At 66.5% G+C, this 100,649-nt stretch carries 89 protein-coding genes and 2 pseudogenes; 51 read left to right on the plus strand and 40 right to left on the minus strand.

Annotation, left to right across the window (positions count from 1 at the left end; translation table 11 throughout):
* The first annotated feature begins 112 nt into the window (after positions 1–112).
* From PV761_RS12815 to PV761_RS12825, 3 genes are all read left to right on the plus strand, one after another.
* Positions 113–790: a 3-oxoacid CoA-transferase subunit A gene (locus PV761_RS12815; protein ID WP_347897240.1), complete on the plus strand. Its 678-nt coding sequence runs from the start codon at positions 113–115 to the stop codon at positions 788–790.
* Between the two features lies 1 nt (position 791).
* Positions 792–1,475, plus strand: a complete 684-nt coding sequence (locus tag PV761_RS12820; protein ID WP_028271423.1) for a 3-oxoacid CoA-transferase subunit B — start codon at positions 792–794, stop codon at positions 1,473–1,475.
* A 185-nt stretch (positions 1,476–1,660) separates the two neighbouring features.
* Complete coding sequence (locus PV761_RS12825) at positions 1,661–2,485, plus strand: IclR family transcriptional regulator C-terminal domain-containing protein (protein WP_028271424.1); 825 nt, start codon at positions 1,661–1,663, stop codon at positions 2,483–2,485.
* A 21-nt stretch (positions 2,486–2,506) separates the two neighbouring features.
* Here PV761_RS12825 and PV761_RS12830 read toward each other — a convergent pair whose 3' ends face one another.
* Positions 2,507–2,989 (minus strand): pyridoxamine 5'-phosphate oxidase family protein, encoded by a 483-nt coding sequence (locus PV761_RS12830; RefSeq protein WP_347897243.1) that lies wholly within the window; start codon positions 2,987–2,989, stop codon positions 2,507–2,509.
* 109 nt (positions 2,990–3,098) lie between these two features.
* Here PV761_RS12830 and PV761_RS12835 point away from each other — a divergent pair, with 109 nt between their 5' ends.
* Positions 3,099–4,022 (plus strand): diacylglycerol kinase family protein, encoded by a 924-nt coding sequence (locus PV761_RS12835; protein ID WP_028271426.1) that lies wholly within the window; start codon positions 3,099–3,101, stop codon positions 4,020–4,022.
* 100 nt (positions 4,023–4,122) lie between these two features.
* On the opposite strand, the gene PV761_RS12840 is transcribed toward PV761_RS12835, so the two are convergent.
* From PV761_RS12840 to PV761_RS12865, 6 genes are all read right to left on the minus strand, one after another.
* Positions 4,123–4,851, minus strand: coding sequence for an aspartate/glutamate racemase family protein (locus tag PV761_RS12840; RefSeq protein WP_347897246.1), 729 nt, complete (start codon positions 4,849–4,851; stop codon positions 4,123–4,125).
* An 8-nt stretch (positions 4,852–4,859) separates the two neighbouring features.
* Positions 4,860–6,314, minus strand: a complete 1,455-nt coding sequence (locus tag PV761_RS12845; RefSeq protein ID WP_347897248.1) for an amidohydrolase family protein — start codon at positions 6,312–6,314, stop codon at positions 4,860–4,862.
* 10 nt (positions 6,315–6,324) lie between these two features.
* On the minus strand, positions 6,325–7,125 hold the full coding sequence (locus PV761_RS12850; RefSeq protein WP_347897250.1) for an aspartate/glutamate racemase family protein: 801 nt from the start codon (positions 7,123–7,125) through the stop codon (positions 6,325–6,327).
* Complete coding sequence (locus PV761_RS12855; RefSeq protein WP_347897252.1) at positions 7,122–7,805, minus strand: GntR family transcriptional regulator; 684 nt, start codon at positions 7,803–7,805, stop codon at positions 7,122–7,124. Before PV761_RS12855 ends, PV761_RS12850 begins: the two co-directional genes overlap by 4 nt.
* A 105-nt stretch (positions 7,806–7,910) precedes the next feature.
* On the minus strand, positions 7,911–9,257 hold the full coding sequence (locus PV761_RS12860) for an MFS transporter (protein ID WP_347897254.1): 1,347 nt from the start codon (positions 9,255–9,257) through the stop codon (positions 7,911–7,913).
* Positions 9,258–9,521: 264 nt separating this feature from the next.
* On the minus strand, positions 9,522–10,361 hold the full coding sequence (locus tag PV761_RS12865) for an ACT domain-containing protein (RefSeq protein WP_347897256.1): 840 nt from the start codon (positions 10,359–10,361) through the stop codon (positions 9,522–9,524).
* A 426-nt stretch (positions 10,362–10,787) separates the two neighbouring features.
* On the opposite strand from PV761_RS12865, the gene PV761_RS12870 reads away from it, so the two are divergent.
* From PV761_RS12870 to PV761_RS12925, 12 genes and pseudogenes are all read left to right on the plus strand, one after another.
* Positions 10,788–12,401, plus strand: coding sequence for a sugar transferase (locus tag PV761_RS12870; RefSeq protein ID WP_347897258.1), 1,614 nt, complete (start codon positions 10,788–10,790; stop codon positions 12,399–12,401).
* A 15-nt stretch (positions 12,402–12,416) separates the two neighbouring features.
* A complete protein-coding gene (locus PV761_RS12875; RefSeq protein WP_347897260.1) occupies positions 12,417–13,529 on the plus strand; it encodes a Gfo/Idh/MocA family oxidoreductase in 1,113 nt (370 codons plus the stop codon).
* Positions 13,526–14,521: an NAD-dependent epimerase/dehydratase family protein gene (locus PV761_RS12880; RefSeq protein ID WP_347897262.1), complete on the plus strand. Its 996-nt coding sequence runs from the start codon at positions 13,526–13,528 to the stop codon at positions 14,519–14,521. Before PV761_RS12875 ends, PV761_RS12880 begins: the two co-directional genes overlap by 4 nt.
* Positions 14,518–15,693, plus strand: a complete 1,176-nt coding sequence (locus tag PV761_RS12885; protein ID WP_347897265.1) for a DegT/DnrJ/EryC1/StrS family aminotransferase — start codon at positions 14,518–14,520, stop codon at positions 15,691–15,693. The genes PV761_RS12880 and PV761_RS12885 overlap by 4 nt, the downstream gene beginning before the upstream one ends.
* The gene (locus tag PV761_RS12890; RefSeq protein WP_347897267.1) at positions 15,686–16,354 is read left to right on the plus strand and encodes a NeuD/PglB/VioB family sugar acetyltransferase; all 669 of its coding nucleotides are present in this window, start codon (positions 15,686–15,688) and stop codon (positions 16,352–16,354) included. The genes PV761_RS12885 and PV761_RS12890 overlap by 8 nt, the downstream gene beginning before the upstream one ends.
* Positions 16,351–17,484: a DegT/DnrJ/EryC1/StrS family aminotransferase gene (locus tag PV761_RS12895; protein ID WP_347897269.1), complete on the plus strand. Its 1,134-nt coding sequence runs from the start codon at positions 16,351–16,353 to the stop codon at positions 17,482–17,484. Before PV761_RS12890 ends, PV761_RS12895 begins: the two co-directional genes overlap by 4 nt.
* The gene (locus tag PV761_RS12900) at positions 17,481–18,947 is read left to right on the plus strand and encodes an oligosaccharide flippase family protein (protein ID WP_347897271.1); all 1,467 of its coding nucleotides are present in this window, start codon (positions 17,481–17,483) and stop codon (positions 18,945–18,947) included. Before PV761_RS12895 ends, PV761_RS12900 begins: the two co-directional genes overlap by 4 nt.
* Positions 18,944–20,215, plus strand: a complete 1,272-nt coding sequence (locus tag PV761_RS12905; RefSeq protein WP_347897273.1) for a glycosyltransferase — start codon at positions 18,944–18,946, stop codon at positions 20,213–20,215. The genes PV761_RS12900 and PV761_RS12905 overlap by 4 nt, the downstream gene beginning before the upstream one ends.
* A 55-nt stretch (positions 20,216–20,270) precedes the next feature.
* Positions 20,271–20,651 (plus strand): annotated as a pseudogene (locus tag PV761_RS12910) (VanZ family protein); the annotation flags it as partial.
* An 81-nt stretch (positions 20,652–20,732) separates the two neighbouring features.
* Entirely contained in the window at positions 20,733–21,329 is a 597-nt protein-coding gene (locus PV761_RS12915; RefSeq protein WP_347897376.1) for an acyltransferase, read from the plus strand.
* 10 nt (positions 21,330–21,339) lie between these two features.
* The gene (locus tag PV761_RS12920; protein ID WP_347897275.1) at positions 21,340–24,009 is read left to right on the plus strand and encodes a WecB/TagA/CpsF family glycosyltransferase; all 2,670 of its coding nucleotides are present in this window, start codon (positions 21,340–21,342) and stop codon (positions 24,007–24,009) included.
* Between the two features lie 199 nt (positions 24,010–24,208).
* The gene (locus PV761_RS12925; RefSeq protein ID WP_347897277.1) at positions 24,209–25,384 is read left to right on the plus strand and encodes a DegT/DnrJ/EryC1/StrS family aminotransferase; all 1,176 of its coding nucleotides are present in this window, start codon (positions 24,209–24,211) and stop codon (positions 25,382–25,384) included.
* An 11-nt stretch (positions 25,385–25,395) separates the two neighbouring features.
* On the opposite strand, the gene mscL is transcribed toward PV761_RS12925, so the two are convergent.
* A complete protein-coding gene (gene mscL / locus PV761_RS12930; RefSeq protein WP_347897279.1) occupies positions 25,396–25,857 on the minus strand; it encodes a large conductance mechanosensitive channel protein MscL in 462 nt (153 codons plus the stop codon).
* Between the two features lie 201 nt (positions 25,858–26,058).
* Here mscL and PV761_RS12935 point away from each other — a divergent pair, with 201 nt between their 5' ends.
* The gene (locus tag PV761_RS12935) at positions 26,059–27,135 is read left to right on the plus strand and encodes an FUSC family protein (RefSeq protein ID WP_347897378.1); all 1,077 of its coding nucleotides are present in this window, start codon (positions 26,059–26,061) and stop codon (positions 27,133–27,135) included.
* Between the two features lie 43 nt (positions 27,136–27,178).
* On the opposite strand, the gene PV761_RS12940 is transcribed toward PV761_RS12935, so the two are convergent.
* Complete coding sequence (locus PV761_RS12940; protein ID WP_347897281.1) at positions 27,179–28,456, minus strand: aromatic acid/H+ symport family MFS transporter; 1,278 nt, start codon at positions 28,454–28,456, stop codon at positions 27,179–27,181.
* A gap of 136 nt (positions 28,457–28,592) precedes the next feature.
* Here PV761_RS12940 and PV761_RS12945 point away from each other — a divergent pair, with 136 nt between their 5' ends.
* From PV761_RS12945 to PV761_RS12955, 3 genes are all read left to right on the plus strand, one after another.
* Entirely contained in the window at positions 28,593–29,360 is a 768-nt protein-coding gene (locus PV761_RS12945) for an IclR family transcriptional regulator (protein ID WP_347897283.1), read from the plus strand.
* 151 nt (positions 29,361–29,511) lie between these two features.
* Entirely contained in the window at positions 29,512–30,699 is a 1,188-nt protein-coding gene (locus PV761_RS12950; RefSeq protein WP_347897285.1) for a 4-hydroxybenzoate 3-monooxygenase, read from the plus strand.
* A 44-nt stretch (positions 30,700–30,743) separates the two neighbouring features.
* Positions 30,744–31,769: an FAD-dependent monooxygenase gene (locus tag PV761_RS12955; RefSeq protein WP_347897287.1), complete on the plus strand. Its 1,026-nt coding sequence runs from the start codon at positions 30,744–30,746 to the stop codon at positions 31,767–31,769.
* Positions 31,770–31,800: 31 nt separating this feature from the next.
* Here the strand turns inward: PV761_RS12955 and PV761_RS12960 are convergent, their stop codons facing one another.
* From PV761_RS12960 to purB, 5 genes are all read right to left on the minus strand, one after another.
* Positions 31,801–32,235: a hotdog domain-containing protein gene (locus tag PV761_RS12960; protein ID WP_081818901.1), complete on the minus strand. Its 435-nt coding sequence runs from the start codon at positions 32,233–32,235 to the stop codon at positions 31,801–31,803.
* A 96-nt stretch (positions 32,236–32,331) separates the two neighbouring features.
* On the minus strand, positions 32,332–32,835 hold the full coding sequence (locus PV761_RS12965) for a GNAT family N-acetyltransferase (RefSeq protein WP_347897290.1): 504 nt from the start codon (positions 32,833–32,835) through the stop codon (positions 32,332–32,334).
* A 117-nt stretch (positions 32,836–32,952) separates the two neighbouring features.
* The gene (locus PV761_RS12970; RefSeq protein WP_347897292.1) at positions 32,953–37,836 is read right to left on the minus strand and encodes an NAD-glutamate dehydrogenase; all 4,884 of its coding nucleotides are present in this window, start codon (positions 37,834–37,836) and stop codon (positions 32,953–32,955) included.
* Positions 37,837–37,957: 121 nt separating this feature from the next.
* Positions 37,958–38,629: a histidine phosphatase family protein gene (locus PV761_RS12975; RefSeq protein WP_028271451.1), complete on the minus strand. Its 672-nt coding sequence runs from the start codon at positions 38,627–38,629 to the stop codon at positions 37,958–37,960.
* Positions 38,626–40,068 carry an adenylosuccinate lyase gene (purB, locus tag PV761_RS12980; protein WP_028271452.1) on the minus strand — a complete coding sequence of 481 codons (1,443 nt, stop codon included), beginning with the start codon at positions 40,066–40,068 and terminating at the stop codon, positions 38,626–38,628. Before purB ends, PV761_RS12975 begins: the two co-directional genes overlap by 4 nt.
* A 192-nt stretch (positions 40,069–40,260) precedes the next feature.
* Here purB and PV761_RS12985 point away from each other — a divergent pair, with 192 nt between their 5' ends.
* The gene (locus tag PV761_RS12985; protein ID WP_051628922.1) at positions 40,261–40,566 is read left to right on the plus strand and encodes a hypothetical protein; all 306 of its coding nucleotides are present in this window, start codon (positions 40,261–40,263) and stop codon (positions 40,564–40,566) included.
* Positions 40,566–41,996 (plus strand): hypothetical protein, encoded by a 1,431-nt coding sequence (locus PV761_RS12990; protein WP_347897295.1) that lies wholly within the window; start codon positions 40,566–40,568, stop codon positions 41,994–41,996. Before PV761_RS12985 ends, PV761_RS12990 begins: the two co-directional genes overlap by 1 nt.
* Here PV761_RS12990 and PV761_RS12995 read toward each other — a convergent pair.
* Entirely contained in the window at positions 41,993–42,418 is a 426-nt protein-coding gene (locus tag PV761_RS12995; protein WP_028271454.1) for a phage holin family protein, read from the minus strand. The two genes, PV761_RS12990 and PV761_RS12995, sit on opposite strands and share 4 nt — an antisense overlap.
* Before the next feature lie 60 nt (positions 42,419–42,478).
* On the opposite strand from PV761_RS12995, the gene PV761_RS13000 reads away from it, so the two are divergent.
* The 5 genes from PV761_RS13000 to PV761_RS13020 all read left to right on the plus strand — a co-directional run bounded on the left by PV761_RS13000 (position 42,479) and on the right by PV761_RS13020 (position 48,530).
* Positions 42,479–43,597: a histidinol-phosphate transaminase gene (locus PV761_RS13000; RefSeq protein ID WP_347897297.1), complete on the plus strand. Its 1,119-nt coding sequence runs from the start codon at positions 42,479–42,481 to the stop codon at positions 43,595–43,597.
* Positions 43,598–43,746: 149 nt separating this feature from the next.
* Complete coding sequence (gene pdhA / locus PV761_RS13005) at positions 43,747–44,994, plus strand: pyruvate dehydrogenase (acetyl-transferring) E1 component subunit alpha (protein WP_347897299.1); 1,248 nt, start codon at positions 43,747–43,749, stop codon at positions 44,992–44,994.
* Positions 44,991–45,971 carry an alpha-ketoacid dehydrogenase subunit beta gene (locus PV761_RS13010; RefSeq protein WP_347897301.1) on the plus strand — a complete coding sequence of 327 codons (981 nt, stop codon included), beginning with the start codon at positions 44,991–44,993 and terminating at the stop codon, positions 45,969–45,971. The genes pdhA and PV761_RS13010 overlap by 4 nt, the downstream gene beginning before the upstream one ends.
* Positions 45,972–46,040: 69 nt before the next feature.
* Positions 46,041–47,588, plus strand: coding sequence for a dihydrolipoamide acetyltransferase family protein (locus PV761_RS13015; RefSeq protein WP_347897303.1), 1,548 nt, complete (start codon positions 46,041–46,043; stop codon positions 47,586–47,588).
* A 42-nt stretch (positions 47,589–47,630) separates the two neighbouring features.
* Positions 47,631–48,530 carry a LysR substrate-binding domain-containing protein gene (locus tag PV761_RS13020; RefSeq protein ID WP_347897305.1) on the plus strand — a complete coding sequence of 300 codons (900 nt, stop codon included), beginning with the start codon at positions 47,631–47,633 and terminating at the stop codon, positions 48,528–48,530.
* Positions 48,531–48,569: 39 nt separating this feature from the next.
* On the opposite strand, the gene PV761_RS13025 is transcribed toward PV761_RS13020, so the two are convergent.
* Positions 48,570–48,908 carry a hypothetical protein gene (locus tag PV761_RS13025; RefSeq protein WP_347897307.1) on the minus strand — a complete coding sequence of 113 codons (339 nt, stop codon included), beginning with the start codon at positions 48,906–48,908 and terminating at the stop codon, positions 48,570–48,572.
* Between the two features lie 229 nt (positions 48,909–49,137).
* Between PV761_RS13025 and PV761_RS13030 the strand changes: the two genes are divergently transcribed.
* A complete protein-coding gene (locus tag PV761_RS13030; RefSeq protein WP_347897309.1) occupies positions 49,138–50,721 on the plus strand; it encodes an AMP-binding protein in 1,584 nt (527 codons plus the stop codon).
* A gap of 9 nt (positions 50,722–50,730) precedes the next feature.
* Here the strand turns inward: PV761_RS13030 and PV761_RS13035 are convergent, their stop codons facing one another.
* Positions 50,731–51,162 carry a universal stress protein gene (locus PV761_RS13035; RefSeq protein ID WP_028271461.1) on the minus strand — a complete coding sequence of 144 codons (432 nt, stop codon included), beginning with the start codon at positions 51,160–51,162 and terminating at the stop codon, positions 50,731–50,733.
* A 67-nt stretch (positions 51,163–51,229) separates the two neighbouring features.
* On the minus strand, positions 51,230–52,522 hold the full coding sequence (locus PV761_RS13040) for a PLP-dependent aminotransferase family protein (protein ID WP_347897311.1): 1,293 nt from the start codon (positions 52,520–52,522) through the stop codon (positions 51,230–51,232).
* Positions 52,523–52,644: 122 nt separating this feature from the next.
* On the opposite strand from PV761_RS13040, the gene PV761_RS13045 reads away from it, so the two are divergent.
* On the plus strand, positions 52,645–53,490 hold the full coding sequence (locus PV761_RS13045) for an isocitrate lyase/phosphoenolpyruvate mutase family protein (RefSeq protein WP_347897313.1): 846 nt from the start codon (positions 52,645–52,647) through the stop codon (positions 53,488–53,490).
* Positions 53,491–53,524: 34 nt separating this feature from the next.
* On the opposite strand, the gene PV761_RS13050 is transcribed toward PV761_RS13045, so the two are convergent.
* Complete coding sequence (locus tag PV761_RS13050; protein ID WP_347897315.1) at positions 53,525–54,355, minus strand: GerMN domain-containing protein; 831 nt, start codon at positions 54,353–54,355, stop codon at positions 53,525–53,527.
* A 161-nt stretch (positions 54,356–54,516) separates the two neighbouring features.
* Positions 54,517–55,083 carry an NADPH-dependent FMN reductase gene (locus tag PV761_RS13055; RefSeq protein WP_347897317.1) on the minus strand — a complete coding sequence of 189 codons (567 nt, stop codon included), beginning with the start codon at positions 55,081–55,083 and terminating at the stop codon, positions 54,517–54,519.
* A gap of 127 nt (positions 55,084–55,210) precedes the next feature.
* On the opposite strand from PV761_RS13055, the gene PV761_RS13060 reads away from it, so the two are divergent.
* From PV761_RS13060 to PV761_RS13085, 6 genes are all read left to right on the plus strand, one after another.
* Positions 55,211–55,864: a helix-turn-helix domain-containing protein gene (locus tag PV761_RS13060; protein ID WP_347897319.1), complete on the plus strand. Its 654-nt coding sequence runs from the start codon at positions 55,211–55,213 to the stop codon at positions 55,862–55,864.
* 360 nt (positions 55,865–56,224) lie between these two features.
* Positions 56,225–57,211, plus strand: a complete 987-nt coding sequence (locus tag PV761_RS13065) for an ABC transporter permease (protein ID WP_028271466.1) — start codon at positions 56,225–56,227, stop codon at positions 57,209–57,211.
* 2 nt (positions 57,212–57,213) lie between these two features.
* Positions 57,214–58,185 carry an ABC transporter permease gene (locus PV761_RS13070; protein ID WP_028271467.1) on the plus strand — a complete coding sequence of 324 codons (972 nt, stop codon included), beginning with the start codon at positions 57,214–57,216 and terminating at the stop codon, positions 58,183–58,185.
* Entirely contained in the window at positions 58,182–60,464 is a 2,283-nt protein-coding gene (locus PV761_RS13075; RefSeq protein WP_347897322.1) for an ABC transporter ATP-binding protein, read from the plus strand. Before PV761_RS13070 ends, PV761_RS13075 begins: the two co-directional genes overlap by 4 nt.
* Positions 60,465–60,517: 53 nt before the next feature.
* A complete protein-coding gene (locus PV761_RS13080; RefSeq protein ID WP_028271469.1) occupies positions 60,518–62,227 on the plus strand; it encodes an ABC transporter family substrate-binding protein in 1,710 nt (569 codons plus the stop codon).
* A 120-nt stretch (positions 62,228–62,347) separates the two neighbouring features.
* On the plus strand, positions 62,348–63,436 hold the full coding sequence (locus PV761_RS13085) for a Gfo/Idh/MocA family oxidoreductase (protein WP_347897324.1): 1,089 nt from the start codon (positions 62,348–62,350) through the stop codon (positions 63,434–63,436).
* Between the two features lie 104 nt (positions 63,437–63,540).
* Here the strand turns inward: PV761_RS13085 and ald are convergent, their stop codons facing one another.
* A complete protein-coding gene (ald, locus tag PV761_RS13090) occupies positions 63,541–64,659 on the minus strand; it encodes an alanine dehydrogenase (protein WP_028271471.1) in 1,119 nt (372 codons plus the stop codon).
* Between the two features lie 93 nt (positions 64,660–64,752).
* Between ald and PV761_RS13095 the strand changes: the two are divergent.
* Positions 64,753–66,115: pseudogene (locus PV761_RS13095) on the plus strand (helix-turn-helix domain-containing protein).
* Positions 66,116–66,125: 10 nt separating this feature from the next.
* Here PV761_RS13095 and PV761_RS13100 read toward each other — a convergent pair.
* The 5 genes from PV761_RS13100 to ptsP form a co-directional block, all read right to left on the minus strand.
* Positions 66,126–67,418: an FAD-binding protein gene (locus PV761_RS13100; protein WP_347897380.1), complete on the minus strand. Its 1,293-nt coding sequence runs from the start codon at positions 67,416–67,418 to the stop codon at positions 66,126–66,128.
* A 202-nt stretch (positions 67,419–67,620) separates the two neighbouring features.
* Entirely contained in the window at positions 67,621–67,824 is a 204-nt protein-coding gene (locus PV761_RS13105; protein ID WP_347897326.1) for a hypothetical protein, read from the minus strand.
* Positions 67,825–67,922: 98 nt separating this feature from the next.
* Positions 67,923–68,318 carry a helix-turn-helix domain-containing protein gene (locus PV761_RS13110; protein ID WP_028271475.1) on the minus strand — a complete coding sequence of 132 codons (396 nt, stop codon included), beginning with the start codon at positions 68,316–68,318 and terminating at the stop codon, positions 67,923–67,925.
* Positions 68,319–68,379: 61 nt separating this feature from the next.
* On the minus strand, positions 68,380–68,658 hold the full coding sequence (locus tag PV761_RS13115) for an HPr family phosphocarrier protein (protein ID WP_347897329.1): 279 nt from the start codon (positions 68,656–68,658) through the stop codon (positions 68,380–68,382).
* Positions 68,659–68,695: 37 nt separating this feature from the next.
* A complete protein-coding gene (ptsP, locus tag PV761_RS13120) occupies positions 68,696–70,381 on the minus strand; it encodes a phosphoenolpyruvate--protein phosphotransferase (RefSeq protein ID WP_347897331.1) in 1,686 nt (561 codons plus the stop codon).
* A gap of 163 nt (positions 70,382–70,544) precedes the next feature.
* Here ptsP and PV761_RS13125 point away from each other — a divergent pair, with 163 nt between their 5' ends.
* The 6 genes from PV761_RS13125 (at position 70,545) to PV761_RS13150 (ending at position 76,930) form a co-directional block, all read left to right on the plus strand.
* Positions 70,545–71,270: a TetR/AcrR family transcriptional regulator gene (locus PV761_RS13125; protein ID WP_028271478.1), complete on the plus strand. Its 726-nt coding sequence runs from the start codon at positions 70,545–70,547 to the stop codon at positions 71,268–71,270.
* Between the two features lie 58 nt (positions 71,271–71,328).
* A complete protein-coding gene (locus PV761_RS13130) occupies positions 71,329–73,290 on the plus strand; it encodes a PTS mannitol transporter subunit IICBA (RefSeq protein ID WP_347897333.1) in 1,962 nt (653 codons plus the stop codon).
* Positions 73,290–74,444, plus strand: coding sequence for a mannitol-1-phosphate 5-dehydrogenase (locus PV761_RS13135; protein WP_347897335.1), 1,155 nt, complete (start codon positions 73,290–73,292; stop codon positions 74,442–74,444). The genes PV761_RS13130 and PV761_RS13135 overlap by 1 nt, the downstream gene beginning before the upstream one ends.
* Positions 74,445–74,650: 206 nt before the next feature.
* Positions 74,651–75,172: a GNAT family N-acetyltransferase gene (locus PV761_RS13140; RefSeq protein ID WP_347897337.1), complete on the plus strand. Its 522-nt coding sequence runs from the start codon at positions 74,651–74,653 to the stop codon at positions 75,170–75,172.
* A gap of 56 nt (positions 75,173–75,228) precedes the next feature.
* Complete coding sequence (locus PV761_RS13145) at positions 75,229–75,678, plus strand: MarR family transcriptional regulator (RefSeq protein WP_347897339.1); 450 nt, start codon at positions 75,229–75,231, stop codon at positions 75,676–75,678.
* A 25-nt stretch (positions 75,679–75,703) separates the two neighbouring features.
* Positions 75,704–76,930, plus strand: coding sequence for an MFS transporter (locus PV761_RS13150; RefSeq protein ID WP_347897341.1), 1,227 nt, complete (start codon positions 75,704–75,706; stop codon positions 76,928–76,930).
* 111 nt (positions 76,931–77,041) lie between these two features.
* Here the strand turns inward: PV761_RS13150 and PV761_RS13155 are convergent, their stop codons facing one another.
* From PV761_RS13155 to rraA, 3 genes are all read right to left on the minus strand, one after another.
* Positions 77,042–78,481 carry a sugar porter family MFS transporter gene (locus PV761_RS13155; protein ID WP_347897343.1) on the minus strand — a complete coding sequence of 480 codons (1,440 nt, stop codon included), beginning with the start codon at positions 78,479–78,481 and terminating at the stop codon, positions 77,042–77,044.
* Positions 78,482–78,802: 321 nt separating this feature from the next.
* The gene (locus PV761_RS13160; RefSeq protein ID WP_347897345.1) at positions 78,803–80,455 is read right to left on the minus strand and encodes an MDR family MFS transporter; all 1,653 of its coding nucleotides are present in this window, start codon (positions 80,453–80,455) and stop codon (positions 78,803–78,805) included.
* Between the two features lie 104 nt (positions 80,456–80,559).
* A complete protein-coding gene (gene rraA / locus PV761_RS13165; RefSeq protein ID WP_347897347.1) occupies positions 80,560–81,060 on the minus strand; it encodes a ribonuclease E activity regulator RraA in 501 nt (166 codons plus the stop codon).
* Between the two features lie 99 nt (positions 81,061–81,159).
* Between rraA and PV761_RS13170 the strand changes: the two genes are divergently transcribed.
* The 6 genes from PV761_RS13170 to PV761_RS13195 all read left to right on the plus strand — a co-directional run bounded on the left by PV761_RS13170 (position 81,160) and on the right by PV761_RS13195 (position 86,924).
* Positions 81,160–82,461 (plus strand): MFS transporter, encoded by a 1,302-nt coding sequence (locus PV761_RS13170; RefSeq protein WP_347897349.1) that lies wholly within the window; start codon positions 81,160–81,162, stop codon positions 82,459–82,461.
* A 148-nt stretch (positions 82,462–82,609) separates the two neighbouring features.
* On the plus strand, positions 82,610–83,185 hold the full coding sequence (locus PV761_RS13175; protein WP_028271488.1) for a TetR/AcrR family transcriptional regulator: 576 nt from the start codon (positions 82,610–82,612) through the stop codon (positions 83,183–83,185).
* A gap of 376 nt (positions 83,186–83,561) precedes the next feature.
* Entirely contained in the window at positions 83,562–84,785 is a 1,224-nt protein-coding gene (locus PV761_RS13180; protein WP_081818902.1) for an NADP-dependent malic enzyme, read from the plus strand.
* 183 nt (positions 84,786–84,968) lie between these two features.
* Positions 84,969–85,469: a DUF456 domain-containing protein gene (locus PV761_RS13185; RefSeq protein ID WP_347897351.1), complete on the plus strand. Its 501-nt coding sequence runs from the start codon at positions 84,969–84,971 to the stop codon at positions 85,467–85,469.
* Between the two features lie 53 nt (positions 85,470–85,522).
* On the plus strand, positions 85,523–86,488 hold the full coding sequence (locus PV761_RS13190) for a hypothetical protein (RefSeq protein ID WP_347897353.1): 966 nt from the start codon (positions 85,523–85,525) through the stop codon (positions 86,486–86,488).
* Positions 86,489–86,564: 76 nt separating this feature from the next.
* Complete coding sequence (locus tag PV761_RS13195; RefSeq protein ID WP_028271492.1) at positions 86,565–86,924, plus strand: nuclear transport factor 2 family protein; 360 nt, start codon at positions 86,565–86,567, stop codon at positions 86,922–86,924.
* A gap of 16 nt (positions 86,925–86,940) precedes the next feature.
* Here PV761_RS13195 and PV761_RS13200 read toward each other — a convergent pair whose 3' ends face one another.
* A complete protein-coding gene (locus PV761_RS13200) occupies positions 86,941–87,621 on the minus strand; it encodes a LysE family translocator (RefSeq protein ID WP_347897355.1) in 681 nt (226 codons plus the stop codon).
* A gap of 105 nt (positions 87,622–87,726) precedes the next feature.
* On the opposite strand from PV761_RS13200, the gene PV761_RS13205 reads away from it, so the two are divergent.
* Positions 87,727–88,182 (plus strand): Lrp/AsnC family transcriptional regulator, encoded by a 456-nt coding sequence (locus PV761_RS13205; protein WP_082506758.1) that lies wholly within the window; start codon positions 87,727–87,729, stop codon positions 88,180–88,182.
* Positions 88,183–88,211: 29 nt separating this feature from the next.
* Here PV761_RS13205 and PV761_RS13210 read toward each other — a convergent pair whose 3' ends face one another.
* From PV761_RS13210 to PV761_RS13220, 3 genes are all read right to left on the minus strand, one after another.
* Positions 88,212–88,895, minus strand: coding sequence for a hypothetical protein (locus PV761_RS13210; protein WP_347897358.1), 684 nt, complete (start codon positions 88,893–88,895; stop codon positions 88,212–88,214).
* Positions 88,895–90,400: a WXG100 family type VII secretion target gene (locus PV761_RS13215; protein ID WP_347897360.1), complete on the minus strand. Its 1,506-nt coding sequence runs from the start codon at positions 90,398–90,400 to the stop codon at positions 88,895–88,897. Before PV761_RS13215 ends, PV761_RS13210 begins: the two co-directional genes overlap by 1 nt.
* Before the next feature lie 90 nt (positions 90,401–90,490).
* Positions 90,491–90,949: an Lrp/AsnC family transcriptional regulator gene (locus PV761_RS13220; protein ID WP_200939327.1), complete on the minus strand. Its 459-nt coding sequence runs from the start codon at positions 90,947–90,949 to the stop codon at positions 90,491–90,493.
* Positions 90,950–91,314: 365 nt separating this feature from the next.
* On the opposite strand from PV761_RS13220, the gene gluQRS reads away from it, so the two are divergent.
* Entirely contained in the window at positions 91,315–92,247 is a 933-nt protein-coding gene (gene gluQRS, locus PV761_RS13225) for a tRNA glutamyl-Q(34) synthetase GluQRS (protein WP_347897362.1), read from the plus strand.
* Between the two features lie 17 nt (positions 92,248–92,264).
* Positions 92,265–92,870 carry an HD domain-containing protein gene (locus PV761_RS13230; protein ID WP_028271499.1) on the plus strand — a complete coding sequence of 202 codons (606 nt, stop codon included), beginning with the start codon at positions 92,265–92,267 and terminating at the stop codon, positions 92,868–92,870.
* On the opposite strand, the gene PV761_RS13235 is transcribed toward PV761_RS13230, so the two are convergent.
* The 7 genes from PV761_RS13235 to PV761_RS13265 all read right to left on the minus strand — a co-directional run bounded on the left by PV761_RS13235 (position 92,867) and on the right by PV761_RS13265 (position 100,545).
* Complete coding sequence (locus PV761_RS13235) at positions 92,867–94,372, minus strand: carboxylesterase/lipase family protein (protein WP_347897364.1); 1,506 nt, start codon at positions 94,370–94,372, stop codon at positions 92,867–92,869. The two genes, PV761_RS13230 and PV761_RS13235, sit on opposite strands and share 4 nt — an antisense overlap.
* 82 nt (positions 94,373–94,454) lie before the next feature.
* Positions 94,455–95,108, minus strand: a complete 654-nt coding sequence (locus PV761_RS13240) for a low temperature requirement protein A (protein WP_347897382.1) — start codon at positions 95,106–95,108, stop codon at positions 94,455–94,457.
* Positions 95,030–95,683, minus strand: a complete 654-nt coding sequence (locus tag PV761_RS13245; RefSeq protein WP_347897366.1) for a low temperature requirement protein A — start codon at positions 95,681–95,683, stop codon at positions 95,030–95,032. The genes PV761_RS13240 and PV761_RS13245 overlap by 79 nt, the downstream gene beginning before the upstream one ends.
* A 41-nt stretch (positions 95,684–95,724) precedes the next feature.
* Positions 95,725–96,366 (minus strand): hypothetical protein, encoded by a 642-nt coding sequence (locus PV761_RS13250; protein WP_347897368.1) that lies wholly within the window; start codon positions 96,364–96,366, stop codon positions 95,725–95,727.
* An 8-nt stretch (positions 96,367–96,374) separates the two neighbouring features.
* Positions 96,375–97,691: a GNAT family N-acetyltransferase gene (locus PV761_RS13255; RefSeq protein WP_347897370.1), complete on the minus strand. Its 1,317-nt coding sequence runs from the start codon at positions 97,689–97,691 to the stop codon at positions 96,375–96,377.
* Positions 97,692–97,788: 97 nt separating this feature from the next.
* A complete protein-coding gene (locus PV761_RS13260) occupies positions 97,789–98,745 on the minus strand; it encodes an L-lactate dehydrogenase (RefSeq protein ID WP_347897372.1) in 957 nt (318 codons plus the stop codon).
* Between the two features lie 192 nt (positions 98,746–98,937).
* Positions 98,938–100,545 (minus strand): amino acid permease, encoded by a 1,608-nt coding sequence (locus PV761_RS13265; protein ID WP_347897374.1) that lies wholly within the window; start codon positions 100,543–100,545, stop codon positions 98,938–98,940.
* Positions 100,546–100,649: the final 104 nt, after the last annotated feature.

Raw genomic sequence — 100,649 nt, forward strand, 5'->3', positions numbered from 1 at the left:
GGTCCCTGCAGGCCTCCGGTGAACGCTGGGGCGTCGCCGCGATCTGCATCGGCGTCGGCCAAGGCCTCGCCGTCGTCCTCGAAAACGTAACTTCCGGAGTTAAGGGCCAACCATGCTGAATTTCATTGACACCGTCGTCGAGGCAGTCGCCGGCATCAAGGACGGTTCCACCGTGATGATCGGCGGCTTTGGCAACGCCGGCCAGCCGTTCGAACTGATCGACGCGCTGCTGGACAGCGGCGCCACGGACCTGACCGTGGTGAACAACAACGCCGGCCAGGGCGACCAGGGCCTGGCCCTGCTGATCAAGGAAGGCCGGGTGAAGAAGATGATCTGCTCCTTCCCGCGGCAGTCCGACTCCTGGCACTTCGACGCCAAATACAAGGCCGGCGAGATCGAACTCGAACTGGTCCCGCAGGGCAACCTGGCCGAGCGCATCCGGGCAGCCGGCGCAGGAATCGGCGGCTTCTTCACCCCCACCGGCTACGGCACCATGCTGGCCGAGGGCAAGGAAACCCGCATCCTGGACGGCCGCGGCCAGGTCTTCGAGACCCCCATCCACGCCGACGTCGCCCTGATCAAGGCGCTCAAGGCCGACGGCGTCGGGAACCTCGTGTACCGCAAGACGGCACGGAACTTCGGCCCGATCATGGCCGCTGCGGCCAAGCACACCATCGTCCAGGTCTCCGAGATCGTCCCGACCGGCGGACTCGACCCGGAAAACGTCGTGACACCCGGCATCTACGTCAACAGCATTGTCCGTGTTAGTAATTCAGTGAAGGTGGCCTGAGATGAGCATCCAGACAGCATCCATCCAGACATCCGACGCGCCCCTGGGCCGCGACGACCTTGCCCGCCTGGTGGCCCGCGACATCAAGCCCGGTTCGTTCGTGAACCTGGGCATCGGCCAGCCCACCCTGGTGTCCAACTACCTCGAACCGGAGCAGAACATCACGCTCCACACCGAGAACGGCATGCTCGGCATGGGCCCGGTGGCTGAAGGGGACCAGATCGACGGCGACCTCATCAACGCCGGGAAGATCCCCGTCACCGAGCTCCCGGGGGCGTCCTACTTCCACCACGCCGACTCCTTCGCGATCATGCGCGGCGGGCACCTGGACATCTGCGTCCTCGGCGCGTTCCAGGTCTCGGCCACCGGTGACCTCGCCAACTGGCACACCGGCGCACCGGACGCCATCCCCGCCGTGGGCGGCGCGATGGACCTGGCCACCGGCGCCAAGGACGTCTTTGTGATGATGACGCTCCTGACCCGCGACGGCGCGTCCAAGATCGTGGAGGCCTGCACCTACCCGCTCACCGGCGTGGGCTGCGTGACCCGCGTGTACACGGACAAGGCCGTCTTCCTGACCGGTCCGGACGGCGTTCAGGTCCGCGAGACGTTCGGCTGCACCCTTGAGGAACTCCAGGCCCTGGTGCCCGTCCCCCTCACAGCAGCCCCCGCCGTCGAACGCTAACCGCGCCCAGCGCGAACGGACACCTAAGGCCCAAACGCCGGCGCGAACTGGCAGCAGATGCCCTCAAATCCCCGATCTGAGGGCATTATCTGCCCGTTCGCGCTCAAGGGCGGGGCCGGAACTGCCCGTTCGCGCTCAAGGGCTGTGGGGGACCGGCGCCGCGCAGGCTAATAGGATTGGTAACCATGACCGACGCAGCAGCAGAGACCGCGCCCAGGCCTTCATCTGCGCCCCAGGCCAGTGACCAGTACGTGCAGTCCCTCGCCCGCGGGCTGGCCGTGATCCGCGCCTTTGATACCGACCACCCGGTGATGACCCTCACCGAAGTCGCTGCCCGGACCGACCTGACCCGCGCCACCGCCCGCCGCTTCCTGCACACGCTCGTGGAGCTGGGCTACGTCCGCACGGACGGGAAGACCTTTGCCCTCACGGCGCAGGTGCTGCAGCTCGGCTACGCCTACCTGTCCGGCCTGTCGCTGCCGCAGCTCGCGCAGCCGCACCTCGAGGAACTGTCGCTGCGGCTGGGAGAGTCGACGTCGGCCGCCGTGCTGGACGGGAAGGACATCGCCTACATCGCGCGGGTCACCACCCGCCGGATCATGAACATCGGCATCACCGTGGGGACCCGCTTCCCGGCCTACGCCACGTCAATGGGCCGGGTGCTGCTCGCCGCGCTCCCCCCGGCGGCACTGGAGAAGTACCTTGCCGAGGCCGAGATCAAGCCGCTGACTCCCCGCGCCATCGGGACCAAAAAAGACCTCGTGGCAGCGCTGGACACGGTCCGCGCGCAGGGCTGGTGCCTGCTGGACCAGGAACTCGAACTTGGCCTGATGTCCATCGCGGCCCCGGTCTACCACGGCCCCACCAAGGTGGTGGCAGCCATCAACGTGTCGCTCCAGGCCCAGTCGGTGGCCACCAAACCGGACCCCAAGGCCTACCTGGAAATGGTCCAAAAGGAAACGGTGGAGACGGCACGGCTGATATCCGCGGACCTCTCAGCCAAGCACTAGCAGGCTCACTTGGCGGGCGCTTTACTGCTGGTGCCCGGCCTGCTGCTGGTGCCCGGGCAGGGTGACCGGTTCCACGGGCGGCCACCATTTGGTGGGCGGGCCGATGACAAACCGGCGCCCGCTCAGTTCACTGGGCGTGATGCGGACCAGGATGTCCTTGGCACCCTCCTGCCACGGCGACGGCGTCTCGGCGGGGGCGTCCTCACCGGGCTGCACGGCCTCGGCGACTCCCTTCACCACAACGCTCCAAGCAATGGTCCCGTAGATGTTCAGCCCGTCCGCTTCAAGAACCACCGGCTCTCCGGCGAGGACGGCGTCCAGCTTGGTTCCGTGACCTGTCCGGAAAAGCACCGTACCCTCGTCCGGCAGGTAGTTGACCGGAAAGATCTCCGGCTTCGCATCGCTGATGACCGCCAGCCTTCCCACGGACGCGGAACGAAGGTGCTGCCAGCATTCATGAACGGTGAGATCTTTTGTTTCCGGCCCCGGCCCAGACGTGTTCATGTTGCTGAGCCTAGGTGCCCGGTCCGCGTTGCGGCAGGGTAGCAAGTCCCGGATTTCAGTTACGCTTCACTTTGGGAGAACCCCCGACCATTTGCCTGTGAAGGATGCCATGACCCAGGAAAACAAACGCGCCGCCATCATCATCAATCCCGCCAAGCCGGTGGACTTTGATGTCCGGGGCCTGATGGCCAAACACTGCGCAGACGCCGGCTGGGATGAACCCCTGTGGATCGAAACCACCAAGGAGGACCCGGGCGTCGGGCAGGCGAAGGAAGCGCTTGAGCGGGGCGCCGACGTCGTTATTGCTGCCGGCGGCGACGGCACCGTGCGGTGCGTGGCTGAGGTCCTTTCGGGCACGGACACCCCGATGGGGCTGCTGCCGCTGGGCACCGGCAATCTGCTGGCGCGCAACCTCGGGATGGACGTCACCGACATCGAAGGCGCGATGGCGGGTGCCCTGACGGGCGAGGACCGCAAGATCGACGTTGTCCAGGCAGTCCGGAGCGATCCGGAGAAGGAGCAGCTCTTCCTGGTGATGGCGGGCATGGGCTATGACGCCACCATCATGGCGGACACCAACGAGGACCTGAAGGACAAAGTGGGCTGGCTGGCCTACGTGGATGCGGGGATCCGGAACCTTCCGGGGAAACCGGTCAAGGCAAACATCGTCATCGACGGAAAGTCGGTGGCACACCGCCGGGTCCGCAGCGTCATGGTGGGGAACTGCGGCAAGGTCCAGGGCGGCCTGGAAATCTTCCCCGACGCGAAGGTGGACGACGGCCTGCTGGACGTGGTGGTCCTGGCGCCCCGGGGCAAGCTCGGCTGGTTCTCCGTTGTGGCCGGCATGATCGGCAAGGGCAAAGGCCGTGACACGTCCGTGGAGTTCTTCCAGGGAAAAACTGTCGAAATCACGTTTGAACATGCAGACGACTACCAGCTCGACGGCGATCACGAGGGCGACACCAAGTACGTCAACATGACCATGCTTCCCGGTGCGCTGACCGTCCGGATGAACGCGCCGGCCGACGCCTAGCCGGAGGCGCACAACAGACACAAAAAGGTTCGACGGCGGCCCGCTCCCAGTGGGCGGGCCGCCGTCGGTTCTTGCCTGGGCTGCTTTCTGGCGGACTGAATCAGTCCGCCAGCAGCCTGCCCCACCTCGGTGCGAGCAAGGGGGACCCGGCAAGTTTGAGGCAGTGCCACAGCGTCACGGCTACGGAGTCCAGCACCGGAACGCCGGTTTCTGCCTCCACTTCCGCGGCGATGTTGGCGCCGTACAGGTTGGTGCAGAGGTAGATCAGGGCATCCGGGCGGGCTGCGGCCAGCTCCAGCGACCCGGGCCGCATCTCATCGTCCGTGACCCGGGCGAACGACTCGTTGTCGCTCAGCCCCAGGGCCCGGTGGCCGATGGTCTTGATGCCGTCCGCCTCGTAGGAGGCCATGATCGCGCGGTTGACGTCCTCCGTGTACGGCGTAAAGAGGCCTATCCGCTCCGTGCCGAAGGACCCGAACGCGGCCAGGTAGGCGAGCGTGGACGTGGTGGCCGGGATGCCCGTCGCGTCCATGATTTCCCCGACCAGTTCGCGGTCGTGGTCCGCGCCGAGCCAGGAACCGGACGTGCCGTTCCAGGCGATGACATCAACGTCTGCCGTTGCCAGCAGCTCGGCGGCGGCGCGCATCACAGCCGGATCAAACTGCTTGTCCGAGGAGTCATCCAGGGCGATCCGGGTAACGGGGATCCGGGTGAAGTGGATGGTGACGTCGTCCCGGCCGCCCAGGATCCGGTAGCTCTGCGGCTCCAGGCAGGTGTTGGAGGACGGCACGATCATGCCGATGCGGGTCTTGCGTGCTGCGGATGGCATGGTTGCTCCTACTTTGCTGCGGAGAGGGTTGCGGGAGTGGCGGCGGCCGAGTCCGCGGCGGCACCCGCGCCGGACGAGAGGTGCTCGCGGAAGCCGTTGCGGGCCACGAAACGCCCCACGGCGCCTGGATCGTGGAAGCCGTCAGCGTCGAGAACCACCCGTCCGGCGGACACCACGACGGCGGGCCAGCCGGTGAGCCTGCGGCCGTCGAACGGCGAGAAATCAGTGCCCATGTGCAGCGCACCGCCGTCGACCGTCCGTTGTTCGGCGGGGTCGAAGACCACCAGGTCAGCGTCGAAGCCCTCGGCGACGGTCCCCTTGCCGGGGACCGCGTTGATGCGTGCCGGGCCTGCGGAGAAAACTTCCACGAAGGCCTCCACCGAGCTGCCGGCTGAAGCCATGGCTGTGAAGGTGACGGGCATCCGGGTTTCCACCCCCGGAAGGCCGTGCGGCATGGCGCGGACGTCGTCCGTACGCTCACGCTTCTGCGACAGGTCATAGCAGGAATGGTCCGAGGAGACGGTGTGGATGGCGCCGTCGGCGAGCCGTTCCTTGAGCGCGGCGACGGTTTCGGGGCTGCGCATGGGCGGGCAGCAGGCGTACCACTCCGGGAATGCGGACCCGTAGACGGTGTCATCGAGCGTCAGGTAGTGCGGGCACGTCTCGGAGTAGGCCTCCTGGCCGCGATCACGGGCCTCGGTGACCAGGTCGACGGCGCCCGGGGTTGACTGGTGAACGAAGTACACGGGGGCTTTGGTGTACTCGGCCATTGCCAGGGTTTCCTTGACCGAGACTTCCTCGGCCAGCTCAGGGCGGGTCCGGTGCAGGTGCTCGATGCCGATCCGGCCGTCGTCGGCGTGCTGCTGCGTGCAGTCGCTGATGATGGGGTCGTGTTCGGCGTGGATGTAAGTCAGGCCGTCCAGCCGGACCATCTCGCGCATGACCTTCAGGATGGTGTCCCCGTCCGCCATGGTGGTGCCGCGGTTGGTGGTGTACATCTTCACCGAGCGGACACCTTCGGCTGCCAGCTGCTCCAGCTGCCAGGGCACGGTCTCATCCCAGCTGACAACGGCACCGTGCAGGGCGACGTCGCAGCGGGATTCCAACGCCAGTTCCTTCTTGTGGAGCACGGCCGCCAGCGGGGTTTCCTGGGCGTCGCGGGGAATGCCGAAGTCAATGATTGTGGTGGTGCCGCCCCAGAGTGCTGCCGTGGAGGTGGTGCGGTAGTCGTCCAGGGTCCGGAAGCGTCCGGTTACCTGGGCCACGTGGCAATGGCCGTCCACGCCGCCGGGAACCACCAGCCGGCCGGTGGCGTCGATGGTCCGGGCAGCGGCGGGGACGGGTTCGGTCGCGTCGATGAGTTGGTCGATGCGGCCGTCGCGGACCACCACGTGGGCGTTCCTGCGGCCGAAGCTGTTGACCACGGTGCCGTGGGCGATGACGAGGTCTGGAGTGCGGGACATCATTGTCCTCCTAGTTCGTTGAAGCGGCGTTTGTTGCCGCGGTGTGTGCCGACTGTGCGGCGGCCAGGGCGGCGTCGAGGTTTTCGGAGAGGCCCTTGCGGGCCTTGAGCGGTGGCGGCGCGAAGGCGCCGGCGCGGTGCGGTCCGGACTGAAGTCCGACGACGGCCTCCGCCATGCGGATGCCGGCGGAGATGCCGTCCACCACCGGAACCGGGATCTGCCCGCGGAGTTCGCGGGCCAGCCCGGCGAGGGGCGCGCCGGCGAGGATGACGACGTCGGCCCCGTCCTCGGTGACGGCCTGGCGGCTGAGCGCCAGCAGCGTTTCCTTGAAGTCCTGCTGTACGGAACCGATGCCGTTAAGGCTTTCGTTGATGGAGCGGATGGAAGCCAGCCGGCCGCCCAGGCCGAAGCGCTCCACGCAGTCGCGGTACCAGGGCCGGATCCGGTCCGAGATGGCAATGATGGAAAAGCGGTGGCCCTGCAGGGCGGCGGCGCACAGCGCGGCCTCGGTGATGCCGATGACGGGGACGTCCGTGAGTTCCTTCAGTGCGGGCATGCCCGGGTCGCCGAAGGCCGCGACAACGACGCCGTCGATGGGTGCGCCGTCCACCTCTCCGGCGTATTCGGCGATGATCTCTGCCACGGCGCCGGCGGCGATCAGGGACTCAAAGCGGGTTTCGATGTATTCGACGCCGTGCCCGGCGGTGCGGACCACCAGCTCTGTGCCCGGTGAGGCGGAGCGCAGGGCTTCCGATTCGATCAGCGCCGTGACGTCGTCGCTGATGTTGGGGTTGATGACTAGGAGCTTCATTTTTTCTTCCGGTGAAGGGCGGGTTCTGTTTTCTGGAAGTCGTCGGGGAACTGTTCGCGGTATTTGCCGATGTGCGACGCCGACTGGGCGGCGGCGCGGTCCGGATCGCCGCTGGCGATGGCGCCGTACAGGTCCCGGTGTTCCTGGATCAGTTCGGGCAGGTCGCTGACGTGCCGGAACAGCCAGTGCATGCGGCCCTGCAGGGGTTCGAGGGCTGACTTGAGGAAGCCGTTGTCCGCGATCCTGGTGATGGCGTCGTGGAATTCACTGTTGGCCCGGTGTGCCTCCATGACGGCGCCTTTGGCGAGGCAGCGTTGGGCCTCGTCCAGCAGTCCGTCAAGGTGCCGCAAGTCCTCCGGTGTTGCGCGGATGGCGGCCAGGCGGCAGGCTAGCACCTCCAGTGACTGGCGGACATCGAAGAGGTCCTCGACGTCCTTGGGGCTGAGCGAACTGACTTCGGCGCCGCGGGCTCCCCGGTCGCTGAGGAGGCCTTCCTGGCGCAGCATCCGCAGCGCCTCCCGGACAGGGAGCCTGGAGACGTTGAACTCGGCGGCGAGGTCGCGTTCCACCAGCCGGGTGCCGGGAGCGTAATGCCCTTCGAAGATCCGGGTGCGGAGCGTGTCCCGGACCGTCTCGCGGAGGGGGCGTTCCTTGTCCTGGGTTTCTTCTGCGGCAAGCATGGTGCTCCGTTCGGGTTTTCGTGACGGGTGGTGCGCTCCCGGCGCCGGGAGAGGTGCTGCGGTGCCTAGCTTAGGGCTGCGTGCCCAGGGTCGTGTGCCGACCGCTTAGACAGGGAGCCGCTTGTTGTAGTCCAGCATCAGGACGGACACGCCCATGATGATGGCGGATCCCACGAAGTACAGCAGTGCCCACGTGTAGGAGCCGGTGGCGCCCACGATCAGGCCGACGGCAATGGGAGTGACGAAGCCGGAGATGTTTCCGCTGAAGTTCATCGCGCCGCCCAGCACACCGGCGTTGGTCCGGCCGCCCAGGATGGACGGGATGCTCCAGAAGAGGCCCACCCAGCGGAGGAAGAACATGACCACTGAGAGGAGTACGACGGCGGTGGTCGGGTCCGCCACGACGGTCACCCCGATGAGGCCGCCCACCACTACGACGCTGGAGATTCCCAGCAGGGTGCGCATGACGCGGTTGGCCGAGGCGCCGGCTGCCCGCCATTTGTCGGCGAGGGTGCCGCCGAGGATCTCGCCGACGAAGCCGGCTCCGAAGATCACGAAGGTGGACCAGCCGATGGTCTTCAGGTCGAAGCCCTTTGCCTGGGCAAGGTAGAGCGGGCCCCAGGTCAGCAGGCCGTAGAACACGCCGTTGAAGCCCAGCCAGCCGAAGCACATGGCCCAGAAGGAGCGGAACTTCAGGTAGGGGAGCAGGGCGCGTTTGCCCTTGCTGCCGTCCAGTTCGGCCTCGGCATCCTCTGCTGCATGGGAGGCCTCGATGTATTCGGCCTCGGCTACGTTGACGCCGCGGTGCTGGCGAGGGTTGTCCCGGACATACCACCAGACGGCGAGGCCCATAAGCACGGTGGCGGCACCGGCGATGACGAAGGAACTGCGCCAGCTGCCGGTGGCGGCGATCAATCCGGCGATGAGGATGCCGCCCAGCCCGGCGCCGAGGGGAGCTCCGGCGTCGAGGATGGTGGCGCCGCGGCCGCGTTCCGATTTGTGCATCCAGATGGCATTGAGCTTGCCGCCGGCGGGCATGACCCCTGCTTCGGTGATGCCGATGCCAAGCCGGGCGATGAACATGCTCAGGAAGCCGCCGGCCATGCCTGAGGCGGCCGTTGCGGCGCCCCAGCCGACGCAGGAGGCTGTCATGACCTTGCGCGGGCCGAACTTGTCGATCAGCAGGCCGACAGGGATCTGCATGAGGGCGTAGGTCCAGAAGAAGGCCGAGAGCAGGAGGCCCACCAGCTCAGGGGCGAGGTTGAATTCCTTCTGGATGATGGGGAGCGCCACGGAGATGGAGCCCCGGTCGATGTAGTTGACGGCGACGAGGACGAGGAGCAGCAGGAAGAGTTTCCAGCGGACGTTGGTGCGCCGTTGCACGCCGTCCTTGCCGGTCGGGCCTTCGGGGGACTGGACTGTTGGGTCGGTTTCGGTACTGGGGAGGGACACAGCTTCTCCTTCACGGGGAAGATTGCGGGCAGGGGAAAGACTCTGGTGCTGTGGCTGGCCGGGGCCTGATCGGGCGGCGGCCGTACTGTCCGGGCCTGATCTTGGGTCCGCGATGCGGATGGCCAGAGGTCCGGGAGAGTGGTCACTTTTGGGATCCCGTTTTGGGATCCCAAAATTAAAGATAGAAGTGACCCCTGCCACTGTCAAGGGTTTTTCCGGCAATGCCGGCCGGGCAGCCTATTTACCGATTGTGACTGCGGGCAGCTACCGGCTGTCGCTGTGCGCCAGGATCTCGGCCAGCTCAGCCAGCCGGTGGGCCCGCGCCGATTCGGCGGGCGTAAAGGGCTCACCCGGGCGGTAAAAGGTGATGGGACCGTGCCAGGCCGTCGGGATCTTAAGTACTGTCCCGTCGTCGGCAGCGGCCGGGGTTTCTTCGCGGCCCTCCGCGGTCACGGGTACGATCCTCGCCGAAAGCAGCTCGGCGACTGCCAGTGGAAGCTCATCCGGGTTGCCGGCAATCCGCGCGGCAAGGCTCAGCGCCTTGGTCTGGCCGTCCGCCATGGCAAGGGCCGTGGTGGGCCAGAGGTGGGAGTGCCTCCCGCCGCCGTCGCGCAGTGCCTCGAGAATCTCCCGCTCGCCAAGGTGCCCCGGTGCGGACAGGACGAACTCGTCCATGACGCCGCCTGGCACCGGATGGAGGTGGATGCTGAGGATGTTGGTGTCCAGCCGGGCCAAGGCCTCCGTGATCTTTTGAAGCGACCCTGGCTCGTCGCGCAGCACTGTGCGTGCGCGCCACAGGGCCGGTGCAGTGTTCAGCCGCTTGCGGTGCCGGAGGGCAGGAGCGTGCAGCCAGTTCCTCAGCATCCTGGCCGCGGAAGGCTCAGCCACCCAGATCACCAGGACTGTGGCAGTCAGGGTGAGGACGAGGACTTTGGCCACGTACGGGAGGTGCGTTTCCACCACGGCGGCATGGACAAGGAGCTCAATCGGCAGCATGACGGCGATGTTCGCCAGGGTCAACCGGGTTTTTGTGGGTTCCGGCATCTGTCCGCAAACTTCGCAGCTCAAGTCGGCCGATTCGGGTGACTGTGCCTTGCGCTTCATACTCACATCTTGTCCGGGCCCTGTTTCCGCGGCGTTGCAACCGCGTCACGAACGCCAACATCCTTGAAACGGCGCGGTTTACCGAGTACTTGCTCCGGCCGGAGGAGGGAGGTCCGGCAGGGCCGCCGGACCCTGGACCGCGGCTCGCCCGCAGGTAGGCCCGGGTGTCCCGGGTCATGAGGCGTCACGTAGTTCCCGGCGCCATCACCTAACAAGCCGCTATCCGTCCGAGTAATACCCGTCCATGGCCCCGACGCCATGTGGGCAAAGCCGGGTAGGTGGCCCTCGTGACGGGGACACAGGCCCACGGCTTTTATTGGGGAAGGCATCATCCGGTGCCGCCTACCAATGGTCGGGGGGATAGGCAGTGGCGACGTCGTCTGCTCGCGTATCGCGCTCGTCCTCCATAAATGTGTGGGGGCCGAAATGAGTCAACTGGGCAAGACCAGCCCGTTCGTCATGAAATTCCTCGGGCCCGGGGGAAGTTCCGGGACCGTCACCAGTCCGCCGCGTGGCGCCGTCGGATCCCCCGCCGGTTCCGCTGCCCCCGCCGGATCCGCCGTCGTCGGGCGTTCCCCCGGAAGCCCGGCAGGGCAACCGGCAGAACGCAAGCTTTCCGGCCGCGAATGGGCCCGTTTCCTGGCCCGCTTCCTCCGCATGACCGACTCCCTGGTAGTAGTTCTTTCGGTGCTGATCGGATACGTGATCCGGTTCGACGGCGGCCACTCCTTTGCGGAAAGCCGGGACAACGCTGTGGGTGCGGTGCTGGCCGCAGGCCTCGTGGTGCTATGGACCGGGGCCCTCCATTTCTACCGGACACGGGACCCGAAGGTCCTTGGCGTCGGTTCCAGCGAATACAAACGCGTTGCCGTTGCCACCACCCGGGTCTTTGGCGTGCTGGCAGTGTTCCTGGTGGTGTTTCGGCTGGAGCCCGCCTGGGCCTTCTACGTCGCGTCGTTTCCCCTGGGTGTCCTGGCTCTTGTGGGGAACCGGTGGTTCACCCGCCGCTGGTACAACCGGAAACAGGCCGACGGCCAGTTCCTGGTAAAGGCAGTAGTCATTGGCCAGCCCGAGGATGTCCGCTACGTATTGGGGCGGATCGCCAAGAAGACCGGTGCGGCCTACGAAATCCTGGGGGTGTCCCTCCCGGGAGCCCGGCGGGGGATGACGCTCGACGTCGACGGGCACCGTGTTCCCGTGCTGTCCTCCACCGATGACGTTGTCCGGACAGTGGGAAAGTGCGGAGCCGAGGCCGTTATTGTGGCGGGCCCGGTGCCGGGTGGCAACCAGTACATCCGGGAGCTGGGCTGGCGGCTGGAGGAGCACTCCGCCGAACTCGTGCTCGCGTCCACGCTGACCAACGTGGCCGGGCCGCGGATTCACTGGCGGCCTGTGGAGGGCCTGCCGCTGATGCACGTGGACGTCCCGCAGTACAGCGGCGGCAAGCATGTCCTCAAGCGGCTGCTGGACATCGCGGGCGCCTCGGTGGCCCTGGTCCTCCTGTCGCCGCTGTTCCTGGTCCTTGCGGTCATCGTCAAGCGCAGCGGTCCGGGACCGGTGTTCTTCAAACAGGAGCGCGTCGGCAAGGCCGGCCGGCCGTTCCGGATGATCAAGTTCCGTTCCATGGTGACCGACGCTGAGGCGTCGCTCGCCGCCCTGATGGCACGCAACGAAGGGGCCGGCGTGCTGTTCAAAATGCAGAACGACCCGCGGGTGACCAGCTGCGGGCGCTGGATGCGCCGCTACTCACTTGATGAGCTGCCCCAGTTCTGGAATGTCCTCACCGGCGAAATGAGCCTGGTGGGACCCCGGCCGCCGCTGCAGCGCGAAGTGGAGGCCTACGAACGGCACACCCACCGGCGGCTGCTCATCAAGCCCGGAATCACCGGCCTCTGGCAGGTCAACGGCCGCTCGGACCTGCCTTGGGATGAGGCAGTGCGGCTCGATCTCTACTACGTCGAAAACTGGTCGATCATGGGGGACGTCATCATCATGTGGCGGACCTTCAAAGCAATGTGCATGCCTGCGGGCGCGTATTAAGTGGAGGGGACAGATATGGAATCGTCACAGGAGTCCTACCGCCGGGACCTTGACCTTATGGCATCCGCCGCACCGCTGCGGGCAGCCGTTATCGGAGCCGGCTACTGGGGGCCCAACCTCGCCCGGAATTTCAACGCGAGCCCCGACTGGAAACTGGCCGCGATCGTGGATATGGACCGCGACCGCGCCGTCAAGCTCGCGGCAGCGAACGGCGGCGTTCCGGTCTGCGAGTCCATCGACGAGCTGCTGGATACGGTCGACGTCGATGCGGTGGCCATTGCCACGCCGGCGCACGCCCACCATGGCATCGCCCTGACAGCACTGCGGGCCGGAAAGCACGTGCTGGTGGAAAAGCCCCTGGCCGACAGCAGGGCCAAAGGCGTGGAGATGGTTGAAGAAGCGGAGAACCGCGGGTTGGTCCTGATGGCCGACCATACCTATTGCTACACCCCCGCGGTGCTGAAGATTCGTGAACTGATTGCCGACGGATCCCTGGGCGAGATCCTGTTCATCGACTCGGTGCGGATCAACCTGGGTCTGGTACAGCCCGACGTGGACGTTTTCTGGGACCTTGCTCCGCACGATCTTGCCATCATCGACTTCATCCTGCCGGGCGGCCTCCGTCCGGCGGAAGTGGCGGCCCACGGCGCGGATCCGCTTGGCACCGGGCGGGACTGCGTGGGGCATCTGACGTTTGCCCTGCCGAACGATGCCATGGCGCACGTGCACGTGAACTGGCTCAGCCCCACCAAGATCCGCCAGATGGTGGTGGGCGGCTCGCAACGGACGCTCGTCTGGGATGACCTGAATCCACAGCAACGGCTGAGCGTGTACGACCGCGGCGTCAGTCTGGACCGGAAATACCGTTCACCCGCGGAGAAGAAGGCCTTCGCCATTTCCTACCGGTTGGGCGACACCTGGTCCCCCGCGCTGCCGGAACATGAGGCCCTTGGCCAGATGGTGGCGGAATTTGCCAGCAGCATCTGGCATCACCGGCCGGCGCGGACCAGCGGGGCATCCGGCCTTCGGGTGCTGTCGGTACTGGAAGCGGTAAGCCGCAGCCTCAGCGGCGACGGACAGTCCGTCCCCGTCACGGGCAACGAAACCCAGCTGGAGGGACGGCGATGAGCATGCTGCAGGGCGCACGGGTCCTGGTCACAGGCGGGGCCGGCACCATCGGATCCACTGTTGTCGACCACCTGATCGCCGCAGGAGTTGAGCGGATAACCGTCCTGGACAACCTGGTCCGCGGCCGCCGCGCCAATCTCGACGAGGCAGCTGCCACGGGCAGGATCGAACTCGTCGAAGGGGACCTGCGCGACCGGGACCTGGTCCATGACCTCACCCGCGGCAAAGACATCGTCTTCCATCAGGCGGCCATCCGGATCACGCAGTGCGCGGAGGAGCCGCGGCTGGCCCTCGAAGTGCTGGTTGACGGCACATTCAATGTGTTCGAAGCGGCAGCCGAGCACGGTGTGGGCAAGCTGGTGGCAGCATCCAGCGCATCGGTCTACGGGATGGCAGAGGATTTCCCCACCACCGAGCGCCACCACCACCACAACAACGACACGTTCTACGGCGCCGCGAAGTCCTTCAACGAGGGAATGGCCCGCAGCTTCCGGGCCATGACAGGCCTGGACTATGTCCTGCTGCGTTACTTCAACGTCTACGGACCCCGGATGGACGTCCATGGCCTCTACACGGAGGTGCTGGTCCGCTGGATGGAGCGCATTGCGGACGGGCAGCCGCCGCTGATTTTCGGGGACGGACGGCAGACCATGGATTTCATCCACACCAGGGACGTCGCCCGCGCCAACATCCTGGCTGCCGGTAGCGGAGTCCGCGAGGGCGTCTACAACGTGGCCAGCGGTGAAGAGACCAGCCTGCTGGAACTTGCCCAAGCACTGTTGAGGGCCATGGACTCCGACCTGCAGGTGGAGCACGGCCCGGACCGCGCCATCAACGGTGTTGTCCGACGCCTTGCCGACACCTCCGCTGCCCGGCTGGACCTCGGTTTCGCGGCTGAAACAGGACTTGAGGAGGGGCTCCGGGAACTCGTGGACTGGTGGCGTCCGCTGCGCGGCGAGATTGCCGCCGCCCGGGTGGGAGGCGTGCGGTGACCGTCAGCCAGGATCAGGCCGTGAGCCGGATCAACGTGATGAAGCCTTGGCTTGGCATCGAGGAAGCGGAGGCGGTCGCTGAGGTGATTGCCTCCGGCTGGGTGGCCCAGGGGCCCCGGGTGGCGCAGTTCGAGGAGGCCTTCGCCGCCACGCAGGAGGCGATGTACGCTGTCGCGGTTTCCAACTGCACCACTGCCCTGCACCTGGCGCTGAAGGTGGCGGGCCTCGGTCCGGGCGACGACGTGGTGGTGCCGTCCTTCTCCTTCATTGCCACCGCCAACGCTGCCGGCTATGTGGGAGCGCGGACGGTGTTCTGCGACGTTGACGAGGAAACCGGCAACGTCTCCGCACAGACCGTCGCCGCCGCCCTGACGCCGGCCACAAAAGCTGTGATCGTGGTGGACCAAGGTGGAACGCCGGTGGATCTGGATCCGATCCGGGCGCTGTGCGACCCACTCGGCATCACGGTGGTGGAGGATTCAGCCTGCGGTGCGGGCTCCACGTACCAGGGCCGTCCCGTCGGAGCCGGCGCCGATTTAGCGGCGTGGTCCTTCCACCCGCGCAAGATCCTGACCACTGGTGAGGGCGGCATGTTGACCACCCGGAACGCCGAGTGGGCAGGCCGTGCGCGAAGGCTGCGTGAACATGCCATGAGCGTCTCGGCCAAGGACCGCCATGCCGCCCTCCTGGCCCCGGCGGAGGAGTACCTGGAAGCCGGATTCAACTTCCGGATGACTGACATGCAGGCCGCGGTGGGACTGGTCCAGCTGGGCCGGCTGGCCGAGGCTGTAGCCCGGCGCCGCGAAATAGTGGCCGGGTACCAGTCCGGCCTGGCAAGCGTTGAGGGTTTGCGGCTGGTCCGCGACCCCGCCTACGGCACAAGCAATTTCCAGTCCTTCTGGGTGGAGGTTTTGCCTTCTTTCCCCCTGAACCGCGAGGAACTCCTGGAGCGCATGGCACGCGACGGGATCTCCGCCCGCCGCGGAATCATGGCCGCGCACCGGCAGCCTGCCTACGCGGGCCGGGACACCGGAGACGCCGACTTGTCCGTCACCGAACGCCTGACGGACAACACCCTGATCCTGCCCGTGTACCACCAGCTGACGCCGGGCGAGCAGTCCCGGGTGCTGCGGTCCATCCGGCTGGCAAGCGGGGAGGGAAACCGTGGCTGACCTGATTCTCATCGCAGCCAGCGGGCTCGCCCGCGAAGTCCTCGCCACCGTGCGCGACAGCGGCCAGTTCGATGTTGTGGGCATCCTCGACGACGACCCGGGCAGGGCGGGCACCACGATGGACGGCTCGCACATCCTGGGACCGGTCAGCGACGCGCTCAACTACCCGGACGCGAAGGTGGTGGTCTGCGTCGGAGCAGGCGGCGGGCGGGCCGGGATAGTGGAAAGGCTGGCCGGGCTCGGGTTCCCCGACCGGCGGTACGCCACAGTGGTTGACGCCTCGGTCCGGCTGCCGGAGGGATGCCGGATCGGCCACGGCAACATCCTGCTGGGCCATGTCACCCTGACGGCCGACGTCACCATCGGAAACCACGTGGTGGTGATGCCCGGAGTGACCCTCACCCATGACGATGTGGTGGAGGATTTTGCCACGTTTGCGGCCGGCGTTTCGCTCGGCGGAGGCGTCCGGGTGGGACGGGCCGCGTATCTCGGCATGAACTCCTGCGTGCGGGAGCGGACGGCCGTCGGCGCCGGCTCCACCGTGGGCATGGGGGCCGCCGTCCTGGCCGACGTTCCGGCCGGAGAAACCTGGGTCGGTGTGCCGGCGCGGGCCGCTGAGCGAACTATGCAAATGACTGCTGCTTCAGGAGGCGGACAATGACTATTTCCCCAACTTTCCCCCTGTCCGTTCCCCTTGTTGACCTCGGCGCGCAGCAGAACGAAATAGCTGAGGAAGTAGAGAGCGGCATCAGGCAGGTCTTCTCGCGGACCTCTTTTATCGGAGGCCCGGAGGTTACAGAGTTCGAGCAGGCCTACGCCGGATTCCTCGGCGCCCGGCACTGCGTCGGCGTGGCCAACGGCACTGATGCGTTGGAACTGGGGCTCCGTGCGGCCGGAGTCAGGCCCGGAGGAGAAGTGATCCTGCCAGCCAACACTTTCATTGCCACAGCCGAGGCCATAAGTCGGATCGGAGCGGTACCTGTACCTGTGGACGTGGACCCGGACTACCTCCTCATCGATCCGGCCGGGGTCAGCGAGGCAGTGACCGAGGCGACTCAGGCGATCGTGGCCGTGCACCTATTCGGGCAGACGGCTTTCGTTGAACAGCTAAAGGCTGCTGCCTTCGGATGCGGCGCCGTCATCGTTGAGGACGCCGCACAGGCCCAGGGTGCATCCCGTTACGGGCGCTTCGCGGGCACGCTGGGAAGCGTTGCAGGCACGAGTTTCTATCCTGGCAAGAACCTCGGGGCGGCCGGGGATGCCGGGGCCGTCCTGACGGATGATGACACGATAGCTGCCCGTGTCCGCCTCTTGGGCGCCCACGGAAGTTCCGTCAAGTACGAGCATGACGCGATAGGCATGAACTCCCGTCTGGACACTATCCAGGCCGTAGTGCTCAACTCCAAACTGCGGCGCCTTGCGACTTGGAACGAACGACGGCGGGAGGCCGCCGCCCGCTATTCGGAGATGCTCAGGGACGTCCCCGGCATTGTGCTGCCGCGCACGGCCGAAGGCAACATCGATGTCTGGCACCTCTACGTCATCCGGATCCTGGACCGGGACCGCGTCCTCGCCGCGCTGAACGGGGCAGGGATCGGCGCTGGCATCCACTACCCGGTGCCGATGCACCTCAGCCGCGCGTACCGGCATCTGGGGTTGTGCCGCGGGGCATTCCCCGTCGCTGAAGAAGCCGCGGCAACCATGCTCTCCCTGCCGATTTACCCGCATATCACGGCCCGTCAGCAGGAGTACGTCGTCGACCAATTGCTCGCAGCTTTGGAGCGGCCATGACACATGCACGCACCGGAGCCGGGGCCTCCAACGCCTTCGCGTGGAGCCTGCTGAACACACTGGTGTCCAAGGTGGGCACGCTCGGGATTGGAATTGTCCTGGCGAGGGTGTTGGGCCCGGATTCCTTCGGCACTTTTGCTGTGGCACTGGTGGCACTGATGGCAGTGCTCAGCTTCAATGAACTTGGTGTGTCGCTGGCGATCGTCCGGTGGACCGGCGACCCCGCGAAAATAGTACCCACAGTCAACACCATCTCGGTGGTGGGAAGCGGCATCTTCTGCGCAGGGGCCGCCCTAGCGGCGCCTGCGTTCACGGCGGCCATGGGGGACCCCGGGGCAACCGACGTAGTCCGGGTCCTCATCCTCAGCGTCTTCATCAACGGGGTGGTGGCTTCTCCGGCGGCCCTGCTCCAGCGCGATTTCAGGGAAAAGACCCGGCTGGGAATCGACCAGGTCAACGTCTGGACCGGGGCTATCTTGTCGGTTCTGTTGGCACTTGCGGGCATGGGTGCCATGGCGCTGGCGGTGGGCAGGGTGGCCGGAAGCCTCATTTCCGGTGCTATGTTCCTCGCGGCTTCGCCCATGCCCTATCGTTTCGGGCTGGACCGCCATCAGCTCGGCCCCCTGCTCCGGTTCGGGTTGCCGCTAGCTGGAACCAGCATTATCTTCTTCGCGATTGGCTACGCTGACCAGCTGACGGCCGGAAGCATGCTGGGGCCCGCCGTACTCGCCTTCTACGTCCTTGCGTTCAACCTTTCCAACTGGCCTGTCAGTATCTTGGCCCAACCCCTTCGCAGGGTGGCACCTGCTGCTTTTTCAACACTTCAGCAGGACAAAGCAGCCATGAATTCCGCGCTTGTCTCGGTGGTGGCTGTCCTTGCTGCGGCGACGCTGCCGCCCGTGATGTTTCTAGCCGCAAGTGCGGTACCGCTGGTCGATCTGGTGTATGGCAAGGACTGGCTGCCAGCAGCTGCCGCACTTTCGTGGCTGGTGGTGGCGGCCGTGAGCAGGATCTTCTCGGACCTGGCCTATGACTTCATGGTCGTCCAGGGCAGGTCCGGCACAGTATTTGTCGTTCAGGCCGGCAGCCTCCTGGTGCTGGTGCCCGCACTTGCGGCCGGTGCGGCACTGAATGGACTGCCCGGCCTCGCCCTGGCGCAGGCACTCGTATCGAGCTGTGTCCTATTACCCCTTTGCCTTTGGCAGGTCTCCCGGACCGGCGTTTCGGTGCGCGCACTCTATTCAGTGGTGTGGATACCTGCACTGGCTTCCATCGCCGTAGGCGCGTCATCCCTTGGCCTGGCCGGGCGGCTGCCGGCGCCCTGGCTGGAACTCCCGGTGGGAGCGGGCATCGCAGCCTCCACGGCCGCCGTGTTGCTGTACTGGCGCAGGGACGACGTGAAACTGCTGAGGCAAGTGGGTCGCCGCGAGGCGCACCCGGATGTCGCGGAGTTGGTCCGATGAAAATCCTGGTCTACCCCCACGACCTCGGCATCGGCGGAAGCCAGATCAATGCCATCGAACTAGCCGGAGCTACTCAAAGGATGGGCCACGAGACCATCGTGTTCGGACGGCCCGGCCCGCTCGTGGAAAAAATCCGCGGGCTGGGGCTGGAATTTGTGGCTGCGCCGGCCACAGGCAGGCGGCCATCATTGGGCGCTGCCCGGGCACTCGCCCGCCTTGCTGAACAAAGGCACATCGATATTCTGCACGGCTACGAGTGGCCACCCTCGTTGGAATGCTACATGGCAGCGCGGCGGCTGCCCCATGCGGCTGCGGTTTCCACCGTCATGTCCATGGCAGTGGCGCCGTTCATCCCCAAGCATGTTCCGCTGACGGTCGGCACCCATCAAATCGCGGAAGCTGAAGTCCGTTCGGGACGCTCAGCCGTCAACGTCCTGGAGCCCCCCGTCGATGTTGACGCCAACCGCCCCGGCCTTGACCTTGCCCAGGGAGACTTCCGGAAGGCGTGGGGTGTCTGGGAGGGCGCGTATGTTGTGGCCATCGTGTCCCGCTTGGCCAGGGAGCTCAAGCTCGAGGGCATCCTCAGTGCCATGGACGCGGTGGCTTCCCTCCCCGCCACGATGCGGGTTTGCCTGCTGATTGCCGGCGACGGCCCGGCCCGTGCTGAAGTTGCCGAGCGGGCGGCGCAGGTCAATATCCGGACCGGCCGGCAGACGGTCGTCCTCACCGGCGAACTCGCCGACCCACGGGCAGCCTACGATGTGGCTGACGTTTGTCTCGGCATGGGGGGATCCGCGCTGCGGGCGCTGGCCTTCGGCAAACCGCTGGTCATCCAAGGCGAGGCAGGCTTCTGGGAGTTACTAACGCCGTCCTCACTCGAGACGTTTCTGTGGCAGGGATGGTATGGCGTGGGCAGGGGCCAAGCTGGCAGTGCTGCTGCTCTTAGCCGGATCCTGTTGGAGATCCTGCCAGCTGAGATGCTCCGCGCCGAGCTAGGGGGTTTCGGCAGGCGCGTTGTGGAGCATCGTTACTCGTTGGCGCATGCCGCAGAGGCCCAGTTGGACATATACCGTGCAGCCTTCGATTCGGCGTCCTCTAGCCGACGGGTGTACGTCCGTGAACTCGAAGCCGCCGGCCACTTCCTCCGTTACAAGGGGCGCCGGCTGCAGGCGCGACTTACCCGGCGGGGCACGGCAGATGATTTCAACGCCCGCCCCGTCGCGGCAGGGCCATCGCTGCACGCGCTTTCCGCGGGAGGTGCCATATGAGCGCCGACGGTCTCATTATATGGATGGCCGGCACCAGGCATTCGGGGAGCCGGTCATGACCGTCCGGCGCAGAATCTCCGTTTGGCTGCTTGCGCTGTACCTTGTCGCCCTGGCGTGCGTCGGCTTTTGGCCCACTCCTGTCGAACGCCCCGTTTCCGGTCTCCTTCGCAGCTTCCTCCGGGTCTTGCAGGAACAACCATTAACTGCAGGAATCAGGGCGGGCCACATCGAGGTGGTCGCCAATGTGTTGCTATTCGTGCCACTCGGGTTGCTGCTTGCCAGCCTGCTGCCAGCACGCCGCTGGTGGCTTGCTGCTGTGGCGGGGCTGCTCAGCTCCGGAGCCATTGAGGTAGTCCAGTTCCTTGCCCTCGACCAGCGGCAGGCAGGCCTGCGGGATGTTGCCAGCAACACGCTGGGCGCGTTGTTCGGTGCGCTTGCCGTCACCTGGGTGCGACGACGTCGACGGGAAGCTCTAACCACGCCGGTCTCCGGCACCACCGTCCCTGGGAGGAACGAAATGATCTCGATCGCCGCCACGGCTGACGTCGAAGAGTCGGCCAGCGTTGGAGAAGGCTCCAGGATCTGGCATTTGGCACAAATCAGGGAAGACGCCGTCCTGGGCAGTAATTGCAACATCGGCCGGGGAGCCTACGTGGGGCCAGCCGTCACGCTGGGCAACAACTGCAAGGTCCAAAATTATGCTCTCGTCTATGAACCGGCGCGCTTAGCCGATGGCGTCTTCATCGGCCCCGCGGCCGTCCTCACCAACGACCTGCACCCGCGGGCAATTACCCCTGACGGAACCCTTAAGGGATCCGAAGACTGGGTGGCTGTGGGCGTGACGGTAGGCAAAGGTGCCTCCGTCGGAGCGCGTGCGGTCTGCATAGCGCCCCTCACTATTGGCGAGTGGGCCACCGTGGCCGCTGGCGCCGTCGTGACCCGCGACGTCCCGGCATATGCCGTGGTGGCCGGCGTGCCGGCGCGGCAAATGGGCTGGGTGGGTGAGGCGGGCCACCCGCTCAAGCAGGACGACGGCGGAGCTTGGCTCTGCCCGGTAACAGGGCGCCGCTACTTCGAAACCAAAGGGCAGCTCGTGCCCGCCGAAAACTACTAAGGGAGGCGACGTGGACAATCTGAACGCCGACAAAGTCATCCTGGGCGGCACTCCGGTGGATCTGATGGATCCCGAGCCGGCCTTGGAACTCATCCTTGCCCGGGCCGGACAGCGAGGCCTGCCGCCCCTCGGTGTCGCTTCCGTCAACCTCGACCACCTTCACCATTTCGGTGCCGGGGGACGGTGGGAAGGCACACTGCACGCCGACCCTGCCAGCACAGTCGACTGGCTTTATCTGCTCGACGGCGCCCCGTTGGTGGCACAATCCCAGCGGCTCACCGGGCATCGCTGGCCGCGGCTCGCTGGAAGCGACCTCGCGTCGCCGCTGCTGGCACGGGCCGAGCAATTAGGGCTCCGGGTGGGGTTCCTCGGCGGTTCACCGGAGAACCAAGAGCTCTTGGCGCAAAAAATCGCTAAGGAGCATCCACACCTCCAGGTCGCGGGAATGTGGTCCCCCGACCGGGTTGAACTTGCCTCCGCCTGCGACTCGGAGCGAATCGCGGCAGACATTGCAGCCGCAGGCACCCAGATCCTTTACGTGGGGCTTGGCAAACCGCGGCAGGAACTCTGGATCGACCATTATGCCGGCCTCACCGGCGCCGCCGTCCTACTCGCCTTCGGTGCAGCGGTGGATTTCCTGGCCGGGAGGGTGCATCGTGCACCCCAATGGGCTAGTGACCATGGGTTAGAATGGGGTTACCGCCTGGCGTTGGAACCCAAACGGCTCGCAAGCCGCTACCTGATCGATGGCCCTCCGGCGTATATCAAGCTGCGGACCGCGTCCTGCACCGTACCGCATTCCCGGCCGGAGTCTGCAGCGTCGGCTGCTCCCGCTCCGCGGACTCCCGGCTGGTTCACCGGACCCGACGGTGCAGCGGATGCAGTCGTCGTCGTCGTGACCTACAACAGCGCCCGCGGAGTGGGGCCGCTGTTGGACAGCCTGCGGGAGGAGACAGCCGATCTCACGCTGCGCGTGCTTTTGGCGGACAACTCCTCCAGCGACGGCACCCTGACACTCGTGCATAGTGCCCACCCGGATGTCATCGCCTTTGCCACTGGAGGCAATCTGGGATATTCGGGCGGTATCAATGCCGCCATGCGGAGGGCGGGGGACAGTGCCACAGTGGTGGTACTCAATCCGGACGTCACCGTGAAACGGGGAAGTCTCAAAACCATGATGCACCGCCTCCGTTCTTCCCGTGCCGGGGCCGTGGTGCCGCGTCTCCTGGACGAAAGCGGCGCAACGAGCCCGTCACTTTACCGCGAGCCGGGCATCGCCACTGCGGTGGGCGACGCATTGGCGGGACGGCGGTTCCAGAACCGGCCGGGCTGGCTGGCTGGCACCGACTTTAACCCGGAGAGCTACGCCCATCCCCACACCGTGCACTGGGCCACCGGGGCTGCGCTGATGGTCCGGCGCGGCCTGGCAGACTCTTTGGCGTGGGACGAGTCATACTTCCTCTATTCAGAGGAAGTGGATTTCTTCCGCGGGCTGCGAACCATGGGTGAAACCATCTGGTACGAACCGGCAGCAATGATGACGCATGCAGGTGCCGGCTCGGGCACGTCGCCAAAGCTCAATGCCCTCCTGGCCGTCAACCGTGTGCGGTACATCCGCAAATACCATTCGGCCGCGTATGCGGCGGTCTTTCAGGGTGCGGTCGTGCTCTCCGAAGCGTTGCGATGCTGGAAGCCGGACCGCCGGGGAGTGCTAAGGGCTGTTCTCGATGAAGGCAGTTGGACCGACCTTCCGGGCCCCACCAAGGAGCCCGACGCTGCCAACTTTCCTGCTGGTTCGGTGGTTATTCCGGCCCACAACGAAGCGAGCGTGATGGCCCGGACGCTCGCCCCGCTTTATCCGCTCGCAGCCGCGGGGCAACTCGAAGTGATCGTGGTGTGCAACGGGTGCTCGGACGACACGGCCGCTATCGCGCGCAGTTTCAAGGGTGTGACGGTGCTGGAAATCGGACGGCCCTCTAAGGCAGAGGCTCTCAACGCCGGCGATGCAGTTGCCACCAAGTTCCCCAGGATCTATCTCGACGCCGACGTGCAGATTAGTCGTCAAGCAGTGCGCGATGTGCTGACCGCGCTCGGCGCAGGTGGACTCTTGGCTGCCCGCCCGGCTGTGCAATTCGATCTACAAGACGCCCATCCGCTGATCCGCTCCTATTACCACACGCGGCTGCAACTGCCCTCTGCGCGGAACCGGCTCTGGGCCGGAGGGGTCTATGGCCTGTCGGAGAAGGGACGAAGACGATTTAATGAATTCCCGGACCTGACAGCGGACGACCTCTTCGTCGATCGGCTCTTCGGGCCGTCGGAAAAGGCTGTCCTTGAGGTCGATCCCGTGGTCATCCGTCCGCCAAGGACCCCCAGGGACCAAGTGGCAGTCCTGCACCGCGTATACCGGGGCAATGCCGAACAGAACGGCGACGCCGGCCAGCACAGCACCGCCCGGCAGACCCTCGCGGAGGTGCTCCGCTCTGTCCGCGGCCCGCTCTCCGCCGTCCACGCCGCGGTGTATCTGGGGTTCGCTGTGGCAGGCAGGCAGGGGAGGGGACGGCCAGGTTCGGGTGGCTGGGAACGGGATGACAGCAGTCGTGCACCGGAGGAATCGCCCGAAGGCGCCCCTCCCCGGCGCCCCGCACCGGCGCCCCTCCGGAACGCCCCGCACAAGTAACCCCGGGGTGCCCGGCGGCAAGGAATCCAAGTACTGCCCTACCCGCCGGGCAGCACCGCGGTTCCCAAGCGGGTAATACGCACTGCGACGGCGGCGCCCCGCGGGAAAAGGCGCGTACGTGACTCTCGTGACCGCGCCGTCGAGTGGCGCGTTGAATGGAAGGGCATACCATTTCTTTTTTGACGAGCGGGAGGTCCCGGTGACCATCAGCGAAGACCGTGCGGTTAGCCACATCGGTGTCATGAGGCCGTGGCTCGGACCGGAGGAAGCGGACGCCGTTGTGCAGGTGCTTTCTTCGGGCCGGACGGTGCAAGGGCCACGCGTAGGGCAGTTTGAAGAGGCGTTCGGATCGGCGCAGCAGGCGCCGCACGCCGTCGCAGTGTCCAGCGGGACCGCTGCCCTCCACCTGGCCCTCAGGGTGGCCGGGGTTCAACAGCAGGACGACGTCGTTCTGCCCTCGTTCTGTTCGGTTGCGAACGCCGACGCCGTTAGCCGCCTGGGCGCCCGGACGGTTTTTGCCGATGTGGAGTCCGGAACCGGCAATGTATCGCGCGAAACCATCGAGGAGGCCCTGACGCCGGCAACCCGGGCGGTGATCGTGGCGGACCAGGGCGGCATGCCGGTTGACCTGGAACCCATACGCGAGCTGTGTGATCCGCTAGGCATCACAGTCATCGAGGACGCTTCCTGCGGCGTGGGCTCCACCTACCAGGGACAGCCGGTGGGTGCCGGCGCCGAGCTGACCGTGTGGTCCTTCGATTCGTGTGAGGTCCTGACCACCGGCGAAGGCGGCATGCTGACCACCCGGAACGAGGCGTGGGCCGCCGCGGCCCGCGACCTTCGTGACGACGCCGGGAGTGACGCGGGGTTGGATCACCGCATGACAGATCTGCAGGCCGCCATCGGCCTGGTCCAGCTGGGCCGGCTGCACGAGGCAGTAGCCCACCGCAGGGAAATTGTCGCCAGCTACCAGCTCGCGCTCGCACGGATCGCAGGGCTGCGGTTCATCAAGGACCCGGACTACGGCACCAGCAATTTCCAATCCTTCTGGATGGAAGTGCTGCCGTCATTTGCCTTGCCGCGGGACGAGCTCCTGGAGCGGCTGGCGCGCGACGGTATTTCTGCCGGCGTCGGGCTTACGGCGGTCCATCGGCAGCCGGCGTACTGGGACCGGGACACCGGCGTGGCGGACCTCTCGGTCACCGAGCGGTTGGCGGACCGGCTGGTGGTCCTGCCGGTGTACCACCAGTTGACCCCCGGCGAGCAGTCGAGGGTGCTTCGTTCGGTCCGGCTCGCGGCGGCCGGAATTCCCGTCACCGTTCGGCGGGGCAAATGGAACGGCGGCTTCCGGCGCACAGACGCGGCCAGCGCCTGACGGCGGGATCGTCAGCGGGAGCTTTCGGACTCTTTCGCTGACGATCCGGCGGTGGTGAGTTCCCTGTCGGTCCCTGCGAGCTGGGTCAGCAGGTCCCGGATCTCGGCCAGCAGAGCGGTGTCCGCGGGTATGGGCTCCTCCTCTGGCTCCGCCGTCGCCAGCCGGCTCTTCACCAGCGAATTGATCTTGTTCATGGGCGCCACGAAGATGAAATAGACCACGGCGGCAGTGATGAGGAAGGTCACGAACGCGGTGATGACGCCGCCGATATTGACGAACGTCTTGCTGTTGCCGGGCCAGATGGCGAAGCCCAGGCCCTCGGTCTGGACCCCGCCGGCGGCTGCGATGATCGGGTTCACGATGTTGGTGGTGAACGCGCTGACGAGCGCCGTGAACGCCGTACCGACGACGACGGCGATGGACAGTTCGATCACGTTGCCGCGAAGGATGAAATCCTTGAATCCTTTGAGCATGGGTACCTCCGGTATGCGTTTCAGTCGGTAATTTAACCGATAGACACTACCAGTCCGGCCCTTCCGGACGCTCCCGGGAGGGGACTTGCCGCCGGAGCCGGGCCGCCTCAAGGGGGCCGCCGAACGGCCGGGCGTAGGATTTGAAATGGACGCCAACGCTGCCGCCATCAGACTGGCACCGTATGGAAAGGCGTGACCCCCTTGAAGCTTTTCGCCGAGATGTTCACCATTGCCCCCGGCAATAAGGACCATCAGGTCGCTATCCGTTGCGCCGTGGGGGTCTTTGTTCCGCTGATTATCCTGGTCCTGATCGGCCGGAGCGACCTGGCGATCTTTGCCTCCTTCGGTGCCTTCACCGGAATTTATGGTCGCGGGGAGCTCCACCGGAAGCGGCTCTTCATCCAGATGCGCGCCGGTTCGCTCATGCTGCTCGTCATCCTCATGGCCACGTTGTCTGCCCGCGCCGGCCAGGCCCTGGGGCTGTCGGACACCGCGAGCACCTGGACGCAGGTGGCAGCCACCACGGTGGTTGCCGGCGCGTGTTCGCTGGTGATTGCCTTGTGGCGCCACCGGCCGGCGGGTTCGTTGTTCCATATCTTCGCGTTCGCGGCCATTGCTTCGATTCCGAACCAGCCGCCGCTCTGGCAGTGCATGGTCGTCGCTATTCTCACCACCGTTTTCTGCCTGCTGATCGGCATTTCCTCACGCCTGGTGCGGAGCCGCCGAACGCCTTGGGCCATGCCGGCGCCGGCACGGCTAACACAGGAAGAGAAGCGCACCGCCTGGCTCGAAGCGGTGGGTTACTTCGTGGCGGCGGGGCTTGCCGGCACGCTGGCCACCATTGTGGGGCAGCGGCTCGGCTTCGGCCACAACTACTGGGCCATGGTGGCTGCGGTCGTTCCGTTGGTGGGCCGGACCACCCGACACCGTGTGGCCAGGGGGATCCAGAGAATCATCGGCACCGTGCTGGGCCTGATCGTTCTGGCCGGTGTGCTGCTGCTGAATCCTGCCCCGTGGCAGATGGTCCTGGTGATCGCCGCGTGCCAGTTCGGCGCCGAGATGTTCATCGCCCGCCAGTACGTCCTGGCGCAAATATTCGTGACGCCGCTGGCACTCAGTGCCACGCTGCTGGCGGCGCCCGCTGTCCCTGAAGTCCTGCTGCGGGACAGGATCGTGGAGACGGTCATCGGCGCCGCCGTCGGCATCGCCGTTGTGAGTGCCCCCGCCGTTTGGCGGCGGATGCGGTCGTGGGACCACGCCCGGCGCATAGCCGTGTAGGAAGGCCCGCCGCTAGGAGCGCCTTTGTTGGAGCGCCCGGCCGCTAGGAAGGCCCGACGGCGGTCCGCTTGCCTGCCGCTGCGGTGACCGCCTGCGGCACCAGGACGAGGGCCGCCACCGCGAGGACGGCCGCGCCGGCGAAGACGTAGAAGCCCCAGGGGTAGGCGATTCCGGCGGCCACCAGGGTGCCCGTCACGGCCGGGCCGAGGATGGCGCCAAGGCGTCCGACACCAGCGGCGAAGCCCAGTGCAGTGCCGCGCAGCCGGGCCGGGAACAGCTGGCTGACCCAGGCGTACACCAGCACCTGCGAGCTAAAGACGAAGACGCCTGTTACGAACACGGCCGCGTTCAGGAGCAGTTCATTCTGGATCTTGACGCTGAGCGCTGCGAGGAAGACGGCGGAGAGGAAGAACCAGAGAAGCACGATCTTTTTGGTTCCATGCTTGTCGGCGAGAATGCCGGCCACCACCAGGCCAGCCACCGCGCCCACGTTAAGAACGAGCAGCAGGGAGAGTCCGGCGTTGAGCGTGTAACCGGCGGAGGACATGAGCTGCGGCAGCCAGGTGTTCAGCCCGTACACCAGCAGCAGGCCCATGAAGGAGGCGACGGCGACGCCTGCCGCGACGAGCGGGTACGGTTTCCGGCCGAGGTCCCGGAAGCTGGCGCGTCCTTCGACTGCGGGCTCAGCGGCCTTGGTGGCATGGGTGCCGGACGCCGGAGAGAGCGCGGGGAGGGATACAACGGCCGGCAGCGTCTCGGGAAGCTTGAACCAGAGGAACGGAACCAGCACGAAGCCGGCCACACCGCCAACCACGAACATGATGCGCCAGTCCGGGATGACCATCAGTGCCAGGAAGGCGGTGGCCACGGCCCCGGCGTGGTAGCCGGTCATGGTCCGTGTGGTGGACTTGCCGGCGGATCCTGCGGGGGCATAGTCGTTCATGTAAGCCAGGGCGGCCGGGAGGCAGGCGCCCAGCCCCAGGCCTGCCAGCAGCCTGAAGATGCTGAAGACGGCAACGTTAGGAGCAAAGACCACGGCAATCGTGAAGATGGAGAACCACGTCACGCAGGCAACCAGCAGGTTCCGTCGGCCGAAGCGGTCGGAGAGCGGCGCAATGAACAGCGCTCCCAGCCCCACGCCCACTAGTGAGATCGTTGCGGCGAACGTGGCGCCGACGGCATCGAAGCCGAGATCGTGGGTCTTGATGAGGGTCGGGATGACGGTGCCGAGCACCACCAGGTCAAAGCCGTCCAGGACCATGGCCAGCCAGCACAGCCAGACAGGCCAGCGAGATTTGTTTTCCAACGACGTCGTTGACATAGCTACCTCAGAGTTGATTTCTTGCCGGTTGGTTTCTCCGTGGCACCGGCCGGGACCGAACGTTCCCTCTCCTGAGATTTGTACCACTGGCCCCTGTTGTGTGGGACACTTCAAACCATTCAATGGAAGGAGAAATGTGGCCAACTCGGGCTCCGGGGACTCAGTGGTGGACCGCGTGGTCCGCGTCATCGCCGCCTTTCCGGAAGGCGTCAACGTCCTGCCGCTTTCCGAACTCGCGGCCCGGGCCGGGCTTCCGCTCACCACAGCCCACCGGCTGGTCCGGCAGCTGGCGGGACACGGGCTCTTGGATGTCGGATCCGGCGGCTCCGTGCAGCTCGGGCTGCGGCTGTGGGAGCTGGTGAACCGCAATTCGCCCACACTCGAACTGCGCCGGGCTGCCATGCCGTTCATGGAGGACATCCAGCAGGTACTCAACCAGAACGTGAACCTCGCCGTGCTGGACGGCTGGGAGGCCCTCTTCGTCGAGCGCTTGTCACGGCGCGGCTCCGTGGCCAACCGGGCGCAGGTAGCCGGCCGGATGCCGGTGCATGTGTCCTCCGCCGGGCTGGTCCTGATGGCCAACCAGCCCCACGCGGTCCAGGCGGAATACCTGGCAGGCTTTACGGATCCTGCCGGCAGGCTGACGGTGGAAGAGCTCCGCATCCAGCTGGGGGAGGCCGCACACCAGGGCTACGCCCAGCTCGCCGGCGTGGTGGATCCGGACACCTGGGGCATTGCCGTCCCGGTGATGAACCGCAAGAAGCGGACGGTGGCGGCCATCGGCGTCGTGGTTCCACTGCGCGAGGTGCGCCTACAGGCGCTGGTGCCGGCGCTGCAGACAGCAGCCCGGGGAATCGGGCGACGCCTCGGTGAATCGCAAAGCCTGCCGGAGGGGCGGGACTAAGGTCCAGGACTGGACGAGGCCTGCCGGTCAGATTCCATTCAACGGAATCCTTGTAACGCGGATCACTCCCGCGGGAGCACACTGTAGCCAGACGATCCAACAGGCCCCGGACACCTCCCCGCCGGGCCCCGCAACGAAGCGAGGAAACACCATGGCAGCCCGAAAAATCATCACCACCCAAGTGGCCATCCTGGGTGCCGGTCCGGCAGGACTGATGCTCTCCCACCTGCTCGCCAAGTCCGGCATCGAATCCACCGTCATCGAAATCCGCAGCCGGAAGGAAATCCAGGAGACGGTCCGCGCCGGCATCCTGGAACACGGCACCGTGAACATGCTGGTGGACAGCGGGGTCTCGGACCGGGTGCTGCGGGACGGCGACCGGCACGACGGGATCGAGCTGCGCTTCAACGGCGAAAGCCACCGGATCGACTTCAAGGACCTGGTGGGGGAGTCGGTGTGGCTGTACCCGCAGACCGACGTGTTCATGGACCTGGCCGCACGCCGCGAGGCCGACGGCGGCGACGTCCGCTACAGCGTCACCGACACCACCATCCACGACATCGAGGGGTCGCCGAAGGTCTGGTTCACGGACTCTGACGGCGTGGAATACGAGCTGCAGGCCGACTTCATCACCGGTGCGGACGGTTCCCGCAGCCACTGCCGCTTCCAGATCCCCGAGGCAGACCGCAAGTGGTACTTCCACGAATACCCCTTCGCCTGGTTCGGCATCCTGGCCGAGGCGCCCCGCAGCTCCGATGAGCTCATCTACGCCAACTCGGACAACGGCTTCGCCCTGATCAGCCAGCGGACCGAGACCGTCCAGCGCATGTACTTCCAGTGCGATCCCAACGAAGACGTGAACAACTGGAGCGAGGACCGCATCTGGGACGCCTTCCGCAGCCGGGTCAACGGCAACGGATTCGAGCTCAAGGAGGGCCCGGTCATCGACAAGATGGTGCTGAAGTTCCGCAGCTTCGTCCACGCCCCCATGCGCCACGGCAAACTGTTCCTGGCCGGCGATGCCGCCCACACCGTGCCGCCCACCGGTGCCAAGGGCCTGAACCTTGCCATCCACGACGTCAAGGTCCTGTTCGAAGGGCTGGAAAGCTTCTACAAGGGAGGTTCCACGGCACTGCTGGACGCCTACAGCGACCGCGCCCTGGAGCGCGTCTGGAAGGCCCAGCAGTTCTCCTACTGGATGACCTCCATGCTCCACACACCGGTGGATGCCGATGACTTTTCCCGCGCACGCCAGTTGGGCGAACTCAACTCGGTGGTCTCTTCCCGCCATGGCAGGGCCTACCTGGCCGAGGCCTACACCGGCTGGCCGTCCGACTGACACGTACGGCGTAGACCCTGACGCCTTCACCGTAGACTCGGTGAATGGACGCCATCACCATCGTCGGCGGTGGCATTGCCGGGCTGGCACTAGCCGCGACGCTTGACCCGGACCGCTTTGACGTCACCGTGCACGAGCAGCGGAACGTCCTCCCGGCAGTGGAAACGTCCCTGGCTATGTGGCCCGAGGCCCAGCGGGCCCTCGAAGCCGTCGGGATCCTGCCGGAAATCCGGGCGGCAGGGTCCGCCTTTGAAGCCATGGCACTGCGGAATGCCACCGGGAAAGCGTGGCTTCGGGCCGGGGCACCAGACGTCATCGGCATCTCACGGGCGGACCTGCTCCGGCAGCTGGACGCCGCCGTGCCGGATTCGGTAACCCGCGTGTTTGGGGCGGTGACCTCGCTGCCCGCTGGCGGCCTGCTGGTCGGGGCCGACGGCGTGCACAGCGTGGTCCGCGGGGCCTACTGGGGTCCGCGGTCCCGGGAACGGCTCAGCCCCTACCTCGCGCTGCGCGGCGTCATCAACGAACCTGTTCCTGCGGACAGCGGCGGCGAATACTGGGGCCGCGGCGAATTGTTCGGCATCGCGCCGGCTTCCCGGCAGCGGACCTACTGGTACGCCTCCTACCGGTCAGACCTCGGACCTGGCGGCATCGACGTCGAAGCGGCGCTCGACCTCACCCGCCGTCGGTTTTCCGGAAAAGCGGCCGGAATCGTCCGTGTCCTGGCGGGGGCAACACCGGAGGGGACCCTCGCCCACCGGATCTGGACCGTGCCTGCCCTGCGCAGCTACGCGCGGGCCGGCTCCGTGCTGGTGGGAGATGCCGCCCACGGCATGACGCCCAATCTTGGGCGCGGAGCCTGCGAAGCCCTGGTTGACTCCGTCACGCTTGCGGAACTGCTCAATTCCCGGCCGCTCCCGGAGGCGCTCAAGGCGTACGACAAACGGCGCTTTTTGCGCAGTCAGGCGCTGCGGGTGGCATCGTCGGCAATGACCAGGCTCGTGCTCGCAGAATCCGCCCAGCCGATCAGGGACAGGATTCTCAGCGTGGCCGGGCGGCTCAGCCGCTAAGCCCGCTCGCCGTCGACACCCTGGCGCAGGGTCAGTCCTGCTCCAGGGTCTCCGTCAGGTGGTGCGTGGGGATGCGGTCGCGGTCGTAGGTGATCTCGGTGTACCCGTGCGGTTCGGGCTTGCCGTGCTGGTTGAGGTTCACGAACACGATTTCCTCGATGGTGAGGATGCTCTGCCGGGTGATCATGTTCCGCACCTCGGCGCGCATGGTCAGCGATGTCCGGCCGAACCGGGTGGCAGTCAGCCCCATCTCGATGAGGTCGCCCTGGACCGCCGAGCTGACGAAGTTGATTTCGGAAATGTACTTGGTGACGGCACGGCCGTTGCCGAGCTGCAGGATGGCGTAAATCGCCGCTTCCTCATCGATCCACTTCAGCAGGCTCCCGCCGAACAGCGTGCCGTTGGCGTTGAGGTCTTCAGGACGCACCCATTTGCGCGTGCGGAAAGTGATGTCTGCCGATTCCATAATGCGAGATTAGCCGACGGCGGGCCGCCTGCCGCAGTGTGACGGTCCGCCAGGCGCGGTCCGCCATGGCCTGACGGCGGCCGGCTCCTGCCGCCATCAGGCCATGGCCGTGTGGGCGGCGCTGTGCGAATCGATCGTCTTGGCGTAGCAGTAGGAGTGTTCCACCCCGATGTACGGCCCGAAGTTGGGCACTTCGTCAAAGCCGCAGCTCTGGTAGAAGTTCCTGCCGTCCGTCTGGGCGGAGCCGGCTTCGGCGGTGATCGAGGTGACGCCCATGCCGTGGGCGTGCGCTTCCAGTGCGGCGAGGATGGAGCTTGCCACACCCGAACCGCGCGTGTAGGGCAGGACGTACAGCCGCTTGATCTCCGCTGTCGTGGAGTCCAGCATCCTCAGGCCGCCGCAGCCCACCGGCTGCCCGGAGCTCTTCTCGTAGGCCACGAGGAATACGGCGGTGTCCACTTCCGACGGCGGCGGGCCGGGTTCGTGGTCCTTCGTGCCGAAGCGGGCGTCCAGTTCCGCCTGCTGTGCCGCACGCAGGTCGGCGCCCACGGGGTTGGCCCAAGTGACCTGCCTGATGTTGAGACGGGGGTTGGTCTGCATCTCTGCCTCGATTCGCCGAAGGGTTATGCAAAATAAGCCTAAGAGGGGGCGGTTTCCGCGGTGTTTCCTGCGGGTAAGCGTCCGGAGAACTGTGGATTCACGGACGTCTGCCGCGACTTAGCGCCGCACCAGCGTCCTCAGCAGCTTGAGCGCCACGGAAATGGAAGCGATATCCACGTTGCCCGGCCGGGTTACCTCGGCGAAGGTGTCCTTGATCCGTCCCAGCTGCTCCTGGTGCCCGCGTTCCCAGGCCACGATGCGCTCGACGGAGTCAGAACCGGCGGCGTCGGGAACCTGCGTTGTCTCCATCACCGAAACTGTCATGTCCGCCACCGCCGAATACACGTCATCGCGCAGGGCCGCCCGTGCCAGTGCCTCCCATTTGCTCTGCCGCGGCAGGTCGGTGATCCTGAGGAGCAGGTTGGCGGCGCCGATCCGCTGGAACACCGCGTAGTAGACGTCGGCGATGGTTTCGATCGGTTCGTGCACCTGTTCGGAAACCAGGGAAATGTCCAGCAGCCCGAAACTTTCGAGCAGGTCCGAGGCGCGCAGGCCAAGCTCCCGGGGCATCCCCACGGCGTCCCAGTGGGCGAGCCTGCCCTGAACCCTGTCCAGATCGGAGCCGCGGAGGTAGTCCACGGTTCGGGTGCGCAGGGCTTCCAGCGTGGGCAGGATCCGTCCCAGTGCCTCGGCGACGGGCTGGTCCCGGTGGTCGTGCGTGACGTACCACCGGGTGGCGCGGTCCAGGACCCTGCGCATGTGCAGCGTCGCTTCGGCGGCGTGTTCGCTGGGGCATCCGGCAGGGAGCGCGGCCAGCCGGTTGACGATCCACGGCAGGTCGTAGGCCTCACGTGCCACGACAAAGGCCTTGGCCACGGCTGCGGCCCGTGCCGTGGTTTCCTCGATGGCGCGGAACGCGAACGTGATGCCGCCGAGGTTGACCATGTCGTTGGCCACCACGGTGCACACGATCTGGCGGTGCAGCGGGTGCGTCTCCAGCTCCGCCTCGAACCGTTCGGACAGCTGGCGCGGAAAATAGCCTCTGAGGACGCGCCGGAACCACGGGTCCTCGGCGAGGTCGCTGGCATTGAGCGCCGCCGCCAGTTCGATCTTGGCGTAGGCGGCCAGCACCGCCAGTTCCGGCGAGGTCAGGGTCTTCCCTGACCGCAGCCGCTCCTCGAGTTGCTCGTTGTTTGGCAGGCCCTCCAGCCGGCGGTCCAGGTCCGTGGCGTTCTCGAGCCAGTCCATGGTCCGTTCGAAGCCCGGGCTCCACTCGCGCACCAGGTGCCGGTCGTTGAAGAGCAGTACGTTCTGGTCGGTGTTGTTGGCGAGCACGAGGCGGGCCACTTCGTCGGTGAGGGAATGCAGGAAGGCTGCGCGTTCCGGTACTGCCATCTTTCCCGCAGCGATCATCCGGTCCACGAAGATCTTGATGTTCACTTCGTGGTCCGAGCAGTCCACCCCGGCCGAGTTGTCGATCGCGTCGGTGTTCAGCAGGACGCCGGAAAGCGCGGCCTCAATCCGCCCGAGCTGCGTGATTCCCAGGTTCCCGCCCTCGGCGATAACCCTCGCCCGCACCTCCTTGCCGTTGATCCTGATGGGGTCGTTGGCCTTGTCGCCTACCTCCGCGTTGCCCTCCGAGGAGGCTTTGACATAGGTTCCGATGCCGCCGTTGTACAGCAGGTCCACCGGTGCCCGGAGGATGGCCTGCAGGAGCGCATGGGGCGGCAGTGAGCGGGTGCCCGGGGCAAGGCCGAGTGAGCTCCGGACCTGATCCGTGATGCTGATGGCCTTGACCCGGCGGGAATGTACCCCGCCGCCTTCGCTGATCAGCGCGGGATCGTAGTCCGCCCAGGAGGAGCGTGGCAGGGCAAAGAGCCGCCGCCGTTCCTCGAGCGATGCCTCGGCATCGGGGTCCGGGTCGAGGAAGATGTGCCGGTGGTCGAAGGCGGCCACCAGGCGGATGTGGCGGGAGAGGAGCATTCCGTTGCCAAAGACGTCGCCGCTCATATCGCCGATGCCGACGACTGTGAAGTCCTCCGCCTGGCAGTCCACGCCCAGCTCGCGGAAGTGGTGTTTCACCGATTCCCAGGCCCCGCGGGCCGTGATGCCCATCTGCTTGTGGTCGTAGCCCACGGAGCCGCCGGAGGCGAAGGCATCGCCCAGCCAGAAGCCGTATTCCCCGGCCACGGCGTTCGCGGCGTCGGAAAATGATGCTGTTCCCTTGTCCGCCGCCACCACAAGGTAGTAATCGTCGACGTCGTGACGCACCACCCGCTCGGGCGGCACCACTGTTTCGCCGTGCGCTGTTGCGACCAGATTGTCGGTGAGGTCCAGCAGCCCGCGGACGAAGATCCGGTAGCATTCCAGGCCCTCGGTCAGCCAGGCTTCGCGGTCCACGGACGGGTCCGGCAGCTGTTTGGGGTAGAAACCGCCTTTGGCGCCGGTGGGCACGATCACTGAGTTCTTCACGTTCTGGGCCTTGACCAGGCCCAGGACCTCGGTGCGGAAGTCCTCGCTTCGGTCCGACCAGCGCAGCCCGCCGCGGGCCAGTGGCCCGAAGCGCAGGTGGACGCCTTCAACCCGGGGCGAATACACCCAGATTTCGTACTTGGGGCGGGGAAACGGTGCGTTCGCGATGGCGGCGGGGTTCAGCTTGAAGCTCAGATGGGGTTTCCCTTGGAAGTAGTTGGTCCGCAGCGTGGATTCCACCAGGTTCATGAAGGTGCGCAACAGCCGGTCGGCGTCCAGGACGGGAATGTCCTCGATCGCCGCCAGCAGGTCTTTCCGGACGGCGTCGGCATCACGGAACCGGCCAGGCACGTCCAGGTCCGGATCAAACTTTGCCTGAAACAGGGCCAGGAGCCCGTGGGTTGCCCGGACGTTGGCCAGCAGGGTGTCGGCCATGAAGCCGTATGAGTTGGTGGTGCCCAGTTGCTGGAGGTACTTGGCATAGCTGCGAAGAATGGCCGCCTGACGCCATTCGATGCCTTCGCGGAGGACGAGGCCGTCAAACCGGTCCGATTCCGAGTCGCCGCGCATCGCCGCCCCAAAAGCGTCCGCTAGCAGCCCGCTGGTCCCGGCCGGATCCACGCCGGCGGGGTAACGGACGCCAAGGTCATAGAGGAACAACGGCCGGCTGCTCCCGCGCATCACGTCGAATGGCCGCTGGTTCAGCACCTCCAGGCCGAGGTTGTGGAAGAACGGCAGGATGCGCGTCAGGCTGTGGGCAGTGGTCAGGTAAAGCCGGATCCGCGCGTCTTCGGCCAGCGTCGGGGACGCTCCGGTCCGGACGTAAACGGCCAGCTGAGGGTCGTCCAGCGGTCGTCCGCCGGCGCCGTCGAGATCGAACTGCTCAAACCGGCGGATGTCCTCCACGGCATCCTCGACCTCGAAATCCGCCCGGTAGCTGGCCGGGAACGCGGCCGACCACAGCGCAGACAGCCGGCTTGCCTCTGCTGACGGCAACCTGTCACGGAGCGTTTCATCCAGCCCCTCGGCCCAGGTACGCGTTGCGTTGACCACGCTTCGCTCCAGGACGCCCGGATCGACGTCGGGCATGCCGCTGGCGGGCAGCAATATCCGGAAGAAAACCCGCGCCATGGGGGATTCGCTTAAACGGACTTCGAATTCGAGTGATGAGGAGCCGAAAGCGTGCTTGAGTTCCTGTTCGATGCGGAGCCTGACTGCGGTGCTGTACCTGTGCCGGGGGAGGAACACCAAGGCTGACACAAAGCGGCCGTAGGTGTCGGGCCGCAGGAACACCCGCGTCTGGTGATGCGCCTGCAGGAGCAGGATCTCGCGGGAGAGCCTGGCCAGTTCGTCCACGTCCAGGTGGAACAGTTCATCCAGCGGGAACGACTCGAGGACCGCCAGCAGCTGCCGGCCCGGATGGGAAGCTTCGGTGAAACCGAACCGTTCCTGGACAGCAAGGACCTTGTCCCGGATCATCGGGATGCGACGCACCGAGCGGCCCGTGGCGCCGGGGGCGAACAAGCCCACAAACCGCACTTCGCCCGTGGCCGTCCCTGCGGTGTCGAAGGTCCGTAGGAGGATTTCGTCCAGGTAGGCCGGGCGGGGAACGGAGGACCTCAGGTCGGAGGTGGCGATCGTCAGAACCTGCGAATGGGGGAGCCCGGTGACTGGCTGGAGGGCTTCCGGCCGTCCGTCCCTGAGCAGGCCCAGCCCCGTGCCGGGTGCCAGCCTTACGCTGTCCGGGCCGCCCGCCGTCGGGTATTCATACTCGCTGTATCCCAAGAACATGAAGTTGCCGCGGTCCAGCCAGGTCAGGAGTTCCCCGAGCTGCTCAGGGGTCGGCATCATGCCGGCGGGCAGCCGGTCCAGGGAAGTGACGGCCCGCGCCAGACTGGTGTGGATCGCCGGCGTGTCATCGGCGACCAATTGAACGTCAGCCAAGACACGCCGCACGTTGCCGATGAGCTCCGCGATGGCCCGCGGCCCCGCCAGGCGCCCTATCTCCGCCGCCACCCAGGTCTCGGCCGACCACACCCGCCGGTCCCGTGCGGTGTGCGCTGCCGCGGTGTGCACTGCCGTGGTGTGCCCTGCCGCGGTGTGCCCTGCCGCGGTGCCGGCGATGTTACCCGCCGCTCCGGTCGGCGGCGGCCCGTGACGCACTTCCGCCAACCGGTCCGTCTGCGGATCCCGCCGCACCAGGAAATTGGGGTGCACCAGCAACCGGATGGATTCGTCCTGGCGGGTCAGCTCCGCGGTGAGCGAATGCAGCAGATGCGGTATGGCGTCGGCAACCACGAGCAGGACACTCGCGTCGCTTTCATTCAGGATGTCGACGGCCGCCGTCCCCGCGGGACGGGTGTCTGCCAGCTTGGCATGGCGCCGGGCCCGCTGTTCCAGGTTCTCGGAACTGTAACCCTGGAGATCCTCCGGCGCTACGTGCTCGTAGTAGGCCGCGAGGAACTTTTCGTCGACGCCGAGCAGACCGCCGGCGGGGGCGTGCTCGGGGTGTACCGCCTTGCGTGACATGCCACTGCGCCTCCACTGCGCGGGAGCAACCGCACGCCGCGGCCGACCATCCTGTCCCCACGCCTGCTTTCATCATGAACGCGTTCGGGGGAGCAGTCCAGTGCCTGCGGGCAGGAGGCGCTTAGGCAGGTCCGCCGGTGGGGTCCTCGGCAGTGGGGTCGGCCAGAGCCAGGCCGCCCACCGGGCTGTCGTCCCAGTGGATGAGCTCCCAGCCGGTGTCGGGGTCCCCTTCCAGCGCCACGATGCCCGTGTTGTCCAGGACGTGCCTGACAGCAAAGTCCGGTTCGATGTTGGCGGCCCGCAGGCCGGCCCAGACCCGGATGGCTGCGCCGTGGCTGACCACGGCCACGGACGAGGAATCCCCGAGGCCATTCGCCCGTTGCGCGACCTGAGCGATCGCGGCGTCATAGCGGTCGAAGAAGTCCCGGCCGCTGGGGCCGGCCGGCATCCGGCGGTCCAGGTCGCCGTCGGCCCAGGAGAATATGGTCCCCAGGTACCGCTTGTGCGATTCGTGGTCCGTCTGTTTTTCCAGCGACCCGGCCTCGATCTCGTGGATGCCCTCGATCACTTCGGCCTCCAGGCCCTGGAGACGCGCCAGGGGAGCAGCCGTGATCTGCGTCCGGATCAGGGTGGAGGCATAGAGGGCCTGGATCGGCTCATTCACCAGGGCACGCGACAGCGCCTCGGCCTGGCGCTCGCCCAGCTCAGTGAGGCCAGGCCCAGGGTGTGCGGTGTCCAGCTGGCCCAGCACGTTCCCGGGGGTCTGGCCGTGGCGGATCAGCAGAAGCCTCATTTGAGGTGGTTCACCAGCTCGGTGGCGATGCCGGTGTACTTGCCGGGCGTCAGGGCAAGCAGCCGCGCTTCGGCGTCGGGGGAGAGGCCCAGGCCCTGCACGAATTCCTGCATCCGGGCGGCATCCACGCGCTGTCCGCGGGTGAGGTCCTTGAGCCGTTCGTAAGGGTTTTCCATCCCTTCGACACCGGCAATCGCTTCGGCGCGCATTACCATCTGGATCGCCTCACCCAGCACTTCCCAGTTGGTGTCGAGGTCGGCGGCCAGGACGTCCTCAGCCACGTCCAGGCGCTCCAAGCCCTTGACCACGTTGGAGATGGCCAGCAGGGAGTGCCCGAACGCCACGCCGATGTTGCGCTGGCTGGAGGAATCGGTGAGGTCGCGCTGCCAGCGCGAGGTGACCAGAGTGGAGCCGAGGACATCCAGCAGTCCGGAGGAGATTTCCAGGTTGGCTTCGGCGTTCTCGAAACGGATCGGGTTGACCTTGTGCGGCATGGTGGAGGAACCCGTGGCGCCTGCCACCGGAATCTGCGCGAAGTAGCCGATCGAGATGTAGCTCCAGATGTCCGTGCACACGTTGTGCAGGATCCGGTTGAACCGCGCGACGTCGGCGTACAGCTCCGCCTGCCAGTCGTGGCTTTCGATCTGCGTGGTCAGCGGGTTCCAGGTCAGGCCCAGGCCCTCGACGAACGACTTCGCAACCTGCTGCCAGTCTGCGCCCGGCACCGAGGCCACGTGTGCCGCGTAAGTGCCGGTGGCGCCGTTGATCTTGCCCAGGTATTCCGTCTTCGCGATACGGTCCAGCTGGCGGGTCAGGCGGTGCGCGATGACGGCCAGCTCCTTGCCCAGCGTGGTGGGCGTGGCCGGCTGGCCGTGCGTGCGGGAGAGCATGGGCACGCTGCGGTTGTCGTCAGCCATTTTGCTGATCTGGGCCACCAGGGCCCTGGCGGCCGGCAGCCACACGTCCTCCACAGCGCCCTTGACACCCAGGGCGTAGGAGAGGTTGTTGATGTCTTCGGACGTGCAGCCGAAGTGCACCATGGCGGTCAGCCGCTCAATGCCGATGGCCGGGAGCCTGCGGCCGATGTAGTACTCCACAGCCTTGACGTCGTGCACCGTCACGGCCTCGATTTCGGCCAGCTCGGTGACCGAGGCGGAGTCGAATTCGGTCACGATCGCGCGGAGCTGGTCCTGCTGTTCAGCCGTCAGCGGACCCGCGCCCGGCAGCACGTTGTTGCCGGTCAGGTGGATGAGCCATTCAACTTCCACGGCCACGCGGTCGCGGTTCAGGGCCGCCTCGGACAGGTAGTCCACCAGGGGCGCTACGGCGGACTGGTACCGGCCGTCCAGCGGGCCGAGGGCAATCTTGTCCTGCGACGCGGCGAGGGCCAGGCGTCCGGAAGGCGTACGGGTGTCAGCTGTGGCGGCAGTTTCAGGCATGTGCTGATTGTTTCACGAAGTCGCGCCGCCCCTTAAGCGCGGAGTCCGTGTGACTTCTCCTCCCCAGCGCCGAGGTTGCCGGGGCGCCCGCCGTTTTCCACATAGTCGACGCCGGCGGTACCAGGCCTGCAGGCCGCTCCGTAGCGTCGTCATCACCGACCATGCAGAACAAACAACGTCAGGGGAGCTGAAATGAGCGGCAGCATCACCGCAGCAGATGCCAACGCGTGCGGATCGCGGAGCTTCGAAGTGCAGCAGCTGGCCTGGCGGGTCGCCCGCTTCGCCCATGGCCTCGATACATCGATGCTCAGGTTCCGCCATGTGCAGCTTGCTGAGTGGCAGTCCCCGGCAGGGCAGGCATACCGCACCGCCATCTCGCTGCAGGCGGCTGCGCTGGACCGGGCACGGGAGCGGCTGATGGCGGCTTACGAAGCCGTGCTTCGCCACTCACAGCAGGTCCCGCTCTCATCCCAGCGGACGCCCGGGGGCGGGTACTGATGGCAGAGGCCACACCCTCCGGCAGCGGCGGGCCGCTGGGACCGCTGGAGCCGGCCACGGACGGGAGCATGCGGATCCGCGGTGGTGTGGGCGGAATCCGCTTCCAGCTGGAGGAACTCATGGCCGGTGTGTCCGAGCTGGAAGGCATGGCTGACGAACTCGCCGCCGTGGAGATAGGTGTCCGCCGGATCTGGGAAGAGCTGTGTCCCTACCAGTACGATCCACGGCCCAGCGGCACGGCGGCACTCATCGCGGTGGGTGAAGGCGGTCAATCGGTGCGCGCCGTCAGGGAAGAGCTTCAGCGCCTCAGCGACCAGGTCCGCGCAAGCCACCGCGACTACGAAAGGGCGGAGTCGCTGGCCGCCGCCGGGATCCGCCTGCCGGAGGACGGCTGGGGCTTCCTGCCTTTGTTGTTCGTGGATCTGACCCAGGCCAACTACCCCAGCCGTGACGCGGCCGAGGCCGTCGCGCTGCAGGCATCGATCATGCTGCTGGGCACGATTGCACCGAAAGAGGACCTCGCCAGGGCACTGGCCGCAGAGGTGGCTGCCGGGCGGCACATTTCAGCCTCGGGCGCCTTCGTTCGCAGGCTGGCGGAGAACTACCTTCCGCGGCTGAAGCCCCGGCCCGTCACCGCGGTAGAGGAACTGACACGCGACGTTGACGTCGACACCTCCCCGGCCGGGTTGCTCGCCCGGCTCCGGAAGCTGGATGCGGACGGGCACGGAACGATAGAGGTGGTTCAGGTCGATAACGGCGGGCACAAGGCATTCATTGTCATCATCCCCGGCACGCAGCCCACGGATCCGCCCGGAGGAGTGAACCCGCTGGATGAGGCAGGAATCGTTGAGGCACTGGGATACGGCTCGGAGCAGCTCAATGCCGCCGTCACCTCGGCGTTGCACCAAGCGGGGGCCTCCAAGGGGGACCAGGTGGTGGCTGTCGGTTACAGCCAGGGCGGGGTGCATGCCATGAACCTCAGCAGCGACAAGGCGTTCCTGGCCGAATTCGACCTGAAGTATGTCCTCACGGCCGGATCGCCGGTGGGCGGAATTACCCCCGAAGCCGGAATCACGTCCCTTCATGTCGAACACCGCCAGGACTGGGTCCCCGGCAGCGACGGAATTCCGAACGCGGACACCCGGGACAGGGTCACCGTCACGCTGACGGACCGGGTGGTCACCCCGGCGGGCAAAGACCCAGGTCTCGGGCCCGGCCACAACCTTGAAAACTACGAGGCTGGGGCAAGGGCGGTGTCCGCGAGCGAAGACCCCTCCCTGGTCGCCAACACGGCGGTCCTGGCCGGAGTCCTCGGAGTCGGCGGCGCAGGGACAGCCACCCGTTTCGCCGTGAACCGGGAGCCCCGGGTTACGCCTGCCCGCCAGCCGGACCGGCCGCTATTGGGCGCTGGCAGGTGGGTTGCGCGCTAACGGCGGACGCCCGTGATCCTGCCCGCCACGAGGGAGACCAGCGTGATGATGATGGCCGCCAGGACAGCCGTCCAGAAGAAGGAGTCGATGGTGAAGTGGACGGGGGTGTAACTGCTCAGCCAGGAGGTCAGGTACAGCATGGCGGCGTTGATGACGATAGTGAACAGCCCCAGCGTCAGGATCGTGATCGGCAGGGACAGCAGGCTGACGATCGGCCGCACCAACGCATTCACCAAACCGAAGATCAGGCCGATGAACAGGTAGGCAAGAATGATGCCCAGCGGGTCGGTTCCCTGTGTGACGCCGCCCTGGGCAACGGCTTCTGTCGTTGCGGTGGTGGAGATGTCCAGGCCGGGCAGTATCCAGCTGGCAATCCAGAGGGCAAGGCCATTGATGAGAACCCGCACGATGAAAGAAAACATGGGCCCATGCTTTCACACGGCGGAGGAAAGCGGCAGGACCGGAGAAGTAGGCTAGTTGGCATGACTTCACCAGAGAACCCTGCCGGGGGAATCAGGCCCCGTCCGGTCGTGGACAGGCTTCCCCGTTATGCCGCCGGCAAGCCTCCCGCCGCCGTCGAGGGCCTAGCCAGCTACAAGCTGTCCTCCAACGAGAACCCGCTTCCGCCCATCCCTGCAGTGTTGCAGGCCATCGCGGACCAGACCGACTTCAACCGCTACCCGGATCCCCTCAGCACGAAACTCCGGGGGGCCCTCTCGGAGTTCCTGCAGGTTCCTGCCGAAGACATCGTCACGGGCGCGGGCAGCCTGGGAGCGCTGAACCAGCTTCTGGTGACCTTCGCCGGGCAGAACGATGACGGCAAGGCCGATGAAGTCATCTACGCCTGGCGGTCTTTTGAGGCCTACCCTATCTGTGTCGGCCTCGCCGGCGCTGAAAGTGTAAGGATTCCCCTGACGCCCGACGGCCGCCACGACCTCCATGCCATGGCAGCCGCGGTGACCGCGCGAACCAAGGTCATCCTGCTGTGCACTCCCAACAATCCCACCGGTCCCATCCTGGAAACCGACGAAACCGAGCGGTTTATCCGCTCTGTCTCTGCCGACGTCGTCATCGTCATTGACGAGGCATACCAGGAGTTCGTGCGGGCCGAGCACGCTGTGGACGGTATCGAGATGTACCGCAAGCACCCGAATGTGGTGGTCCTGCGGACCTTCTCCAAGGCCCATGGGCTGGCCGGCCTCCGCGTGGGGTACAGCGTCTCCCACCCGGACCTCACCCAGCACCTCCGGGTGGCCGCCACGCCGTTCGCCGTATCGCAGATCGCCGAGCGGGCGGCTATGACCTCGCTGCAGAACTTCAGCCAGGTTGTAGAAAGGGTACAAAGCCTCGTGGACGAGCGCGACCGCGTCACGGCCGGGCTGCGCGAGCTCGGCTGGTTTGTGCCGGACGCGCAAGGCAACTTCGTGTGGCTCAATCTGGGCGAGAACAGCGCGGAGTTCGCAGCACTGGCGGGTGAAAGTGCCCTGTCCGTGAGGGCGTTCGGCAACGAGGGCGTCCGGGTAAGCATCGGGGAAGAGGAAGCGAACAGCCGTTTCCTCAAGCTCTGTGCGAACTATACAAAGGCGCCACGGCGTTCCTAGCGCTTAACATAACGCCCCGCGTCCGCCTACTGCGGATAAAGTAAGGGACAGTAAGCCAAAATATATGCCGGATCAGGAATGTATTCCCGATCCGGCATATATCCCAGCGAGATTGCGACGCTCTTGTGAGCGGCAAGCAAGGAGACGGTATGGGCGCCACACATCTGCCCGCTACCGAGTTCGACGGAACCGGGGTAGACGACCAGCTCGAGGCGGAAGCCGAGGCCGTGCTGGGTGAACCTCCCACCCAGATGGTCCAGCTCCTGGGTCCGGACGGCACGCTGGGCGAAGACCCGGTCTTCTCCGCCTATGCCGACCGCCTGGACGCTGAAAAGCTGCGTGGTTTCTACGCCGACATGGCAGCCATCCGGCGCTTCGACCAGGAGGCGACCGCGCTCCAGCGGCAGGGCCAGCTTGCCCTGTGGGTGCCCCTGACGGGCCAGGAGGCCGCCCAGATCGGTTCGGGCCGGGCCAGCCAGCCGCAGGACTACATTTTCCCGACCTACCGTGAGCACGGGGTGGCCCTGACCCGCAACGTCGACCTGGCTGAGCTGCTGCGCCAGTTCCGCGGCGTGTCCAACGGGGGCTGGAACCCCAAGGACACCAACTTCCACCTGTACACCCTGGTCCTTGCGGCGCAGACTCCGCATGCAGTCGGCTACGCCATGGGGATCCAGCGTGACCAGAAGCTCGCGGCCGCCAACGCCACGCCGGGCCAGCCGCAGGAGCCCAAGGCGGCCGTCATGGTCTACTTCGGCGACGGCGCGAGCTCAGAAGGCGACGTGCACGAGTCCATGGTGTTCGCTTCGTCGTACAACGCGCCCGTGGTGTTTTTCTGCCAGAACAACCATTGGGCCATCTCGGTCCCCAGCACCGTGCAGACCCGTGTCCCGCTCGCGGACCGCGCCAAGGGCTACGGGTTCCCGGGCATCCGGGTGGACGGCAACGACGTCATCGCAGTCCATGCCGTCACAGAGTGGGCACTGGAGCGCGCCCGCGAAGGAAAGAGCCCCGTGCTGATCGAGGCGTTTACCTACCGGGTCGGCGCCCACACCACGGCCGACGATCCCACGAAATACCGCGGCTCCGATGAGGAAGCGCAGTGGAGGGCGAAAGACCCCCTCGAGCGGCTCGAGAAGTACCTCCGCGCCGAAAACCTGGCGGACGATGACTTCTTCGCCAAGGTCAAGGCTGACGGCGATGAGCTCGCCGCCTACGTGCGCAAGACGACCCACGACCTCGAAACCCCGGACATCCGCACGGCGTTCGCCAACACCTACGCCGAAGCGCACCCGCTGGTGGCCGAGGAGCTGGCCTGGTTCGAGGAATACAGTGCAGGATTCGCCGACGAATCGGAAACAGTCGAGGCAGATACAGACGGGGCAGCCAACCGATGACCACCATGACCATCGCCAAGGCCATCAATGAGGGCCTGCGCGCGACGCTGAACAACAACCCCCGCACCCTGCTCATGGGCGAGGACATCGGTCCGCTCGGCGGCGTTTACCGCGTCACCGACGGTCTGATCGGAGAATTCGGCGCCGACCGCGTCGTGGACACCCCGCTGGCCGAGTCCGGCATCATCGGCACCGCGATCGGACTTGCCCTCAGCGGCTACCTCCCCGTGTGCGAGATCCAGTTTGACGGCTTCGTGTTTCCCGGCTTCAACCAGATCACCACCCAGCTGGCCAAGATGCACGCGCGCAGCAACGGAAACCTCACGGTGCCGGTCGTCATCCGTATTCCGTACGGCGGCGGCATCGGCTCGATCGAACACCACTCGGAGTCCCCTGAAGCGCTGTTCGCCCACACGGCCGGCCTGCGCATCATCACCCCGTCCAACCCGCACGATGCCTACTGGATGATCCAGCAGGCCGTCGACTGCCAGGACCCGGTGATCGTATTCGAACCGAAGCGGCGCTACTGGCTCAAGGGCGAGGTCGACACCGAGTCACCCGGCGCCTCGGCGGACCCGTTCAAGGCCCACGTCCTGCGCGAAGGCACCGACGCCACCGTAGTGGCCTACGGTCCGCTGGTTCCGGTGGCCCTCGCCGCGGCAACTGCCGCCTCCGAGGACGGCCACAGCGTGGAGGTCATCGACCTGCGGTCCATCTCGCCGATCGACTTCGACACCGTCACCGAATCCGTGAAGAAGACCGGCCGGCTGGTCGTGGCCCACGAGGCACCGACGTTCGGCGGCATCGGCGGCGAAATCGCGGCCCGGGTCAGCGAGCGGGCGTTCCTGTCCCTCGAAGCCCCCGTGATCCGTGTTGGCGGATTCCACATGCCCTACCCCGTGGCGAAGGTGGAAGAAGACTACCTCCCGGACATCGACCGTATCCTTGAGGCGCTGGACCGCGCCTTCGCCTACTGACGACTGCCTGCTGACAGCCTCCCCACTGACAGCCTCCCCACTGACGATGCCTTTCAAACCGAGGACCCCATGACTGTAAACAAGTTCAACCTCCCCGACGTGGGCGAAGGGCTCACCGAGGCCGAGATCGTTTCGTGGAACGTCAAGCCCGGAGACAGCGTCGCCATCAACGACATTCTGTGCGAGATCGAGACGGCCAAGTCCCTTGTGGAACTGCCGTCGCCGTTTGCGGGTACCGTCACCGAACTGCTCGTGCCCGTGGGAGTGACAGTCGACGTCGGAACTCCGATCATCAGCGTGAGTGACGCCGTGTCCGGCGACCCCACGCCCGCGGATGCGCCGGTTCCGGCCGCAGCTGCCCCGGCCGCAGCTGCCCCGGCCGCGCCGATGTATGGAACCCTGCCTGCGGAAGACACTGCGGCGCCGGAAGCCCGTGCCGTGCCCGTCACCGGTGGTGCGGCCAGCCCGCTGGTTGGCTCGGGCCCCAAGGCCGACGCCGTCAAGCGCCGCCCGCGCAAGGCACCGCCGTCCGCGGTGGCCCCTGTGGCATCAGCCGCAGCGCCGTCCCCGGTGGTCGAGCCTGTCCCAATGACCGAGCCGGTCGAGTCCCAGGGCATCTGGATCAACGCCGGGGCGCCGTCGGCCCCCGATGCTGCCGCAGCCCCCGAAGAAGGCGCGGTGCGCCCCACCCTCGGCGGAACCATCAGCGGCCTGGTGAACAAGGTCCTGGCCAAACCTCCGGTGCGAAAGATCGCCCGGGACCTCGGGATTGACCTCGCGGACGTCGTGGCCACTGGTGCACGGGGCGAAGTCACCCGCGAGGACCTGGTGAGCTACCAGGCCCAGCGCGACGCCGAAGTGGACAAGGCCGACACCTTCTGGGGCAAGTCGGGCCGGCCGCAGGACCAGCGCATCGAGCGGATTCCCGTCAAGGGCGTCCGCAAGGCCACTGCCAAGGCGATGGTGGAGTCGGCGTTCGCCGCACCGCACGTCAGCATCTTCGTGGACGTGGATGCCAGCCGCACCATGGAGTTCGTCAAGCGGCTCAAGGCCTCCCGCGACTTCGAAGGCATCAAGGTCTCCCCGCTGCTGATCCTCGCCAAGGCGGTGATCTGGGCAGCCGCCCGCAACCCCAGCGTCAACGCCACCTGGGTGGACAGCGCCGACGGCAGCGATGCCGCCGAGATCCACGTCAAGCACTTCATGAACCTGGGAATCGCAGCGGCAACCCCGCGGGGCCTGATGGTGCCGAACATCAAGAACGCCCAGGACCTTTCGCTCAAGGAACTGGCCCTGGCGCTCAATGACCTGGCCACCACAGCCCGGGCGGGAAAAACCCAGCCTGCCCAGATGCAGGGCGGCACCCTGACTGTCACCAACATCGGCGCGCTGGGCATCGACACCGGCACTCCGATCATCAACCCCGGCGAAGTGGCCATCGTGGCCTTCGGCACGATCAAGCAGAAGCCCTGGGTCCTGGACGGGGAAGTCATTCCGCGCTGGATCACTACCCTTGGCGGTTCCTTCGACCACCGCGTGGTGGACGGCGATCTCTCGGCGCGCTTCATGGCCGACGTCGCGGCGATCCTTGAGGAGCCAGCCCTCCTGCTGGATTAGTACTGCTTGATCAGTACCAGGACTTCCAGTCGAGAGGCACCGATGGAGACGCGACACCTCAAGTACTTCATTGCCGTGGCTGAGGAGCGCCATTTCGGCCGGGCGGCAGTCCGGCTGCACATGGCCCAGCCCCCGCTGTCGCAGCAGATCCGCCAGCTCGAGGACCAGCTGGGAACGCAGCTGCTGGTCAGGACCACCCGCAAGGTGGACCTGACCCCTGCCGGGCAGCTGCTCCTGGACCGGGGCAGGCAGCTGCTGCACGAACTTGAGGCGCTGGAATCGGATGTGCAGCAGGTGGGGGCCGGTGCCACGGGCGTGCTCCGGGTGGGATTCACCGGCACGGCCACCTACCGGCTGATGCCGGCAGTGGTCCAGGCCGCGCGCCGGGCCCTTCCAGGCCTGCGGATTACGGTCCAGGGCGAAATGCTGACCCCGCAAATGGAGGCTGCCCTCGAGGAGGGCCGGCTCGACGTCGCCGTCCTCCGGCCCCCGGTGGGTTCGGGCGAGATCGCCTTGAAGCTGCTGGAACAGGATCAGCTGGTGGCTGCGCTTCCTGCCGATTCGCTCCTGGCCGGGAAGGGGCCGCTGGACCTTGCGGATCTGTCCTCGCATGATTTCATTGGCTACCCCGGGTCCTCGGCCGTGAGCAGCATCGTCATCGATGCCTGCCGCAAGGCCGGCTTCCAGCCGCGGCTCGTCCAGGAAGCCCGGGAAACGTCCACGCTGTTGTCGCTGGTGGCTGCCGGGATGGGCATAGCGCTCGTGCCCATGACCGCCCGGATGTTTTCCTTCCAGGGCGTGGTGTTCCGTCCGCTCCGCGGACTGTATCCGGTTGACCTTGCCGTTGCGTGGAACCGGGGCAATGAAACACCGCTCCTGAACAGTTTCCTGGCACTGTTTGATTCGTTGCCAACGTTTCCGGCCGTCGACGAGCCGGAGTAGGGCGGGCAGCCGGGCAGCGGGGCCCGCCGCGGAGTTCCCCTAGCAGGCGGGGTAGTTCGAGAGCATCTGGGCCAGGGCCGGATCGGAAGTCATTCCGCTCAGGGCGACCGCCGCTGTGATCATCAGACCGGAAAAGACAGTGACGCACGCGGTGACGACGGCGAAGAACTTCCAGTCATCACGCATGACGCTGCGGATGGTCTCCGGCAGGTTCAGGCCGGGCGTGATGAGGTTGGGTGCGGAGTCGGTGGAGCCGTCGTCGAGGAAAGCAATCACCCGGTCGTTGGCACGGTCCACTCGCATCATGCTGATGTGGTTCCCGTGGCGGGCAAGAAGGATGTCGTGGCCTACGAGCTGGCGGCGCTGAAGAGTCAGCATAATATTCCCCTGAAGTCGGTGGTACTCGGATGTCCGCACCATCGAGCACCTTCTAATTTTATCGCTGTAAACCGCGTGATTCCGCCGGAAAACGGGTGAGGATGCCCACCAGGGGGAGTGACGACGGTCAAGCGCGTGAGGTTCCGTCCTTGACACGCCGCACTAGAGTTGCACCAGTTGCCGCCCTCACCGGCCGCCGGCTGCTGGAGCAAATCAAAGGAGATGTTGCGTGTTTTCGAGCCCCTTCCCGGACGTGGTCATTCCGGACCAAAGCATTTATGAGTACCTCTTCGGCGGCATCACGGAAGCGGACCTGGACCGGACCGCCGTCGTGGACGGCGCGAACGGCGCGGAAACCACCTACCGGCAGCTGCTGGAGCAGATCGATGCAGTGGCGGGGGCCGTGTCCGCGCGCGGACTGGGCCCGCACGGGGTCGCGGCCATCCTCTGCCCGAACGTCCCGGCCTTCGCGGCCGTATTCCACGGCCTGCTCCGCGCCGGTGCCACCGTCACCACCGTCAACTCCCTCTACACCGCCGACGAACTGGCGCTTCAGCTGGAGGATGCCGGCGCCAGCTGGCTGTTCACGGTGTCAGCGCTGCTCCCGGGGGCCGAGGAAGCCGCTGAACGCGCCGGAATTCCGGCGGACCGGCTGGTGGTGCTCGACGGCGCCGCAGGTCACCCGTCGCTGAAGGACCTGCTCACCGCCGGGGCGCCGGTTCCGGCCGTTTCCTTCGACCCGGCAACCCACGTGGCGGTCCTGCCGTATTCCTCCGGAACCACCGGACGGCCCAAGGGCGTCAAGCTCAGCCACCGCAACCTTGTGGCCAACGTGGAACAGTCCCGGGGGCTGCTGAACGTGAAGGACCAGGACAGGCTCCTTGCCTTGCTGCCGTTTTTCCACATCTACGGCCTGACTGTCCTGCTGAACCTTGCCCTGCGGGAGCGGGCCTGCCTGGTCACGATGCCCCGCTTCGAACTCGCCGAGTTCCTGCGGATCATCCAGGACCACAAATGCACCTACCTGTTCATCGCCCCGCCCGTGGCCGTGGCATTGTCCAAGCACCCGCTTGTTGCCGACTACGATCTGGGCTCCGTCCACACGACGCTCTCGGGCGCCGCGCCGCTGGACGGTGAACTCGGCGCTGCCCTCGCCGAACGGCTCCGGTGCCGCGTGCTGCAGGGCTACGGGATGACCGAGATGAGCCCGGTGTCGCACCTGATCCCGGTGGGCGCATCCGACGTTCCCGTGAGCTCGGTGGGGTTCACCGTGCCCAACATGGAATGCCGGCTGGTGGACCCCGCCAGCGGTGAGGACATCGGCGTCCCCGCGGCGGGCACCAGTGCCCCGGGCCATCTGCTGTGCCGGGGTCCGAACGTTATGCTGGGCTACCTCAACCGCCCGGAGGAAACAGCAGACACCCTGGACGCGGACGGGTTCCTGCATACCGGCGACATCGCCACTGTCCGGGCCGACGGCGTGGTGACCATCGTGGACCGGCTCAAGGAACTCATCAAATACAAGGGCTACCAGATCGCCCCGGCGGAACTTGAAGCCCTGCTGCTGACGCACCCCGGCATCGCGGATGCCGCCGTGATCGGGACGCCCGATGCCGACGGCCAGGAAGTCCCGATGGCTTTCGTTGTGCGCCAGCCGGGCGGGCAGGCAGGGACGCTCGACGAAGCCGGCGTGATGGACTTCGTCGCCGGCAGGGTGGCGCCCTTCAAGAAAATCCGCCGGGTGGAGTTCATCGAGGCGGTACCCAAGTCCGCGTCCGGGAAGATCCTGCGCAGGCTGCTTAAGACGCCCTAGCCGGAGGTCCTAGTCGGCGACGTCGGTCTTCGCGATGTAAACGTCGCAGGGCGCGTTGTGCGCCACGCTGTTGGCGACGCTTCCCAGGACCCGGCCGAGTCCGCGCATCCGGCGGTTGCCCACCACGATCATGCGGGCGTCGAACCGTTCGGCTTCCCTGATGATGGCTTCCGCCGGCTTGCCCCGGGCCGAGGAATAGGTGACCTTGAGGCCTTCCCTGCTCAGCCGTGCCGCCACGTCCTTGGCCACCTTCTCGGCCTCGCCGGCATCGGAGACGATGAACCGGTCACTGCCGCTGCCGTAAACCTCGGTGCGGTCGCTGTCGAACGCGGTCACCACGTGAAGCGTCGCGTCCAGGGAGGCGGCGAGCCCTTGGGCTGTTTCCGCGGCCCGCATGGCAGTCTCACTGCCGTCAACGCCGACAACAATAATTCCGGTCATAGTCCTGCTCCTCAGGGATTGGTCAGCCTAATGAAAAATGGTGGGCCGCATGCAGTAATGATTCAGGCTACAGCGCAGCAATGGCGTCCCGCAGTACCGGCGCGAGCCGCCGCACTCCCTCGGCGATGGCTTCGGGAGGCACGGCACTGAAAGCGAGGCGCAGCTTGTTCGAAGGTTCGTCCGAATGGGTGAACGCCGCCCCGGGGATGAACACCACGCCGGCGTCGATTGCCTTGCGAAGCAGCGGGTAGGTGTCCACACCCTCTGGCAGGGTGACCCAGACGAAGAAGCCGCCCTCGGGCCGGGTCCAGCTCAGTCCCTCGGGCATGTACTCCTCGAGGGCGGCGAGCATGGCCTGGCAGCGCTCCGCGTAAAGCCCGCGGTAGGTTTCGATCTGCCCCATCCAGTCGTAGTCCCGCAGGTAGGCCGAGACCAGCATCTGGTTCAGGGTGGACGGGCAGAGCGTCACGGCTTCGGAGGCCAGGTAGTAGCGGCGCTGAAGGTGCGCCGGCACCAAGGCCCAGCCGATCCTCAGCCCCGGGGCGAAGATCTTGGAGAAGGAGCCCATGTAGATGACGTCGTCCGGGTTGGCGGCCCGCAGCGGAGCGAACGGCTTGCCCTCGAAGCGGAGCAGTCCGTAGGGGTTGTCCTCCAAAACCAGAATATTCGCTTTCCGGCATATATCGACGATTTCCTGCCGCCGCTCCACGGCGAGGGTGATGCCGGACGGGTTGTTGAAGTTCGGGATGGTGTACAGGAACTTGATGTTCTTCCCGGCCGTCTGGAGGGCGGCGATCCGGGCTTCCAGGAGATCCGGGACCAGGCCGTGCTCGTCCATGGGGACGGGCGCCACCTCCACCTGGTAGGCCTCGAAGGTGTTCAGGGCGCCCACATACGTCGGGTCCTCCACCAGCACCACGTCGCCGGGGTCGCAGAAGACCTTGGTGGCCACGTCCTGTGCTGACTGTGAGCCGGCGGTGACCACCACATTCCGGGGATCGGCGTCGAGGATCCCCTCCGCTGCCATCACTTCGCAAATCTGGGTGCGGAGTTCTTCGGTCCCCTGGCCGCTGCCGTACTGGAGGGCGGTCATGCCCTGTTCGGCAATGATCTTCGCCGCTGTCTGGCCTAGCCGCTCCAGCGGCAACGACTGCAGGTAGGGGCTGCCGCCGGCCAGCGATACCAGGCCGGGGCGCAGGGAGATGTCGAAGACGTCGCGGACGGCGGACTGCTTGATGTTTGCTGCGCGCTCCGAGAAAAGTTCATCGTGGCGGTGGGCGGACGTTGCCGCGCGTTCGATTGCGTCAATTGCCTCGGCCGGCAGGATGTCTGCGGCGGCATCAAGTGTTTCGTGGGTCACACTGACAGGATACAGCCAGTTGTTGTCAATTAGGCAACGTTTGTTGCTGAAAATCTGAATCATCCCTCGGCGCGGGGACCGAATTGCTTTACCTGGGACGGCGCAGGGCATGGAATAGAGCCATGACAACGCAGAGTCGCCTCGGACCCCTGGCTGCCGCCTTCCACGCACTGCACGACGGCCCGGCGCCGCTGGTCCTGGTCAATGTCTGGGATGTGGCCTCCGCCCGCCTCGTGGAAGAAGCAGGGGCGACCGCGCTGGCCACCTCCAGTTCCGCCCTGTCCTGGAGCCTCGGCTTTCCGGACGGCAACCACCTGCCGCGGGAACTCGCCATGGCTGCCCTGGGCCGGATTGCGGCATCTACGGCGCTGCCGGTCACAGCGGATATTGAGACGGGGTATGCACGTGCGAGCGGTGCGTTCGACGATGCTGAGCTGCAGGAAACGATCCGCAGCGTCCTGGCGGCCGGAGCTGTGGGCGTCAACTTCGAGGACTCCGGCGATGATCCGCTAACCGACGTTGACGAGCAGGCGCGACGCATCGCCGTCGTGCGCCGCACGGCGGAGGAAGGAGGCGTTGACCTGTTCATCAACGCCCGCATCGATACCTACCTGTCCGGCCGGTTTCCGGAGACCGCCTTCCCGGAAACGCTTCAGCGTGCGGAGGCATACCTTGCGGCCGGGGCGAACGGGATCTTCGTGCCCGGCGTGCAGGACCTGCACCTGCTCCATGACCTGTCGCGGCGGATCGCCGCGCCCCTGAACGCGCTGGCCGGCCTGGGAGCGCCCTCCGTGGGCGAACTGCACGACGCCGGCGTCCGCCGGGTCAGCATCGGCGGCAACACGGCGAAGGCTGCTTATGCCACCGTGTCCCGGGTGGCGGACGACGTGCTCGGGGACGGCAACTGGTCCGAACTGGCCGGCGCCCGCAGCCACGAGGCCATGGATGGGCTGTTCCGGAAGGGCTAGGCGGCAAGTGCGGCCCCGGCCCGGCGGAGGCGGCTCACCGGAGGCTCAGGACGTCCGCCAGCCGCCGTCCGTCCACATAGATCTCCGCCCGCGCCGCACCGACGGCTGAAACGGCCGTGTGCGTGAGCTGGGCTTCCAGCCGGGGAATGTCGCAGGTGCCGCCCGGCCGGATGGTCCCGGTCAGGTTCACCACCACGGTGGTGCCGTCAAAGTAGGCGGAAACGTACTTCAGCGCGGAGTCGGCCAGCGAGTTGTACAGGCCCTCCGGGGGATCGCTGCCGCCGAGCAGGAAATCGAGGGCTGCCTGGAGTGGTTCCTGGGCCGCGGCGGTGTCATGGGTAACGGCCACGAGGCTGTCGTTGCAACCGAACCGCACGCCTGAGCTGCCGCCGTCATCCAGTGCCACGAAGTAGACCGGCGTCCCGCCGGACAACCGCCCGCGCGCAGCCTGGTCGTCGTCGGCGGCTTTGGTCGGCGCCGCCGGGTTCCCGGATCCGGAACTGCCCGAACGGCCCGCAGCGGGAGAGCCCGGAGCTGTGGACGCGGAGCCGGTGACGGAGCCGGAGTCATCAATGATCGCGGCGCCGTCGTCGCCGCCGGCCTGCGGCGTGATGCTGCCGCCCGTTCTGGGTTTGGCCGTGGGGCCGGAGGCCGCAATTTCCGATCCGGCTGAGGCCGGGAGCGGGGCCTCGGTTGTGGCCCCGGGAAATGGCGGCGGGAGTGGTTGCGGTTCGGGCACGCTGCCGGGCTGGGCGGTGGTGCCGGCCGGGGATGCCGACAGGGGCAGCGAGCAGGATCCGAGCCACAGCGGAAGTATCAACGCGGCGGCCGCCGCAACTGCCCGGACCCCAGGCATGACCATCATGAAGGCACCGCACTTCCAGCTCTCGCACGTCCCCCGTCTCCACGTTACGGCGGGGCGTCGGTGTGCGGAACAGGTGCCAAGTGACGGTTTTGCGTCAGCTCCATCACGGATTGGTGACGCAAAAGCCCCCGGCGGTTGCCGGGGGCTTCAGGGGTGGCGAATCAGGCTGCTTCAGCAGCAGTTTCGGCCTTGGCCAGGGCAGCGAAAACGCCCTTGATCTGCTCCACGACCTCGGCGTCGTCCTTGGGGTGGACTTCGGCGAAGCGGACCATGGAGCCGGGAACGGCCAGCTTGGCGTCTTCAACGACGCGGGCGCCGGCGATGCCGACAGCCTTGCGGGCTTCGTCCTGTGCCCAGACGCCGCCGAACTGGCCGAAGGCGGTGCCGACGACGGCGGTGGGCTTGCCGCTGAGGGCACCGGCGCCGAACGGGCGGGACAGCCAGTCGATGGCGTTCTTGAGTGAGGCCGGCACGGTTCCGTTGTGCTCCGGGGTGACCAGCAGCAGGGCGTCGGCGTCATTCGCGGCGGCGCGGAGCGCGGCGGCAGCAGCCGGAACCTGGCCTTCGACGTCGATGTCCTCGTTGTAGAACGGGATGTTGCCCAGGCTTTCGTGGATGACAACTTCAACCTGCTCGGGCGCGTTCAGCTGGATGGCCTCGGCGAGCTTCTGGTTGGTGGATTCGGCGCGCAGGCTGCCGACCAGGGTAAGTACGGTGCTCTTGGACATGTGAACTCCTAGTATCTGGCCGCGGGAGGGATCCGCCGGCTGTTTGGTTTGCGGAGGCTGTTGGTGCCTTCATCCATGCTAAACGGACTGCGGTCCGCATATTATTCCCGGGGCTAGAATATTTCTTGTGAGCCTCATCCCAATCCGCTCCGGATCGCCGCTCGGCGGGGAAGCGGAACGCAGCGACGCCGCCCGCAACCGGGAGCTGCTGCTCAAGGCTGCCCGCGAACTCATTGAGGAGTGCGGTGCGGACGGCCTCACCATGGACAGGCTGGCCGGGCGGGCCGGCGTCGGCAAGGGCACGGTCTTCCGGCGGTTCGGTTCCCGCGCGGGGCTCATGATGACGCTGCTCAGCGACTCGGAGGCCGCATTCCAGGGCCGGTTCATGTTCGGGCCCCCGCCCCTGGGCCCCGGGGCGCCGCCGCTGGACCGGCTTGTGGCGTTCGGCGCGGAACGGATCGCCTACGTGCTGGAGTTTGGCGAGCTGGCCCGGGCCGCGGACGCCTCCGCCTACAACCGCTACGACGTGCCGGCCGCCGTCCTGTGGCACCGGCACATCGAAATGCTCCTGCGGGCCGCGGGCGTCACCGCCGATCCCTGGCTGATGGCGATGTCGCTGAGCTCAACCCTGGACCCGGAGCGGCTGCTGTACGCGGTGCGGGTCCACCATGTGGCCCCGGAACGGCTCGCGGAGTCATGGCGCGAACTCGTCACGCGCGTGGTCAGCTGCCCCGGAGGCGTCCCCCGCCCGGACGGCGTGTCTCAACCGGACGAAGGCTAGTCCATGGCGCCCCGTCCGGCCAGTCAAATCAATCCTCGTGATTTATTCATAACGATCTGGTACAGGACGCCCGTGTTTCCGCTTTTAGGCACCGTGGAGGGTTCCCCATATGTGGTAGTTTCCTCTGGAATGTGACCCGCAACATAGTCCACAAGGACAAGGCCCCCAGGGCCTGCGGGCGGCCAGACACCCGCTGGCCATGATCCCGGATCGGCGGCGGAACCCCTGCCGGTCCGGGAGATAACGGAAGGATCACCTGCTGTGAATGCTGATATGACACCGGCCCGGGGCGGCTTATCCGATGCGCCGCCGTCACTGCGCGGCGCGGGACTGGCACCGGCGATCCGGAGCTAGGCAGACATGTTCCGTTACCTCGCCAAAAGGGCAGCCACCTACCTGCTCATGATCTTCCTGACTACGACGGCGGGGTACTTCCTGGCCGTCAGTACGCTTCAGCCCGCGCTGCTGGAGCAGGAACGCATTCCACGGCCGACGCCAGAGCAGGTGACAAACTCCTTCCGGCTCAAGGGCCTTGATCCGACTCTCAGCCCCTGGGAACGCTACGTTGACTGGCTGACGGCAGTGGTCACGCGCTGGGACTGGGGACGAAGCCCCAATGGCGCCTTCATCAACGCCGAGTTCGGTGACCGCGTGTGGATTTCCACCCGGCTGTTCCTGGCCTCCATCGTCCTGACCCTCGTCATCGGGGTTGCGCTGGGTGTGTACACCGCCGCCCGGCAGTACAAGTTCCAGGACCGTGTGATCACGTCCTACAGCTACCTCGTGTACATCGTGCCTGCGCCGATCGCCTACTTCCTGGTGCAGCTCGGGGCCATCAACGTCAACGAAACCATCGGCGAACGGATCTTCTTCGTCACCGGAATTTCCACGCCCGGGCTGGAAGGCAGCGCCTGGGTCCAGTTCGTTGACATGGTGGCCCACTACACGGTGCCCACCCTGGCCATCACCCTGGTGGGCTGGGGCACGTACCAGATCGCCCAGCGCCAGTATCTGCTGGACAACGTCAACGCGGATTTCGTCCGGACGGCCCGGGCCAAGGGACTCACCCGAAACCAGGCCATCGCCCGCCATGCCCTGCGCGTCTCGTTCATCCCGGTGGCGCAAAGCATCGCCTTCACCATTCCGGCCATCTTCGCCGGTGGCTTCTTCGCAGAGAAGATCTTCGCGTGGCCGGGTGTGGGTTCGTGGAGCATCGACGCCATCGCCCTGCAGGACGTCAACGCGGCCACGGCCACCCTCGCGTACGGTTCGGTGATCTTCGCCATCGGCGCGATCCTCGCGGACTTCGCCACTACCCTTGTCGACCCGAGAGTGCGGGTGCAGTAGCCATGACCAACCTGAACGCGATCGACCCCGCCGCCGTGGCCGAGGAAGCAAGGATAGAGAACGACGACGTCGTGATCGCCAAGTCCGCGATCATCCTGCGGCGCTTCCTGCGGAACAAGACAGCCGTGGCCGGCCTGGTCATCTTCCTCGCCTTAACGGTCTTCTCCTTCGTGGGAGGCATCCTCTCCCCCTGGGACAAGGAAACCATCGACCCCTTCAACATCGGCATGCCGCCGTCCGGGGAGCACCTCCTGGGTACGTCCCAGGCCGGCATCGACCTCTACGCCCTGATGGTGGAAGGCACCCGGATCTCCATCCTCATCGGACTGGTGGTCGGCCTGGTCTCGGTGCTGATCGCCGCCGTCTACGGCTGCACCATGGCCTACTTCGGCGGCAAAGTGGACAAGGTGATGCTCTTCATCCTCGAAGCCCTCATCATGATGCCGGCACTGCTGGTCGTGGCGGTCGCCACCAGCGGCGGCGGCAACGGCCTCCGGGAAAACCTGCCCAGCTGGCTGCTGCTGATCATCGTGCTCCTGGTCTTCAGCTGGATGGGCACCGCCCGGCTGATCCGCTCCCTGTCGATGTCGCTCATGCAGCGGGACTTCGTCAAGGCAGCCCAGTACATGGGCATCCCGGCCCGCCGCATCGTCTGGCGGCACCTGGTCCCCAACATCGGATCGCTGCTGGTCCTGGACGTCACCCGCGGCGTCACCGGCGCCATCCTGGCCGAAGTCGCGTTCTCCTTCATCGGCATCGGCATCAAGGTCCCTGACGTCAGCCTGGGCGTCCTCATCAACCAGGCAACGTCCCAGGTCCAGACGTTCCCGTGGATGTTCTGGGTCCCGCTCGTGGTGATGTTCCTGCTGACCGGTTCGCTGGCCATGATGAACGACGGCCTGCGCGACGCCTTCGATCCCAGCTCCAGCTCCGTCGGCAGCGCCAAAAAGACTGCAGGGAAGAGGAACAAATGAGCCGCGAAACCACCGCCGGCGCCGAAATGACCGCCGAGCGCCTGCACGTCGCCGGGTTGCATGCCGCAGGTGACGCCGCGGCGGGGGCCGTCCTCTCCGTCCGGGACCTGAACGTCCGGTTCAACTCGGAGAACGGCGTGGTCCACGCCGTCCGCGGCGTCGACTTCGACCTCCTGCCGGGCAAGACGCTCGGCATCGTGGGCGAGTCCGGTTCGGGCAAGTCCGTCACCTCCCTGGCCATCATGGGCCTGCTGCCCACCACCGCCGAAATCAGCGGCTCGGTGAAGCTGAACGGCAAGGAACTGCTGGGCCTCAGCGACAAGGCCATGTGCCGGTACCGCGGCAACGACATCGCCATGGTGTTCCAGGACCCGCTCTCCTCCCTGACCCCCGTGTACACGGTGGGCCACCAGATCATCGAGGCGCTGACGGTCCATCACCCGAAGATGAGCAACCAGGCCAAGGAAGCCCGCGCCGTCGAACTTCTTGGCATGGTGGGCATTCCCAGCCCGAAGGACCGCCTCAAGGCGTTCCCCCACGAGTTTTCCGGCGGCATGCGCCAGCGAGTCATGATCGCGATCGCGATCGCCAACAACCCGCGGGTGCTCATCGCGGATGAGCCGACGACGGCGCTGGACGTCACGATCCAGGCGCAGGTCCTGGAGGTGCTGCACACCGCGCAGGAGGAGACCGGCGCCGCCGTCGTCATGATCACGCACGATCTTGGCGTGGTGGCCGGCATGGCGGACGACATCATGGTGATGTACGCGGGAAAGCCGGTGGAGACCGGCAGCGTGGACGATATCTACTACAGCCCGCGGATGCCGTACACCATGGGCCTGCTGGGCGCAGTGCCCCGCGTGGACATTGCCGAAAAGGCTTCGCTGGTGCCTATCGAAGGCATCCCGCCGAACCTGATCCACGAGCCCGCCGGCTGCTCCTTCGCCCCGCGCTGCCCGCTGGTGAGCGACGCCTGCCTGAAAGGGGAACCGGAGCTGTGGCCGGTGAGCGGTCCGCGGGGAGCCGGAAGCGGCATGGCCGGCAGCGGTGCCCACAAGGCGGCCTGCATCAAGACCGACTCACTGGGTGCCGAAGTGGACGTCCACGAGATCTTCCACGCCCCGGCCGTGCCGGTCTCGCGTTTCGATGCCGTCCCGCGGCTTGAACGCAGGAAGGTCCTGGAACTGAGGGACGTCAGGAAGCACTTCCCGCTCCTGAAGGGGTCGCTCATCAAGCGCCGGATCGGCACCGTGAAGGCCGTGGACGGACTGAGCTTCGACATCCGCGAGGGCGAGTGCTTCTCCATCGTGGGCGAGTCCGGCTGCGGAAAAACCACCACCCTGCTGGAAATCATGGAGTTCCACAAGGACCAGGACGGCGAGGTGACCATCGGCGGGCTGAGCAACAAGGCTGCCTCCGATGCCCGGACCAAAACCGCCATGCGCAAGGAACTCCAGATGGTGTTCCAGGATCCCACCGGTGCGCTGGACCCGCGCTTCACCGTCTTTGAGGTCCTGTCCGAGCCGCTCGAAAACGCCGGCCTGGACAAGCCCGCGATCCGGAAGCGGATCATGGAACTGATGGAACTGGTGGGCCTCCAGCCGGACCACGTCAACCGGTTCCCCAACCAGTTCTCCGGCGGCCAGCGGCAGCGCATCGGCATCGCCCGCGCGCTTGCGGTGAACCCCAAGCTGGTGGTCCTCGACGAACCCGTGTCCGCCCTCGACGTCTCCGTCCAGGCCGGCGTCATCAACCTCCTGGACAAACTGCGCGCGGAACTCGGCCTGAGCTACCTCATGGTGGCCCACGACCTGTCCGTGGTGCGGCACATCTCCAACCGCGTGGCAGTGATGTACCTGGGCAAGATCGTGGAAATTGGCGACGTGGACAACGTGTTCGACAACCCGCGCCACCCGTACACCCGGGCACTCCTGTCCGCGATCCCGGTGCCGGACCCGCAGCTGGAACGAACCCGCGAACGCATCATCCTGCAAGGCGACCTCCCGTCGCCGCTCGATGCGCCCAAGGGCTGCAATTTCGCCACCCGCTGCCCGGTGTTTGCCGCGCTCCCTGCCGCGAAACAGGAAAAATGCCTCACTCTCGAGCCGCCGCTGGAACCGGTCTCTTCGCCGCAAGCGGCCCCGGCCACCGCGGGCACTGCCGCCGCGGCCGTCCGGGCGGCCCGGGCGGCCGTCCAGACCGCCGACCAGCAGTTCGCCTGCTTCTTCCCGGACGGTGAACTCGACGCGGACATGCTTGTTGTCCACGACAGCCCCTAACTTGCCCGATCCCCAAAGCACCAACTCTCGCACCAAAGAATGAAGGGAAAACAATGAAGAATCTGACCAAGATTGGCGGGGTGGCCGCTGTAGCGGCAGCGCTCGCTCTCACCGGCTGTGGCGGAGGCGGGACTCCCACGGGTCCCGACGCAGGCAAGGGCCAGGAAGCCGGCAGTGACCTCACCAAGCTGATCAGCATTAACGCCAAGGATGCCAAGGACCTGGAACCCGGCGGCACCGTGACGCTTCCGCTGGGCAACATCGGTCCGGACTTCAACGGCTTCTCCAACAACGGCAACAGCGCGGACAACACCGCACTGCACCGCCCCATCGACCAGGCCGGCACCTGGGGCTGCTGGAACTTCGACTTCGACGGCACGGCGACTCCGAACAAGGACTTCTGCGAAGACGTCAAGAGCGAAGTCAAGGACGGCAAGCAGACCATCACCATCAAGGTGAACGAAAAAGCCACCTACAACGACGGCACGCCGATCGACGTCAAGGCCTTCCAGAACACCTGGAACATGCTCAAGGGCGAAAACAAGGACATCGACATCGTCAGCTCCGGCGCCTACGAGTTTGTTGATTCCGTGAAGGCCGGCTCCAGTGACAAGGAAGTGGTGGTCACCACCACCCAGCCCGTTTACCCGCTGGATGCCCTCTTCACCGGCCTGATCCACCCGGCCGTGAACACTCCCGAGATCTTCAACACCGGGTTCACCGGCGACATGCACCCGGAGTGGATGGCAGGACCCTTCAAGCTGGACAAGTACGACAGCGCCGCCAAGACCGTGACCCTGGCCCAGAACGACAAGTGGTGGGGCAACAAGCCTGTCCTCGACAAGGTGGTGTTCCGCCAGCTCGAGAGCAGCGCTGCAATCGCCGCCTTCAAGAACGGCGAGATTGACGGCGTTTCCGCGAACACCATCACCCCGTACAAGCAGCTGGACGGCACCAAGGATTCCGAGATCCGCCGCGGCCAGCGGCTCTTCGCCGGCGGCCTGAACCTCAACGCGCAGAAGGCTCCGCTCACGGACGTCGCCATCCGTAAGGCAATCTTCACCGCCGTGGACCGCGAAGCCCTGCGCAAGGTCCGCTTCAACGGTCTGAACTGGGAAGAAACCAGCTCCGGCTCCATGATGCTGCTTCCGTTCTCCAAGTACTACCAGGACAACTACCCGGCCACGGAATCCGGTGCAGAAGCAGCCAAGAAGGTACTGACCGATGCCGGCTACAAGCCCAACGCTGCGGGCATCATGGAGAAGGACGGCGTCCCGGCCGCCTTCAAGATCAGCAACTTCGGCGACGACCCCACCACCCTGGCATTCGTGCAGACCCTGCAGAAACAGCTCCAGGCCGGCGGCATGGACGTAGGGATCGACCAGCGCGCCTCTGCCGACTTCGGCAAGGTCCTGGGCAGCCGCGACTTCTTCCTGAGCGTCTCCGGCTACACCGTGGGCGCCGACGCAACGGACGCCGTCAAGCAGTTCTACGACTCCAAGACCAACGAAAACGAGCTGGGCGACGCCGAGCTGGATGCCGAGATCAAGGCGCTCAGCAGCATTGAAGACAACGCCGAGCGCAACAAGGCGGCCATGGAAGTTGAAAAGAAGCACATGGCCAAGTACTTCTCCATGGGTGTTGTGATGAACGGCCCGCAGATCTCCTTCGTCCGCACCGGCCTGGCCAACTACGGCCCGTCCCTGTTCAAGAGCCTGTCCCAGGTTCCGGACTGGACCACCCTCGGCTGGGAAAAGAAGTAACAATAGCCTGACAGCAGTAACGCCAGGGCCGGCATTCCCGTGATCTGTTCACACGAACTCTTCACGCGGGGTGCCGGCCTTCGCCGTCCCCGCGGGGGCGTGCGGGGGTAGCGTTGGACCATGAGCACTGAAGCAACCCCCGGCACCGGCCCGGGCAAACCCGCGATCCGGACGGCGGTCGCCGGCTTCGGCCTCTCGGGCCGCGTGTTCCACGCGCCGCTGATCGCCGCCAATCCGTCATATTCCCTGGACGTTATTTCAACGTCCGACGCCGGCCGGCAGGCTGAGGCGTCCGCCGGTTACCCTGCCGCCCGCCTCGTGAACACCCCGGCCGACATCCTGGGGCTGGCCGACGACCTTGACCTGGTGGTCCTGGGGACGCCGCCGGCCACCCACTACCCGCTGGCGAAGGCCGCGCTGGAGGCGGGGCTCGACGTCGTCGTCGACAAGCCCTTTGCGGTGCGCAGCAGCGAAGGGCAGGAGCTCCTGGAGCTTGCCGCCCGGCTGGGGCGGGTGCTGACCGTCTTCCAGAACCGCCGCTGGGACGGCGACTACCTGACGGTGAAGGGCTTGCTGGAAAGCGGCGTGCTGGGCGGCGTGACCCGGTTCGAATCGCGGTTCGAGCGCTGGTCCCCGGAGGTCTCGAAGGCCTGGAAAGCGGAAGCCACGGCGGACGACGGCGGCGGGGTGCTCTTCGATCTCGGCACGCACCTCATCGACCAGTCGCTGCAGTTGTTCGGCCCGGCGACGGTGGCGCATGCGGAACTCCGGGCCCGGCGGCCGGGCGAAAGGACCGACGATGACGTGTTCTTGGCGCTGCAGCATGATTCGGGCGTGGTCAGCCACCTCTGGATGAACATGCTCTGCGCCCAGCAGGGACCGCGGTACCGGCTCCTGGGCTCCGAGGGCGGTTTCACCAAGCACGGCGTCGACCCGCAGGAGCCCTACATCGTGGCCGGCGGCAACCCGCTCGACCCCGAATACGGCATCGAAGACACGGACTGGGCAGGGCTCCTGGGCCGGGACGGCCACCTGGACCGCCTGCCCACCGAGCGCGGCGCCTACCCGGAGTTCTACCGGCTCCTCGCGGCCAAGATCCACGACGGCGGCACGGCCTCGCCCCTGCCGCTGCCTGTGGATCCGGCCGGCCCCATCGAGGTCCTCAAGCTCATCGAACAAGCACGGGAACTGGCCTCCGCGCATGCTTAACCAAAACTGCGCTAGACGACAGACATCCGGCAGCGTGCGTCTAAGCGACGAAGGAGCGAGCACGCCGAGGATGTGTGTCGTCCAGCGCAGCCGGACGAAAAGGTTTACGCGGAGACCAGCTCGTGCCAGTCGGCTACGAGCGGCAGGTTGTGCGCTTCGGAGACCGAGTGGTGCGCCACGTGGCCGGCGGCAATGTTGAGGCCGGCGGCCAGTGCGGGGTCCTTCTCGAACGCGGCCTTGACGCCGAGGTTGGCGAGGGCCACGCCGTAGCGCAGGGTCACGTTCGTGAGTGCGTACGTGGACGTGTTGGGAACGGCGCCGGGCATGTTTGCCACGCAGTAGAAGATCGTGTTGTGGACCCGGTAGGTGGGCTCCTGGTGCGTGGTGGGGTGGGTGTCTTCGAAGCAGCCACCCTGGTCCACGGCGATGTCCACGAGGACGGAGCCGGGCTTCATCCGGGAGACGAGTTCGTTGGTGACCAGCTTGGGTGCCTTGGCGCCCGGGATCAGCACGGAGCCGATCACGAGGTCCGCGTCCACGACGGACTTTTCGATTTCGTACTTGTTGGACGCGACCGTCTTCAGCCGTCCCTGGTACAGGGCGTCGAGTTCGCGGAGGCGGTTGATGTTGATGTCCAGGATGGTGACGTCGGCGCCGAGGCCCAGGGCCATGGCGGCGGCGTTGGTGCCGGCCACGCCCGCACCGAGGACAACCACCTTGGCGGGGCGGACGCCCGGGACGCCGCCCAGCAGTACGCCCTTGCCGCCGGCGGGTGCCATCAGCGAGGTGGCGCCGACCTGGACGGACAGGCGGCCGGCCACTTCGGACATCGGGGCCAGGAGCGGCAGGGTGCGGCCTTCCTGGACGGTCTCGTAGGCGATGGCGGTGACGCCCGAGTTGATGAGCTCGCGGGTCAGTTCCGGCTCGGCAGCCAGGTGGAGGTAGGTGAAGAGGATCAGGCCCTTGCGGAAGCGGTGGTATTCCGCGGCAATGGGCTCCTTGACCTTCATGACCATGTCGGCGCGCGCCCAGACATCGTCGGCTTCGATGACGATTTCGGCGCCGGCGATGGCGTATTCCTCGTCAGTGATTCCGGAGCCCAGGCCTGCGCCGCGTTCCACCAGAACGGTGTGGCCGTGGGTGCGGAATTCGTGGACTCCGGCGGCGGTGATGGCCACGCGGAATTCGTTGTTCTTGATCTCTTTGGGGACGCCGATGATCATTTCTTGGGCTCCATCGTTGGTGGGCTTTGTGGGCCGGATGTGCGGGGAATCTGGTACTTCCAGAATAAATCCGCATGTGAGGTAGCCGACACGATGCCGCAGTTCGGACAAGGTGTCTTCCGCTTGTTTCAGGGGTTTTCCCGCCCGCGGCCTAGACATCTGTCGAGTGGTGAAGCGTCAGGTGTCGCCTGGTGTCCGTTCACGTTCCGTCGGCGCCGGGCAGTAAGGTGGCACCATGCACCAGCAGGATGTGGAACAGCTCGTTGAGCAGGTGGCCGAGAAGCTCGGCCGTGGACTTTCGCTGGAGGATCTCGACGGCGTCCTGCTCGCCTACAGCTCCAACCAGTCGCACGCGGACCGCGTCCGCGTGAACTTCCTGCTCAGCAAGCGCGTGCCGGCGGATGTGAAGGCGTGGCAGCTCTCGCACGGGATCGCGACGGCGGTGCGTCCCGTCGTCGTGCCCGCCAACGAGGAGCTGGGCATGCTGGGACGCGTCTGCGTCCCGCTGCTGGTGCGCGGCTTCCGCGTGGGCTACCTGTGGGTGCAGCAGGACATCGAAGACCAAAGCGCGACGGCGATCCTCACCCAGCTGCCCGGCGTCCGGGACGAACTGGAGCTGCTGTCCGGACTTCTCCTGGAGTCGAACACCGCTGAATCGGAATTCAGGCGCCGCAGGGAGCAGGAGTTCCTGAGCGCCTGCCGGGGCGAAGCGAATGCGGTGGCAGCTGTGGGCGGGTGGAAGGAAGTGCAGGGGCGCGGTCCGTGGCAGCTGGTCACCGTGCTCGACGCCGACGGCTGGGCGGAGGGATCCGATCCCATCGCCTCAACCCTGATCCACCGTTCCGCGGCGCTGCAGGCCACCATTGGCGTGGACGCGGCGCTGTTCAGCGCAGGCACGGAAACACACGCGGTGGTCCTGTTCCGGGAGTCCACCGGGCGTGCGGCCCACGCGCAGGTGCTGGTGCATTACCAGCTTGAACTCGCCAAGCGCTCCGGCCGGCCGGTGCGCCGGATCATCCTCGGCACCAGCGAAGGTTTCGCCAAACCGCGCGAACTGGCGGACGCGTACGCCCAGTCCCGGCAGGCTGCCCAGGCCGCCGCCGTGGACCCCCAGCTGGGCGAGCTGGTGGACTGCCGGGCCACGGGCGTCTACCAGCTGCTGGCTTCGGCAGGCGGCGGCGCCGGGGCGTGGGCCGACGCCGGCTCCGTCTACTCGCGCATCCTCGAAGACCACGACCGGAACGGCGAGCTGCTCCCCGTGCTGGAACTCCTGTACGACAACGACGGGTCCGTGCAGGACGTCGCTACCAAGCTGCACCTGCACCGGAGCAGCATCTACAACCGGCTGGGCCGCATCCGGCAGGTACTGGGCGTGGACCCGCTGAAGGGCATGGTCCGGCTGGAACTCCACGCGGCGCTCAAGGCCCGCCGCTGGTCCGGGCGGCCCCGGATCTAACTGCCGGTCCCTACTCGCCGAAGACCTTCCGGGCCAGGAAGTCGTTGCGGAATTTATGCTCCGGGTCCATCCGTTCGGCAAGGTCCTTGAAGTCGGCGAAGCGCGGGTAGAGTCCTGCGAGCGAGTCGGCGCCCGCATGGAACAGCTTGCCCCAGTGCGGGCGGGCGCTGAATGGCGCAAGTGCCTCCTCCATCACCGGGAGCAGCTCCTCCACTTCGGCCTGCCGCTGCTTCCAGGTGAAGTGGAACCCCACCGAATCCTGGCCGTAGGCCGTGCTGAGCCAGAGCCGGTCTGCTGCCACGGTGCGGATTTCCGACACGAGCAGCAACGGCGTGATCCGGTCCGAAAGGGCGCGCAGTTCCGCAATGGCGGCCACGGCGTCCTCGCGGCGGACGAAGAACTCGCTCTGGAGTTCCTCGCCACTGCTTGGCGTGAACGCCATCCGGAAGTGGGCCAGGCGCTCCGACCACGGCCCGGGGACTCCGAGCTGCCCGGTGCAGTTTTCGGCCGAAACTCCGGGCAGGGGGTGCCTGGCAACCGTGGCACGGGTGCCGCCGAAGAACGTCCCGCTGCGGTACGCCGGCAGGCCGGAGCCGGCGGCGTCTGCGCCCGGCACGCGGCTCTTCAGCCAGGACTGGGCGAGGGCGTCACCGCTCCAGTCCGTAAACAGGCTAACGCTGTAGGCGCTGGAGGTGGCGGCGTCGAAATCCTCCAGCACCATCTCCCACGGAAGTGCTTCAAAGACGTCCTGCCGGACCATAAACGTGGGTTCGATGTCCAAGGTCACCTTGGTGACCACGCCCAGCGCGCCGAGGCCCACGACGGCGCCGTCAAAGTCGGGCGAGCCGCCCCGGCTGAGATGGTGGACGGTTCCGTCCGCTGCCACGATTTCCAGCCCCGCCACGGAGGTTGCCAGGTTTCCGTTGGCATCCCCGGAACCGTGGGTGGCGGTCGCGATGGCGCCGGCCACGGAGATGTGCGGAAGGGAGGCGAGGTTGGGCAGCGCAAAGCCGTTGGTCTCCAGCTTTTCCGCGAGCGTGCCGTAGCGCGTCCCGCCGGATACCGTAACCGTGCGCGTGGCGGCGTCGATGCGGATGCCCGGATCCAGGTCCTCCAGCGAGACCAGGGAGCCGGGGGAGTCGGCGATGTCGTTGAAGGAGTGCCGGGAGCCGAGGGCGCGGATCTTCGAGGCTCCGGCCACCACTTCCTGGACTTCCTCGAGAGTGCGCGGGCGGTGAATGGCTGCCGCCGTGTAGCGGTAATTGCCGGCCCAGTTCAGTTCCGGCACGGCCCCGCGGGTCATGCTGGAGCTGACCGGGTAGCTGTCCAGTCCGGGCAGTTCGGTGGCCTCAGTGCGCATCGCATCCCTTTCGCGCCGGACCAACGTCCACCGGCGGTTGTGTTATCGCTAACAATTCTGCTGACCGGGTCCGCCACGTGTCAATGGCATTCCGCCGTTCAGACGTAGGCCGGGATCCGGGGCGGACGCTGGCGATTGCGCCCGGCTATGACGAGCCGCCGTCGCGCTCGGCAGCTTCGCGGCGGCGCCGGGCTAGATGGCTTTCCAGGCCCTTGGCGACCGCGACGAAGGCCACGCAACTCGCCGTAAACGCGGCCGTGTCGTTCAGTCCCATGACCCGTCCGAGGGCGGCAGTCAGCAGCATCGCGGCGAATCCCGCCACAATATGCCACCCTCTGAACTTACCCACGAATAAAGGGTAACCCCGGCCTTTAGGGCGTTTTGGCGAAGAACGGGGATCGTTGCTTGATCCTTATCACTGCTTCACAAATTGCGTCCGGCGCTACATCAAACCCGCTCGTCGGGGCCGGCCGCCTTGGCCTTCTTCTGCGTTTCCAGCCATTCCATGACGGCCGCCAGCCTGATCCGCCGGTGCGTGCCGCGGTACTCCACTGGAATTTCCCCGCGGTCCGTCATATTGCGAAGGTACGTGTGCGAAATCCCGGCGAGTTCAGCGGCCTGGGAAGTAGTCAGCATTTCCTCAACGCTGCTGACCGTGACGGCTTCGCCGCGGCTGAAGCGGCTCAGGAGGTCCACGACGGCGTCCCGTGCCTGGGGCGGCAGCCGGTGGACCGTTCCGTCCACAAACACCGTGATGTCGTGACTGTCGTTAAGGGCGTGCTTCAGCTTCAAGGCTTCATCGCCGGGGAGCCCGGCGGTCACGCGGGGAGCAATCAGTGCCATGCGGAAATCCTAGCGCCCCCGCGCGACCCGGCCTTGTCCTGTGATCCGGAAACCGGCGGCGCTATTCGGCGTCGAGGTCCGTCTCCAGGAGCGCGACCAAGGAATCCAGCGCCTGGTCCGCGCCGTCGCCGTCGGCCCGGAGTACCACGACGTCCCCCTTGGCCGCCCCCAGCGTCATGAGCGAAAGGATGCTGGCGGCGTCGAGGGCTTCGTCCGCCGGCTCGCCCTGCATGGAAATGGTGACGTCAACGCCGGCATTGCCGGCCGCCTCGGCAAAAAGTGCGGCCGGGCGGGCGTGCAGGCCGGATCGGCTGGCGATGGTTGCGCTACGTTCGGGCATTGCTTCTCCTGAAAGGGTTATGGGTGGGCGGCGGCCGTTAGAGGCCGAGTTCGTTGAGGACGGGCAGCTTTTCGCGCACCCAGGCCCGGGCTTCGGTGGCACTCGGTGCGGACAGCGCCAGTTTGGCCAGGTCCTGCGCTTCGGCCAGTGTGACGGTCTTGAGCACGGCGGCCACAGCCGCCAGCGAGCGTGCGGTCATGGACAGTGTGGTGACGCCCAGTCCCGTCAGCACGACGGCGAGGGCGGGATCCGCTGCCGCTTCGCCGCAGACGCCCACGGGTTTGTTGTGGCCCTCGGCGCGCGAGCCTTCCACGGTGAGGCCAACAAGGCGCAGCACGGCGGGCTGCCAGGGGGTGTTCAGCGCGGCCAGCGGGCCGAGCTGCCGGTCGGCGGCCATGGCGTACTGCGTGAGGTCGTTCGTGCCGAGGCTGGCGAAGCCCACCTCGCGCAGGATGGATTCGGCGGTCAGGGCGGCCGAGGGGACCTCCACCATTACGCCGGGGGTCTTGATCCCGGCGTCGGCGCACATGGAAGCGAAGCGCGCGGCTTCTTCCGCCGTGGAGATCATCGGGGCCATGACCCACACGTCCGCCTCGGACTGCTTCTCGGCCAGGGCGATGGCTTCCAGCTGACGGTCCAGGACGCCGGGCGTGGTGAAGTCCGTGCGGTAGCCGCGGACGCCCAGGGCGGGGTTGGGCTCAGTGGAGTCGGTCAGGAAGGGCAGCGGCTTGTCGGCGCCGGCATCGAGCGTCCGCAGCACAACCTTCTTGCCCGGGAAGGCATCGAAGACGCTCTTGTAGGCCGCGGCCTGCTCTTCCACGGAGGGCTCGGTGTCCCGTTCCAGGAAGCAGAATTCGGTGCGGAAGAGCCCTACGCCCTGCGCGCCGAGTTTGGCTGCCGCTTCGGCATCCTTGCCGCCGCCGACGTTGGCGAGGAGGGGCACCAGGTGCCCGTCCGCCGTCGCGCCCGTTCCGCTGAATTCGGCGAGCAGGGAAGCTGTGGCCGCCCAGGCTTCTGCTGCGGCACGCAGGGATTCGTCGGGCTCGGCCGTGATGGTTCCGGCAGCGCCGTCCACATAGACTTCCATGCCGTCCGGGAGCTGGTCCACACCGACTGCCGCCACAACGGCCGGCAGGCCAAGGGAACGGGCGATGATGGCCGTGTGGGACTGGGGTCCGCCGCCCGCCGTGACGAGAGCCAGGACCTTGTTCGGGTCCAGGGTGGCGGTGTCGGCCGGCGCCAGGTCTTCGGCCACCAGGACGAACGGCGTGTTGGAGGCGGGGATTCCGGGTGCGGGCACGCCGCGCAGTTCGGCGACGATCCGGGCGCGCACGTCCAGGACGTCGGTGGCGCGCTCGGCCATGTAGCCGCCCAGGTTGTGGAGCATTTCAGAAACGGAGGAGCCGGACTCCCAGATGGCGCGCTCACTCGAGACGCCGCGGGCAACCAGTTTGGCCGCGCCCTTGATCAGCATGGTGTCCTTGGCCATCAGTGCCGTGGCCTCCAGGACGGCCTTGCCGTCGCCCGTGGCGTGGGCGGCGCGTGCCTTCAGCTCGTCATGCACGGCCTGGGACGCCGTCTTGAGGGCGGCAGTGGCGTCCTCGGCCGTGACTCCGGCGGGCAGTTGCTCGCCCGCTGGCGGTTCACTGATGGGCTTGGGCATTTGGCGGATGGTGCCGATGATGCGGCCGGGGCTGACGCCTACTCCTGGGAAGTTCTGCACTGAAGGTCCTCATTCTCTGCCGGTAAGCAGGCCCCGCCGTTCGTCTGCCCGGGCGGTTGCCCGGACCGTCGCAACGGCTACGTCCGACGGCGTTTGCGGTGCCTGAAAAAATTGTATGTGATGCACTTCATATAGCGTTGCTATAGGTGCTAGGGTAGCGGTTATGAGTTTCGATGGCCAGCTTCCGCCCAAAGTTCGGCTGCTGCGTGCGGCCGCCGAGCTGCTGGCCAAATCGGCGGGCGCGGCCGTTTCAACCCGCCAGATCACGCAGCTGGCAGGAGTCTCGGCGCCGACGCTCTACCACCACTTCGGTGACAAGGAAGGGCTGTTCGACGCCGTCGTCGCGGCGGGGTTCGAAGAGTACGTGGCCGGTGAACGCGATTTCGCGCCGTCCGGCCAGCCGCTGGAAGATATCCGGCGGATGTGGGACAACCATGTCCAGTTCGGGCTGAACCAGCCGGAACTCTACCTGGTCATGTTTGGCAACATTCGCCCTGAGAGCCGCCCGGCCATCGTCGCCGATGCCGAGGCCCTCATGGAGGAAATGCTGAACAAGGCTGCGGTGGCGGGGCAGCTGAACGTCCAGCCGCGTGAGGCAGCCAGGAGCATCCTGGCGGCGAACGTGGGCGTGACGCTCATGCTGATCGCGGAGCCTGCCGCGGACCGGAACCTTGAACTATCCACCATGACCCGGGACGCCATGATTTTTGCGGTGTCCGCGGAACAGGCCAGCGGCACTCCGGAAGACTCCGGAAAGTCGTCGGTCGTGGTGGCAGCAATCGCCCTGAACGCCGCGCTCCAGGCGTCGCACTCGGACCAGCTCTCCAGCTCGGAACTCAAGCTCTTTCTCGAATGGCTCCACCGGATCTCCACCAGTTCCTCCAGCTAAGTCGTCGAAAATATCGGACCATCCTGCGGTGCAGCAGGAATCACGGTTAGGAAATCACATGGCAACAGAGACAGTTGCAAAACCCCGCACCAGCCTGCGGGTTGGCGTCCAGAAATTCGGGACGTTCCTGTCCGGAATGATCATGCCGAACATCGGCGCCTTCATCGCCTGGGGCATCGTCACGGCCTTCTTCATTCCGGCCGGCTTCACTCCCAATGAAGAACTGGCCAAGCTCGTCGGGCCAATGATCACCTTCCTCCTGCCGCTCCTGATCGGCTACACCGGCGGACGGATGGTCCACGGCGTGCGTGGCGGCGTCGTCGGCGCGGCCGCAACCATGGGCGTGATTGTCGGTACGGACATCCCCATGTTCATCGGCGCCATGATCATGGGACCGCTGACCGCCTGGATCATGAAGAAGCTGGACAAGGTCTGGGAAGGCCGGGTCAAGCCGGGCTTCGAGATGCTGATTGACAACTTCACTGCCGGCATCGTGGCCGCCCTCATGGCCATCTTCGGCATGCTGGTGATCGGCCCGGTGGTGAAGACTTTCAGCAACGGCGCCAGTGCCGTCGTCGAATGGCTCGTCACCAACGGCCTGTTGCCGTTCACCAGCATCTTCATCGAACCCGCCAAGGTGCTGTTCCTGAACAACGCCGTCAACCACGGGATCCTGACACCCCTCGGCACGGAACAGGCCCTGCAAAACGGCAAGTCCATCCTGTTCCTGCTCGAAGCCAACCCCGGCCCCGGCGTGGGCATCCTGCTGGCCTACATGATTTTCGGCAAGGGCCTGGCCAAGGCGTCAGCCCCGGGTGCTGCCCTGATCCAGTTCGTCGGCGGTATCCACGAAATCTACTTCCCGTTCGTGCTGATGAAGCCCATCATCATCCTCGCCGCAATCGGCGGCGGCATGACCGGCATTTTCACCCTGGTGCTCACCGGCGCCGGCCTGCGCTCCCCGGCAGCCCCGGGCAGCATCATCGCCGTCTTCGCCGCGACCGCCAGCGACAGCTACTTCGGGGTGGCACTGTCCGTGCTGCTCGCCGCCACGGTGTCCTTCCTGATCGCCTCGGTGATCCTGAAGTCCAGCAAGACCCCCGTGGGTGAAACCGAGGAGGACAGCCTCAGCGCCGCCACCTCCCGGATGGAAGCCATGAAGGGCAAGAAGAGCTCCGTCTCCTCCACCCTGACCGGCGCGGGTGCAACCACCGCCGTTATGGCAGGTCCCATCAAGAACATTGTGTTTGCCTGCGATGCCGGCATGGGCTCCAGTGCAATGGGCGCCTCGGTGCTGCGGAACAAGATCAAGGCGGCCGGCTTCCCCGACGTCAAGGTCACCAACTCCGCCATCGCCAACCTGAGCGACACCTACGATGTTGTGATCACGCACCAGGACCTGACCGAACGGGCCAAGCCCGCCACGGCCAGTGCCGTACACGTGTCCGTCGACAACTTCATGAACAGCCCGCGGTATGACGAGATCGTGGAGCTGGTCAAGAGCAGCAACACCGAAGGGTCGGCTGCCCCTGCCGCCGCTGCTGCCGTCCCGGCAACTGCTGAGGCCGCACCTGAGGCCGCACCGCCGTCGGACATCCTGGTGGCAGACAGTGTGATCCTCAACGGCACGGCCACCACCCGTGACGGCGCCATCGACGAAGCGGGCAGGCTCCTGCTGGACCGCGGCGCCGTGGACAGCGGCTACATCGATGCCATGCACGAACGCGAGGAATCCGTGTCCACCTACATGGGCAGCTTCCTGGCCATTCCGCACGGCACCAACGCCGCCAAGGACCACATCATGAAATCCGCGGTGTCCGTGATCCGTTACCCGAACGGCATCGACTGGAACGGCAAGGAGGTCAAGTTCGTAGTGGGCGTCGCCGGCATCAACAACGAGCACCTGCAGATCCTGTCCTCCATCGCCAAGGTCTTCACCAACAAGGCCCAGGTGGCCCAGCTTGAGGCGGCCACCACGGTGGACGAAGTGCTGGAACTCTTCGGAAAGGTCAACGCATAGTGAAGGCAGTTCATTTTGGGGCCGGGAACATCGGCCGGGGCTTCGTGGGGCTGCTGTTGCACCAGGCAGGCTACGAGCTCGTGTTCGCCGACGTCGCGGAGGAACTGATCTCGCAGCTCGCCGCCGCGGACAGCTATGACGTCCACGAAGTGGGGGAGAACCCCACGGTCCGTACCGTGGACAACTTCCGGGCGCTCAACTCCGGAACCCAGGAGGCGGACGTCGTGGCGGAAATCGCGACGGCGGACGTGGTCACCACCGCGGTGGGGCCGCACATCCTGAAGTTCGTGGCGCCGGTGATCGCCAAGGGCATTGCTGCCAGGGCGGCGGGGCTGGCTCCGCTGCAGGTGATGGCGTGCGAGAACGCGATCAATGCCACCGACATCCTGCGGGACGAAGTGGCGGCTCAGTGGGACGCCGCCGCGGGACCGCTCGAGGCCGCGGCCGTGTTTGCCAACACGGCCGTTGACCGGATCGTCCCCAACCAGGATCCGGGCAAGGGCCTGGATGTCACGGTGGAGACGTTCTACGAGTGGGTCATCGACCGCACGCCTTTCGGGGACAATGCGCCGGTCATTCCGGGTGCCACGTTTGTGGACAACCTGGAGCCGTACATCGAGCGGAAGCTGTTCACCGTGAACACCGGCCACGCCTCGGCCGCCTACTTTGGGTTCGAGGCTGGGCTCGGCAAGATCTCCGAGGCCATGGCGGACCAGGACGTCGCCGCCGATGTGCGTGCCGTCCTGGACGAGACCAAGGAGCTGCTGATCCACAAGCACGGCTTCAACCGCGAGGAGCAGGAAGCCTACGTCGAGAAGATCCTGGGCCGCTTCACCAACCCGCACCTGCCGGATACCGTGAACCGGGTGGGGCGGGCGCCGTTGCGCAAGCTCAGCCGGCACGAGCGGTTCATCGGCCCGGCGGCGGAGCTGGCCGAGCGCGGAATCGTGCCCGAGGCGCTGCTGGGAGCCATTGCGGCGGCCCTGCGCTTCAACGACCCCGCGGACGCCGAAGCAGCCGAGCTGGCGCAGATCGTGGCATCGTCCACGGCTGCGGAGGCCACGGAAAAGGTGACCGGCCTGACCGCCGAGCATCCGCTATTCGCGGCTGTGGAGGCACTGGTGGAAGAAGTCAAAGCGGAGGCCAAGGTCTAGCGCGCACTTCCCAGGGCCCGACGCTCTCTCACTTTCCGTCGGTTTTTCGGCGACCCTCTCTCAGATCCGGTCCGGTTTACGCAGGCGCTCTCTCACCCCAGTTCATCAGGTGAGAGAGCGTTTGTGGTTTCCGCGCGAAAGGTGAGAGAGCGTTGGGGATTTGGGGACAGGAAGTGAGAGAGCGTTGGCTGTGTCAGGCTGGGCTGGTGACTTCAGCGCAACATGACCCGTCCGCCCTGCTCACCCTCGACGTCGACGGCGGGACCTTCCGCCTCCGCCACGCCACCCGGGCAGACCTTCCCGACATCCTGGACCTCCTGGCCGACGACCAGCTGGGTGCAACGCGCGAGGACAGCTCGGAAATGGCGCCGTACGAGCATGCCTTCGAGGCGATCGACGGCGATCCGGCCCACCTTCTCGTCGTCGGCGAGCTCCTGGAGCCGGGGGAACCGGCCGGGGCGGTTGTCGCCACGTTCCAGCTGAGCTTCATCCCGGGCCTCTCCCGCCGCGGCGCCTGGCGCAGCCAGCTCGAAGCCGTCCGGGTGTCTGCGCGGCTGCGTGGCCTCGGGATCGGAGCGGCCATGGTGCAGTGGGCCGCGGAGGAGTCCCGCCGCCGGGGTTGCGCCCTGATGCAGCTCACCACCGACAAGTCACGCAAGGACGCCCACCGCTTCTACGAACGCCTGGGCTTTGCAGCCAGCCACGAGGGCATGAAACTCACCCTCTAATCCCGTGAGCCCGACTTCTTGACTATTAGGTACCCTAACTATTAGGCTACCTAACTATGAGTGATGTTGAACTACCGCCGGCCTCCCTGCAGAACCTCGCCCAGGACTTCCGCGAGGCCCTCAGGCACAGCGTCTACCTGGTCCGCCGCCTCGATAACGAGGGTGAGCTCAGCGCCGCCCAGCTCAGCACGCTCAAGATGCTGCTTCACGACGGCGTCCGCGTGGGTGAAATTGCCCGGAACCTTGGCGTCAAGGTGCCCAGCGCCACCGAGCAGATCATCAAGCTGGAAAAAGCAGACCTTGTGCGGCGCGATCCCGACCCCGACGACTCCCGCGCCGTGCGCGTTGTGCTGACGGCGGAAGGCCGGGCCGCCGTCGACTCCGCAAACGAGCGGCGCAATGCCGTGATGGCAAAAATCCTGGTGACCCTCAGCGACAGCGAACGTCAGGCACTGGCCGCGGCACTGCCGGTGATCGAAAAAATCAACAGCACCGTTCAGAACTAGAATCCCAGACTTAGGAGAACCCTTCATGGAAGGCCAGCTCGCCGCCACGCGGCCGGCAGTGGAAGAAACCCTCGAGGCTGAAAAGGCCTCCCTGATCAAGCAGCCAAAGGCGGTATGGGCCACGGCGCTCGCTGCCGTGTTCGCCTTCATGGGCATCGGCCTGGTGGATCCGATTCTCCCGGCGATCGCCAAGAACCTGGACGCCACGCCCAGCCAGGTCTCGCTCCTGTTCACAAGCTATTTCCTGGTTACTGCCGTGGCCATGCTGATCACCGGCTTTGTGTCCTCCCGGATCGGCGGCAAGAAGACCCTGCTCATCGGCCTCGCCGTGATCGTGGTCTTCGCCTCCCTGTCCGGACTGTCCGGCAGCGTGGGTGAACTGATCGGCTTCCGCGCTGGCTGGGGCCTGGGCAACGCGCTGTTCGTGGCCACGGCGCTCGCCGTCATTGTGGGCGTCGCGAGCGGCGGCGCGGGGACGGCCATCATCCTCTACGAGGCGGCACTGGGGTTGGGCATCTCCCTCGGCCCGCTGCTCGGCGCCCTGCTGGGCGGCTGGCAATGGCGTGCCCCGTTCTTCGGGACCGCGGTGCTCATGGCCGCAGCCTTCATCGCGCTCATCGCCCTGCTGCCCAAAACCCCGCTCCCTGAGCGGAAGGTCCGGCTCCGCGACCCGCTGCTGGCCCTGGGCCACAAGGGACTGCGCACGACGGCGGCCAGCGGCCTGTTCTACAACTACGGCTTCTTCACCATCCTGGCTTTCACGCCGTTCATCCTCGGCATGGACGCCTACGGAATCGGCGGGGTGTTCTTCGGCTGGGGTGTGGCCGTCGCGGTGTTCTCCGTCTTTGTGGCCCCCGTCCTGCAGAACCGTTTCGGGGCCACAAAGGTGCTGATGGGCACCCTGGCCGTCCTCATGCTTGACCTGGCCGGGCTGGGGCTGGCAGCCGGGCACTCGGTGCCTGCCGTCGTCGTCCTGGTGGTTGTTTCCGGGGCGCTGCTGGGCATCAACAACACTGTCTACACGGAACTGGCCATGGGCGTTTCGGATTCACCGCGGCCGGTGGCGTCTGCCGGGTACAACTTCGTGCGCTGGATGGGCGGCGCCCTGGCACCCTTTGCCGCGGCCCAGCTGGGTGAGCACTTCGGCCCGCAGGTTCCCTTCTTCGCGGGGGCACTGGCCATGGTGGCGGCCATCGCCGTTGCCTTCGGCGGACGGCGATACCTGGCAGCCCACGAACCCCACGTGGTCTAAGGCGGACCCCCGGAGACAGTCCCGGAGACGGTCCCGGCGATGAATAAGGCCCATGCTCGCGAAGAGCATGGGCCTTATCTGTCCGCTCGCGCGGGGTGCTGAGAGCGTCGGCTAGACCTTGACGGTCCCCTTCGGCACGAACAGCGTTTCCGCCTGTTCCAGCGACATGCCGTTGGTCTCCGGCACCTTGAACATCACAAAGAAGAACGACGCCGCCGCGAACAGCGCGTACATGGCGTACGTGAGCGGCAGCGAACCTGCCGCCATCACGGGGAAGCTCAGCGTGATGGCGAAGTTGGCGATCCACTGGGCAGCCGCGGCAAGGCCCAGGGCGCGGGCGCGGATCCGGGACGGGAAGATCTCGCCCAGCAGCACCCACACCAGCGGGCCCCAGGAAGCGCCGAAGCTGATCACAAAGACGTTCGCGGCCACCAAGGCAACCGGACCCCAGGCGCCGGGCAGCGAAATCTCCTCGCCCGAGCCGGTGGCCGAGGCGAAGGCCAGGGCCATGGCGCCCAGCGAAACCGCCATGCCCACGGAGCCGGCCAGCAGGATGGGGCGCCGGCCGATGCGGTCCACCAGTGCGATGGCCACCAGCGTGACCAGGATGTTGGTGACGGACGTGGCCACGGAGATGGTGAGCGAGTCCTTCTCCTGGAAGCCCACGGCCTTCCACAGCGTGGTGGAGTAGTAGAAGATCACGTTGATGCCGACGAACTGCTGGAGTACGGACAGCGTGATGCCGATCCACACCACGGCCTGCAGGCCGAACACCTTGCCGCGGAGCGAGCCCTTCTGGCCTGCGATCTTGTCTTCCTCGATGGCGGACTGGATTTCGCGGATGTGGCGGTCGGTGTCCTCGGAGGGGGCAATGGTCTGGAACACCTTGCGGGCCTCGTCCTCCTTGCCCTTGAACACCAGGAAGCGCGGGGATTCCGGCAGGGTGTACGCGATCCAGCCGTACACGACGGCGGGCACGGCGCCGGCGAGGAACATCCACCGCCAGGCGTCGATGCCGAGCCACAGCGGCTGGTCCGCGCCGCCGGCCGTGTTGGCAAACAGGGCGTCGGAGAGCAGGGCGGCAAAAATACCCGTGGTGATGGCAAGCTGCTGGAGCGAGGCGAGCCGGCCGCGGACGTGCCGGGGCGAGATCTCGGAAATGTACGCCGGGGCAATGACCGAGGCCAGGCCGATGCCGAGCCCGCCCACCAGGCGCCAGAAGATCAGGTCCCAGACGCCGAACGCGAAGCCGGTGCCGGCGGCGCTCACCAGGAACAGGACGGCGCCGAGCTTCATGGCAGGAATGCGGCCGTACTTGTCGGCCACCTTGCCTGCCAGGTAGGCGCCGGCGGCGCAGCCCAGGAGGGCGACGGCCACGGCAAAGCCGGTGACGGCCTCACTGAGGGCGAATTCGCCCTTGATGGCATCTACGGCGCCGTTGACGACGGAGGAATCGAAGCCGAAGAGGAACCCTCCCACTGCTCCCGCGATTGCGAGGCCGATCACCTTGCGGGGAACGCCAGGGCGGCCTTCAGTGCTGGATGTGGACATGGATCTCCCTTGGGCTTTTGACGCGTTGGGTTTTTGGCTGTGCGGACATCGTTGACCACGGAACCGGCCCTGTTGGCCGGCGCACACGCGCTAAACAGTGTGCCACTTCACGCTGTGAGGTTCCACTTAGGGAAGGAGGGCCGACGACGGCGGGTGCTCCCGCCGTCGTCGTCTCCGGCCTGGCTGGGGGGCCTCATCCGCGGCGTCACGCTGTGCAGGTTTCTACCGGCCGTGGCCGACGGCCGTCCCGGACTTCCGCGGAAACGAAACGGCAGGCCGCCCGAAAGGCTGCCTGCCGTGACGTTCGCGCGAACGGGTGGCCTAGTGCGCCGGTACCGACTCCTTGGAGACGGCCTTCGGGTCCGTCAGCTTCTTGTTCGGCAGGGCGAAGCTGATCAGGAAGGCAATACCGGTGAGCACTGCGGCGGTGAGCATCACGGCGTCGATCGACTGCGCGAAGCCCTCGGTGATGGGGCGGGTGAGCACGGGATTGGCCGTGTGCAGCCAGCTGGTGTCGTTGAGGGAATCGTTGGTGGCGCCGTTCTGGAAGAACTCGTAGAGCTTGGCGTTGGCGGGGTCGGCGGCCATGGCGGGGTCCTTGAGGACCTTCAGGTAGTCGGCGTTCTGCATGGCGTCCTTCATGCCCGTGGCGATCTTGTCCGCGGCCAGGCTGAACAGCATGGAGATGAACACCGCAGTGCCCACTGCGCCGCCCATGGACCGGAAGAACGCGGCGGAGGAGGTGCCCACGCCCATGTCCTTCGCCGGGACGGATACCTGCATGGCCAGCGTGAGCGGCTGCATGCAGAAGCCCAGGCCCAGGCCGAAGAACACCGCGATGACGCCCGGAACCCAGAGCCCGGTGTCCACGCCCAGCGAGAAGCCCATCACGACGGCGGCGGCGGTCAGGACGGCCGTCCCCATGATCGGGAAGATCCGGAAGGTGCCGGAAGCCGAGATGGTCCGGCCGGCGGTGATGGAACCGGTGAGGATGCCCACCGTGAAGGTGATCATCATGAGGCCGGCCTCGGTGGGGGTGAGGCCCTTGACCAGCTGGAGGTACATCGGGAGCATCGCGATGGCGCCGAACATGCCGATGCCGATGATGAAGTTCAGCAGCGAAGACAGGCCGAATGTGAGGTTGCGGAACAGGCGGAGCGGAATCAGGGCGTAGTCGCCGGCGCGCTTCTCAGCCAGCAGGAACGCGATGATGCCGACGACGCCCAGCCCGATGCAGAGGAGGGAAGCCGCCGAGGTCCAGCCCCAGCTGCGGCCCTGCTCGGCCACCAGGAGCAGTGGAACGATGGCCAGCGTAATGGCGGCGGCGCCCCAGTAGTCGATCTTCTGCTTGACGTGCTTGGCGGGCAGATGCAGGTAAAGGAACACGACCGCCAGTGCGGCGAGGCCGATGGGCAGGTTGATGAAGAACACCCAGCGCCAGCCGTCGAAGCCCAGGATGGACTCCGAGCCGGCGAACGCGCCGCCCACCACGGGTCCGAGGACGGAGGAGATGCCGAAGACGGACATGAAGTAGCCCTGGAACTTGGCCCGGTCCTTCAGGGCCACGATGTCCCCGATGATGGTCAGCGCGAGGGCCAGCAGGCCGCCGGCGCCCATGCCCTGGATGCCGCGGGCGATGGCCAGTTCGGTCATGGAGTGCACGGAGCCCGCATACAGGGAGCCGGCCAGGAAGATCACGATCGCGGCGAGGTAGAGCGGCCTTCGTCCGAAGATGTCGCTGAGCTTGCCGTACAGCGGGGTGCTCACCGTGGAGGTGATGAGGTACGCGGTGGTGGCCCACGCCTGCAGGGAGAGCCCGTCGAGGTCGTTGGCGATGGTGTAGATCGACGTGGACACGATGGTCTGGTCCAGCGAGGAAAGGAACATGCCGAGCATGAGACCCACCATCACTGTGATGGTCTGACGCTTCGTCAGGACGTCCCCGGCTACGGGCCCGGCGGCGGTTTTGGACATGACTGCTCCATTACAAAGAAAAGGGAATCAAGCTTGATAGTTGCTTTCAGTAACTATCTTACTTTGAGATTTGTTCCCCTGCCCCGCCGAAATGAGGAATTAACTTAGCGTTCCACCAGGATTCCGTCCGGATCGCACCAGATCATGGCTCCTGGGCGCACCGTGACGCCGTCGATCTCCAGCTCCACATCCGTTTCGCCGGCGCCTTCCTTGGCACTCTTGCGCGGATTGCTGCCCAGCGCCTTGACGCCGAGCGGCAGGTCCGCCAGGACCTCACGGTCCCGGACGGCCCCGTTGATGACGACGCCGGCCCAGCCGTTTGCGACCGCGCTCGCCGCAATCATGTCCCCCATCAGGGCCGTTCGCAGGGATCCGGCGCCGTCCACCACCAGGACGGCACCCTCGCCGGGGGTTCCCAGGGTGGACTTCACGAGGGCGTTGTCCTCAAGGCACCGGATGGTGCGGACGGGCCCGCTGAAGTGGGAGAGTCCGCCCAGCGACTGGAACTGGAGCGCGATGGAATCGAGTTCCTCGCCCCGCTCGTCATAAAGGTCGGCGGTGTTGATGCTGCGGCTCTCGGGGGTGTCTGCGGGGGAAGCGGTCATTGGTCCTCCTCGGAACTGGCTGTGGACAACCCGCATGCAGGCTGTCATGCCCACGATAGTCTGATCGGACACTGATCATCTGTTCCCGGGGGAGCCGCAATGAGCCTGTCCGATCTGCCGGGGCACGTCCCGGACCCATCCGCCGCTGCCGCATCCCCGGGGGGACATACGACGGCGGCGCTCGCCGAACCGGAGCGGAAGGTCACCGCGCGGTGGGTGGCGGGGCTGGTGCTGGTCAATGTCGGGATCAACGCCGCCTTCTTCGGCCCCATCAACGTGTTCATCGGCCAGCAGGCCATCAGCATCGACGCGCCCAGCAAGGAAGCCATCCTGTCCCTCGTGACCAGCGCCGGCGCGGCAGTTTCGTTGGTCGCGAATCCGCTCTTCGGGGCGCTGTCCGACCGCACGGTCTCCGGCTTCGGCCGCCGTGCCCCATGGATCCTGGCGGGGGCCATCCTCGCGACGGCGGCTCTGCTCGCGATGTCCGGGGCCACGACAGTGGCATTGATTGTGCTGTTCTGGTGCCTGGTCCAGTTCGGAGCCAACGCGGCCTATGCGGCCATTACCGCGGCGGTCCCGGACCGGGTGCCGGTGCCGCAGCGGGCCACCGTGGGCGGCCTGGCGGCCATGGGCCAGACAGTGGGCATACTCGTCGGTGCCGTTTTCGGGGCCGTCGTCTCAGGAAACTACATGGTGGGGTACTGGCTGTGCGCCGCAGCGCTCCTGCTGTCCGTGCTGCCATACCTGTTTCACCGGAATGATCCCGTGTTGCCGCGGTCCGCCCGCCCGCCGTTCCATTGGAAGGTCTTCGCCAGGGGCTTCTGGATCAGCCCTGCCCGTCATCCTGATTTTGCCTGGGCGTGGCTCACCCGCTTCCTGATGAACGTCGGAAACCAGCTGACCATCGTGTATCTGCTTTTCTTCCTCCGGGACATCATCGGGTACGAGGAACCGGCGCTGGGCGTGCTGATCCTCACCGGAATCTATGCGGCCATGGTGATGATCACGGCGGTGCTGGCAGGGCCATGGAGCGACCGCGTGGGCAAACGCAAGCCGTTCGTCATCGGGTCCTCGCTCACCATCGCCATGGCGGCACTGATCATGGCCTTCTTCCCGGTCTGGCCGGGCGCCCTGGCTGGTGCCGCGGTTCTGGGCATCGGCTTCGGGGCGTACTTGGCGGTGGACTTCGCACTGCTGACCCAGGTGCTCCCGCAAGCGGCGGACCGGGGCAAGGACATGGGAGTCATCAACGTGGCCGCCTCACTGCCGCAGGTGTTCGCGCCGGCGATCGCCTTCTTCTCCATCCACTACTTTGGCGGGTACGTCACATTGTTTTCCGCGGCCGCGGTGATCGGATTGCTGGGCGCCTTGTTCGTAGTGAAGATCAAGGGCGTGGACTGAAACCGGCCGCGGGGCGCCGCGGCAGAGCACACCGTTTTGACTAATGAGCGCCGGGAACGGTGCCGTATAGTGGACTCGAATTGCTGCGGCAGTGCTCTGATGGGGATCGCCTGACCGCTGTACGAAACCCACTCCCGGAACGCTGCTGATGCTTGAACTCAATTCAGATCTTCCCCCCATGGCTGCGCCGCCGACCCTGCCCCGACAACAGATCCGCTATGCCCGGATCCTGGATGCCGCCGCCGGATTTGCCCGGAAGGGCCTGGACTCCGTCAGCCTCTCCGAGGTCGCGGACAAGGCCAACGTCCCGCTGGGCACCCTGTACCGGTATTTTCCGTCCCCCACGCACCTGATGCTGGGGCTGTACCGGAAGCAGTTGGGCGAGCTGCAGGTGGGAAGCTGGCCGGAGTCGGACGGAAGCCGCGTGCATTCCCTGGCAGGTGTGGTGATGGAGATCTTCCACATGCGGCTGATGCAGCCGGCCGTGGAGCAGTGCCTGAGCAAGGGCGTCTACGCGAAGGACAAGGACACCACGGTTCTCCTTCGGGAGATCGACGCCCTGGCCGAGCAGGCGGTGACGGTGGCAAGCGGCGACGCCGCCAAGTCCCGTGTGCTGTTGCTGACGGTCTCCGGCCTGGTGCAGTCAGTCCGCTGCCGCCGGCTGTCGCTGTTTGAGGCCGAGGAAGACCTGAAGAAAGCCTGCTCGCTGCTGACCCGGTGCTAGTCCATGAGGGGTGCCCGCGGGCACTCCTTCTCCGCTAGCCACGCTTCTCCAGCAGGGACGCTTCGCCAGTAGCGACGCGTAACTGGTCTAGACCAGTGGCCCGCTTTTGGAGGCATGTTTCTGTGACGTGGATCACCTCGATGAATGAAAAAACGTTTTATCACGGCCGGTGGTCGGCCCAGTGTCCATTCGGCCGCTGCGCGTCTGTTTACCATTGCAGGACCGGAGTGGCTAGCAGCCCGTACCTCGCAGGAGCTTCACCGCGGTCCCGCCATCCCTTGGGCCGCACGAGTTCCAGCCAGCCCATCTTGAGCCTCCTATGTGCTTGAGCGTCATTTGTGCCGTGCGCCCACGGCTAGCCCCAGGAGACAACGAAGTGTCCACTGAAACCATCACTCCCGCTGACGGCATTTCCGCCGGGACCGCCTCCGCCGAGCAGCCGACCGTACTGACCGACCAGGAGATCTTCGAATCCCACCAGGGCGGCAAGCTGTCCATCTCCAGCACGGTCCCGCTGGCCACCAAGCGCGATCTTTCCATTGCCTACACGCCGGGCGTTGCCCAGGTCAGCCGCGCCATCCACGCCGATCCGGAGCTTGCCAAGACCCTCACCTGGGCCCAGCGCCTGGTGGTTGTGGTCAGCGACGGCACCGCCGTGCTGGGCCTCGGCAACATCGGCCCCAGCGCGTCCCTGCCCGTCATGGAAGGCAAGTCCGCCCTGTTCAAGTCCTTCGGCGACCTGGACTCCATCCCGCTGGTCCTCAACACCACCGATGTGGACGAAATCGTGGAAACGCTGGTCCGCCTGCGCCCCAGCTTCGGCGCCGTGAACCTTGAGGACATCTCCGCCCCGCGCTGCTTCGAGCTTGAGGAAAAGCTCATCGAAGCCCTGGACTGCCCGGTCATGCACGACGACCAGCACGGCACCGCCGTCGTGGTCCTGGCGGCGCTGACCGGCGCTGCCAAGGTGACCGGCCGTGAACTCGAAGGACTCCGCGTTGTCGTGTCCGGTGCAGGTGCGGCCGGCATCGCCGTCGCCGAAATCCTGCTCACTGCAGGCATCCAGGACGTTGTCCTGCTGGACTCCCGCGGCGTCATCAACAAGGACCGTGCGGACATCGCGGCCGATCCCGCTAGCAAGAAGGCCCAGATGGCGCAGCGCAGCAACCCGCGCGGCATCACCGGCGGCCCGGGCGAGGCCCTGCTCGGCGCGGACGTGTTCATCGGCGTTTCCTCCTCGCAGCTGGCCGAGGAGCACCTCAAGCTCATGAACCACAGCTCCATCGTGTTCGCGCTGTCCAACCCGGACCCCGAAGTCCTGCCCGAGGTCGCCTCCCGCTACGCCGCCGTGGTGGCCACCGGACGCAGCGACTTCCCCAACCAGATCAACAACGTGCTGGCCTTCCCGGGAATCTTCCGGGGCGCGCTGGATGCCGGTGCCCGTCGGATCACTCCCGCCATGAAGCTCGCCGCGGCACGCGCCATCGCTGCGCTGGCCGAGCCTGAGCTGTCCGCCGACTACATCGTGCCCAGCCCGCTGGATCCGCGCGTCGCACCGGCCGTTTCCGCCGCTGTCGCCGCAGCGGTCGAAGCCGAGTAACCGCGGAACACGTTCCGCCAGGAAGTTCGACGGCGGCGCCTCCCGTGCTGGGGAGGCGCCGCCGTCGTCGCATCTGACAGCGTCCTGCCCGCCGGGCGCCAGGAAGGACCCTGCGCAGGTGCCCGCGGGGCCCTGGCGGGCATCCCCGCCGGAACCGTCGCCGGGCAACCCTAGACTGGGGGCATGAACCCCGAGATCCTCGTGACTGTCCTCTGCGGCCTTGCCATCGCGGTGGGCGTAGCCGGCACCGTCATTCCCGTGCTGCCGGGCAGCATCCTCATCGGACTGAGCCTGCTGGCCTGGGCCATCTGGGGTGGCGCCGGAACGGCCGGCTGGGTGGTCTTCGGCATCGGACTGGTGTTCGTCCTGGCAGGAATGGCGGCCAGTGCCGTCCTGACGGGACGCAAGCTCAGGGAACACCGCATCCCCAGCCGCAGCGTGGTGGCGGGTCTCGTCTTTGGCGTGGTGGGCATGTTCCTCATCCCGGTGGTGGGCCTCTTTGTGGGATTCGCCGCCGGTTTGCTGCTCAGTGAATCGCACCGCACCCGCGATTTCCGCACCGCCATGACAACCAGCTGGGCTGCCCTGAAAGCGACCGGGCTGGGCATGCTGGTGGAGTTCGGCCTGGCCTGCCTGGCGGCGAGCACCTGGGTGATCGGCGTCTGGGTGGCCGCAGCCAGCTAGCTGCGCGGAGGCCCTCCCAGCAGCCGCCAAGCGTGCACCACTAGCATGGAAGAATGAGCGCCGGACAGACCTCAGGACCGATCTATCGCGACCAGCGCGACCTCACCCCGTTCGGCGACGGGCTGGTCCGCACGCCGGTGCGTGACATCGCAGACGGCGTGGGCGGCATCCTGCACACCGCCCTGGGCGGCCGGAACGCCGCGCTGCTCAGCGTGGACGGCCCCGTCCCCCGGATGAAGCGGCTCCCCGGAAAGGCTGCCAAGGCAGTGTACGAGGCGGTCTTCCACAACGCCGACCCCAACCGGCTGATCGCCGCCGGCCGCGCCTATCCCGGCTGGGCCGGGCTTTGCTACGTTATGGCCGGGCTCCTCGCCTACAAACAGGGCGGCTACCTGCGGGCCTCCGAGCTCCTGCAGCGGGGCCTCACCACCAGGAACGACGACGACGCCAACCAGTTCGCGTCGGGCTACCTGACGCGTCTGGTCACCCGGGTTGAAGTCGCCGAACGCATCGAGGTGCCGGTCCTGTTCAGCGAAGAAGCCGTCTTCCTGGCGCTGTCGCACTCACTGCGGGAAACGGGCCACCTTGAGGCAGCGCTGCAAACCGTGGCCTCGCTGCCGCCGTCGCTGCCGGCGGCCCTGGCCCGGTGCTCACTGGCCCACGCGCTGGGACGCGACAAGGAGGTGGTGGTGTGGACGGAAGGGCTCCTCAACTCCGATGACCTCTCCGCCGCGCTGCTGCTGGTGCGGGCGCGTTCCCTCCGCCGGCTGGGGGCCGGCGCCGCCGCCCAGTCGGCCCTCAAGGAGGTCCTGCGGCGCCGCAAGACCCACCTGTCGCTGCGGAACGACGCCATGACCGACCGCGCCCTGCTGCTGCTGGACAACGGCCGCAAATCCCTGAACCCGCGGGACTGGCTGCGGGGCCGGCCGGCCGAACTCGAGACCTTCGAAGTCATTCGCAAAGACGTCGAGGAGCGCAGGCTTTGGGAACAGGAATGGAAGCAGCTGGACCGGGAATAGAGCTCCTCGTCCGGGGCAGGCCGGCCCGGCGCAGCGGGCCCTTGTGGGCAATGCCGGGCCGCGGTACAACGGACCAATGAGCGATGCAATCAGGCAGTGGATGGAAAAGTACGTCACCGCATGGACCACCAACAAGCCGGACGATATCCGCGCTCTTTTCACGGAGGACGCCGTCTACGCCACCCGGCCGTACGATCCGCACGCGTGGCGCGGGCATGAGCAGATCGTGGAACACTGGCTGACCGAGGCCGACGAGCCGGAGGAGTGGACCTTTGAATGGGAACCGCTCGGCTCGGACGGCGACCTGCATTTTGTCCAGGGCCGCACCAACTACCTGGGTGACCGCCCCAGCTACGAGAACCTTTGGGTGATACGGCTCGGCCCGGACGGCCGCGCGTCCGCCTTCACCGAGTGGTTCATGGAGCGCAAGGTCTGAGGGTGCGACGGCGGTGCTACTGCCAGGCGATCCCGGCCACCATCGGAATGAGCTGCTCAGACAGCAGCGCGGTGCCCAGCGCCACCATGATGATCCCGCTGGCAAGGGTCACCCGCCGGGCAGCCCCGGGCCGTGAGTGCAGCAGCTTCCGGGAGAGCAGGGCCACGCAGGTGTACACCACGCCCGCCAGCAGGACGAAGGTCAGGCCCAGCAGCCCGGACTGCACCGGAACTGGCAGGGACGCTTCCGGGCTGACGAACTGGGGAACCAGTGCCACGAAGAACAGCAGCCCTTTGGGGTTGATGCCGCTGGTGCCGACGCCCTGCAGGAAGGTGCGGAACTGGTTGGATTCCGCTTGTTTGGAGTCCGCCGGATTAGCCCCTGCCGGGGAGGCCGCTCCGGGGCCAAAACTGGCGCCGCGCCATGACCTGATGGTGCCGAAGCCAAGCCACAGCAGGTAAGCGGCTCCCGCCACGGTCAGCCAGCCAAGCACGCCGGGCGCACCCGCCAGCAGGGCAGCCAGCCCGGCCACCATGAGCACCGTGTGCAGGACGTAGCCGCTGCAAAGTCCGGCCACGGCGGGGACGAAACTGCGCTGTTTGAGGCCGGCCGCAATGGAGTAGGCCCAGTCCACTCCGGGGGTGCAGGCCAGGGCGCCGGCAACCACCAGGAATGCGAGGAACAACTGGGGATTCACGGGCGGCCTCCTACGGTGTGCTGATAGGAGAAACTCTAGGTAAATTGCCGCCACAAGTGTTCCCTGATTTACTCAGGAAATGCCGCCGGTGGGTAAGATAATTGCGTGATTGACCACATTGACAGAAATATCTTGCGTCACCTGAAAACGGATGGCCGGATGACGGCCACCGCGCTTGCCGCAAAGGTGGGACTGACCGTCGCGCCGTGCCACCGGCGGCTGCGTGACCTGGAGTCCTCGGGGGTGATCCGTGGCTACCGCGCGGACATCGACCCGGCCGCCGTCGGGCTCGGTTTTGAAGCGATCGTTTTTGTGACGCTGCGGCAGGTGGACCGGCCCACCATGGAGATCTTCGAGAACCGGGTGGCGGACAATCCCAATATCGTGGAGGCGCAGCGGCTGTTCGGCTCGCCGGACTACCTGCTGAAGGTTATCGCCGAGGACCTGCCCGCCTACCAGCGCTTCTACGACTCCGAGCTCACGTCGCTGCCCGGCGTCGAGCGGCTGACGTCAACACTGGTGATGAAGAACCTGAAGTCGAACGCCGGTCCGCCGGTCTAGGCGTCCCGGATTCCGGCGAAGCCTGCCGGTCAGGCTGCCGGGCTGACGTGGACGATGATCACCTGGGTGTCCTTGGCGCCGTCGTACCGGAGGTCGTAGTTGACCTCCAGCCCCGTGGACGTTCCCGGAGTGATGGAAAAGTCACTCTTTCCCTCAGGGTCCTTCTCCGTCGAGGAAATCCACCGCTCAGCGGAGCCGCCGTCGATTCCATAGCGCTGAACGCCGTCGCGGATCAGGCCGAAATACTCAGCCGCCGAATCTGCGGTCAGGAAGTAGGTCACCTCGCTGAAATCGGGACTCTGGTCCGTGGTGTTGAAGCGGATCCGGTCCGTTTCGCCCGCGATCTCGCCGTTGGGCGCCACAATGGTCAGCGCGATCTTGCCCGAGTCGCGGGTGTTGATTTCCGGACCGGAGCTGTCCTGGGTGACCCGCACGTCAGCCTTCTTCAGCGAACCCGAACTCATGTCCAGCCGCGCGGTTTTGGTGGCGCGGATCCGGTCCACTCCGGCGGCGTCGAGGGTGGAAAAGTCGGAGGTGCTCACGGTGCTCCCTGCAGAAGATGATGCGGCGGACGTCGGTTCGGTGGTGTTGGGGCTGCTGGTCTGGCAGCCGGTGAGGGCCAGGCTTCCGGCCAGGCCCAGCACGGCCAGGACACGGCGGACGACGGCGGCCTGCCGCCCAAGGCGCGGGCGGACAGCCGGCAGCGCGGGCATCACTGGTGCACCTCGGCGTCGAAGCCCGAGGCAAAGCGGTCCATGATGCCCGGAATATTGTTCGTGGGACGGTACTGGTCCACGCGGTCGTTGAAATCCGAGCCGATGATTTGCCGGGCTCCCGCCGGGTCAGTGGCCAGCAGGTTTTGGTAGGCCGGCAGGGTGTCCTGCTTGATGAGCTCCCAGCGCTGGTCGGCATTGGCGATGTTCCCATCGGGGAAGCCGGTGGTGAAGTCCGTGCGGAACTGGGTGGGGTTGTCCCAGTTGGTGAAGGGCACGTTTTCCGGGCCCGGACTTTCCACACTGAACTTGTAGGGGAACACTTCCGGGTAGCTCCTGGCGCCGGGGATGGACGGTTCCCCGGCCAAGGTCACCATGTAGGTCACGGCTTCGCCGCCGGGATGGCTGCGCATGGTGTCGTAGTCGTCGGCGATGATTTCGTTCTGCTCCCGGTAGAGGAGGGCAGTGTTTCCTGCCTGCACCTGCGCGGGGTCGCCGGAATCGACCTGGGCCCAGGCGCGGGCGGTGGGGTAGTCGATGGCGCCGGAGTCGCGGAGCCGGTTGATCTCCGCCAGGCCGCCGTTCATGTAGGCCTGGTGCTGCCGGGCCTGGTCCAGGAAGATCTCCTTGTTCATGTCCAGCATGCTGGTCTCGTAGAACTTGATTTCCTGGTCGGTCATGCCTGCCAGCTGTTCGATCTGGTCCAGGACCGGCACTGGAATGTCCGACGCCGGGTTGTCCGCGATCTGCTGCGCAAGGTCCCGGAGCATGGCCATGTCCCTGAACCCGCCGGCGAACGACGGTCCGATCATGTTGGCCATCCCGGCCCACTGCAGGTCCGGGTTGGACAGGTAGGCCTGCCCGTAGAAGTCGTAGACCTTCTTGATGGTCTCCCAGTTGTATTCCGTGCCCTTGGACGTATCCCAGTCCGCGGGATCGATGCCCATGTCCCGCATGGCCTGCTGGTTCCAGTAGTCGGTGAGGAACGCCGAATACTCCGGCGAATTCTTCTCGATCAGTCCCGAGTCGGCCGCTGCGTCCAGGGCGGACTTTGCGGCGTCCGGGTTGGCCAGCGCCCACTGCTTGAACTCATCGCTTTCCAGGTAGTCCTGGCGTTCCTCGGCGGTCATGCCGTTGAGTTTGTCCGTCAGTTCCTGAGCGGCGCCGTCCGTCTGTGGATTGCCGCCGCCGGGCCCGGCCGGCCCGCCGTTGCCGCCGTTGCTGCCGCCGGTTGAACTCGTGCTGGCCTGATCCTGTTGGTCGGCATTCCGCAGCAAGGCCTTGGAGGCGTTCTGGATCCCGGCGGCAGCCTCCCGGAGCACCTTCGAATGGGCTCCCTTCCAATCACTGCGGAAGCGGTCGCCGTCGTTGCCCTTCCACGGACTGGAGGCGATGGAGGTGCCCAACTGCTGTCCCAGCTGGTCCAGCCGGCTGGCACTTTTCGCCAACTCTTTTGCGAGCTGGCGTAGCTGTGCGACGTCCGCACCGTAGAAGTTCCCCGCCACATTTCCCCCTGTTGAAGTCCACGGCCAGCCTAATGCCCCGGCTGGAGGCGGCGATGGGGAGAAGTACCCCGCGCACTCCGCCTCGCACTTTCAGGCGTCCAGCAGCCCGGTGGTGCGGTACGGGATGACTTCGCGCAGGAACATGCTGGTGGACGTGCGGACGATTCCGGGGCAGAGGCGGATCTCCTCGGACACGCGGTAGAGGTCGTCCGGGCTCTTGGCCACCACCCGGATGAGGAGGTCGGTGTCGCCGGCGGGCGCGTGGCATTCCAGGACTTCGGGGATCTTGCGCAGGGCGGCGATTGCCTCGTTCAGGTGGCTCTGGTCCAGTTCGGCGCTCACCGCTGCGGCCACGCCGCGGCCCAGCGCCGAAGGCAGCACCCTGCTGCTGTTGGGGCGGAGGGCGCCCGACGCCGTCATCCGCTCCAGGCGCGACTGCACAGTTCCGCGCGCCAGGCCCAGCTTCTGTGCCAGCACCATGATGGGCACGCGGGGGTCGTCGTCCAGTGCGGCAAGGATCCGCCGGTCCGTTGGATCGAGTTCCTGCAATCTGATCACTTCCTGCCTGCTGGCGCCCTAGTGGCTGATCAGTCTGACCAGTGGAACGCATGCTCGTTGCGCCTACTGTAGGTCTTCTGCTGAAATGATGGCAACAAAGGGACGCAGGCCACCGCCGGATCCCGCAGGCCACAGGACCCCCGGCACACCACCCGGTCCCTGGAAAAGGTTTCCCGCAAGGAGGCTGCCGCTGATTGACTCTTGTTCACGCATCGTCTCTCCGCAAACACGGCAAGAGCCCCTGAGCTCCCGACGTCGGATCCCCGAAGTCATCGGTAGCTGAGGGGCTCTTGTGTTGTCCGGGCTTGTGTCGGGGCACTGCCAACCTCCATGGCCAAAACGCCTAGGCTTGAGCCATGACTTCAGCCGGCCGCTTTGCCCCGAGCCCATCCGGTGAACTCCATGTCGGAAACCTCCGGACGGCGATCCTCGCCTGGCTGTTTGCCCGCTCCACCGGCCGGCGGTTCCTGATGCGCGTGGAGGACCTGGACCGTGCCCGTGCGGGTGCAGAGGCGGAGCAGCTCCGCGATCTGGCGGCCGTCGGCGTGACCTGGGACGGCGGCGTCGTGCGCCAGACGGAACGCGAGCCGCTGTATGCGGAGGCGATCCGCCGCCTGGCTGGCGCCGGGCTGACGTATGAATGCTTCTGCACCCGGCGTGAAATCCAGGAGGCGCCGTCCGCGCCGCACGCCCCGCAGGGCGCCTACCCGGGGACGTGCCGGAACCTTGACCCGGCGGAGCGTGAGTTCAAGAGGACCATCCGGCCTGCCGCTGTCCGGCTGCGCTCGGCCGTCACCGGCTGGACGGTGGAGGACCTGCTGCACGGCACCTACACGGGCGTGGTGGACGACTTTGTGCTCCGCCGCAATGACGGGGTCACTGCCTACAACCTGGCAGTGGTGGTGGACGACGCCGCGCAGGGAATTGACCAGGTGGTCCGCGGGGACGACCTGCTGCCGTCCACGCCCCGGCAGGCGTACCTGGCCACCCTCCTGAATATTCCCGTTCCGGAATATGCCCATGTGCCGCTGGTGGTTAACTCCGACGGCGCCCGGCTGGCCAAGCGCGACGGTGCGGTGACGCTGGCCGACCTGGCCGACGCCGGGCTGGACGCCGGACGGGTCCGGGACATCATCCTGGAATCGCTCGGTCTCCCGCCCGGACCGCTGCCGCGGGTCCTGCCATCCTTTGACCCGTCGGCGCTGCCGCGGGAGCCGTGGGTATGGCCCGGTGTTCCAGGCACAGGCACAGGCACGGGCACAGGAGCAGGCGCGGCCACGGGCGCCTAGGCGCGTAGGCTGGAACCATGCCAGACACAGGAACCACGGACGCAAGCGTCCCCCAGCCACGATTCACTGTTGAGACGGCCAAGGTCCTCGCCGAAGTGGCGCACAACCGTCAGAAGGACAAGCTCAAGCGGCCGTACCGCGAACATGTCCTCGCCGTCGGCGACGCCCTGGCGGATTTCGACGACGACATCCGGATTGCCGGCTACCTGCACGATATTGCCGAGGACACCCCGATCACCCGGCAGGCACTGCTGGACATGGGCGTCTCCGAACGCGCCGTGGGCATCATTGAGCGCGTCACCAAACGGCTGCACGATAACCCGGACGATTACCAGGCCGGCATCCGGTTCATTGCCGAGGACCACGATGCCACGCTGGTCAAAATCGCGGACAACGCGCACAACTCACTGCCTGAACGCGTCAAGGCCCTGGCCGAGAAATGGCCGGACAAGCCGCCGATTACCCGCTACGACGAGGCCAGGCCGGTGCTTTACGATGCCGTCCCGGTCGAGGAAGTCCGCAAGATCCTGGCCCGGGTAAACCCGTGGCTGCTCGAGGAACTGGACGACCGCCTGGACGAGGCGGACGACACCGACTACGAGAACCTCTCCTACGAGTCCTAGCGGACGTCCGCCCACAGTTCGCGCTCCCACGCCCGGGGGTCGTACACCAGGCTGGAATCGATGTTGAAAAGCATCGTGGCCCTGCGTTCGAGGCCGTAGTCCGGCCAGCCGGGATCGCCGGTGGCGGCGAACGAAACCCAGGCGGCATGCATGGCATCGGCCAGTTCCTGCGGCGGATCCGCCCCGAGCAGCGGTCCGAACAGCCTGGAGTGCTTGTCCAGGGTGCCGAAGACGAACGGCACTTCCACGGCATGGACCGCGCCGAGGCCGGGGGCGGGCCAGGCGAACTCGTACATGAACGTACGCGCTGAGGTGGCCGACGTTGCGCGGGCATCGGCCAGGCGGATGGCCGGTAGCCGCACCCACAAGTCGGTTTCCACGGCCGCGAGCACGTCGCCGGGAGAACTGTCCGGATAATGGGCGCGGTACTCGCGGTATGCCGTCCCGGCGGGAAGACCGTATGCCCCAATGGGCGGGAAGCCGTCCACGCTCCTCGATTCCACCAGGTCCTGCTCCGAGACCTTCGAAATGACACCGGTGATGGCAAGGAACAGCTTCCAGTCCTCGGTATTGGTGCCGACCATAACGTCCACCGTGGACGCGGCGCCGGCCGCGATCCGTTCGATGGGGCGCCGTGGAATGACGTCGCCGTCGACTGTCGGTTGCCAGAGCATCGAGCTGGACAGCACTTCCTGTCCCCAGCGTGCCGGGTCGGGGTCGGCAAAGAGATCCGCCTTCAACTCCGCCTGCGCCGCGAGGAATTGCGGGGCGGGCACCGCTGCCAGGGCCTCCCGGGTTGGCGGAACCCCCAGCTTCCCGGCAAGGAACCCGCCGATTCTCTGGGCGGTCCCGGTGGGGATCGCATGGTGGGCTGCCCCGCTTTGCAGGATGGCCCGCCGGAACAATCCTTCCGCACGCGGCATCGAGAGAAGGACGCCGATGCTCATGGCACCCGCCGACTGGCCGAAGACTGTGACGTTGCCGGGATCGCCGCCGAAGGCTGCAATGTTCCCGCGGACCCACTCCAGGGCAGCGACCTGGTCGAGGAGGCCGACGTTGGCCTGCCCGTCGCCAAGGTCCAGGAATCCGTCCGCGCCCACCCGCCAGTTGATCACCACACATACGACCCCGTCACGGGCGAAGTTCCGGCCGTCGTACGCCGCCGTCGAACCGATTTCGAACGCGCCGCCCTGGATCCAGACCATGACCGGCAGGCCCGAGCCGCCCGGGTCCGGTGTCCAGATGTTGAGGTTCAGGCAGTCCTCACCCGCCAGCCCGGTGTCCCACTCCGTGCCGGCGCTTTCCGGTGGAGCCAGCTGGAACGGGGCTGCGCCGTACCGGGTGGCGTCGCGGACGTCGGTCCAGGGCTGGACCGGCTGTGGCGGGCGGAGCCGGTTCGCGCCGGACGCCGGCGCCGCGTACGGGACGCCCAGGAAACGGTGCACGCCGCCGTCCGCGCTGCCGCGCAGCTGGCCGTTCGTGGTGCTGACAACGCTGTCCATGCCTGCCGCCTTAATGCCCCGGGTTTCTTGGGGTTGGCTCCCACTCTGGCAGGCCGCAGCGATGCGGCTGAAGGGCCGAAGGTCACCCGTTGCGGGCCGGGCCTGTTGCAGACGCCCGTTCCAGGCGCTCCAGTGCTGCGTTCATCTTGCCGGCGCCGCGCCTCTCATCGATCACAATCGACGCGCCGAGTACCAGCACGATCACGAGCATGCAGACAGGCACCGAGACGCCGGCGGCGGCCAGGCCAACGCTGGCCGCCAGCGACGCGAGGACTCCCGCTGCCACGGCAATGACCGTGCGGTCCGCGCAGATCATGACGCTGTAAAGCCAGGTCAGGGAGACTTTGAACAATGCCACGGGGACGGCGATGCTGGCCACTGCCACCGCGGCGCTGATGTGCGCCACATGGTCGATGAAGTAGGCCGCCACGTGCAGGCCGGCGCCGGTGGCCGCGATGGCAGCGAAGATGGGGATGTGCCCGTACCCGAAGAAGAAGGAACGGTGCCGCTGGAGGTGCAGGGCGCGGCCGGCGGGCAGGATGAAGTAGATCCACCACATCGCGAAGGCCAGTGCCGTTCCGCTGAAGCCCACCATCGCCGCGTCCACGCTCCAGCCATGGTGGGCCACGATGGCGCGCAGCGTTTCGATGGCACCGATCAGGCATTCGCCGAGGGCGATGATGGCCAGCAGGCCGTAGCGTTCGGCGATGTGGTGCGCATGCCAGGGGGTCCGCAGTGAACGTCCGCCACGTAGGGGGTCGCCATCTCCAGGGCGTAGAGCGGAACGGTCATCAGGATGGTCGGGAGTACGTCCGCCTGGATGATCAGCACTGCGATCCAGCCGAGCTGCACCACACCAAGGTACGTCGCGTAGCGGAGGCATGTCTGGCGGCGGGCCGGGTCCTGCCGCGCGGCACGCAGCCACTGGAACACCAGGGCAAGGCGCATAATCACGTAGCCGGCCACGATCACGGCGTTGTCCACATGGCGGCCCTCCACGAGGGAGTGGAACAGGGGCTCGATGCCCATGGCCAGAACCAGTACGCCCAGCATCTGGACCATGGTGACCACGCGGAAGACCCAGTCGTCGGTGTCATAGGCGCTCGCGAACCAGGTGAAGTTGATCCAGGCCCAGATCACGGCGAACATCGAGAAGGAGAAGCCCAGCAGGCCGGCACCGTAGTGGGCCTCGGCGATTTCGTGGGCGAACTGGGTCCCGGCCACCCCGAACGCAATCACGAACGTCAGGTCAAAGAACAGTTCCAGCGGCGTTGCTGCCCGATGCCGTTCGTGCGGGTCGCGGCCGCCCATGCGGGGGCCATGGCATGCCGGAGGGGATTGTTGGACATGGCTCAAAGAGTACCGGCGGGAGCAGCGGCTCCACACCGCCTGCTCCGCGCCCGCAACATCAAGCCGATGTACACGAGATCGAAGACGCTGCAGAGGGCGCCGACCCCCAGAACCAGGGGCGAGTGGCCGAACCAGCCGAACACGATGGTGGGTGCCAGAGTTCCGATCCACTTGGCCACGGCGATGAGCAGGGACTGGCCCCGTGCGCCCCCGCGGGCGGCGAACATGGCGATGAACAACCCGGACATCAGCAGGTTCTGCAGGAAGGCCGAGTAGCGCGCCGCCGCATCCCAGCCGAACTCCGCGACAAACAGCAGCTGCACGGCAAAGGCGGTGACCCCCAGGAGCAGAGCCCAGCCCAGGAAGAGTTTCCGCGTCACCCACGCGGGGAGCTCGGCCCGGCCGAACCTGAAGAACGTGTACAGGATGGCGACGTCTGCCAGAGCCCACACGATGTTGAACACGCCCTGGACGGAGACTGCTGTTGCCGCGGAACGCGAGGCATAGATGGCTTCCCATGCGAAGTTCAGCGCCAGTGCCGCCGCCGGGATCGCATAGCTCCGGTCCCGGAATCCGACCCGGATTGCCTCAACGTACACCGCCGTCCAGGCGATGCCGCTGACAACAGTGAGGAACAGAATCAACCCGGCCCTTACACCCGGCCCAGCGAGTCGATGTCCTCAAGGAAGTCCTGGTGGACCTCCTTGCTTACCGTCGTCCGGGTGTCAGCAATCGCGTCGAGGTAGTCCTGCGTGGCGGGACCCTTCCGGACGGCTTCGCGGACCGATGCGGTGCCCCCGGAAGCCAGCCCGCCGTCGTCGTACACTGCCTTTTCCAGTGCACGCTGGGAGGCGCTCCGGGCCGCGTACTCAATGTCCGCGGGGGAGAATCCCTCAGTACGGTCCACCAGCAGCTCCACGTCCACGTCGTCCACCACGCTGGCCGGAATGAACCGCTGCCACATGGCCTCCCGCGCCTGCCGGTCGGGCAGGCCGATGGGGATGACGTAGTCGAACCGGCCGTGGCGCAGGAAGGCGGTGTCCAGGGCGCGGATGAAGTTGGTGGCGCAGACCAGCAGGCGGCCGGGCTGCTCGCGGAAGGCCGGGATGATCTTGAGGAGTTCGTTGGTGACGCCCTGCAGCGGCGACGGCGGCTCACCCGAGCGCTGGGACGCAATCTCCTCCACCTCGTCTATGAACACCACGGCATGTTCCAGCTCGGCGATCTCCAGGAAGGTCTCGCGGAGCGCACCGGCCAGGCCCTTGGGGTCGGCCGCGAGCCGGGAGGGGAATACTTCCACGAACGGCCATTCGAGCCGGGACGCGATGGCCTTCGCAAACGTTGTTTTGCCGGTACCGGGAGGGCCAAAGAGGACGACGGCCCGGGGCGGCACCACGCCGAATTCGTCCGCCAGGTCCGCCTCGGCAAGAGGGAGCACCAGCCGGCGTTCCAGGAGTTCCTTCTCGTTGCGCATGCCGGCCACGTTTTCCCAGAGGTCGCGGGCCAGGATGCGGCCGCCGAGGAGGCCCAGGGGTTCAAGCTCCTGGCGCTGGACGGGAATGGTCCGTTCGAAGTACCGCAGGTTTTTCTTGAGCACGAAGCCGCGGCTGAGGAAGGCCTCCACCCGCGTTTCGGACTCCGGCATCAGCGCGGACAGCTTGTTCAGCCCGTGCGGGGCCATCCGGTTTTCGACGGCGGCCAGCAGCGACGTGCCGATCCCCCGCCCGCGGTATTCGGGGAGGGTTGCCAGGAAGACGATCCAGCCCTGGTCGTGCGCGGCGCGTCCGACGGCGGCGCCCACCACCATATCGCCCTGCACGGCCACCACGGCGTGGTCTTTTTCGCAGGAGGCCAGGACCTCGGAGAGCGCGTAGACGGGCTCGACGTTGGTGGCCTTGAGGGATTCCCAGAGGTGCAGGATGCCGTCAAGGTCGGCCGAGTGGAAATCCCTGATCCGCCAGGTGGTCATGAGCGTTTCTCCTGTGGTGGTTCGTCGTTGAGCCAGCGTGAACTTCTCAGCTGAGCATATGCGAACCGGGGCTCCGAAGGGTTGCGGCGGCGTTGCATTACGCTGTCTGGATTCCCAACGTGCCCATCGTGTTCCGCAGCGTGTCGGCGGAATGCTGCAGGGCTGCCAGTTCGCCGTCGTCCATGGGCGTGTGAAGCACTCGGTGCACGCCGCCGCGCCCCACGATGCTGGGAAGGGACAGCGCCACGCCGGAGATGCCGTAAGGGCCGTCCAGCACGGTGGACACGGGCAGCACGGCGTTCTCGTCCCGGAGCAAGGCTTCCACGATCCGCGCGCCGGAGAGGCCGATCGCGTAGTTGGTTGCACCCTTGCCGGCGATGACCTTGTAGGCCGCCTGCGTCACTTCGCGGGCCGTCTCGGTGAGGTAATCCGCAGTGAATACCCGTTCGCCGTCCACTTCCCAGTCCCGGATGGGGACGGGGCCGATCGTGGCCCCGGACCACACCGGGAACTCCGTGTCGCCGTGCTCGCCCACCATGCTGGCATGGACGCTGGCCACGGAGACGCCGGCACGGCGGGCCAGCAGCCAGCGCAGCCGCGACGTGTCCAGCACGGTGCCGGAGGAGAAAACACGTTCCGCCGGCAGCCCCGAGATCTGTCGCGCCGCCACGGTGAGAACGTCGCAGGGGTTGGTGACCAGGACATAGACGGCGTCCGGGGCACGCTGGAGCAGCTGTGGCATGAGCTGCTCCAGGATGCGGACGTTGGTCCCGGCCAGGTCCAGGCGGGTTTGGCCCGGCGCCTGCTTCGCGCCCGCCGTGATCACCACGACGTCGGCGCCTTCCGTCACGGCGATGTCTCCGCCGCCGGTGACGGTGGCGGCAGCCGCGGCGAACTGGGTGCCGTGGGCGAGGTCCAGGACCTCAGCCTCCGCTTTGAGGGCATTGACGTCGAACAGGGCGATATTGCTGGCCGAACCCCGGATCAGGGCGGCGTACGCGAGTGAGGTGCCGACGCTTCCGGCTCCCACCACCGCAAGTTTGGATCCTGACATGAGCTACCTCTTCCCCGGTCCCGGAGTGCCAGGACCCTCGCTGGTGATGGAACTGCCCGCAATGGCTTCATGCTACCGATTCACGAGCAGCCACACACCAGCGCGAACGGACACTTGCGGCCCTTGAATCCGAAGATTTTGGGGCCGCAAGTGTCCGTTCGCGCTACCAGGATGCGTGGGTGGAGGGAGTGGTTAGCTCTTGCCGGCCGAGCCCGAGCCCGAGCCCGAGCCCGAGCCTGAACCCTGGCCAGCGCCCGGGCCAGCGCCCGGGCCTGGGCGGTTGGCGACCAGCGGGTAGGGGCCGGTGAAGCCGTCGCGGACTGCGGCCAGCTCCAGGACCCGGTCCCGGCAGAGGCGCCAGCCCAGCATGAGCGCCGGAACCACGATCACCAGCGAGGCGATGGTCCAGGTTCCCACGGGGGAGTCGAAGGCCATCAGGACCAGCACTGCCAGCAGGAAGGCCAGCGTGATCCAGCCGGTCACGGGCGCGCCGGGCATCCGGAATGCCGGGCGGAGGAGTTCGCCGCGCCTGGCCAGCCGGGCCAGCTGCATCTGGCACAGCACAATCACGGCCCAGGTGCTGATGATGCCCAGGGATGCCACGTTCAGGACGATTTCGAAGGCTTCGGCAGGAACGATGGCGTTCAGCACCACACCGAGGACGGCCACAGCCGCGGTCAGTGCAATACCGCCGTAGGGGACGCCGGCCTTGTTCATGCGGGACGCGAACTTCGGTGCGGAGCCGGTGACGGACATGGAACGCATGATGCGGCCGGTGGAGTACAGGCCGGCGTTGAGCGAGGACAGCGCCGCCGTGAGGACCACCAGGTTCATGATGGCGTCCACGCCTTCGACGCCGATGGAGCCGAAGAAGGTGACGAACGGGCTTTCGCCGGCTTTGTACGCGGTGTACGGCAGGAGCAGGGAAAGCAGCACCAGGGAGCCGACGTAGAACACCGCGATCCGGAAGATCACCGTGTTGATGGCCTTGGGCATGATCTTTTCCGGGTTCTCGGTTTCGCCGGCCGCGGTGCCGATCAGCTCGATCGAAGCGTAGGCGAACACCACTCCCTGCATCACCACAATGGCAGGCAGCAGCCCGTTGGGGAACATGCCGCCGTTGTCCGCGATCAGGCTGAAGCCCACCTGCTGGCCGTCCACCGGCGTGCCGAAGATGACGAAGTAGATGCCCACCACCAGGAAGGTCACCAGCGCCACCACCTTGATAAGCGCGAACCAGAACTCCAGTTCGCCGAAGACCTTGACGGAGATCAGGTTCAGGCCGAGCACCAGGACCAGGGCCGTCAGCGCCCACACCCATTGGGGAACGTCCGCAATGGGTGCCCAGTATTTCTTGAAGAAGTTCATGTAAAGCGCGACGGCGGTGATGTCCACGATGGCGGTCATCGCCCAGTTCAGCCAGTACAGCCAGCCGGTGACGAACGCGGCCTTTTCGCCGAAGAACTCACGGGCATAGGAGACAAACGATCCCGACGAGGGGCGGTGCATCACGAGCTCGCCGAGGGCGCGCAGGATCATGAAGGCGAAGAAGCCGCACACCGCGTAGCTGATGATGAGGGCCGGACCGGCGGTGGCAAGCCGGCCGCCGGCGCCCATGAAGAGGCCGGTCCCGATCGCGCCGCCGATGGCGATCATCTGGACCTGCCGGGGCTTGAGCCCCTTGTGGTAGCCCTCGTCCTCGCGGTGGAGGGTGGCTTCGGAGGCGTGCGCGTGCGCAGGGATGGTGTGGTCGGTGATGGCCTGCTGTTGTGGGGCAGTGTCCTGTTGGGGCTGTGTCATGGGGGGTCCTTAGTTGAGGGACTACTTGCTGAGGTTGGCCAGGCGTTGCGGGCTGAGGAGCTCTTCCAGTTGCTCGGCGGTGAGCAGCTGGTGTTCGAGGACCA

The organism is Arthrobacter sp. CC3 (genome assembly GCF_039907775.1).
Classification (GTDB): Bacteria; Actinomycetota; Actinomycetes; order Actinomycetales; family Micrococcaceae; genus Arthrobacter.

Bases quoted from the DNA above. Each gene is read 5' to 3' on its own strand.
- PV761_RS13080 (WP_028271469.1), top strand. From the start codon at position 60,518: ATGAAGAATCTGACCAAGATTGGCGGGGTGGCCGCTGTAGCGGCAGCG.
- PV761_RS13070 (WP_028271467.1), top strand. From the start codon at position 57,214: ATGACCAACCTGAACGCGATCGACCCCGCCGCCGTGGCCGAGGAAGCA.
- PV761_RS13155 (WP_347897343.1), bottom strand. From the start codon at position 78,481: ATGTCCACATCCAGCACTGAAGGCCGCCCTGGCGTTCCCCGCAAGGTG.
- PV761_RS12855 (WP_347897252.1), bottom strand. From the start codon at position 7,805: ATGCTTGCCGCAGAAGAAACCCAGGACAAGGAACGCCCCCTCCGCGAG.
- PV761_RS13150 (WP_347897341.1), top strand. From the start codon at position 75,704: ATGGAAGGCCAGCTCGCCGCCACGCGGCCGGCAGTGGAAGAAACCCTC.
- PV761_RS13145 (WP_347897339.1), top strand. From the start codon at position 75,229: ATGAGTGATGTTGAACTACCGCCGGCCTCCCTGCAGAACCTCGCCCAG.
- PV761_RS13025 (WP_347897307.1), bottom strand. From the start codon at position 48,908: ATGCTGACTCTTCAGCGCCGCCAGCTCGTAGGCCACGACATCCTTCTT.
- PV761_RS12970 (WP_347897292.1), bottom strand. From the start codon at position 37,836: ATGTCACGCAAGGCGGTACACCCCGAGCACGCCCCCGCCGGCGGTCTG.
- PV761_RS12850 (WP_347897250.1), bottom strand. From the start codon at position 7,125: ATGAAGCTCCTAGTCATCAACCCCAACATCAGCGACGACGTCACGGCG.
- PV761_RS13235 (WP_347897364.1), bottom strand. From the start codon at position 94,372: ATGGACAGCGTTGTCAGCACCACGAACGGCCAGCTGCGCGGCAGCGCG.
- PV761_RS13160 (WP_347897345.1), bottom strand. From the start codon at position 80,455: ATGTCCAAAACCGCCGCCGGGCCCGTAGCCGGGGACGTCCTGACGAAG.
- PV761_RS13130 (WP_347897333.1), top strand. From the start codon at position 71,329: ATGGCAACAGAGACAGTTGCAAAACCCCGCACCAGCCTGCGGGTTGGC.
- PV761_RS12840 (WP_347897246.1), bottom strand. From the start codon at position 4,851: ATGCCATCCGCAGCACGCAAGACCCGCATCGGCATGATCGTGCCGTCC.
- PV761_RS12825 (WP_028271424.1), top strand. From the start codon at position 1,661: ATGACCGACGCAGCAGCAGAGACCGCGCCCAGGCCTTCATCTGCGCCC.
- PV761_RS12880 (WP_347897262.1), top strand. From the start codon at position 13,526: ATGAGCATGCTGCAGGGCGCACGGGTCCTGGTCACAGGCGGGGCCGGC.
- PV761_RS12975 (WP_028271451.1), bottom strand. From the start codon at position 38,629: ATGAGGCTTCTGCTGATCCGCCACGGCCAGACCCCCGGGAACGTGCTG.
- PV761_RS12865 (WP_347897256.1), bottom strand. From the start codon at position 10,361: ATGAAGCGCAAGGCACAGTCACCCGAATCGGCCGACTTGAGCTGCGAA.
- PV761_RS13210 (WP_347897358.1), bottom strand. From the start codon at position 88,895: ATGCCCGCGCTGCCGGCTGTCCGCCCGCGCCTTGGGCGGCAGGCCGCC.
- PV761_RS12830 (WP_347897243.1), bottom strand. From the start codon at position 2,989: ATGAACACGTCTGGGCCGGGGCCGGAAACAAAAGATCTCACCGTTCAT.
- PV761_RS13085 (WP_347897324.1), top strand. From the start codon at position 62,348: ATGAGCACTGAAGCAACCCCCGGCACCGGCCCGGGCAAACCCGCGATC.
- PV761_RS12960 (WP_081818901.1), bottom strand. From the start codon at position 32,235: ATGGAATCGGCAGACATCACTTTCCGCACGCGCAAATGGGTGCGTCCT.
- PV761_RS13020 (WP_347897305.1), top strand. From the start codon at position 47,631: ATGGAGACGCGACACCTCAAGTACTTCATTGCCGTGGCTGAGGAGCGC.
- PV761_RS12835 (WP_028271426.1), top strand. From the start codon at position 3,099: ATGACCCAGGAAAACAAACGCGCCGCCATCATCATCAATCCCGCCAAG.
- PV761_RS13265 (WP_347897374.1), bottom strand. From the start codon at position 100,545: ATGACACAGCCCCAACAGGACACTGCCCCACAACAGCAGGCCATCACC.
- PV761_RS12900 (WP_347897271.1), top strand. From the start codon at position 17,481: ATGACACATGCACGCACCGGAGCCGGGGCCTCCAACGCCTTCGCGTGG.
- PV761_RS12955 (WP_347897287.1), top strand. From the start codon at position 30,744: ATGGACGCCATCACCATCGTCGGCGGTGGCATTGCCGGGCTGGCACTA.
- PV761_RS13050 (WP_347897315.1), bottom strand. From the start codon at position 54,355: ATGATGGTCATGCCTGGGGTCCGGGCAGTTGCGGCGGCCGCCGCGTTG.
- PV761_RS12870 (WP_347897258.1), top strand. From the start codon at position 10,788: ATGAGTCAACTGGGCAAGACCAGCCCGTTCGTCATGAAATTCCTCGGG.
- PV761_RS13175 (WP_028271488.1), top strand. From the start codon at position 82,610: ATGCTTGAACTCAATTCAGATCTTCCCCCCATGGCTGCGCCGCCGACC.
- PV761_RS13255 (WP_347897370.1), bottom strand. From the start codon at position 97,691: ATGACCACCTGGCGGATCAGGGATTTCCACTCGGCCGACCTTGACGGC.
- PV761_RS13100 (WP_347897380.1), bottom strand. From the start codon at position 67,418: ATGACCCGCGGGGCCGTGCCGGAACTGAACTGGGCCGGCAATTACCGC.
- PV761_RS12950 (WP_347897285.1), top strand. From the start codon at position 29,512: ATGGCAGCCCGAAAAATCATCACCACCCAAGTGGCCATCCTGGGTGCC.
- PV761_RS13075 (WP_347897322.1), top strand. From the start codon at position 58,182: ATGAGCCGCGAAACCACCGCCGGCGCCGAAATGACCGCCGAGCGCCTG.
- PV761_RS12820 (WP_028271423.1), top strand. From the start codon at position 792: ATGAGCATCCAGACAGCATCCATCCAGACATCCGACGCGCCCCTGGGC.
- mscL (WP_347897279.1), bottom strand. From the start codon at position 25,857: ATGCTCAAAGGATTCAAGGATTTCATCCTTCGCGGCAACGTGATCGAA.
- PV761_RS12965 (WP_347897290.1), bottom strand. From the start codon at position 32,835: ATGCAGACCAACCCCCGTCTCAACATCAGGCAGGTCACTTGGGCCAAC.
- PV761_RS13195 (WP_028271492.1), top strand. From the start codon at position 86,565: ATGAGCGATGCAATCAGGCAGTGGATGGAAAAGTACGTCACCGCATGG.
- PV761_RS13045 (WP_347897313.1), top strand. From the start codon at position 52,645: ATGACAACGCAGAGTCGCCTCGGACCCCTGGCTGCCGCCTTCCACGCA.
- gluQRS (WP_347897362.1), top strand. From the start codon at position 91,315: ATGACTTCAGCCGGCCGCTTTGCCCCGAGCCCATCCGGTGAACTCCAT.
- PV761_RS13260 (WP_347897372.1), bottom strand. From the start codon at position 98,745: ATGTCAGGATCCAAACTTGCGGTGGTGGGAGCCGGAAGCGTCGGCACC.
- PV761_RS13000 (WP_347897297.1), top strand. From the start codon at position 42,479: ATGACTTCACCAGAGAACCCTGCCGGGGGAATCAGGCCCCGTCCGGTC.
- ald (WP_028271471.1), bottom strand. From the start codon at position 64,659: ATGATCATCGGCGTCCCCAAAGAGATCAAGAACAACGAATTCCGCGTG.
- PV761_RS12815 (WP_347897240.1), top strand. From the start codon at position 113: ATGCTGAATTTCATTGACACCGTCGTCGAGGCAGTCGCCGGCATCAAG.
- PV761_RS12895 (WP_347897269.1), top strand. From the start codon at position 16,351: ATGACTATTTCCCCAACTTTCCCCCTGTCCGTTCCCCTTGTTGACCTC.
- PV761_RS13055 (WP_347897317.1), bottom strand. From the start codon at position 55,083: ATGTCCAAGAGCACCGTACTTACCCTGGTCGGCAGCCTGCGCGCCGAA.
- PV761_RS13010 (WP_347897301.1), top strand. From the start codon at position 44,991: ATGACCACCATGACCATCGCCAAGGCCATCAATGAGGGCCTGCGCGCG.
- pdhA (WP_347897299.1), top strand. From the start codon at position 43,747: ATGGGCGCCACACATCTGCCCGCTACCGAGTTCGACGGAACCGGGGTA.
- PV761_RS13245 (WP_347897366.1), bottom strand. From the start codon at position 95,683: ATGGGCGGCCGCGACCCGCACGAACGGCATCGGGCAGCAACGCCGCTG.
- purB (WP_028271452.1), bottom strand. From the start codon at position 40,068: ATGCCTGAAACTGCCGCCACAGCTGACACCCGTACGCCTTCCGGACGC.
- PV761_RS12940 (WP_347897281.1), bottom strand. From the start codon at position 28,456: ATGTCAACGACGTCGTTGGAAAACAAATCTCGCTGGCCTGTCTGGCTG.
- rraA (WP_347897347.1), bottom strand. From the start codon at position 81,060: ATGACCGCTTCCCCCGCAGACACCCCCGAGAGCCGCAGCATCAACACC.
- PV761_RS13065 (WP_028271466.1), top strand. From the start codon at position 56,225: ATGTTCCGTTACCTCGCCAAAAGGGCAGCCACCTACCTGCTCATGATC.
- PV761_RS13035 (WP_028271461.1), bottom strand. From the start codon at position 51,162: ATGACCGGAATTATTGTTGTCGGCGTTGACGGCAGTGAGACTGCCATG.
- PV761_RS13185 (WP_347897351.1), top strand. From the start codon at position 84,969: ATGAACCCCGAGATCCTCGTGACTGTCCTCTGCGGCCTTGCCATCGCG.
- PV761_RS13170 (WP_347897349.1), top strand. From the start codon at position 81,160: ATGAGCCTGTCCGATCTGCCGGGGCACGTCCCGGACCCATCCGCCGCT.
- PV761_RS12845 (WP_347897248.1), bottom strand. From the start codon at position 6,314: ATGTCCCGCACTCCAGACCTCGTCATCGCCCACGGCACCGTGGTCAAC.
- PV761_RS12905 (WP_347897273.1), top strand. From the start codon at position 18,944: ATGAAAATCCTGGTCTACCCCCACGACCTCGGCATCGGCGGAAGCCAG.
- PV761_RS12995 (WP_028271454.1), bottom strand. From the start codon at position 42,418: ATGTTTTCTTTCATCGTGCGGGTTCTCATCAATGGCCTTGCCCTCTGG.
- PV761_RS12875 (WP_347897260.1), top strand. From the start codon at position 12,417: ATGGAATCGTCACAGGAGTCCTACCGCCGGGACCTTGACCTTATGGCA.
- PV761_RS13125 (WP_028271478.1), top strand. From the start codon at position 70,545: ATGAGTTTCGATGGCCAGCTTCCGCCCAAAGTTCGGCTGCTGCGTGCG.
- PV761_RS13230 (WP_028271499.1), top strand. From the start codon at position 92,265: ATGCCAGACACAGGAACCACGGACGCAAGCGTCCCCCAGCCACGATTC.
- PV761_RS12985 (WP_051628922.1), top strand. From the start codon at position 40,261: ATGAGCGGCAGCATCACCGCAGCAGATGCCAACGCGTGCGGATCGCGG.
- PV761_RS13115 (WP_347897329.1), bottom strand. From the start codon at position 68,658: ATGCCCGAACGTAGCGCAACCATCGCCAGCCGATCCGGCCTGCACGCC.
- PV761_RS12915 (WP_347897376.1), top strand. From the start codon at position 20,733: ATGATCTCGATCGCCGCCACGGCTGACGTCGAAGAGTCGGCCAGCGTT.
- PV761_RS12990 (WP_347897295.1), top strand. From the start codon at position 40,566: ATGGCAGAGGCCACACCCTCCGGCAGCGGCGGGCCGCTGGGACCGCTG.
- PV761_RS13190 (WP_347897353.1), top strand. From the start codon at position 85,523: ATGAGCGCCGGACAGACCTCAGGACCGATCTATCGCGACCAGCGCGAC.
- PV761_RS13015 (WP_347897303.1), top strand. From the start codon at position 46,041: ATGACTGTAAACAAGTTCAACCTCCCCGACGTGGGCGAAGGGCTCACC.
- PV761_RS13110 (WP_028271475.1), bottom strand. From the start codon at position 68,318: ATGGCACTGATTGCTCCCCGCGTGACCGCCGGGCTCCCCGGCGATGAA.